103 protein-coding genes, 6 tRNA genes and 1 other RNA gene (2 of these 110 cut by a window edge) are annotated in these 110,703 nt (G+C 64.6%); 70 read left to right on the top strand and 40 right to left on the bottom strand.

Translation table 11 applies throughout. From position 1 onward, the window contains the following. Together PVZ77_RS22165 and PVZ77_RS22170 are read right to left on the bottom strand one after the other, a co-directional pair. On the bottom strand, positions 1 to 317 hold the start of the coding sequence (locus PVZ77_RS22165) for an alpha-ketoacid dehydrogenase subunit beta (protein WP_187979061.1). The gene continues 742 nt to the left of window position 1, outside the view; only the first 317 of its 1,059 coding nucleotides appear in the window; it begins with the start codon at positions 315 to 317; the stop codon falls past the left edge of the window. Between the two features lie 4 nt (positions 318 to 321). After that, a complete protein-coding gene (locus tag PVZ77_RS22170; RefSeq protein ID WP_273809623.1) occupies positions 322 to 1,554 on the bottom strand; it encodes a 3-methyl-2-oxobutanoate dehydrogenase (2-methylpropanoyl-transferring) subunit alpha in 1,233 nt (410 codons plus the stop codon). 223 nt (positions 1,555 to 1,777) lie between these two features. Between PVZ77_RS22170 and PVZ77_RS22175 the strand changes: the two genes are divergently transcribed. Next, positions 1,778 to 2,239 (top strand): Lrp/AsnC family transcriptional regulator, encoded by a 462-nt coding sequence (locus PVZ77_RS22175; RefSeq protein ID WP_273809624.1) that lies wholly within the window; start codon positions 1,778 to 1,780, stop codon positions 2,237 to 2,239. Positions 2,240 to 2,253: 14 nt separating this feature from the next. Here PVZ77_RS22175 and PVZ77_RS22180 read toward each other — a convergent pair whose 3' ends face one another. After that, positions 2,254 to 2,466 carry a hypothetical protein gene (locus tag PVZ77_RS22180; protein WP_273809625.1) on the bottom strand — a complete coding sequence of 71 codons (213 nt, stop codon included), beginning with the start codon at positions 2,464 to 2,466 and terminating at the stop codon, positions 2,254 to 2,256. 65 nt (positions 2,467 to 2,531) lie between these two features. Beyond that, positions 2,532 to 2,939: a response regulator gene (locus tag PVZ77_RS22185; protein WP_133859315.1), complete on the bottom strand. Its 408-nt coding sequence runs from the start codon at positions 2,937 to 2,939 to the stop codon at positions 2,532 to 2,534. 398 nt (positions 2,940 to 3,337) lie between these two features. Here PVZ77_RS22185 and PVZ77_RS22190 point away from each other — a divergent pair, with 398 nt between their 5' ends. Continuing rightward, positions 3,338 to 5,104: a glycoside hydrolase family 5 protein gene (locus tag PVZ77_RS22190; protein WP_273809626.1), complete on the top strand. Its 1,767-nt coding sequence runs from the start codon at positions 3,338 to 3,340 to the stop codon at positions 5,102 to 5,104. Between the two features lie 64 nt (positions 5,105 to 5,168). Here the strand turns inward: PVZ77_RS22190 and PVZ77_RS22195 are convergent, their stop codons facing one another. The 7 genes from PVZ77_RS22195 to PVZ77_RS22225 all read right to left on the bottom strand — a co-directional run bounded on the left by PVZ77_RS22195 (position 5,169) and on the right by PVZ77_RS22225 (position 13,174). Then, the gene (locus PVZ77_RS22195; RefSeq protein ID WP_273809627.1) at positions 5,169 to 5,720 is read right to left on the bottom strand and encodes an ATP-dependent Clp protease proteolytic subunit; all 552 of its coding nucleotides are present in this window, start codon (positions 5,718 to 5,720) and stop codon (positions 5,169 to 5,171) included. A 148-nt stretch (positions 5,721 to 5,868) separates the two neighbouring features. Further along, positions 5,869 to 6,669, bottom strand: a complete 801-nt coding sequence (locus PVZ77_RS22200) for a universal stress protein (RefSeq protein ID WP_158891073.1) — start codon at positions 6,667 to 6,669, stop codon at positions 5,869 to 5,871. A 138-nt stretch (positions 6,670 to 6,807) separates the two neighbouring features. Next, the gene (locus tag PVZ77_RS22205) at positions 6,808 to 7,959 is read right to left on the bottom strand and encodes an acyl-CoA dehydrogenase family protein (RefSeq protein WP_273809628.1); all 1,152 of its coding nucleotides are present in this window, start codon (positions 7,957 to 7,959) and stop codon (positions 6,808 to 6,810) included. Between the two features lie 11 nt (positions 7,960 to 7,970). Continuing rightward, positions 7,971 to 9,023 carry an enoyl-CoA hydratase/isomerase family protein gene (locus PVZ77_RS22210; protein WP_273809629.1) on the bottom strand — a complete coding sequence of 351 codons (1,053 nt, stop codon included), beginning with the start codon at positions 9,021 to 9,023 and terminating at the stop codon, positions 7,971 to 7,973. Continuing rightward, positions 9,020 to 9,916, bottom strand: a complete 897-nt coding sequence (mmsB, locus tag PVZ77_RS22215) for a 3-hydroxyisobutyrate dehydrogenase (protein ID WP_273809630.1) — start codon at positions 9,914 to 9,916, stop codon at positions 9,020 to 9,022. The genes PVZ77_RS22210 and mmsB overlap by 4 nt, the downstream gene beginning before the upstream one ends. A gap of 13 nt (positions 9,917 to 9,929) precedes the next feature. After that, positions 9,930 to 11,444: a CoA-acylating methylmalonate-semialdehyde dehydrogenase gene (locus PVZ77_RS22220; RefSeq protein ID WP_273809631.1), complete on the bottom strand. Its 1,515-nt coding sequence runs from the start codon at positions 11,442 to 11,444 to the stop codon at positions 9,930 to 9,932. Then, positions 11,441 to 13,174, bottom strand: a complete 1,734-nt coding sequence (locus PVZ77_RS22225; protein WP_273809632.1) for an AMP-binding protein — start codon at positions 13,172 to 13,174, stop codon at positions 11,441 to 11,443. Before PVZ77_RS22225 ends, PVZ77_RS22220 begins: the two co-directional genes overlap by 4 nt. 208 nt (positions 13,175 to 13,382) lie before the next feature. Between PVZ77_RS22225 and PVZ77_RS22230 the strand changes: the two genes are divergently transcribed. Both PVZ77_RS22230 and PVZ77_RS22235 read left to right on the top strand, forming a co-directional pair. Further along, positions 13,383 to 14,339: a LysR family transcriptional regulator gene (locus tag PVZ77_RS22230; protein WP_273809633.1), complete on the top strand. Its 957-nt coding sequence runs from the start codon at positions 13,383 to 13,385 to the stop codon at positions 14,337 to 14,339. Positions 14,340 to 14,437: 98 nt separating this feature from the next. After that, positions 14,438 to 14,884 (top strand): hypothetical protein, encoded by a 447-nt coding sequence (locus tag PVZ77_RS22235; RefSeq protein WP_273809634.1) that lies wholly within the window; start codon positions 14,438 to 14,440, stop codon positions 14,882 to 14,884. A 25-nt stretch (positions 14,885 to 14,909) separates the two neighbouring features. Here PVZ77_RS22235 and PVZ77_RS22240 read toward each other — a convergent pair whose 3' ends face one another. Continuing rightward, complete coding sequence (locus PVZ77_RS22240; RefSeq protein ID WP_273809635.1) at positions 14,910 to 15,860, bottom strand: 2-hydroxyacid dehydrogenase; 951 nt, start codon at positions 15,858 to 15,860, stop codon at positions 14,910 to 14,912. A 53-nt stretch (positions 15,861 to 15,913) separates the two neighbouring features. After that, a complete protein-coding gene (locus PVZ77_RS22245) occupies positions 15,914 to 17,221 on the bottom strand; it encodes an Nramp family divalent metal transporter (protein ID WP_273809636.1) in 1,308 nt (435 codons plus the stop codon). A 280-nt stretch (positions 17,222 to 17,501) separates the two neighbouring features. Between PVZ77_RS22245 and tig the strand changes: the two genes are divergently transcribed. From tig to PVZ77_RS22270, 5 genes are all read left to right on the top strand, one after another. Further along, a complete protein-coding gene (tig, locus tag PVZ77_RS22250; RefSeq protein ID WP_183630357.1) occupies positions 17,502 to 18,812 on the top strand; it encodes a trigger factor in 1,311 nt (436 codons plus the stop codon). A 90-nt stretch (positions 18,813 to 18,902) separates the two neighbouring features. Next, a complete protein-coding gene (clpP, locus tag PVZ77_RS22255; RefSeq protein WP_007162222.1) occupies positions 18,903 to 19,544 on the top strand; it encodes an ATP-dependent Clp endopeptidase proteolytic subunit ClpP in 642 nt (213 codons plus the stop codon). Between the two features lie 109 nt (positions 19,545 to 19,653). After that, positions 19,654 to 20,934 carry an ATP-dependent Clp protease ATP-binding subunit ClpX gene (clpX, locus tag PVZ77_RS22260; protein ID WP_133859302.1) on the top strand — a complete coding sequence of 427 codons (1,281 nt, stop codon included), beginning with the start codon at positions 19,654 to 19,656 and terminating at the stop codon, positions 20,932 to 20,934. Positions 20,935 to 21,060: 126 nt separating this feature from the next. Next, positions 21,061 to 23,457, top strand: coding sequence for an endopeptidase La (gene lon, locus PVZ77_RS22265; RefSeq protein ID WP_273809637.1), 2,397 nt, complete (start codon positions 21,061 to 21,063; stop codon positions 23,455 to 23,457). 174 nt (positions 23,458 to 23,631) lie between these two features. Next, positions 23,632 to 25,488 carry a SurA N-terminal domain-containing protein gene (locus PVZ77_RS22270; protein WP_273809638.1) on the top strand — a complete coding sequence of 619 codons (1,857 nt, stop codon included), beginning with the start codon at positions 23,632 to 23,634 and terminating at the stop codon, positions 25,486 to 25,488. 105 nt (positions 25,489 to 25,593) lie between these two features. On the opposite strand, the gene cysK is transcribed toward PVZ77_RS22270, so the two are convergent. Continuing rightward, positions 25,594 to 26,556: a cysteine synthase A gene (gene cysK, locus PVZ77_RS22275; protein WP_273809639.1), complete on the bottom strand. Its 963-nt coding sequence runs from the start codon at positions 26,554 to 26,556 to the stop codon at positions 25,594 to 25,596. A gap of 110 nt (positions 26,557 to 26,666) precedes the next feature. Between cysK and PVZ77_RS22280 the strand changes: the two genes are divergently transcribed. Both PVZ77_RS22280 and PVZ77_RS22285 read left to right on the top strand, forming a co-directional pair. Continuing rightward, positions 26,667 to 27,500, top strand: coding sequence for an AAA family ATPase (locus PVZ77_RS22280; RefSeq protein ID WP_273809640.1), 834 nt, complete (start codon positions 26,667 to 26,669; stop codon positions 27,498 to 27,500). Between the two features lie 8 nt (positions 27,501 to 27,508). Further along, positions 27,509 to 28,684: a vWA domain-containing protein gene (locus PVZ77_RS22285; RefSeq protein ID WP_273809641.1), complete on the top strand. Its 1,176-nt coding sequence runs from the start codon at positions 27,509 to 27,511 to the stop codon at positions 28,682 to 28,684. A gap of 39 nt (positions 28,685 to 28,723) precedes the next feature. Here PVZ77_RS22285 and htpX read toward each other — a convergent pair whose 3' ends face one another. Continuing rightward, the gene (gene htpX / locus PVZ77_RS22290) at positions 28,724 to 29,602 is read right to left on the bottom strand and encodes a protease HtpX (protein ID WP_007162229.1); all 879 of its coding nucleotides are present in this window, start codon (positions 29,600 to 29,602) and stop codon (positions 28,724 to 28,726) included. Between the two features lie 194 nt (positions 29,603 to 29,796). Beyond that, positions 29,797 to 31,008 carry a pyridoxal phosphate-dependent aminotransferase gene (locus PVZ77_RS22295; protein ID WP_273809642.1) on the bottom strand — a complete coding sequence of 404 codons (1,212 nt, stop codon included), beginning with the start codon at positions 31,006 to 31,008 and terminating at the stop codon, positions 29,797 to 29,799. A gap of 155 nt (positions 31,009 to 31,163) precedes the next feature. Between PVZ77_RS22295 and msrB the strand changes: the two genes are divergently transcribed. From msrB to PVZ77_RS22315, 4 genes are all read left to right on the top strand, one after another. After that, positions 31,164 to 31,565 carry a peptide-methionine (R)-S-oxide reductase MsrB gene (msrB, locus tag PVZ77_RS22300; protein ID WP_133859295.1) on the top strand — a complete coding sequence of 134 codons (402 nt, stop codon included), beginning with the start codon at positions 31,164 to 31,166 and terminating at the stop codon, positions 31,563 to 31,565. Next, positions 31,562 to 32,047, top strand: a complete 486-nt coding sequence (locus PVZ77_RS22305) for a glutathione peroxidase (RefSeq protein ID WP_273809643.1) — start codon at positions 31,562 to 31,564, stop codon at positions 32,045 to 32,047. Before msrB ends, PVZ77_RS22305 begins: the two co-directional genes overlap by 4 nt. A 105-nt stretch (positions 32,048 to 32,152) precedes the next feature. Further along, positions 32,153 to 33,040, top strand: a complete 888-nt coding sequence (locus PVZ77_RS22310; RefSeq protein WP_273809644.1) for an ATP-binding protein — start codon at positions 32,153 to 32,155, stop codon at positions 33,038 to 33,040. Continuing rightward, positions 33,037 to 33,525 (top strand): GAF domain-containing protein, encoded by a 489-nt coding sequence (locus PVZ77_RS22315; RefSeq protein WP_273809645.1) that lies wholly within the window; start codon positions 33,037 to 33,039, stop codon positions 33,523 to 33,525. The genes PVZ77_RS22310 and PVZ77_RS22315 overlap by 4 nt, the downstream gene beginning before the upstream one ends. Positions 33,526 to 33,550: 25 nt before the next feature. On the opposite strand, the gene PVZ77_RS22320 is transcribed toward PVZ77_RS22315, so the two are convergent. Next, positions 33,551 to 34,318 carry a hypothetical protein gene (locus PVZ77_RS22320; RefSeq protein ID WP_273809646.1) on the bottom strand — a complete coding sequence of 256 codons (768 nt, stop codon included), beginning with the start codon at positions 34,316 to 34,318 and terminating at the stop codon, positions 33,551 to 33,553. Positions 34,319 to 34,489: 171 nt separating this feature from the next. Here PVZ77_RS22320 and PVZ77_RS22325 point away from each other — a divergent pair. The 6 genes from PVZ77_RS22325 to PVZ77_RS22350 all read left to right on the top strand — a co-directional run bounded on the left by PVZ77_RS22325 (position 34,490) and on the right by PVZ77_RS22350 (position 35,087). Beyond that, a tRNA-Glu gene (locus PVZ77_RS22325) sits at positions 34,490 to 34,565 on the top strand. A 6-nt stretch (positions 34,566 to 34,571) separates the two neighbouring features. Then, positions 34,572 to 34,647: transfer RNA gene (locus PVZ77_RS22330), tRNA-Gly, on the top strand. 64 nt (positions 34,648 to 34,711) lie between these two features. Beyond that, positions 34,712 to 34,787 (top strand) — tRNA-Glu (locus tag PVZ77_RS22335). 4 nt (positions 34,788 to 34,791) lie between these two features. Continuing rightward, a tRNA-Gly gene (locus tag PVZ77_RS22340) sits at positions 34,792 to 34,867 on the top strand. Positions 34,868 to 34,931: 64 nt separating this feature from the next. Further along, positions 34,932 to 35,007, top strand: a tRNA-Glu gene (locus PVZ77_RS22345). 4 nt (positions 35,008 to 35,011) lie between these two features. Next, positions 35,012 to 35,087, top strand: a tRNA-Gly gene (locus tag PVZ77_RS22350). A 91-nt stretch (positions 35,088 to 35,178) separates the two neighbouring features. On the opposite strand, the gene PVZ77_RS22355 is transcribed toward PVZ77_RS22350, so the two are convergent. Further along, positions 35,179 to 36,174, bottom strand: coding sequence for a sulfate ABC transporter substrate-binding protein (locus PVZ77_RS22355; RefSeq protein ID WP_273806963.1), 996 nt, complete (start codon positions 36,172 to 36,174; stop codon positions 35,179 to 35,181). 167 nt (positions 36,175 to 36,341) lie between these two features. Between PVZ77_RS22355 and smc the strand changes: the two genes are divergently transcribed. The 6 genes from smc (at position 36,342) to PVZ77_RS22385 (ending at position 45,152) form a co-directional block, all read left to right on the top strand. Then, positions 36,342 to 39,827 (top strand): chromosome segregation protein SMC, encoded by a 3,486-nt coding sequence (gene smc / locus PVZ77_RS22360; RefSeq protein ID WP_273806964.1) that lies wholly within the window; start codon positions 36,342 to 36,344, stop codon positions 39,825 to 39,827. 205 nt (positions 39,828 to 40,032) lie between these two features. Then, positions 40,033 to 40,932 carry a cell division protein ZipA gene (gene zipA, locus PVZ77_RS22365; protein ID WP_273806965.1) on the top strand — a complete coding sequence of 300 codons (900 nt, stop codon included), beginning with the start codon at positions 40,033 to 40,035 and terminating at the stop codon, positions 40,930 to 40,932. Between the two features lie 114 nt (positions 40,933 to 41,046). After that, positions 41,047 to 43,431 (top strand): NAD-dependent DNA ligase LigA, encoded by a 2,385-nt coding sequence (gene ligA / locus PVZ77_RS22370; RefSeq protein ID WP_273806966.1) that lies wholly within the window; start codon positions 41,047 to 41,049, stop codon positions 43,429 to 43,431. 286 nt (positions 43,432 to 43,717) lie between these two features. Continuing rightward, positions 43,718 to 43,814: signal recognition particle sRNA small type (gene ffs / locus PVZ77_RS22375), an RNA gene on the top strand. A 250-nt stretch (positions 43,815 to 44,064) separates the two neighbouring features. Continuing rightward, complete coding sequence (locus tag PVZ77_RS22380; RefSeq protein WP_273806967.1) at positions 44,065 to 44,661, top strand: hypothetical protein; 597 nt, start codon at positions 44,065 to 44,067, stop codon at positions 44,659 to 44,661. Positions 44,662 to 44,666: 5 nt separating this feature from the next. After that, positions 44,667 to 45,152 carry a hypothetical protein gene (locus PVZ77_RS22385; protein WP_273806968.1) on the top strand — a complete coding sequence of 162 codons (486 nt, stop codon included), beginning with the start codon at positions 44,667 to 44,669 and terminating at the stop codon, positions 45,150 to 45,152. A 36-nt stretch (positions 45,153 to 45,188) separates the two neighbouring features. On the opposite strand, the gene PVZ77_RS22390 is transcribed toward PVZ77_RS22385, so the two are convergent. The 12 genes from PVZ77_RS22390 to PVZ77_RS22445 all read right to left on the bottom strand — a co-directional run bounded on the left by PVZ77_RS22390 (position 45,189) and on the right by PVZ77_RS22445 (position 54,809). After that, on the bottom strand, positions 45,189 to 45,392 hold the full coding sequence (locus PVZ77_RS22390) for a hypothetical protein (RefSeq protein ID WP_273806969.1): 204 nt from the start codon (positions 45,390 to 45,392) through the stop codon (positions 45,189 to 45,191). A 12-nt stretch (positions 45,393 to 45,404) separates the two neighbouring features. Beyond that, positions 45,405 to 45,746 (bottom strand): hypothetical protein, encoded by a 342-nt coding sequence (locus tag PVZ77_RS22395; protein WP_273806970.1) that lies wholly within the window; start codon positions 45,744 to 45,746, stop codon positions 45,405 to 45,407. Between the two features lie 319 nt (positions 45,747 to 46,065). Further along, the gene (locus tag PVZ77_RS22400; RefSeq protein WP_273806971.1) at positions 46,066 to 46,479 is read right to left on the bottom strand and encodes a hypothetical protein; all 414 of its coding nucleotides are present in this window, start codon (positions 46,477 to 46,479) and stop codon (positions 46,066 to 46,068) included. A 54-nt stretch (positions 46,480 to 46,533) separates the two neighbouring features. Continuing rightward, positions 46,534 to 48,408, bottom strand: a complete 1,875-nt coding sequence (locus PVZ77_RS22405) for a tape measure protein (protein ID WP_273806972.1) — start codon at positions 48,406 to 48,408, stop codon at positions 46,534 to 46,536. A gap of 41 nt (positions 48,409 to 48,449) precedes the next feature. After that, the gene (locus tag PVZ77_RS22410) at positions 48,450 to 48,839 is read right to left on the bottom strand and encodes a hypothetical protein (protein ID WP_273806973.1); all 390 of its coding nucleotides are present in this window, start codon (positions 48,837 to 48,839) and stop codon (positions 48,450 to 48,452) included. Further along, entirely contained in the window at positions 48,839 to 49,366 is a 528-nt protein-coding gene (locus PVZ77_RS22415) for a hypothetical protein (protein WP_273806974.1), read from the bottom strand. The genes PVZ77_RS22410 and PVZ77_RS22415 overlap by 1 nt, the downstream gene beginning before the upstream one ends. A 163-nt stretch (positions 49,367 to 49,529) precedes the next feature. Beyond that, entirely contained in the window at positions 49,530 to 50,360 is an 831-nt protein-coding gene (locus PVZ77_RS22420; RefSeq protein ID WP_273806975.1) for a DUF6945 domain-containing protein, read from the bottom strand. Next, the gene (locus PVZ77_RS22425; protein ID WP_157772850.1) at positions 50,338 to 50,517 is read right to left on the bottom strand and encodes a hypothetical protein; all 180 of its coding nucleotides are present in this window, start codon (positions 50,515 to 50,517) and stop codon (positions 50,338 to 50,340) included. Before PVZ77_RS22425 ends, PVZ77_RS22420 begins: the two co-directional genes overlap by 23 nt. Before the next feature lie 409 nt (positions 50,518 to 50,926). After that, positions 50,927 to 51,118 (bottom strand): hypothetical protein, encoded by a 192-nt coding sequence (locus PVZ77_RS22430; protein ID WP_058768321.1) that lies wholly within the window; start codon positions 51,116 to 51,118, stop codon positions 50,927 to 50,929. A 1,244-nt stretch (positions 51,119 to 52,362) separates the two neighbouring features. Continuing rightward, entirely contained in the window at positions 52,363 to 52,932 is a 570-nt protein-coding gene (locus PVZ77_RS22435; protein ID WP_273806976.1) for a recombinase family protein, read from the bottom strand. Positions 52,933 to 53,059: 127 nt separating this feature from the next. After that, positions 53,060 to 53,251, bottom strand: a complete 192-nt coding sequence (locus PVZ77_RS22440) for a hypothetical protein (protein ID WP_068383901.1) — start codon at positions 53,249 to 53,251, stop codon at positions 53,060 to 53,062. A gap of 268 nt (positions 53,252 to 53,519) precedes the next feature. Continuing rightward, positions 53,520 to 54,809 carry a site-specific integrase gene (locus PVZ77_RS22445; RefSeq protein WP_273806977.1) on the bottom strand — a complete coding sequence of 430 codons (1,290 nt, stop codon included), beginning with the start codon at positions 54,807 to 54,809 and terminating at the stop codon, positions 53,520 to 53,522. A 398-nt stretch (positions 54,810 to 55,207) separates the two neighbouring features. On the opposite strand from PVZ77_RS22445, the gene PVZ77_RS22450 reads away from it, so the two are divergent. From PVZ77_RS22450 to PVZ77_RS22480, 7 genes are all read left to right on the top strand, one after another. Further along, the gene (locus PVZ77_RS22450) at positions 55,208 to 55,489 is read left to right on the top strand and encodes a hypothetical protein (RefSeq protein ID WP_273806978.1); all 282 of its coding nucleotides are present in this window, start codon (positions 55,208 to 55,210) and stop codon (positions 55,487 to 55,489) included. 178 nt (positions 55,490 to 55,667) lie between these two features. Further along, the gene (gene dnaX, locus PVZ77_RS22455; RefSeq protein ID WP_273806979.1) at positions 55,668 to 57,659 is read left to right on the top strand and encodes a DNA polymerase III subunit gamma/tau; all 1,992 of its coding nucleotides are present in this window, start codon (positions 55,668 to 55,670) and stop codon (positions 57,657 to 57,659) included. A 33-nt stretch (positions 57,660 to 57,692) separates the two neighbouring features. Continuing rightward, positions 57,693 to 58,019, top strand: a complete 327-nt coding sequence (locus PVZ77_RS22460; RefSeq protein WP_007162246.1) for a YbaB/EbfC family nucleoid-associated protein — start codon at positions 57,693 to 57,695, stop codon at positions 58,017 to 58,019. A 206-nt stretch (positions 58,020 to 58,225) separates the two neighbouring features. After that, complete coding sequence (gene recR, locus PVZ77_RS22465) at positions 58,226 to 58,825, top strand: recombination mediator RecR (protein WP_273806981.1); 600 nt, start codon at positions 58,226 to 58,228, stop codon at positions 58,823 to 58,825. Between the two features lie 98 nt (positions 58,826 to 58,923). Beyond that, positions 58,924 to 59,433 (top strand): sigma-70 family RNA polymerase sigma factor, encoded by a 510-nt coding sequence (locus tag PVZ77_RS22470; RefSeq protein WP_133859284.1) that lies wholly within the window; start codon positions 58,924 to 58,926, stop codon positions 59,431 to 59,433. Next, positions 59,430 to 60,362, top strand: coding sequence for a DUF4880 domain-containing protein (locus PVZ77_RS22475; protein ID WP_273806982.1), 933 nt, complete (start codon positions 59,430 to 59,432; stop codon positions 60,360 to 60,362). The genes PVZ77_RS22470 and PVZ77_RS22475 overlap by 4 nt, the downstream gene beginning before the upstream one ends. Positions 60,363 to 60,439: 77 nt before the next feature. Continuing rightward, positions 60,440 to 62,857 (top strand): TonB-dependent siderophore receptor, encoded by a 2,418-nt coding sequence (locus PVZ77_RS22480; protein WP_443218066.1) that lies wholly within the window; start codon positions 60,440 to 60,442, stop codon positions 62,855 to 62,857. A 45-nt stretch (positions 62,858 to 62,902) separates the two neighbouring features. Here the strand turns inward: PVZ77_RS22480 and fnr are convergent, their stop codons facing one another. Continuing rightward, a complete protein-coding gene (gene fnr / locus PVZ77_RS22485; RefSeq protein WP_007162251.1) occupies positions 62,903 to 63,634 on the bottom strand; it encodes a fumarate/nitrate reduction transcriptional regulator Fnr in 732 nt (243 codons plus the stop codon). 63 nt (positions 63,635 to 63,697) lie between these two features. After that, complete coding sequence (hemN, locus tag PVZ77_RS22490) at positions 63,698 to 65,080, bottom strand: oxygen-independent coproporphyrinogen III oxidase (RefSeq protein WP_273806984.1); 1,383 nt, start codon at positions 65,078 to 65,080, stop codon at positions 63,698 to 63,700. Between the two features lie 112 nt (positions 65,081 to 65,192). On the opposite strand from hemN, the gene PVZ77_RS22495 reads away from it, so the two are divergent. Beyond that, positions 65,193 to 65,840: an alpha/beta family hydrolase gene (locus PVZ77_RS22495; protein ID WP_273806985.1), complete on the top strand. Its 648-nt coding sequence runs from the start codon at positions 65,193 to 65,195 to the stop codon at positions 65,838 to 65,840. Here PVZ77_RS22495 and PVZ77_RS22500 read toward each other — a convergent pair. After that, positions 65,837 to 67,405, bottom strand: a complete 1,569-nt coding sequence (locus PVZ77_RS22500) for a rhodanese-related sulfurtransferase (protein ID WP_273806986.1) — start codon at positions 67,403 to 67,405, stop codon at positions 65,837 to 65,839. The two genes, PVZ77_RS22495 and PVZ77_RS22500, sit on opposite strands and share 4 nt — an antisense overlap. Beyond that, positions 67,402 to 68,004 carry a cysteine dioxygenase gene (locus PVZ77_RS22505; protein WP_273806987.1) on the bottom strand — a complete coding sequence of 201 codons (603 nt, stop codon included), beginning with the start codon at positions 68,002 to 68,004 and terminating at the stop codon, positions 67,402 to 67,404. Before PVZ77_RS22505 ends, PVZ77_RS22500 begins: the two co-directional genes overlap by 4 nt. A 251-nt stretch (positions 68,005 to 68,255) precedes the next feature. Between PVZ77_RS22505 and PVZ77_RS22510 the strand changes: the two genes are divergently transcribed. From PVZ77_RS22510 to PVZ77_RS22540, 7 genes are all read left to right on the top strand, one after another. Continuing rightward, entirely contained in the window at positions 68,256 to 69,035 is a 780-nt protein-coding gene (locus tag PVZ77_RS22510; RefSeq protein ID WP_273806988.1) for a class II aldolase/adducin family protein, read from the top strand. Continuing rightward, a complete protein-coding gene (locus PVZ77_RS22515) occupies positions 69,032 to 69,985 on the top strand; it encodes an ABC transporter substrate-binding protein (protein ID WP_273806989.1) in 954 nt (317 codons plus the stop codon). The genes PVZ77_RS22510 and PVZ77_RS22515 overlap by 4 nt, the downstream gene beginning before the upstream one ends. 5 nt (positions 69,986 to 69,990) lie before the next feature. Further along, the gene (locus PVZ77_RS22520) at positions 69,991 to 70,956 is read left to right on the top strand and encodes an ABC transporter substrate-binding protein (protein WP_273807133.1); all 966 of its coding nucleotides are present in this window, start codon (positions 69,991 to 69,993) and stop codon (positions 70,954 to 70,956) included. Between the two features lie 201 nt (positions 70,957 to 71,157). Next, complete coding sequence (locus tag PVZ77_RS22525) at positions 71,158 to 72,186, top strand: ABC transporter substrate-binding protein (protein ID WP_273806990.1); 1,029 nt, start codon at positions 71,158 to 71,160, stop codon at positions 72,184 to 72,186. A 63-nt stretch (positions 72,187 to 72,249) separates the two neighbouring features. Then, positions 72,250 to 73,092, top strand: a complete 843-nt coding sequence (locus PVZ77_RS22530) for a MetQ/NlpA family ABC transporter substrate-binding protein (RefSeq protein ID WP_273806991.1) — start codon at positions 72,250 to 72,252, stop codon at positions 73,090 to 73,092. After that, positions 73,089 to 74,183, top strand: a complete 1,095-nt coding sequence (locus PVZ77_RS22535; RefSeq protein ID WP_273806992.1) for a methionine ABC transporter ATP-binding protein — start codon at positions 73,089 to 73,091, stop codon at positions 74,181 to 74,183. Before PVZ77_RS22530 ends, PVZ77_RS22535 begins: the two co-directional genes overlap by 4 nt. Further along, positions 74,176 to 74,829 carry a methionine ABC transporter permease gene (locus PVZ77_RS22540; protein WP_044342295.1) on the top strand — a complete coding sequence of 218 codons (654 nt, stop codon included), beginning with the start codon at positions 74,176 to 74,178 and terminating at the stop codon, positions 74,827 to 74,829. Before PVZ77_RS22535 ends, PVZ77_RS22540 begins: the two co-directional genes overlap by 8 nt. On the opposite strand, the gene PVZ77_RS22545 is transcribed toward PVZ77_RS22540, so the two are convergent. After that, on the bottom strand, positions 74,826 to 75,839 hold the full coding sequence (locus PVZ77_RS22545; protein WP_273806993.1) for a GntR family transcriptional regulator: 1,014 nt from the start codon (positions 75,837 to 75,839) through the stop codon (positions 74,826 to 74,828). The two genes, PVZ77_RS22540 and PVZ77_RS22545, sit on opposite strands and share 4 nt — an antisense overlap. Before the next feature lie 286 nt (positions 75,840 to 76,125). Between PVZ77_RS22545 and PVZ77_RS22550 the strand changes: the two genes are divergently transcribed. The 10 genes from PVZ77_RS22550 to PVZ77_RS22595 all read left to right on the top strand — a co-directional run bounded on the left by PVZ77_RS22550 (position 76,126) and on the right by PVZ77_RS22595 (position 85,920). After that, the gene (locus tag PVZ77_RS22550) at positions 76,126 to 77,481 is read left to right on the top strand and encodes an amidase (RefSeq protein WP_273806994.1); all 1,356 of its coding nucleotides are present in this window, start codon (positions 76,126 to 76,128) and stop codon (positions 77,479 to 77,481) included. A gap of 73 nt (positions 77,482 to 77,554) precedes the next feature. Next, positions 77,555 to 78,436, top strand: a complete 882-nt coding sequence (locus PVZ77_RS22555; RefSeq protein WP_133859270.1) for a polysaccharide deacetylase family protein — start codon at positions 77,555 to 77,557, stop codon at positions 78,434 to 78,436. A gap of 25 nt (positions 78,437 to 78,461) precedes the next feature. Further along, a complete protein-coding gene (locus PVZ77_RS22560) occupies positions 78,462 to 79,820 on the top strand; it encodes an MFS transporter (protein ID WP_273806995.1) in 1,359 nt (452 codons plus the stop codon). Between the two features lie 11 nt (positions 79,821 to 79,831). Further along, entirely contained in the window at positions 79,832 to 80,602 is a 771-nt protein-coding gene (locus PVZ77_RS22565) for an SDR family NAD(P)-dependent oxidoreductase (RefSeq protein ID WP_273806996.1), read from the top strand. 10 nt (positions 80,603 to 80,612) lie between these two features. After that, positions 80,613 to 81,362: an SDR family NAD(P)-dependent oxidoreductase gene (locus PVZ77_RS22570; protein ID WP_273806997.1), complete on the top strand. Its 750-nt coding sequence runs from the start codon at positions 80,613 to 80,615 to the stop codon at positions 81,360 to 81,362. A gap of 9 nt (positions 81,363 to 81,371) precedes the next feature. Next, a complete protein-coding gene (locus PVZ77_RS22575) occupies positions 81,372 to 81,671 on the top strand; it encodes a hypothetical protein (protein ID WP_273806998.1) in 300 nt (99 codons plus the stop codon). Continuing rightward, positions 81,668 to 82,657, top strand: coding sequence for a CobW family GTP-binding protein (locus PVZ77_RS22580; RefSeq protein ID WP_273806999.1), 990 nt, complete (start codon positions 81,668 to 81,670; stop codon positions 82,655 to 82,657). Before PVZ77_RS22575 ends, PVZ77_RS22580 begins: the two co-directional genes overlap by 4 nt. Then, positions 82,654 to 83,838, top strand: a complete 1,185-nt coding sequence (locus PVZ77_RS22585) for an ABC transporter substrate-binding protein (protein WP_273807000.1) — start codon at positions 82,654 to 82,656, stop codon at positions 83,836 to 83,838. Before PVZ77_RS22580 ends, PVZ77_RS22585 begins: the two co-directional genes overlap by 4 nt. A gap of 226 nt (positions 83,839 to 84,064) precedes the next feature. Next, on the top strand, positions 84,065 to 85,156 hold the full coding sequence (gene sfnG / locus PVZ77_RS22590; protein ID WP_273807001.1) for a dimethylsulfone monooxygenase SfnG: 1,092 nt from the start codon (positions 84,065 to 84,067) through the stop codon (positions 85,154 to 85,156). A 161-nt stretch (positions 85,157 to 85,317) separates the two neighbouring features. After that, entirely contained in the window at positions 85,318 to 85,920 is a 603-nt protein-coding gene (locus PVZ77_RS22595; protein WP_273807002.1) for a class I SAM-dependent methyltransferase, read from the top strand. 28 nt (positions 85,921 to 85,948) lie between these two features. Here the strand turns inward: PVZ77_RS22595 and PVZ77_RS22600 are convergent, their stop codons facing one another. Together PVZ77_RS22600 and PVZ77_RS22605 are read right to left on the bottom strand one after the other, a co-directional pair. Next, positions 85,949 to 86,734: a MetQ/NlpA family ABC transporter substrate-binding protein gene (locus PVZ77_RS22600; RefSeq protein ID WP_273807003.1), complete on the bottom strand. Its 786-nt coding sequence runs from the start codon at positions 86,732 to 86,734 to the stop codon at positions 85,949 to 85,951. Between the two features lie 17 nt (positions 86,735 to 86,751). Further along, complete coding sequence (locus PVZ77_RS22605) at positions 86,752 to 88,119, bottom strand: LLM class flavin-dependent oxidoreductase (RefSeq protein WP_273807004.1); 1,368 nt, start codon at positions 88,117 to 88,119, stop codon at positions 86,752 to 86,754. A gap of 260 nt (positions 88,120 to 88,379) precedes the next feature. Here PVZ77_RS22605 and PVZ77_RS22610 point away from each other — a divergent pair, with 260 nt between their 5' ends. The 16 genes from PVZ77_RS22610 (at position 88,380) to PVZ77_RS22685 (ending at position 104,448) form a co-directional block, all read left to right on the top strand. After that, positions 88,380 to 89,363 (top strand): aliphatic sulfonate ABC transporter substrate-binding protein, encoded by a 984-nt coding sequence (locus PVZ77_RS22610; RefSeq protein ID WP_273807005.1) that lies wholly within the window; start codon positions 88,380 to 88,382, stop codon positions 89,361 to 89,363. Positions 89,364 to 89,380: 17 nt separating this feature from the next. Then, positions 89,381 to 90,379, top strand: a complete 999-nt coding sequence (locus PVZ77_RS22615) for an aliphatic sulfonate ABC transporter substrate-binding protein (protein WP_273807006.1) — start codon at positions 89,381 to 89,383, stop codon at positions 90,377 to 90,379. Between the two features lie 8 nt (positions 90,380 to 90,387). Beyond that, positions 90,388 to 91,194: an ABC transporter permease gene (locus PVZ77_RS22620; RefSeq protein ID WP_405046281.1), complete on the top strand. Its 807-nt coding sequence runs from the start codon at positions 90,388 to 90,390 to the stop codon at positions 91,192 to 91,194. Continuing rightward, entirely contained in the window at positions 91,194 to 91,910 is a 717-nt protein-coding gene (locus PVZ77_RS22625) for an ABC transporter ATP-binding protein (RefSeq protein WP_273807007.1), read from the top strand. Before PVZ77_RS22620 ends, PVZ77_RS22625 begins: the two co-directional genes overlap by 1 nt. Before the next feature lie 118 nt (positions 91,911 to 92,028). Continuing rightward, on the top strand, positions 92,029 to 92,766 hold the full coding sequence (locus tag PVZ77_RS22630; RefSeq protein ID WP_273807009.1) for an ABC transporter substrate-binding protein: 738 nt from the start codon (positions 92,029 to 92,031) through the stop codon (positions 92,764 to 92,766). 163 nt (positions 92,767 to 92,929) lie between these two features. Further along, a complete protein-coding gene (locus PVZ77_RS22635) occupies positions 92,930 to 93,613 on the top strand; it encodes a TerC family protein (RefSeq protein ID WP_273807011.1) in 684 nt (227 codons plus the stop codon). A gap of 167 nt (positions 93,614 to 93,780) precedes the next feature. Continuing rightward, a complete protein-coding gene (locus PVZ77_RS22640) occupies positions 93,781 to 94,788 on the top strand; it encodes an ABC transporter substrate-binding protein (protein ID WP_273807012.1) in 1,008 nt (335 codons plus the stop codon). A gap of 26 nt (positions 94,789 to 94,814) precedes the next feature. Continuing rightward, positions 94,815 to 95,696: a TauD/TfdA dioxygenase family protein gene (locus tag PVZ77_RS22645; RefSeq protein WP_273807013.1), complete on the top strand. Its 882-nt coding sequence runs from the start codon at positions 94,815 to 94,817 to the stop codon at positions 95,694 to 95,696. Positions 95,697 to 95,710: 14 nt separating this feature from the next. Then, the gene (locus PVZ77_RS22650; protein WP_273807014.1) at positions 95,711 to 96,592 is read left to right on the top strand and encodes an ABC transporter ATP-binding protein; all 882 of its coding nucleotides are present in this window, start codon (positions 95,711 to 95,713) and stop codon (positions 96,590 to 96,592) included. Between the two features lie 15 nt (positions 96,593 to 96,607). Beyond that, positions 96,608 to 97,474, top strand: coding sequence for an ABC transporter permease (locus tag PVZ77_RS22655; protein WP_273807015.1), 867 nt, complete (start codon positions 96,608 to 96,610; stop codon positions 97,472 to 97,474). A 423-nt stretch (positions 97,475 to 97,897) separates the two neighbouring features. Further along, positions 97,898 to 98,986 carry an LLM class flavin-dependent oxidoreductase gene (locus tag PVZ77_RS22660; RefSeq protein WP_273807016.1) on the top strand — a complete coding sequence of 363 codons (1,089 nt, stop codon included), beginning with the start codon at positions 97,898 to 97,900 and terminating at the stop codon, positions 98,984 to 98,986. Between the two features lie 70 nt (positions 98,987 to 99,056). Next, on the top strand, positions 99,057 to 100,004 hold the full coding sequence (locus tag PVZ77_RS22665) for an ABC transporter substrate-binding protein (RefSeq protein ID WP_273807017.1): 948 nt from the start codon (positions 99,057 to 99,059) through the stop codon (positions 100,002 to 100,004). Continuing rightward, a complete protein-coding gene (locus tag PVZ77_RS22670) occupies positions 100,001 to 101,326 on the top strand; it encodes an LLM class flavin-dependent oxidoreductase (protein WP_273807018.1) in 1,326 nt (441 codons plus the stop codon). The genes PVZ77_RS22665 and PVZ77_RS22670 overlap by 4 nt, the downstream gene beginning before the upstream one ends. Beyond that, positions 101,327 to 102,508, top strand: coding sequence for an acyl-CoA dehydrogenase family protein (locus PVZ77_RS22675; protein ID WP_273807019.1), 1,182 nt, complete (start codon positions 101,327 to 101,329; stop codon positions 102,506 to 102,508). Between the two features lie 13 nt (positions 102,509 to 102,521). After that, positions 102,522 to 103,481 carry an ABC transporter substrate-binding protein gene (locus tag PVZ77_RS22680; RefSeq protein WP_273807020.1) on the top strand — a complete coding sequence of 320 codons (960 nt, stop codon included), beginning with the start codon at positions 102,522 to 102,524 and terminating at the stop codon, positions 103,479 to 103,481. A gap of 73 nt (positions 103,482 to 103,554) precedes the next feature. Next, on the top strand, positions 103,555 to 104,448 hold the full coding sequence (locus PVZ77_RS22685) for a LysR family transcriptional regulator (protein WP_273807021.1): 894 nt from the start codon (positions 103,555 to 103,557) through the stop codon (positions 104,446 to 104,448). 48 nt (positions 104,449 to 104,496) lie between these two features. On the opposite strand, the gene acnA is transcribed toward PVZ77_RS22685, so the two are convergent. Further along, a complete protein-coding gene (acnA, locus tag PVZ77_RS22690; protein WP_273807022.1) occupies positions 104,497 to 107,196 on the bottom strand; it encodes an aconitate hydratase AcnA in 2,700 nt (899 codons plus the stop codon). A 197-nt stretch (positions 107,197 to 107,393) separates the two neighbouring features. Here acnA and rlmM point away from each other — a divergent pair, with 197 nt between their 5' ends. Further along, positions 107,394 to 108,455 (top strand): 23S rRNA (cytidine(2498)-2'-O)-methyltransferase RlmM, encoded by a 1,062-nt coding sequence (rlmM, locus tag PVZ77_RS22695; RefSeq protein WP_273807023.1) that lies wholly within the window; start codon positions 107,394 to 107,396, stop codon positions 108,453 to 108,455. Between the two features lie 57 nt (positions 108,456 to 108,512). Beyond that, complete coding sequence (tusA, locus tag PVZ77_RS22700; RefSeq protein ID WP_027597771.1) at positions 108,513 to 108,752, top strand: sulfurtransferase TusA; 240 nt, start codon at positions 108,513 to 108,515, stop codon at positions 108,750 to 108,752. Between the two features lie 427 nt (positions 108,753 to 109,179). Here the strand turns inward: tusA and PVZ77_RS22705 are convergent, their stop codons facing one another. Together PVZ77_RS22705 and PVZ77_RS22710 are read right to left on the bottom strand one after the other, a co-directional pair. Further along, positions 109,180 to 109,830 carry an SGNH/GDSL hydrolase family protein gene (locus tag PVZ77_RS22705; RefSeq protein WP_273807024.1) on the bottom strand — a complete coding sequence of 217 codons (651 nt, stop codon included), beginning with the start codon at positions 109,828 to 109,830 and terminating at the stop codon, positions 109,180 to 109,182. Between the two features lie 88 nt (positions 109,831 to 109,918). Beyond that, on the bottom strand, positions 109,919 to 110,703 hold the 3' portion of the coding sequence (locus PVZ77_RS22710; protein ID WP_273807025.1) for a mechanosensitive ion channel family protein. Its footprint extends 1,369 nt past the window's final position; only the last 785 of its 2,154 coding nucleotides appear in the window; its start codon lies off the right edge, out of view — the gene reads right to left on this strand; its stop codon occupies positions 109,919 to 109,921.

Below are 110,703 nucleotides of genomic sequence, written 5' to 3' on the forward strand. Positions count from 1 at the left end.
ATGGCCGGATAGACGTAGTCGGCGAACTGGATCTCCGCCACCGGCCGCAGGCCATAGGCGCCCATGCCCACCGCGGCGCCGGCGATGCCGTTCTCCGAGATGGGCGCATCGAAGACCCGCGAGGCGCCGTACTTGGCCTGCAGGCCCTCGGTGCAGCGAAAGACCCCGCCGAAGTAGCCGACGTCCTCGCCGAATACCACCACGTTGTCGTCGCGTTCGAGCATCACGTCCATCGCCGAGCGGATGGCCTGGATCATGGTCAGGGTGCTGCGGCTGCCGGCCTGGGTCGGCAGGTCGGTTTCCTGTTGTACGGTCATGGCGTCACTTCCCGAGCTGTTGGCGTTGGCGGCGCAGGTGCGGCGGCAGGTGCTGGTAGACCTCCTCGAACATGTCGGCGGCGCTGGGGGCGAGCTCGCTGGCAAAGGTGCCGTGAGCTTCGGCGGCCTTCTGCGCGGTAGCCACCTCGGCTTCCAACTCGGCAGTCAGCGCCTGGTGCTGCTCGTCCGACCAGAGGCCGCGACCGATCAGGTGCGCCTTGAGCCGGTCGATGGGGTCGCCCAGGGGGAAATGCGTCCAGTCATCGGCGGGACGGTACTTGGACGGATCGTCCGAGGTGGAGTGGGGGCCGGCGCGGTAGGTCACCCATTCGATCAGGGTCGGCCCCAGGTTGCGCCGGGCGCGTTCGGCGGCCCAGCGCGAGGCGGCCAGCACGGCGAGGAAGTCGTTGCCATCCACCCGCAGCGCGGCGATGCCATAGCCGAGGCCACGGGTGGCCAGGGTGATGCCCTCGCCGCCGGCGATGGCCTGGAAGGTGGAGATGGCCCACTGGTTGTTGACGATGTTGAGGATCACCGGCGCCCGGTAGACGTGGGCGAAGGTGAGGGCGGCATGGAAGTCGCCTTCGGCGGTGGCACCGTCGCCGATCCAGCCGGCGGCGATGCGGGTATCGCCCTTGATCGCCGAGGCCATGGCCCAGCCCACCGCCTGGATGTACTGGGTGCCCAGGTTGCCGGAGATGGAGAAGAAGCCGAGGTCGCGGTAGGAGTACATCACCGGCAGCTGGCGGCCCTTGAGCGGATCCCGGGCATTGGACAGCAGCTGGCAGATCATCTCGTCCAGCGGCGCCTCGCGGGCGATGAGGATGCCCTGCTGGCGATAGGTGGGGAAATGCATGTCGTCCGGGCGCAGCGCCAGGGTCTGGCCGACGGCGATGGCTTCTTCGCCGAGACACTGCATATAGAAGGAGAGCTTTTTCTGCCGCTGGGCCTTGAGCATCCGCGCATCGAACAGCCGCGTCTTGAGCATGGCCCCAAGACCCTGCAGCAGCAGTTCGGGCGCTTCTTCGGTGGCCCAGGGGCCAACGGCGCGGCCCTCTTCGTCAAGGATGCGGATCAGCTGGGTGGCCAGTTCCCGGGTGTCCACTGGCGCCACGTCCACTGGCGGCCTTTCCGCACGGCCGGCGGGACAGAGTTGCAAGTAACTGAAGTCGGTGGGGCGTCCCGGTCGGCCGCTGGGCTCGGGGACGTGCAGGCGCAGGGGTGGGTAGTCGCTCATGGCCGCCCCTCCGGCTGGATGAGGGTGCGGGCGGGTCGCAGGACGGGTTGGCCGTCCGGATGCGATGCAGGGTGCCACATGATGGAGGCCTCGGCATTCTTGTTATTGGTCGCCTGAGTATAGGCCGGCTCCGCTAGCCGTTTTGCCGCAATTTCGGGGTGGGCAGCCCGGGCTTTTGGTGCTATTGAACTCAGTACAAGAACAACAGTAGAGGTTTTGCACCATGGCTGGTCTGGATCGTATCGACCTGCGCATCCTCAATGCCCTGTCCGCCGATGGCCGCCTCAGCTGGCGCGATCTGGCGCAGAAGATCGGGCTGTCGCTGACTCCGACGCTACGGCGGGTCAAGCGACTGGAGGAGGAGCGCTACATCCAGGGGTATCACGCCCAGCTCGACGAAACCCGGCTGGCTGGCAGCGTCAGCGTCTTCGTCTCGGTGCGCCTGGAAAAGCAGTCCACCGATTACCTGCGGGCCTTCGAGCGGGAAATCGTCAAGGCGCCCCAGGTGATGAGCTGTTTCCAGATGACCGGCGATGCGGACTATGTGCTGCGGGTGGTGGTGCAGGATCTGGCGAGCTATCAGCATTTTCTCGCCGATACCCTGACCTGTATTCCCGGAGTGGCCAGCGTGACCTCGGCCTTTTCCCTCAAGGCGGTCCTGCTGCGACCGGCGCCTCCGCTCTGAAGAGCCAGCAGGGGCTAGCGAATGCCGAGGGCGCTGCGAACGTGTTGCGCCTGCGCGGTGCAATAGGCGTTGTCCCGCAGTCGCGCGGTATCCAGCATCAGCGTCAGACGGCGCTCGTCGGCAGCGCGGCGGAGCTGCACCGGCAGACCACCGTCTGGGGTCAGGGGACCGAACAGGCAATCGAAGTGGGGCAGCTGCGCAACGAACTGTTGGGTGAGGGCAAGCATTGTTGTTGTCCGAGGTATCGAGGTGGCGATGTGACACTATTCACATCGCCCGGGTTCCTCAACCTTCAGGCGCTGGGCGTAACCGAATAGGCGACGCCGTTCACTGCATCGATCAGCTGACCGATCGACCAGGGCTTGGGCAGGAAGCGCACCTGGCACTTGATGCTCGCGGTGGAGGGCGTTTCGTAGCCGGACATGACAATAATCGGCATGTCTGGCCAGCGCTTGCAGACCATGTTGGCCAGCTGCGCCCCGTCCATCGAACCCGGCATACGGATATCCGTGAGCAGCAGGTCGATATTGGCGTCTTCCTTTTCCAACAGCGTCAACGCGGTGTCGGCGGAGTCAGCGGCGATGATGTTGAAGCCTTCGGGTTCGAGGATCTCGCGGACGAAATCCGCGACCAGTGGCTCGTCGTCCACCACCAGGAGAGTGGGTCGGAAGACAGGGGTTCCCGGCTGTTCTGCGCGCATGACTGGACCTTATATACAAGACGTTGCTGAGCCTTGGATAGCCGCGACCCGGGAAAATTCCCCGGCCAGGACGTCAATGAATCTGGCGTCAGATTTCTGTCTCTAGCGCGTGATTATTTTGTCAGGCGCAGCTTTTCCAAGCTGCGACCCCATGCCGCGTACATTTGGTTACGTTTCCCGTAACGGCTCTGGGGCAGGGTTTTCAGCGTGCCATTGAGGTGGGTCGACTGCCATGCGAGGGAAAGGTTCCAGCCACCTGGCATATGACTTGTATTGGGTAAGGCAACTGCAGGACGCAGAGTGCTTTTCTTGTCACGTCCCAGTGGCCTTACCTAAACCCAGGCTTTGCTCGTACACAAAGGACATCGACGCCACGCCTCCCAAAGCAGTATCCGACCATGACGTCTATCCGCTCCTTCGCTACCGCTCTTCGTCGTCCGCTCGCTACCGCCGCCACCGTTCTCGCGCTGTCCGCTGGCGTCGCCCAGGCCGAGCCAGTCAGCCTGGTCGGTCTGAATCTGTCGGGTGCGGGCTTTGCGCCCCAGGTGCTGCCCGGCATCAACGGCACCAACTACATCTTCCCGGTGGAAGCCTACTTCCAGCAGTGGAGCGCCCGGGGCGTCAAGCTGATCCGTTTCCCCGTCATCTGGGAGCGCCTGCAGCCCCGTCTGGGCGGCCCGTTGGACAGCGCCTACGTGGCCCTGGTGAACCAGACCTTCGGCTATGCGCAGAAGCACGGCATCAAGATCATCCTCGACCTGCACAACTACGCCCGCTATCGCGGCCAGGTGATCGGCACCAGCGGCGTACCCTACGCCCGCTACCAGGAGATCATGACCCACATCGCGCGGCAGTGGAGCGGTCAGTCCTCGCTGTACGCCTACGACATCATGAACGAGCCCCACGATGCCATGGCCTACTGGCCGACCGCGGCCCAGTACGGCATCAATGGCGTGCGCGCGGTGGATAGCACCCGTCCGGTCATCGTCGAAGGCAACGGCTGGTCGAGCGCCACCCGCTGGGCCGAATTCAACGACGCCCTGCTGGGGTTGAAGGATCCGGCCAACAACATCATCTTTTCGGCGCATTCCTACTTCGACGAGAACGCCGGCGGCAGCTACGACAAGACCGACGTCAACAAGCTCGATGCCAACTATGGCGTGACTCGGGTGAAGCCCTTCGTCGACTGGCTGAAGAAGAACAACAAGCGCGGCTACATCGGTGAATTCGGCGTCCCGGACAACAATCCGCGCTGGAACCTGCTGATGGACAACATGCTGGCCTACCTCAAGCAGAACTGCATCCCGGCCTCCTACTGGGCCGCCGGTCCCGGCTGGGGCAGCTACTTCATGTCCGTGGAGCCGATCAACGGCCAGGAGCGGCCGCAGTGGCCGACCCTGCGCAAGTACCTGGACGACAGCAGCTGCAGCGCCATCGGTCCGGTCGCCAATGGCAGCACCACGCCGGCCACCGGCGGTAGCGCCGCCGGCAACAGCGGTTCGGCAGGCGGCAGCGCCGGCGCCGTGGGCAATTCCGGTAGCGGCAGCAACACCGGCAACGCAGGCAACACCGGTAGCAATGCCGGGGTCCAGATTCCGCCGAGCACCGGTGCGACCGCCGGTACCGTGACCTCGGTGATCAACGACTTCACCAACCCGGACTGGCACAAGGGGGTGCTCCTCAAGAAGGCCGCGATCTCGGTACCCGGTACCGCGGTGAATCGCGCCGCCTTCAAGGCCGGTGCCTATCTCACCACCGCGGATGGCCAGGTGCGGCGGATTTCCGGGGTGCAGGTCGGCAACAGCCTGGGCGTCTTCACCGAGGGCACGCCGTTCAACGGCAACACCGTGGGCTATCCCAGGACGGTGACCGTGTCGCCCACCGGCGTGACCAGCGCCGCCAGCGTCAGCAGTGCCATCAACGACTTCACCAATTCCGACTGGAATCGCGGTGTCTACCGTCGCGGCGCCGCCATCTCCATCCCGGCCACCGCGGCCAATCGCTCGGCCTTCAAGCTGGGTGGCTCGGTACGCCTCGTCAATGGGCAGATCCTCAAGATCAGCTATGTGCAGGAGGGCGCGAGCAACCTGGGGGTGTTCTTCGACGCCAGCCGCCTGGATGCCAGCGTCGGCTACCCCAACACCCTGGTGTCCTTCAGCCGCTGATCTCCAGCAGCGGGCAATAAAAAACCCGGTGGCCAAAGGTCACCGGGTTTTTTTATTGCCCGCTTCAAAGATGGATGAAGGTGGTGACCTCATCCGGCTGCACCCGGCATTCGTCCACGGCATGGATCACCCCGGTGGTCAGGGCCGCTTCCGGACTCAGCAGCCGGGCGTTGGCCTTGAGGCAGCTGTATATGTCCAGGGCTTCGGCGGCACCGGCCGTACGCTCGGCGACGATGCCGGCGTAGAGGTCCAGGTCGTAGTCCAGGCACATGGCGTATTCGGCCATGCGTGCATGGTCCACCGAGTTGTTCAGATTCCAGTAGAAGGAATGATAGAGGAACTTGCTGTGGCGACTGGCGGTGCGGTGTTCGCCGGCCAGGAACAGGATGTTGCCCATGGATTCGACGGTACCCAGGTTGTGGGTGTGCACTGGCAGCGGCAGGGACAGCAGGAAGTTGTACATCGTGAAGCCATAGCTGCAGTCGCCGCCCATGGTGGCGATCTTCAGCAGGATCCGCGAGGCATCCTGCTGGACCGCCTGGGAGCACTGGGCGATCAGATGGCCGCAACTGGTGGAATTGATGGGACCGGTGAAATGGATGACATGGGTGCTCATGGGGCCTACCGACGCGCCGGGGAGCCCGGCGGAGGGCGGGGCTCTATAAGAGCTGCTTCGGCGACTTTCGGACGGGCTTGAGCGTGGATGTCGGCTGGCCGACGAAGCGCGTCCCAGACGGATGGACTGCGCCTTGGCGCAACCAGGATCAGCGCAGCAGCAGCATCGGCACTTCGGTCTTGTGCAGCAGCTGGGTGGTGCGACTGCCGCGCAGGAAGCGCCAGACCGAGGAGTGGCTGTAGGCGCCCATGATCAGCAGGTCCGCCCGGCGTTCGTCGAGATGGCGGGGGACGATGCGCTCCACGTCGCCATGGGCGACGGTGGTGTCGACCCGGCACCCGGCGCTGCGCAGCAGCAGCGCCAGGTCTTCCAGGCGCTTACGCAGGATCGGATCGTCTTCGCCGACTCGTAGCAGCGTGCCGCTCATGCCGGTCAGCAGCGGACTGCGCGCCAGGGCCAGGATGCCCTGGTGGGTGGCTTCCCGGCCGTCATAGGCGATGGTGAACTGGCGCGGGGGCTTGAAGGGGCCCGAGCAGATCAGGATCGGCCGGTGCACGGCGCGCACCACGGCTTCCAGCTGGCTGCCGATGCCACTGTCTCCGGAGCGCTCGCCGCGCTTGCCGATCACCAGCAGGCGGGTGTCCCCTTCGAGGGTCTTGAGCGTATCCACCAGTCCCTCGGGGCGGCGCAGGATCTGCGGTGCCGAGGTCAGGCCCTGCTGGAGGAGGCGCTGGCGGGCATTGAGCAGCAGCGCCTTGGCCATCCCGGCACCGACGTCATCGTCCAGATAGACCGGGGTACCGTTGGCGACCTTCTTGCCGCTACTGGCCGACTCCTGCACATGCAGCAGGGTGACGGGCGCATCCAGCCGTCGCGACAACCAGGCGGTGTGGTCGCAGACGCTTTCGGCGTGGGGAGAACCATCGATGCAGGCGAGCAGGGAGGCCATAACGGTATTCCTTGGCGAGACCGGGACCAGACTCGATCCCTGTCCGGAGCGTAGCACCCGCCCAGCGCTGTCCAGGTGACGCCTGGATGTCATCTTCGGCTTTTGCTGGGCAGGTCACGGCCGTCATCCCGGACGCCCTCACATTTCGTAGCGATCGAGTTCCCGGGTGATCAGCAAACGCTGGATTTCACTGGAGCCTTCGTAGATCTGGGTGATGCGGATGTCGCGGTAATACTGCTCCACCGGATAGTCCTCCAGGTAGCCATAGCCGCCATGGATCTGGATGGCCTTGGAGCACACCCATTCACCGGTTTCGGTGGCGAACAGCTTGGCCTGGGAGGCTTCGCTCAGGCACGGCTGGCCGGCCGTACGCAGCCGCGCCGCATGCAGGATCAGCAGTCGCGCGGCGTTCAGGCGCGTATGCATGTCGGCCAGCATGTTGGCGATGCTCTGGTGCTGGATGATCGCCTTGTCGAACTGGATGCGCTCGCGGGCATAGCCCAGCGCCGCCTCGAAGGCCGCGCGGGCGATGCCCAGGGCCTGGGCGGCGATGCCGATGCGACCGCCTTCCAGGTTGGAGAGGGCGATGGCCAGCCCCTTGCCGCGCTCGCCCAGCAGGTTGGCCGCCGGAATCCGGCAGTTGTCCAGGGTGACGGCGCAGGTGTCGGACGCGCGCAGGCCCATCTTGTGTTCGGTGCGCTCGACGCGAAAACCGGGGGTGTCGGTGGGTACCAGGAAGGCTGACAGGCCCTTCTTGCCCAACTCCGGATCGGTCACTGCGAAGACGATGGCCAGGCCTGCACGGCGCCCATTGCTGACGAACTGCTTGCTGCCATTGAGCACCCAGCTGTCGCCCTCGAGTACCGCACGGGTACGTAGATTGTGCGCCTCGGATCCGGCCTGGGGTTCGGTCAGGCAGAAGCAGCCGATCACCTTGCCGGCGGCCAGGTCGGGCAGCCAGCGATCCTGTTGCGCGGCGCTGCCGTAGCGCAACAGCGGCCCGCAGCCCACCGAGCTGTGGATGCTCATCAGGGCGCCGAGGCTGCCGTCGCCGGCGGAGATCTCTTCCACGGCCAGGGCATAGGCGACGTAATCCATATAGGTGCCGCCCCATTGCTCGGGCACCACCATGCCCAGCAGGCCCAGTTCTCCGAGCTGGGCGACCACGGCGTCGTCGATCCACTCGGCCTTTTCCCAGGCGCGGGCGTGGGGCGCGACCTCGCGGCGGGCGAAGTCGCGCGCCAGGTCGCGGATCATGCGTTGTTCTTCGGTGAGTTCGATGTCGTGCATGGGAGCCTCCCTCAGGAATGGCGAAAATCGGAGAAAAAGGCCGCGACGCGACGGGGGTCCAGATCCTGCCAGCGGGCCGGATTCCAGTGCGGCGTGCGGTCCTTGTCCACCAGCATGGCGCGCACCCCCTCGATGATCTCGCCTTTCTCGAACCAGCGGCGATCCAGGTGCAATTCCAGGGCGAAGCACTGCTCCAGGGACAGCCCACCGCCCTGGCGCAACAGCTCCAGGGCGGTGGCGACCGCCAGCGGCGAACGGGCGTCCAGGGTGGCGAGGGTTTCCTGCGCCCAGTCGCGATAGGCGGAGCGCTGTTCCGCCTGCAGACTGCCGCGCAACTCTTCCACAGTCGCCGCGGCGAAGTGCTCGGCGATGGCGGGACGCAGGTCGGTCAGGCGCGCCGCCTCGGGCGGAGCGACGGCGAATGCCTGCAGCAGGGCGGCCAGATCGGTCGGTCCCTGGGCGGTGGCCGCCTCCAGGCGCCGGAGCAGGTCGTCGTTGGCCGCTTCGGGGGTGAAGACATCGGCCAGGCCCGCGGCCAGGGCGTCGGCCGGGCCGATCTGCACCCCGGTCAGACCCAGATAGAGGCCCAGCTGGTCGGGCAGGCGTGGCAGGAAATGGCTGGCGCCGACATCGGGGAAATAGCCGATGGCGGTTTCCGGCATGGCCATCCGGGTGCGCTCGCTGACGATCCGCAGCCGCGCCGCCTGGACCAGGCCCATGCCGCCGCCCAGCACCAGCCCATGGGCCAGCGCCAGGATCGGCTTGGGATAGCGGTGCAGTGCCAGGTCGAGGGCGTATTCCTCGGTGAAGAAGCTCAGGTGCAGGTCATCGCCGCGCTGGTAGCTGTCGTACAGCGCCCGGACGTCGCCACCGGCGCAGAAGGCCTTGGACCCGTTGCCGCGGAGCACGATCACCCGCACGGTCGGGTCCTGCTCCCAGTCGCGCAGCGCCCCGTGCAGGGTGCGCACCATCTGCAGATCCAGGGCATTGAGCCCGGTCGGGCGATCGAGGGTCAGGTAGCCGACCCCGCCGCGTCTCTCCAGCAGTACCTTGGCGTCGCTCATGCACCGTCCTCGTCCAGGTAGTCCTGGATGATGGCCGAGAAATCCAGGCCGCCGCCACCCGCGCGGCTGAATCTCTGATAGAGCTGCTGCGCGACCGCCCCAAGGACCACCGGCTGGCGCACGGCTCGCGCGGCCTCGGTGGCCAGGCTCAGGTCCTTGAGCATGAGCTCGGCGGCGAAGCCGCCCTGGTAGCCACGCGAGGCTGGCGCCTGGGGCAGCACGTCCGGATAGGGGTTGTTGACCTCCGAACTCCAGCAGCGCCCGCTGCTGGTATTGATCACCCCGGCCAGCGTCTTGGCGTCCATGCCCAGGCGGGTACCCAGGGCCATGGCCTCGGCCACCCCGATCATGGAGATGCCCAGCAGCAGGTTGTTGGCCACCTTGGCCACCTGGCCGTTGCCGCTGGCGCCGCAGTGCACCAGGTTGCGGCCCATGGCGGCCAGCAGCGGCTGGGCGCGCTGGAAGCCCGCCTCGCTGCCGCCGACCATGAAGGTCAGGGTGCCGGCCGCGGCACCACCGGTGCCGCCGGAGACCGGGGCGTCCAGCAGTTCCAGGCCGCGTTCGGCGGCGGCGCTGGCCACCGCCCGGGCACTCAGCGGATCGATGGTGGAAGAATCGATCAGCAGGGTGCCCGGCCGAGCCCGGGCGATCAGCCCGTCGTCGCCCAGATAGACCGTCTTCACATGGGCGGCCGCGGGTAGCATGGTGATGATCACTTCCGCGCCACTCTCCGCTACGGCGGTGGGCGAGGCGGCGACCTCGGCGCCTTCGGCGCGCAGCGCCTCGAGCGCGGCGGTGGAAAGGTCGAAGACGGTCAGCTGATGGCCGGCCTTGAGCAGGTTGCGGGCCATGGGCGCGCCCATGTTGCCCAGTCCCAGAAATCCCAGATGCATGCTGGCGTCTCCCTTACTTGAGGGTGATGGTGGTGTTGACGACCCCGGCGCTGCCGACGTCCTGCTCGTCGGGCCAGCGCGTGGTGATGGTCTTGGTCTGGGTATAGAAGAGCACCGCCTGCTTGCCGTAGGGCCCCAGGTCACCCAGCTTGGAGGCGCGCGAACCGCTGAAGGAGAACAGCGGCACCGGTACCGGGATGGGCACGTTGATGCCAACCTGGCCGACGTCGATGTCTTCCTGGAAGCGGCGGGCCGCGGCGCCGGAGCGGGTGAAGAGGGCGACGCCGTTGCCGTTGGGGTTGGCGTTGATCAGGGCGATGGCTTCGTCGAGGGTGGCCGCGTGCATCACGCAGAGCACCGGCCCGAACAGTTCTTCGCGGTACAGGGTCATGTCGGTGGTCACCCCGGAAAACAGCGTCGGGCCGACGAAGTTGCCCTTCTCGTAGCGCTCGACCTGGATGTTGCGGCCGTCCAACTCCAGGGTGGCGCCTTCGCTTACCCCGCGCTCGATCAGGCCGCTGACCCGGTCCAGCGCCTGGCAGGAGATCAGCGGGCCGACGTCGGTGCCGTGCTCGTGACCCGCGCCCACCTTGAGGCTGCGCGCCTTGGCCACCAGGTCCGGCACCCAGCTGTTGGCCTCGCCCACCAGCACCACCACCGAGACCGCCATGCAGCGCTGACCCGCCGCACCGAAGGCGGCGCCCACCAGGTTGGCCAGGGTCTGCTCGCGGGGCGCATCGGGCATCACCACCGCGTGGTTCTTGGCGCCCATCATGCACTGGACCCGCTTGCCGGCTTCGCTGGCGCGGCGGTAGACGTGGGTGCCGACGCGGGTGGAGCCGACAAAGGACAACGCCTTGATGTCCGGGTGATCGCAGAGGGCGTCCACCACCGCCGGCCCGCCATGGACCACGTTGAGCACCCCGGGCGGCACCCCGGCTTCCAGCGCCAGTTCGGCCAGGCGCATGGTCACCAGCGGATCCTGCTCCGACGGCTTGAGGACGAAGGTGTTGCCGCAGGCGATCGCCATGGGAAACATCCATAGCGGAATCATCGCCGGGAAGTTGAAGGGGGTGATGCCGGTGCAGACCCCCAGGGGTTGCAGCAGGGTATAGGTGTCCACCCCGCTGGCGACATTGTTGGCCAGTTCGCCCAGTTGCAGATTGCCGATGGCGGCGGCGTGCTCCACCACCTCCAGGCCGCGGAAGACATCACCCTCGGCGTCGGCCAGGGTCTTGCCCTGCTCGGCGGTGAGCAGGGCGGCCAGTTCGTTCATGTGCTCGCGGATCAGCTGCTGGTAGCGCAGGAAGATGCGCGCCCGGGCGCCGATGGGCGTCTTGCGCCAGGTGGCGAAGGCCGCCTTGGCACTGGCCACGGCGCGCTGCACCTCCTCGGCGGTGGCGAAGGGCACCCGCGCCAGCACCTCCTGGGTCGCCGGATTGATCACCTCGCGGCCTTCGCGGCTGGTGGAGGTGACGAACTGGCCGTCGATCAGCAGCGGCACGTCTTGGATGGCGGTCTGGGTCATGACAGGGATTCCTGAGCGGTGGCCGGGGTGGCCGGGGCAGGTTGGAGGGCGAAGTCTTCTTCGGCGTAATCGTGGAGATCGGGGGTGCCGCTGGCGCGGCGCTGGGCCTCGCCCAGGCGCAGCTCGATGCGGCGGATCTTGCCGGACAGCGTCTTGGGCAGCTCGCCGACGAATTGCAGCCGGCGCACCCGCTTGTAGGGCGACAGGCAGCCACGGGCGAAGCCGAGCAGCTCCTGCGCGAGCTCAGGCGAAGGCGCGTGGCCGGAGGCCAGGATGACGAAGGCCTTGGGTACATTGAGGCGCAGGGGATCGGGGCTCGGTACCACCGCCACCTCCATCACCGCCGGATGCTCGATCAGGGCGCTCTCCAGTTCGAAGGGGCTGATGCGGTAGTCCGCCGACTTGAAGACGTCATCGGCGCGCCCGACGAAGGTGATGTAGCCCTCGGCGTCGCGCACCGCGGTATCGCCGGTGCGGTAGTGCCCGTCGCGCATCACCTCGGCGGTCTTTTCCGGGCTGTCTTCGTAGCCCAGCATCAGCCCGGCCGGCCGCGGTTGCAGGGACAGGGCCACCTCGCCGTCGTCACCCGGTCGGCCATCGGCATCCAGCAATTCGACGTGGCACCCGGGCAGCGGACGACCCATGGAGCCCGGCTTGAGCGGCTGCCCTGGGGTGTTGCCCACCAGCGCGGTGGTTTCCGACTGGCCGAAGCCATCTCTCAGGGTCAGCCCCCAGGCCGCCTGCAGGCTGTCGATGATCTCGGGATTGAGCGGCTCGCCCGCGCCGACCAGCTCGCGCAGGTCGAGTCGATCACGATAGGCGGCGAGGTCCTCCTGGATCAGCATCCGCCATACCGTGGGCGGCGCGCAGAGGCTGGTGACCGGATAGTGCGCCAGCACCTCCAGCAGCGCCTGGGGCTTGAAGCGCGGCACGTCGTGGATGAACACGCAGGCACCGGCGTTCCAGGGCGCGAAGACGCAACTCCAGGCATGCTTGGCCCAGCCGGGGGAGGAGATGTTGAGGTGCACATCGCCGGGTTGCAGACCGATCCAGTAGAGCGTGGACAGGTGCCCGACCGGATAGCTGCTGTGGCTGTGCAGGACCAGCTTGGGTCGCGAGGTGGTCCCCGAGGTGAAATAGAGCAGCAGCGGATCCGTGGCGAGGGTAGGGCCGTCCGGCAGGAAATCGCTGGCACAGGCGCCCGGCGCATAGGGCTGCCAACCGGCCACCGATGCCCCGACGCAGATACGGGTGAGGCCAGGATCCAGACTGGCGCAACGCTCCGTATGGGCGCTGCCCACCACCAGGTGGGCGATACGTCCGCGTTGCACCCGATCCTGCAGATCGGCATCGCTGAGCAGGGTGGTGGCGGGCACCACCACGGCGCCCAGCTTGAAGGCGCCGAGCAGCGCCTCCCACAGCGCCACCTCGTTGCCCAGCATCACCAGGATGCGTTCGCCGCGACGGACACCCTGGGCGCGCAGGAAATTGGCGGTGCGATTCGACGCCTGGCGCAGCTCGGCGAAGCTGTAGCGCTCCTCCCGGCCTTCGGCATCGAGTCGCCACAGCGCCGGACCGGCTTGCTCCTCGGCCAGGCGATCGAAATGGTCCAGCGCCCAGTTGAAGTGTTCCAGCTCCGACCAGCGAAAATCGCGGACGGCCGTGGCGTAGTCGGTGCGATGGCGCAGCAGGAAGTCGCGCGCTTCACGGAAGGCATCGCCGGCGGTCATGGGCGATACCCCGCGGCCTGCAGGAGCGGGAAGGAAGGGCAGCGTCCGGCCTGGCGCCGGGATAAGGCGTGCGGGTGGGTCATGGGGGTCTGCTCTTTATTGTTGTTGGCTGGCAGAGGTTCGCGCCGTCACCGCTCGTGACGCGACTTGGTAAGCAGTATAGTTCCGGCAAAAGTCCCCTGGCTTCCGACAAAAACGCCCGACAGATATGCAAAAATCCAATAACCCGGCGGGACGTCTCGACTGGGACGATCTCAGATTCTTCCTTGAAGTGGCGCGCACCCAGAAGGCCAGCGCCGCCGCCCGGCGGCTGGGGGTGGACTACACCACCGTCTCGCGACGGATCGCTGCCCTGGAAAAGGCGCTCGGTGCCCTGCTGTTCGAGAAATCGCGCAGCACCGGCTTCAGCCTCACCATGGAAGGCCAGCGCCTGCTGGTGCATGCGGAAACCCTGGAAAGCACCCTGCAGACCGCCTGCGAGCAGATCTCCGATACCCGGCTGGCGCCGTCCGGCCAGGTGCGCATCGGCGCCACCGAGGGCTTCGGCAGCTACTTCGTCGCGCCCCAGCTGAGTTTCTTCCAGGATCGCTATCCCGGCATCACCCTGGAGGTGCTGCCGGTGCCGCACTTCGTCAACCTGTCGCGTCGCGAAGCCGATATCGCCATCACCCTGGAGCGGCCCGAGCGCGGGCCCTATGTCTGCCGCAAGCTCTGCGACTACCGTCTGCGGCTCTATGCCACCGCCGACTATCTGGCCAGCCACCCGCCCGTCACGCAGCTGGCCGATCTGCAGCGCCACAGGTTCATCACCTACGTCGACGATCTCGCCTTCAGCCCCGAGCTGCTTTACCTGGAGCGTATCCTGCCCGAGGCCAGCAGCGGCCTGCGCAGCACCAGCGTGATCGCCCAGTACCAGGCGGCCCTGTGCGGACACGCCCTGGCCATCCTGCCATGCTTTGTCGCCGAACCCGATTCGCGTCTGGTAGCGCTCCTGCCGGAGCAGATCCAGATCACCCGGCAATTCTGGCTCTATTACCGCGAAGACCTGCGCCGCCTGCGGCGCATCACCCTGGTGGCCGACTACCTGCGCGCCTGCACCGACGCCAATCGGGACTTCCTGCTCGGAGAAACCCGCGCGCCGGTGCTGGGCTGGCCGATGTCCTGAAGCCCGTCGCCGATCGGTGCGGCACCCCGGGACCCGGCTGGGGTCTCAGAGCTGTCGGTCGTCCGTCGACGGCCTCCAGTGAACACATGGGAACGGCAATGGAACGATATCAGGCATTGAGTCAGGCGCTGAGCAAGGCGGCCGAGCGGGAAGAAGCCTATTGGCAGGGACTGGAGCGCCGCCTGCATGAATTGCCGGACTGCTTCACCCGCTACCTGGGACTCACCCCCGCGGATCAGGTGGATGCCGGGCTGGGCCTGGAAAAGCGCGTCGATGGCAATATCGTGCGCGAGCTGGAGGTCTATGCCCGTTATGACCTCACCGTGATCGTCGATGACCTCGCCGGCACCCCCCAGACCTTCGCCATCGGCCTGTCCTTCTTCTATACCAACGATCATTTCGTGCTGAAGGAGCGTGACGGCGAGTTCTCCGTCACCCTCGAATCCCAGGACGATCCCGACCGCTTCTGGGCAGAAGGCTGCCGCGAGATCTACGACTCCCTGGCCCGCCGCATCCGCGGCAAGACCCTGCCGGCCATCGAGTAGCAGGCCGGCCGGCGGGCGTCTGCGGTCAGACCGGCGTGACCAGGCGACCCTCGGCGAAATAGCGTTCCACGTTGGCCAGCACCAGGTCTGCCATGGCCTGGCGGGTCTCGTGGGTACCGCTGCCGAGGTGCGGGGTGAGGACCACGTTGTCCAGCGCCAGCAACGCCGTCGGTACCGCTGGTTCCGCGGCGAAGACATCCAGCCCCGCGCCACCCAGGGCGCCCGTCTGCAAGGCCGCCACCAGGGCCGGCTCGTCGACCACGCTGCCCCGCGCGATATTGATCAGATAGCCGCGCGGTCCCAGGGCGGCGAGGATCCGCGCATCGATCAGCCCATCGGTGGCCGGTCCGCCGGGCAGCGACAGGACCAGGAAATCCGCTGCCTTGGCCAGGTCTTCCAGGTCGGCGTGATAACGATAGGCGACGTCCGGTTGCCGCTGGCGACCGTGGTAGGCCACCTCCATGCCGAAGGCTTCCACCCGGCGAGCGATGCTCTTGCCGATATTGCCCAGCCCGACGATGCCACAGGTCTTGCCGGCCAGACGCGAGGTCAGCGGAAACTTGCCCTGCTGCCAGTCGCCGCGCCGCACGAAGCGATCCGCAGCGCTGATGCCCCGTGCCACATCGATCAGCAGGGCGAAGGCGGTGTCGGCGACGCAGTCGTCCAGCACGCCCGGGGTGTTGCTCACGACCACGCCCAGGTCCCGTGCGGCGGCGATGTCGATGCTGTCGTAGCCCACCCCGAAACTGAACACCGCCTTCAAGCCAGGCAGGGCGCTCATCAGCTCGCGCGTCGCGCCATGCACCCCAGAGGTGACCAGGGCCACCACGTCCCCGCCACGCGTGGCGAGCAGTGCGGACGGGTCGGGTGCTTCCCAGAGCCGCAGCACCTCATGGCGTGAATTGAGGGCGTCCTGCAGGGCAGGCAGCAGCGGACCCACCTGCAGCAGCAGTGGACGTTCGTTCTGTTCAGGCATCTCTAGACTCCTTGAGGAAAGCGGGGGCGGCGAACCCGCCCCGAAACGGGGGCTCAGCCCAGCAACTGCAGGCCCAACTGGATCGCGACCCAGATCGCCAGCAGGGTGGCGAAGCCAAGCGCCAGATTCTCGAACCAGTTGTTGCGGTATTTGTCGCCTAGCAGCGACTTCTGGTTGGACATGATCAGCAGCCCCAGGGAAATCACCGGCAGGCCGACGATATTGAGGGCATTCACGCCAATGGTCAGGGTCACGAAGTCGGGCATGCCCGGCAGCGACCATACCAGCGGCGTCACCAGGATGAAGAGCAGGAACCACCTGTGCGCCGGGTCCTTGTGAAAGGTCTTGCCATAGCGCTCACGGCGCTCCGGACGGATGTGCTGCAGGGCATCGGTGATCAGCATGGGGAAGGCGGTGGTCTTGCCCACTACGCTGGCGAACAGGGTGGCGAAGACCCCGGTGAAGAAGATCAGCCAGCCACCGGTGCCAAAGAACAGCTCCAGGGCCGCGCCCAGGTCGCTCAGGGTATTCACCTGCAGACCGTTGGGTCTGAGGATCTCCACCCCGACCACCCAGATGGCCAGGTTGATGACGATGCCGACCACCACCGCGAAGAGCAGGTCGTTGCGCTGGATGCGCTTGTGTTCCGGACCGGTCCAGCCCTTTTCCTTCATCACATAGGGATGCACGAAGTTGGCGATGGAGCCGGCCACGGCGCCAATCACCGAAACCGCCACCAGCAGGGCGCCGTGCACGCCTTCGTCCGGCGGAATGCTGAAGCCGATGGTGCCGCGCAGGATGCCGCCCAGGTCCGGCCCCGACATCACCGCCAGGGTGATGAAGGCCAGGGTCATGACGGCCAGCAAGACCTTCATCACCCCCTCGATCAGCGCATAGAAGTTGCGGCCCACCAGCAGCCAGACCGCGATCACCACCGCCACGGAGCAGAGCAGGGGCTGGTCGAGGTGGAGCAGGGTAGCCAGGGCTTCGCCTGCACCCTTGAGCATGTAGGCGTTGGTCAGGTGCCCCATGATCAGCGCATAGCCGAGCATGAACCAGGCGAACACCGGGTGCAGCTGGGCATAGCCTTCGAGGATCGACATGCCGCGGTTATTGCACAACTGGAAACGGGCGATGATGTTGACGATGAGAAAGCGCAGCAGCAGGGACACCGCCAGCACCCACATCATGGCGTAGCCGTAGTTGGCACCTGCCACCGAGGAAGTGATGAGGTCCCCGGCGCCCAGCCAGGACAGCACCGCGATGATGCCGGGGCCCAGCAGTTTCGCCAGGCGGCGCAGGCCGGAACGCGGCTCCTTGATCTTGGGGACGGATTTCTCGACGGAACCGGATTGGTCCATTGGGGCGATTCTCCTAACGATTGTTGTTGTTGTGAATAGGGCCGGAGGTGGCCTTTTCGTTAGCTTGCCCTTCAGGGTTTAGCACTACATACGACGTCGTACAACTTAGGGTGGGCAACAAAATGTTGCTCTTGACCGCTCGGTCAGGCCCGCTTCGGCAGTGCCCGTACGCACCGCTGGATCAAGCCAGGTGACTTCGCTTGAGACTGTCTCTAGAATGGTCGCCCTTGATTCTGGGGGGTCGGAGTGCCGGCCTGTTTCTGTGCCACGAGGAATATCCATGCAAGTTTCCGTTGAAAACACCTCTGCTCTCGAGCGTCGCATGACCATTGGCGTGCCGGCCGAGCGTATTGAAACCGAAGTGAACAAGCGTCTGCAGCAGACTGCACGGCGTGCCAAGGTTCCCGGTTTCCGCCCGGGCAAGGTACCCATGAGCGTCATCCGCCAGCGCTACGAAGCCTCGGCTCGTCAGGAAGCCTTGGGTGATCTCATTCAGGAAACCTTCTACGAAGCCGTTGTCGAGCAGAAGCTCAACCCGGCCGGCGCACCCGCCGTCGAACCCAAGGTGTTCGAAAAGGGCAAGGACCTGGAATACGTTGCCACCTTCGAAGTCTTCCCCGAGTTCGAAGTGAAGGGCCTGGACGGCATCGAGATCGAGCGTCAGGACGCAAGCGTCGAAGACGCCGACATCGACAAGATGCTCGACGTGCTGCGCAAGCAGGGCACTCGTTATGAAGCCGTTGACCGCGCTGCCGCCAACGATGACCAGCTCACCCTGGACTTCGTGGGTACCCAGGACGGCGAAGCCTTCGCCGGTGGTTCCGCCGAAGGCACCAAGCTGGTGCTGGGCTCGGGTCGCATGATCCCCGGTTTCGAAGACGGCCTGGTCGGCGCCAAGGCCGGTGACGAGCGCGTGCTCGACCTGACCTTCCCCGAGGACTACCAGAACCTGGACCTGGCCGGCAAGGCCGCACAGTTCAAGGTCACCGTCAAGGAAGTGGCCGCTCCCGAGCTGCCCGAACTGAACGAGGCCTTCTTCAAGCAGTTCGGCGTGGAAGAGACCACCGTCGAAGGTTTCCGCGCCGAAGTGCGCAAGAACATGGAGCGCGAGCTGCGCCAGGCCCTCAAGACCAAGGTCAAGAACCAGGTCATGGACGGTCTGCTGGCCGCCAACCAGATCGACGTCCCGGCTGCCCTGATCAGCAACGAGGTGGATCGTCTGCGCGTTCAGGCCGTCCAGCAGTTCGGTGGCAATATCCAGCCCGAGCAACTGCCGGCCGAGCTGTTCAGCGAGCAGGCCAAGCGCCGCGTGCTGCTGGGTCTGATCATCGCCGAGATGGTCAAGCAGTTCGAGCTCAAGCCCGATGACGCCCGCGTCCGCGAGCTGATCGAGGAAATGGCTGCGGCCTACCAGGAGCCTGAGCAGGTAGTGAAGTGGTACTACCAGAACGAGCAGCAGCTGAACGAAGTGCGTTCGGTTGTACTGGAAGAACAAGTCGTGGATACTGTCCTCAAGCAGGCAAAAGTCACCGACAAGCAGGTCTCCTACGAGGACGCGGTCAAACCGGCCGAGGCTCCGCAAGCAGCCTGATCTGCCTCCAGTTGCTAGTTCACCTAAGCCAGCCTCGTGCTGGCTTATGTGTTTTTGACAGGTCATCCAGATAGGGAGCTAGTGCAGGACATGTCCCGCAATTCATACATGCAATCCATGCCCGATATTCAAGCCGCTGGCGGTCTGGTACCCATGGTGGTGGAGCAATCCGCCCGGGGCGAGCGCGCCTACGACATCTACTCCCGACTGCTCAAGGAGCGGGTCATCTTCCTGGTGGGTCAGGTCGAGGACTACATGGCCAATCTGGTCGTCGCCCAGCTGCTGTTCCTGGAAGCGGAGAATCCTGACAAGGACATCCACCTCTACATCAACAGTCCGGGTGGCTCGGTGACCGCTGGCATGTCGATCTACGACACCATGCAGTTCATCAAGCCCGACGTCTCCACCATCTGCATCGGCCAGGCCTGCAGCATGGGCGCCTTGCTGCTGGCCGGCGGCGCCGCCGAGAAGCGCTTCTGCCTGCCGCATTCGCGGATGATGATTCACCAGCCCCTGGGTGGCTTCCAGGGTCAGGCGTCGGACATCGAAATTCACGCCCGTGAAATTCTGACCATCCGTGAGCGTCTGAACAAGGTACTGGCGCATCACACCGGTCAGCCCATGGACGTGATCGCCCGCGATACCGACCGTGACAACTTCATGAGTGGCCCCGAAGCCGTTGCCTACGGCCTGATCGACAAGGTCCTCGAGAAGCGCAACATCCCCGCCTGACCCCGCCTCGACCACCTGCCCAGGCGCCGTCGTTTGGGCAGGTAGGCTTGAAAAACCGTGCAATAGGCTCCATCTTGTTGATGTAAGCACATTCCATTGGATCGATCGAATGACAGATACGCGCAATAGCGACGATAACGGCAAGCTGCTTTACTGCTCCTTCTGCGGCAAGAGTCAGCACGAAGTACGTAAATTGATCGCTGGACCCTCCGTCTTCATCTGCGACGAATGCGTCGACCTGTGCAATGACATCATCCGCGAGGAAGTCCAGGAAGCTCAGGCCGAAAGCAATGCGCACAAGCTGCCAGCGCCGAAGGAAATCAGCGCTATCCTCGACCAGTATGTCATTGGTCAGCAGCGTGCCAAGCGGGTCCTCGCCGTTGCCGTCTACAACCACTACAAGCGTCTGAATCAGCGCGAGAAGAAAGACGACGTCGAACTGGGCAAGAGCAACATCCTGCTCATCGGTCCGACCGGTTCGGGCAAGACCCTGCTGGCGGAAACGCTGGCGCGCCTGCTCAACGTGCCTTTCACCATCGCCGATGCCACCACTCTGACCGAAGCCGGTTATGTGGGTGAGGACGTCGAGAACATCATTCAGAAGTTGCTGCAGAAGTGCGACTACGATGTGGAAAAGGCCCAGATGGGCATCGTCTACATCGACGAGATCGACAAGATCTCGCGCAAGTCCGACAACCCCTCGATCACCCGTGACGTCTCGGGTGAGGGTGTGCAGCAGGCCCTGCTGAAGCTGATCGAAGGTACCGTGGCATCGGTTCCGCCCCAGGGTGGCCGCAAGCATCCCCAGCAGGAATTCCTGCAGGTGGATACCCGCAACATCCTGTTCATCTGCGGTGGCGCTTTCGCCGGCCTGGAAAAGGTCATCCAGAACCGTTCCACCAAGGGTGGCGGCATCGGCTTCAACGCCGAGGTACGCAGCGTGGAACTGGGCAAGAAGATCGGCGAATCCCTGCGTGACGCCGAGCCCGAGGATCTGGTCAAGTTCGGTCTGATTCCCGAGTTCGTCGGTCGTCTGCCGGTCATCGCGACCCTGGACGAACTGGACGAGCCGGCGCTCATGCAGATCCTGACCGAGCCGAAGAACGCCCTGACCAAGCAGTACGCCAAGCTGTTCGAAATGGAAGACGTGGATCTGGAGTTCCGTCCCGACGCGCTCAAGGCGGTTGCCCGCAAGGCGCTGGAGCGCAAGACCGGTGCCCGGGGTCTGAGATCCATCCTCGAAGGCATCCTGCTCGAGACCATGTACGAGATTCCTTCGCAGAAGGAAGTCAGCAAGGTGGTCATCGACGAGAGCGTCATCGACGGGAGTTCCCAGCCGCTGCTCATCTACGAGAACAGCGAGCCCGCCAAGGCGGCGCCGGACGCGTGACAAAAGGGGCTTAGGCCCCTTTTTCATTTCAGCGACGGTTGTATTTTGCGGCGGCCAACCTCATGTTAGGAAAAACCGAGGCCTTAACCGCATCTGCGGCCGATTATTTGCCGAGACCCGTATCCCATGACTACGACGATAGAACTTCCCCTGCTGCCCCTACGTGACGTAGTGGTCTATCCCCACATGGTCATCCCATTGTTCGTCGGAAGGGAAAAGTCCGTCGAGGCCCTCGAGGCCGCCATGGCTGGCGACAAGCAGATCCTGCTGGTCGCGCAGAAGAATCCCGGCGATGACGATCCCGCCGCGGATGACATGTATCACATGGGTACGGTCGCAACCGTTCTCCAGCTGCTCAAGCTGCCCGACGGCACCGTCAAGGTCCTGGTCGAAGGCGAGCAGCGTGGCCGTATCGAGTCCTTCGTCGAAAGCCAGGCCTATGCCCGTGCGCTGGTCACGCTGATCGAGGACAGCGAAGCCCCGGATCGCGAATCCGAGGTGTTCTCGCGCAGCCTGATGAGTCAGTTCGAGCAATACGTGCAGCTCGGCAAGAAGGTCCCCGCTGAAGTGCTGTCCTCGCTCAACAGCATCGAGGATCCCAGCCGCCTGGTCGATACCATGGCCGCGCACATGGCGCTGAAGATCGAGCAGAAGCAGGAAATCCTCGAGATCACCGAGCTGGGTGCGCGCGTCGAGCACGTGCTGGCCCTGCTGGATGCGGAAATCGACCTCCTGCAGGTGGAGAAGCGTATCCGCGGCCGCGTCAAGAAGCAGATGGAGCGCAGCCAGCGCGAGTACTATCTCAACGAACAGATGAAGGCCATCCAGAAAGAACTGGGTGACATCGATGAAGGACACAACGAGGTCGATGACCTCAAGCGTCGTATCGAGGCGGCCGGTCTGCCCAAGGATGCCCTGACCAAGGCCAATGCCGAGCTGAACAAGCTCAAGCAGATGTCGCCGATGTCGGCTGAAGCCACCGTGGTACGCTCCTACATCGACTGGCTGGTGAACGTGCCGTGGCAGGCCGAGAGCAAGGTCCGCCTGGATCTGGGACGCGCCGAGGAAGTCCTCGACAAGGACCACTACGGTCTCGAGGAAGTGAAGGAACGCATCCTCGAATACCTCGCCGTGCAGAAGCGCGTGAAGAAGGTACGCGGACCGGTGCTGTGCCTGGTCGGCCCGCCCGGCGTGGGCAAGACGTCCCTGGCCGAGTCCATCGCTCGCTCCACCGGTCGCAAGTTCGTGCGCATGGCCCTGGGTGGCGTGCGTGACGAAGCCGAGATCCGCGGTCACCGTCGCACCTACATCGGCTCCATGCCGGGTCGCCTCATCCAGAAGATGACCAAGGTCGGGGTGCGCAATCCACTGTTCCTGCTCGACGAAATCGACAAGATGGGCAACGACATGCGGGGCGATCCTGCCTCCGCATTGCTCGAGGTCCTGGATCCGGAGCAGAACCACACCTTCAACGACCATTACCTCGAAGTGGACTATGACCTCTCCGACGTGATGTTCGTCTGCACCGCCAACTCCATGAACATTCCGGCGCCGCTGCTGGACCGCATGGAAGTCATTCGCCTGCCGGGCTATACCGAGGCGGAAAAGGTCAATATCGCCACCCGTTACCTGATTCCCAAGCAGGTCAAGGCCAATGGCCTGAAGAAGGGCGAGGTGGAGTTCGATGAAGACGCCCTGCGCGACATCATTCGCTACTACACCCGCGAAGCGGGCGTTCGGAGCCTGGAGCGGCAGGTCGCCAAGGTCTGCCGCAAGGTGGTCAAGCAGCATGCGCTGAGCAAGGAGCGGACGGCCAGCGTCACCGTGGACACCCTGGAGCACTGGCTGGGCGTGCGCAAGTTCCGCTACGGTCTCGCCGAGCAGCAGGATCAGATCGGTCAGGTGACCGGCCTGGCCTGGACCCAGGTGGGTGGCGAATTGCTGACCATCGAGTCCGCGGTCGTTCCGGGCAAGGGCCAGATGATCAAGACCGGCTCGCTGGGCGATGTGATGGCCGAATCCATTACGGCTGCCCTGACCGTGGTGCGCAGCCGTGGTCGCAGCCTGGGTATTCCCAGGGACTTCCACGAGAAGCACGACATCCATATCCACGTCCCCGAAGGCGCGACGCCCAAGGACGGTCCGAGTGCCGGTATCGGCATGTGCACGGCGCTGGTGTCGGCGGCTACCCGCATTCCGGTACGCGCCGATGTAGCGATGACCGGCGAGATCACCCTGCGTGGTCAGGTCCTGGCGATTGGCGGCCTCAAGGAAAAGCTGCTCGCAGCCCACCGCGGCGGCATCCGTACCGTGATCATTCCGGAAGAAAACGTCCGGGATCTGCGGGACATTCCGGACAACATCAAGGCCGACTTGCAGATCAAGCCAGTCAAATGGATTGACGAGGTCTTGGAGGTTGCGCTGCAATACACGCCGGAGCCGCTTCCGGACGATGGTCCGGAGCTCGTCAGTAAGGACGAGAAGCGGGATCAGGAAGGCAAGGAGCGCGTCAGTACCCACTGACGGCGCACCCGGGCTTGATGGGCGGGCTGCCAGACGAGGTTGCTGGTGCTCCGCCGTCCTGCTGGATGCAAGGTCCTTGATCGATGAAAAGGCGCATCTCGAGATGCGCCTTTTCGCTATTTGCTATTCGACGATTTCGCCATGGCCGGTCCGGCCACAGCTCGTGGGGGGAACATGCTACAAAACATCAGGGACCGTTCGCAGGGATGGATTGCCAAAGTCATCATCGGATTCATCATCCTGCTGATGGCACTGACCGGCTTCGAAGCGATCATCCGCGCCACGGGTCACCAGGGCGCCGTCGCCCTGGTCAATGGCGACGAGATCAAGCAGACGGAGCTGGCCCAGGCCGTGGAAATGCAGCGTCGCCAGCTGCAGCAGCAATTGGGTCAGGGTTTCGATCCGTCCACCCTGGATGATCGCCTGCTGCGCGAGTCCGCGCTCAAGGCACTGATCGACAAGCAACTGCTGCTGCAGAGCGCCAAGGCCGATCGCTTCGCCTTTTCCGAACAGGCGCTCGATCAGCTGATCCTCAATACCCCCGAATTCCAGACCGAAGGGCGTTTCGATCCCCAGCGCTTCGATCAGGCCGTTCGCCAGATGAACTACAACCGCCTGCAGTTCCGCGATCTGCTGCGTGACGAGATGCTGATCGGTCAGCTGCGCGCCGGCATCGTCGGCAGCAACTTCGTCACCGACGCCGATATCGAGGCTTTCGCCGCGCTCGAACGTCAGACTCGTGATTTCGCCATGCGCACCGTCAAGGCCGCGTCGGCCGGCATCACGCCGACCCAGGACGAAGTCCAGGCCTACTACGACAGCCACAAGAGCGCCTTCATGACGCCCGAACAGGTGGTCATCGATTACGTCGAGCTGAACAAGTCCGCCTTCCTGGCCAAGGCCAAGGTCGACGAAAGCCGTCTGCAGGCCGCCTACAAGTCCGAGATCGCCAACCTGTCGGAGCAGCGTGACGCCGCCCATATCCTCATCGAGGTCAACGACAAGCAGAACGACGACCAGGCCAAGGCCAAGATCCAGCAGATCCAGGAACGCCTGAAGAAGGGTGAAGACTTCGCCAAGCTGGCCAAGGAGTTCTCCCAGGATCCAGGTTCGGCGGCCAATGGCGGTGACCTCGGCTTCGCCGGTCGTGGCGTCTATGATCCGGCCTTCGAAGAGGCCTTGTATGCCCTGGCGCCTCAGCAGGTGTCGACCCCGGTGCGCACCAGCTTCGGCTGGCACCTGATCAAGCTGCAGGGCGTCCAGGCGCCGGAAGTACCCACCCTGGCCAGCGTCCGGCCGCGTCTGGAACAGCAGCTCAAGGCGGAAGACGCCGATCGCCTGTTCGTGGAAGCGGGCCGCAAGCTGGAAAGCTCCGCCTATGAATCCTCCGACCTGAGCCAGCCGGCCCAGGAACTGGGTCTGCAGGTCAAGACCAGCGCTCCCTTCGGTCGTGAAGGAGGCGAGGGACTGACCGCCAACCGTCAGGTGATCGAGGCGGCCTTCAGCGAGGACGTCCTGCGCAACGGCGCCAACAGCACTGCGCTGCAGCTCGATCCGGAGACCCTGGTGGTGATCCGCGACAAGGAGCATCGCACGCCGCAGCTGCAACCCCTGGATGTGGTTAGGAAGGAGATCGTGACCCGCCTGACCCAGGAAAAGGCCGCCGCGGTGGCCAAGCAGGCTGGCGAAGAACAGCTCAAGACCCTGCGCGCCGGTGGCAAGGCCGCCGCGGGTGACTGGCGTACCGTCGAAGCCGCTACCCGCAACCAGGAGGGCGTCGATCCCCAGGTGCTGCAGGCGGCCTTCCGCATGGCCAAGCCGGAAGCCGACAAGCCGTCCTATGCCGGCATCAGCCTGCAGAACGGTGACTTCGTACTGATTCGTCTGCAGGGCGTAGGGGTGCCCAAGGAAGCCCTGAGCGCCGAGGACAAGGCGTTGTATCGCCGCTACCTCGCCTCGCGCGCCGGACAGGTCGATTTCGCGGCCTACCGCCGGGCCCTGGACGCCAAGGCCGAGATCAAGCATCTCTGATACGAAAAAAGCCCGGGAAACCGGGCTTTTTCTTGAGGGGTGGCAAAGGGTTCGCCGGCTGGCGAGCAACCCCGCAATGGGGGAGGGCAGTTTGCCGCCAGGGTCCTACTGGACCAGCTCCTGCTCGTCGAACAGCATGGTCGACAGATAGCGCTCACCGGAATCCGGCAGGATGACCACGATGGTCTTGCCCTGCATCTCCGGCGTCTCGGCCAGCCGGATCGCCGCGGCCATGGCGGCGCCGCAGGAAATGCCGCAGAGAATGCCTTCCTCGCGCATCAGCCGCTGGGCCATCAGCTTGGCCTGCTCATCGCTCACCTGCTCGACGCGATCGACCATGGCGAGATCCAGATTGCCGGGCACGAAGCCGGCGCCGATGCCCTGGATCTTGTGCGGACTGGGTTTCACCTCCGCACCGGCGAGGGTCTGGCTGATGACTGGCGAGGTCTCCGGCTCGACGGCGACGGACAGGATCGGCTTGCCCTTGGTGTTCTTGATGAAGCGCGAGATGCCGGTCAGGGTGCCGCCGGTACCCACGCCGGCCACCAGTACATCGATGGCGCCATCGGTGTCGTTCCAGATTTCAGGACCGGTGGTCTTCTCGTGGATGGCCGGATTGGCCGGGTTGTCGAATTGCTGCGGCATGAAATAGCGCTCGGGTTCGCTCTCGGCGATTTCCCGGGCCTTTTCGATGGCACCCTTCATGCCCTTGGCTGGCTCCGTCAGCACCAGCTCTGCACCCAACGCCTTGAGCACCTTGCGCCGCTCCAGGCTCATGGAGGCGGGCATGGTCAGTACCAGGCGGTAACCGCGGGCGGCGGCGACATAGGCCAGGCCGATCCCCGTATTGCCCGACGTCGGCTCCACCAGGCTCATGCCCGGCTTGAGCAGCCCCTTGGCTTCGGCGTCCCAGATCAGGTTGGCACCGATGCGGCATTTGACCGAATAGCCCGGATTGCGTCCCTCGATCTTGGCGAGCAGGGTGACGCCCTTGGGACCGAGGCGATTGATGTAGACCAGCGGCGTATTGCCGATGGACTGGGCATTGTCAGCGAAGATGCGGCTCATGGCGGATCCTGTACGGCGCGGAAAACTCGCAGCCTAGGCCTTGCGTCCGATGGCGTCCAGCCCGGGCGCGGCATGCTATCGTCAGGCGAAACAGCTGCCGAGGATCAGTGATGGCCTTTCAGGGTACCGAGCGTTATGTGGCCACGGCCGAACTCAGTCTGGCGGTGAATGCGGCCATCCGACTGGGGCGTCCGCTGCTGGTGAAGGGCGAGCCGGGCACCGGCAAGACGCTGCTGGCCGAGCAGGTGGCGGAGAGCCAGGGCGCGCGGCTGATCACCTGGCATGTGAAGTCCACCACCAAGGCGCAGCAGGGCCTCTATGAATACGACGCGGTGAGCCGCCTGCGCGATTCCCAGCTCGGCGATCCCCGGGTGCAGGAGGTGGCGAACTACATCAGGCCGGGCAAGCTGTGGGACGCCTTCACCGCCGAGGATCCGGTGGTGCTGCTGATCGACGAGATCGACAAGGCCGACATCGAATTTCCCAACGACCTGCTGCTGGAACTCGATCGCATGGAGTTCCACGTCTACGAGACCGGCGAGACCATTCGCGCCCAGCGACGCCCGATCATCATCATCACCTCCAACAACGAAAAGGAGTTGCCGGACGCCTTCCTGCGCCGCTGCTTCTTCCACTTCATCCGCTTTCCCGAGCGCGAAACCCTCGAACGCATCGTCCAGGTGCACTATCCTGATCTCCAGCAGCGTCTGGTCCAGGAGGCCCTGGATCTCTTCCTCGACCTGCGCAGCGTGCCGGGGCTGAAGAAGAAGCCGTCCACCTCGGAGCTGGTGGACTGGTTGGCGCTGCTGCTGGGCGATGAGGCGGCGCAGCGGGCACTGCATGGCGAGGGTGGTCTGCCGCCGCTGGCGGGCGCGCTGTTGAAGAACGAGCAGGATCTGCAGTTGCTTGAGCGTCAGGCCTTCATGCGTCGTCGGCGGAGCTGAGGAGAGGCATGTTCCTCGATTTCTTCACCCGCCTTAGGGCGGCGGGCATCCCGGTGTCCCTGGGCGAACTGCTGGATCTGCACGCTGCCCTGGATGCGGGCCTGGTGGTAGCCGATCCCGACGCCTTCTATCTGCTGGCCCGTGCGGTGCTGGTCAAGGATGAGCGCTTCTTCGACCGTTTCGATCAGGTCTATGCCGGCGAGATGGCCAGGTCGGAGCGATTGGCGGATACCAAGGCGATTCCCGCGGACTGGCTGCGCCTGGAGCTGCAGCGGCGGCTGTCCGAGGAGGATCGCCAGCGGCTCCAGGCGCTGGGTGGCCTCGATGAATTGCTCGCCATCCTGCAGCAGCGCCTCGCCGAACAGCGCGAGCGGCATGCCGGCGGCAACAAGTGGATTGGCACGGGGGGCACCAGTCCCTTCGGCAGCGGCGGCTACAATCCTTTTGGTGTGCGCATCGACGAGGCCGGTTCGCGGCAGGGGCAGGCAGCCAAGGTCTGGGAGCAGCGCGACTACCGTAACCTGGACGATCGCGCGCCGCTGGACCGCCGCAACCTGCAACTGGCCCTGCGCCGGCTCAGGCGCTTCGCCCGCCAGGGCGCAGCGGCGGAATTCGATCTGGAGGGGACCGTCGCGGCCACGGCACGCGAGGGTGGTCTGCTGGACGTGCGCTATCGACCGGAACGGCACAATGCGACCAGGGTGCTGCTGCTACTCGATGTCGGCGGCTCCATGGACCTGCACGTGCGCCTGTGCAGCGAGTTGTTCAGCGCCTGTCGCCTGGAGTTTCGCCACCTGGAGTACTACTACTTCCACAATTGCGTCTATGAACGCGTCTGGCGCGACAATGCCCGGCGCCATGAGGAAGGGCTCAACACCGCCGAACTGCTGCGCCGCTATGGCGCGGACTACCGCCTGGTGATCGTCGGCGACGCCAGCATGGGGCCCTACGAAATCACCCATCCGGGTGGCAGCGTCGAGCACTGGAACGAGGAGCCCGGTGCCCTGTGGATCCAGCGACTCTGCCAGCACTTCCCGCGGGCGGCCTGGCTCAACCCCTATCCGCAGGAGGGCTGGGCCAGCAGTACCTCGATCCGGCTGCTGCGCGAACTCATGGGCCAGCGCATGTTTCCCCTGACCGGCGAGGGGCTAGGCGAGGCCATTCGGTCCTTGACCCGCCCATGAAAAAACCCGGCCGAAGCCGGGTTTTTTCATCGCTCGCGCTTAGCGCTGACCGTAGCGGCGCAAGGCCTCGATGCGGTCTTCCAGCGGCGGGTGGCTCATCAGCAGACCGGCCAGGCCGTTCTTCAGCGAGCCGTTGATGCCGAAGGCGTTCAGGGTGTCGGGCATCTGCACCGGAATGCCTTGCTCGGCACGCAGGCGCTGCAGGGCACCGATCATGGCATTGGGGCCGGCCAGGCGCGCACCGGCCTCGTCCGCGCGGAATTCACGTTTGCGCGAGAACCACATGACGATGATGCTGGCCAGGATGCCCAGCACCAGTTCGGCGACGATGGTGGTCACGAAGTAGGCGATACCGTGGCCTTCCTCGTTCTTGAAGATGGCCTTGTCGACGAAGTTGCCGAAGATTCGCGCGAAGAACATCACGAAGGTGTTCACCACGCCCTGGATCAGCGCCAGGGTCACCATGTCGCCATTGGCGACGTGGCCGATCTCGTGGGCCAGCACCGCGCGCACCTCTTCGGGAGAGAAGCGCTCCAGCAGGCCCTGGCTGACCGCGACGAGGGCGTCGTTGCGGTTCCAGCCGGTGGCGAAGGCGTTGGCCTCATAGGCCGGGAAGATGCCGACCTCGGGGGTCTTGATGCCGGCTTCGCGGGCCAGCTCCTCGACGGTCTGCAGCAGCCACTGCTCATGGCGGGTACGCGGCTGGCTGATGACCTCGGTACGGGTGCTCATCTTCGCCATCCACTTGGAGATGAACAGCGAGACCAGCGAGCCGGCGAAACCGAACACGGCACAGAACACCAGCAGACTGCCATAGTTCTGACCGGTGTAGCGATCCACGCCAAGCACCTTCAAGGTGATGCTGGCAACGATCAGCACCGCCAGGTTGGTAGCCAGAAATAACAGAATGCGCATCATGGTGGGGTACAGCTCCTCACAGGTTTATCTGCCGGCTATATAAGGTTCGGCCCCGATCCATTCAACGTTTCCTCTATTGCAAACTGTGTCGTCGCTTGTCTGGCCGGTCAGGTAAGCGACGGTCACGCAAGGGCCGGCGCTGGTTGACGCCGTAAGTGGCGCCAACCGATGAAAGACCCGGAAATGCTTTGCCGCTACTGGGCGTAGCCGCCGAGGAAGTTGCCGATGCGCCCGATGGCCTGCTCCAGGTCATCGACGCGGGGCAGGGTGACGACGCGGAAGTGGTCGGGCCAGGGCCAGTTGAAGGCGGTGCCCTGGACCACCAGCAGTTTTTCCGAGAGCAGCAGGTCGAGGACGAATTTCTCGTCGTTGTGGATGGGGCAGACCTTGGGGTCGATCCGCGGGAAGGCATAGAGCGCGCCCATCGGCTTCACGCAGCTGACCCCGGGGATGTCGTTGAGCAACTCCCAGGTGCGATTGCGCTGTTCCAGCAGGCGTCCGTGCGGCAGCACCAGGTCGTTGATGCTCTGGTAGCCGCCCAGCGCCGTCTGGATCGCGTGCTGGGCCGGCACGTTGGCGCACAGGCGCATGTTGGCGAGAATGTCGAGGCCTTCGATGTAGCTGTGGGCGCGGTGCTTGGGGCCCGAGACGATCAGCCAGCCCGAACGGAAGCCGGCGACGCGATAGGACTTGGACAGACCGTTGAAGGTCAGGCACAGGACGTCCGGCGCCAGGGAGGCGGTGGAGATGTGCTGGGCTTCGTCATAGAGGATCTTGTCGTAGATCTCGTCGGAGAACAGCACCAGGTTGTGCCGCCGCGCCAGTTCGACGATGCCTTCCAGCACTTCCCTGGAATAGACCGCGCCAGTGGGGTTGTTCGGATTGATCAGCACCAGCGCCTTGGTGTTGCTGGTGATCTTGGCTTCCATGTCCGCCAGGTCGGGGAACCAGCCCGCCTGCTCGTCGCACAGGTAATGCACCGGCTTGCCACCGGCCAGGCTGACCGCGGCGGTCCACAGCGGATAGTCCGGCGCCGGGATCAGCACCTCGTCGTTGTTGTTGAGCAGCGCCTGCATGGCCATGACGATCAGCTCGGAGACGCCATTGCCCAGGTAGATGTCCTCGATGCCGACACCCTCGATGCGCTTCTGCTGGCAGTACTGCATCACCGCCTTGCGCGCGCTGAACAGACCCTTGGAGTCGCTGTAGCCCTGGGCGGTCGGCAGATTGCGGATGACGTCCTGCAGGATCTCCTCGGGCGCCTCGAAGCCGAAGGGTGCCGGATTGCCGATGTTGAGCTTCAGGATGCGGTGGCCTTCCTCTTCGAGGCGCTTGGCATGCTTGAGGACCGGGCCGCGGATGTCGTAGCAGACATTGGCGAGCTTGTTCGACTTGGAGACCTGCATGGGGAAATGAATCCTGGAAAAGGGCGAGAAAGACTCGGCGGGGGCGGACGCCGACCGGCGCTTGGCAGCATCCGGGGGCGGATGCCAGACTGAGCGGGAATCATACGGCTGCATCGCCTGTTACAAAAGATGCGCCGGCATCCAGAGAGGTCATCATGGAAAAAGTACAGCGTAGCCCGGAAGACTGGCGTGAGCGCCTGACCGACGATCAGTTTCGCGTCTGTCGCCTGGCCGCGACCGAAAGACCCTACACCGGCGCCTATTGCAACACCAAGACGCCCGGCGTCTATCACTGCGCCTGCTGCGAGCTGGCGCTGTTCGACTCCAGCACCAAGTTCGACTCCGGCTGCGGCTGGCCCAGCTATTACGCGCCCATCGCTGCCGAGGCGGTACGGGAAAAGGAGGACTTCAGTCATGGCATGCATCGCGTCGAGGTGCTCTGCGCCCGTTGCGATGCGCACCTGGGCCACGTCTTTCCCGACGGTCCGCCGCCGACCGGCCTGCGCTACTGCATCAATTCGGTGGCCTTGCAGCTGCAACCCAGGGCCTCGGCGTGATCAAGGACATCCTCAGCCTGCCGTTCGACACGGCTGACGGCCAGCGGGCCTGCCTGGCCGACTGGCCGGCGCGGGCCTATCTGGTGGTCAACACCGCCAGCCGGTGCGGCTTCACCCGCCAGTACGACGGCCTCGAGGCGCTGCAGCAGCGCTATCTGGCCGAAGGGCTGCGGGTGATCGTCTTTCCCTGCAATCAGTTCGGCGGCCAGGAGCCGGGCAGCAATGCCGAGATCCAGACCTTCTGCCTGACCCGCTTCAACGTCAGCTTTCCGGTAATGGCCAAGCTCGACGTCAATGGCGAAGGCGCCCATCCGCTGTTCGTCGCGCTCAAACAGGCGGCGCCAGGTCTCCTGGGCAGCGCGATCCGCTGGAATTTCACCAAGTTCCTGATCACGCCGGCGCAGGGGCGTGTCCAGCGCTTCGCGCCCATTACTCGGCCATCGCAGCTGGAAAAGCATGTCCGCCAGGCGCTGGCGTCCTAGCACCTGGCTCGTCCGGCCTTTGTCTGGATGGTAAAAGTCATACGATAATGCGCGGCCTGGCTGGCGGCTGGCCCGCTTCTCCTTTTGTCGTCAAGGATCATCCCTGTGAATGCCTCCCTAGAAGACTTTCTACTCCACGCGCGGCAGGTGCTGGAGCGTCTCGAACCCCTGTTGCCCCATCGTCGCGAACCGCTGGACTGGCAGCGTTGCTATGCGGCGCGCTGGCGTCGGGAAGGCCATGGCGGCTATCTGCAGCCGCTCGAGGTCAATCTGGAATTGCGCCTGGCCGACCTGCTGGGGATTGATCGCCAGCGCGACCAGCTCGCCCGCAATACCCGCCAGTTCGTGGCCGGACTGCCGGCCAACCACACGCTGCTGTGGGGCGCGCGGGGTACCGGCAAGTCGTCGCTGATCCGGGCGTTGTTGGCGGAATACGCCGGTGAGGGTCTGCGGCTGATCGAAATCGAGCGTGACGATCTCGCCGATCTGCCCCGCGCCGTGGAGCAGCTCGCCGGTCAGCCGCAGCGCTTCGTGGTGTTCTGCGACGACCTTTCCTTCGATTCCGGCAGCGACGACTACCGGGTGCTCAAGAGCGTGCTGGATGGCTCCCTGGAGCAGGCGCCGGACAATGTGGTGCTCTATGCCACCTCCAACCGGCGTCACCTGGTGGCCGAGCGGCAGAGCGACAATGCCAACTGGGAGCACGTCGACGGCGAACTGCATCCAAGCGAGGCGGCCGAAGACAAGATCGCCCTGTCGGATCGTTTCGGCCTGTGGCTGTCCTTCTATCCCTTCACCCAGGATCACTATCTCGCCGTGGTGCGCCACTGGTGCGCGACCCTGGCCGGCAAGTCCGGCTTGCAGCTGGAATGGTCCGAAGAAGCGGATCGCGAGGCCATCCGCTGGGCTTCCGGTCGCGGCAACCGCAATGGCCGCTGTGCCTATCAATTCGCCCGGCAATGGGTCGGGCTCAAACTGTTGGAGAACGCATGACCGTAGAACTGACGGGCGTAGGGGCGGGGCTGGAGGGTTACGCCATGCTGGCCGCCCAGGTGGAAGCCCTGCTGGCCGGTGAGCGCAACCTAGTGGCCAATGCCGCCCAGTTGTCGGCCTTCATCTATCAGGAAGTGCCGGACCTGAACTGGGCCGGCTTCTATTTCGTCGAGGATGAAGACCAGCTGCTACTCGGCCCCTTCCAGGGCAAGGTCGCCTGCATGCGCATTCCCTTCAGCAAGGGCGTATGTGGTGCGGCTGCCCGCGAGCGGCGCACCCAGCGCGTCGAGGACGTCCATGCCTTTCCCGGGCATATCGCCTGTGACGCCGCGTCGCGCAGCGAACTGGTGGTGCCGCTGGTCCAGGATGGTCGCCTGATTGGCGTGCTGGACCTGGACAGTCCGCATCCGGGGCGCTTCAGTGCCGCGGATCAGACGGGTATCGAAGCGCTGGTGGAGGCCTTTCTGGCCGCGACCGACTGCTGATCGCCGGAGGAGGGCAGGGAAGCCCTCACTCGTAGTCGTTCTTCTTGCGCCAGCTGTCGTCCTTGAGCGTGTCCACGCTGTCCGACAGCTCGTTGGCACTGCTGCTGGCCTGCTCGGCCAGTTCGCTCTGCTGGCGTTTCACCTGGGTGATCTGCTCTTCCAGGTGGGCCAGCAACTCGGTGTAGCGCTCGGGTTGCTGCTGCTTGCGAATCTGCATGATCGCCCGCTCGTACGACTGGCGCGCCTGGATATAGTGCTCGCTCTTGATCTGCTGTTCGGCCTGATAGCGGAAGAACTCCACATAGGTCGCCGTGAGCAGATAGCGCATCTCGCCGACCCAGCGCTGCGCCTCCTGGCCATCGAGAATGCCGACCTGGTTGGCATGGGCGACGAGCGCATGGAGCATTTCCAGATAGCCGCGAACTTCTTTGACCCGGGCTTCGGTGTGCACGGGCCGGGCGACGTTGCCGACCTCGATGTCGTCGCCCTTGGCCAGGGCTTCTTCCAGTTCGGTCTTGCGCGCGGTGAGGCTGGCGGAAGGGGTCTGCAGGGCGGCGAGGCGGGCGATCAGCCCCAGTTCGATGCGGTGGAACAGCTGCTTGAGCGCCGGGGTCATCAGCTGGCCGGGCAGGCTGCCGCCCAACTGGGCGCAGCGCTTGATGCGGTCGGTGAGGTCGGCGACCAGGCGCTGCTTTTCCAGGCGTCCGGCTTCGAGCTTCTGGTTGACGAAGGCGATCATGATCAACAAGAGGATGCCAAGTCCCACTACCGCTGCAATCATCGTTGAGGACATGACCTTCTCCATGGTGCTTGCCCGCCGTTTGTCGTGCGAGCGAAGTCGTTGATTTGAAAAGTATTTAATCAGCTATTGACGCCCAGGGTAAGGCTCCCTAGAATGCGCGCACTCCCAACGGCGGCAAGCGTCAGCCGAGTGGTAGGCCAGAGTCCTGAGGGATTCTACCTGGTCCCCTTCGTCTAGTGGCCTAGGACACCGCCCTTTCACGGCGGTAACAGGGGTTCGAGTCCCCTAGGGGACGCCAAAAATTGCGGGAATAGCTCAGTTGGTAGAGCACGACCTTGCCAAGGTCGGGGTCGCGAGTTCGAGTCTCGTTTCCCGCTCCAAATACAATCCGGTTGCCCTCGGGCGGGCGGATGCAAGGTGAAAGGCCTTGCGGAAAGAGGTTTCGTCCCCTTCGTCTAGTGGCCTAGGACACCGCCCTTTCACGGCGGTAACAGGGGTTCGAGTCCCCTAGGGGACGCCATATTGCGGGAATAGCTCAGTTGGTAGAGCACGACCTTGCCAAGGTCGGGGTCGCGAGTTCGAGTCTCGTTTCCCGCTCCAAATACAATCTCACGGTTTCATGACAGTGGGATGCAAGGTGAAAGACCTTGTGGAAAGAGGTTTCGTCCCCTTCGTCTAGTGGCCTAGGACATCGCCCTTTCACGGCGGTAACAGGGGTTCGAGTCCCCTAGGGGACGCCATATTGCGGGAATAGCTCAGTTGGTAGAGCACGACCTTGCCAAGGTCGGGGTCGCGAGTTCGAGTCTCGTTTCCCGCTCCAAACAAACAAAGACACCGCCTCAGGGCGGTGTTTTTGTGTGCGCGTCTTTCAGGCCCGCCAGACGCCCGGCATCTGGCTGGGCGCGCGCCTGTCACTGGGGCGCATAGATCTGGTCGAAGACACCGCCATCGGCGAAGTGGGTCTTCTGGATGCCACTCCAGGGACCGAATTCCTGCTGGGCATCGATCAGTTCGAGCTTGGGAAAGCGATCGGGGTACTGCGCCAGGATCTGGGCATTGCGCGGACGCAGGAAGTTGTCCGCGGCGATATTCTGGCCTTCGTCGGACCAGAGATACCTGAGGTAGTCCTCGGCCTCGGCGCGGGTGCCCTTCTTGTCGACGACACTATCGACCACGCTCACCGGCGGCTCGGCCTGCACCGAGATGCTCGGATAGACCACCTCGAAGCCACCGCGACCGAATTCCCGCGCGATCATCTCGGCTTCGTTCTCGAAGGTCACCAGGACATCGCCCTGCTGGTTCTTCATGAAGGTGGTGGTGGCGGCGCGGCCGCCGGTGTCCAGGATGGGTACGTGCTTGAACAGGTCGGCGACGAAGCCGCGGGCCTTCTGCTCGTCGCCGCCTGGTTGGCGCAGCGCATAGGTCCAGGCGGAGAGGTAGGTGTAGCGACCGTTCCCGGAGGTCTTGGGGTTGGGCACGATCACCTGGACGCCGTCCTTGAGCAGATCGGACCAGTCGTGGATGCCCTTGGGGTTGCCCTGGCGCACGATGAGCACCGTGGCCGAGGTGAAGGGCGCACTGCGATCGGGGAGGCGGGTTTCCCAGTCCTTGGGCACCAGGCCGCGATCGGCCAGGGCCTGGATGTCGGTCGCCTGGTTCATGGTGATGACGTCGGCCTGCAGGCCGTCGATGACTGCGCGCGCCTGCTTGCTTGAGCCGCCATGGGACATCTGAATCACCGGCGTTTCGCCGTGCTCGGCTTTCCAGTGCGCCTGGAAGGCCGGGTTGTAGTCCTTGTAGAAGTCGCGCATCACGTCGTAGGAGACGTTGAGCAGCGGCGGGGCGGCCAGGACCTGGGCGCTGGCCGCCAGGGCGGCGGCGAGCAGGGTGAGGCGAAGGATCTGCATGGGGGCATCCTGCGAGTGGAGGTGCAGGACTATAGCCTGTCGCCCCGGCGAGGTGCAGGGCGCCGGGAAATAAGCTCCTGCGCAGCGACGGCAGTAGGGCCGCCAATGGTAGACTTTCGCCCTTTCGCCTGTGGTTGGGCACGGCGCGGTGAACAAGGGCTCCTGATATGCGGTTGAGGTCGATCAAGCTGGCGGGATTCAAATCCTTCGTCGATCCGACGACGGTGAATTTCCCGAGCAACATGGCAGCGGTGGTCGGCCCCAACGGTTGCGGCAAGTCGAACATCATCGACGCCGTGCGCTGGGTGATGGGCGAGAGCTCGGCCAAGAATCTGCGCGGCGAGTCGATGACCGACGTCATCTTCAACGGCTCGAACAGCCGCAAGCCGGTGTCCCAGGCCTCCATCGAACTGATCTTCGACAACTCCGACCACACCCTGGTGGGCGAGTACGCCAGCTACGCGGAAATCTCCATTCGCCGGCGGGTGACCCGCGAAGGCCAGAACACCTATTTCCTCAACGGCACCAAGTGCCGCCGGCGCGACATCACCGACATCTTCCTCGGCACCGGCCTCGGACCGCGCAGCTATTCGATCATCGAGCAGGGAATGATCTCCAAGCTGATCGAGGCGCGTCCGGAGGATCTGCGGCACTACATCGAGGAAGCCGCCGGCATCTCCAAGTACAAGGAGCGGCGGCGCGAGACCGAGAATCGCATCCGCCGCACCCAGGAGAATCTCGCCCGCCTGACCGACCTGCGCGAAGAGCTGGAGCGTCAGCTGGAACGGCTGCACCGTCAGGCGCAGTCCGCCGAGCGCTTTCAGGCGTTCAGGCAGGAGGAACGGCAACTCAAGGCGCAGTTGCAGGCGGTGCGCTGGCGCGAACTGGATGGTCGCGTCGAGCAGCGCGAAAAGGTGATCCGCGATCAGGAGACCGCGCTCGAGGCCCTGACCGCCGAGCAGCGCCAGGCGGATGCCGGCATCGAGCGACTGCGCGACGGTCATCATGAGCTGAGCGAAGCCTTCAATCTGGTGCAGGGCCGCTTCTACTCCCTGGGCGGTGACATCGCCCGCCTGGAGCAGACCATCCAGCACGGTCAGCAGCGCCAGCGGCAGTTGCAGGACGATCTGCGCGAAGCCGAACAGGCCCGCAGCGAAGCCGAGTCCCATTTGGAGCATGACCGGGTGCTGCTCGCCACCTTCGAAGAAGAGCTGGCGATGCTCGAACCCGAGGAAGAGGCGGCCCGGGAGCTGGGCGAGGAGGGCGGTGCCGCGCTGGAAGAGGCGGAGCTGGCCCTGGCGGACTGGCAGCAGCGCTGGGAGGCGCTCAGTGCGGCGAGTGTCGAGCCGCAGCGGGAGGCGGACGTGCAACAGGCGCGCATCCGCTCGCTGGAGCAGAGTCTGGAGCGCGGCCTGGACCGTCAGCGTCGACTGCGCGACGAGCGGACCCTGCTGGGCGAGGGCGGTCCGTCCGAGCGTCTGGTCATGCTGGAAGAACAGATCGCCGAAGACGAATTGCTGCTGGAGGGCCTGGCCGAACAGGAGTTGCAGGTCGCCGAGGGTTTGCAGCGGTTGCGGGAGGAATTGCTGGGGCTGGCCGGCGAGCAGAGTCAGCGTCAGGGCGAGTTGCAGCGGCTGGAAGGTCGCATCGCCTCGCTGGAGGCCCTGCAGCAGGGGGCCCTCGCTCCCGCAACCGGTGTGGCCCAGTGGCTCGAAGCCGAAGGGCTCGACCAGGCGCCGCAGCTGGCGGACGAGGTGCAGGTCACCCCCGGTTGGGAGCTGGCCGTGGAAACCGTGCTGGGTAGTGATCTGCAGGCGGTCTGCCTGGATGATCTGCCGCCCCTGCGGCTCGACACCTTCGCCAGTGGCGCCCTGAACCTGGCGCTGCCCGGTTCGGCAGCGGTGGCGGTGGGTAGCCTGCTGGAGCAGGTGCAGGCACCGCGCGACCTGTCGCCCTGGCTGGGTCAGGTGCTGATCGCGAACAGTTACGACGAGGCGCTAGCGCGGCGGGCGGCCCTGGTCCCGGGGCAGAGTCTCATCACCCCGGAAGGCTACTGGGTCTCCCGGCATTTCCTGCGCGTGCGTCGTGCTCAGGCGGCCGAAGGCAGTGTCCTGGCCCGCGGGCGCGAACTGGAAGAGTTGCAGGCACGGCGCCTGGAGTTGAGCGAGGCGCTCGCCCTCCAGGAAGAACGGCTGGAAGAGCGTCGCGCCACCCAGCAGCGGCTGGAAGGCGAGCGTGAAGAGGCGCGGCGGCGCCAGCAGCAGGAGCAGCAGCGGCTGGCCGAATCGCGCGCTCAGCTGTCCGCGCAACAGGCCAGGGCCGAACAGTTGAGCATCCGTCGCCGGCAGCTGGAGGCCGAGCTCAAGGATGTCGAGCAGCAGCTGGCGCATGAGCAGGAGGAGTTGGGCGAATGCCGGTTGCGTCTGCAAGACGCCCTCGACGCCATGGCCGTGGATACCGAGCAGCGCGCGCGACTGCAGGAACAGCGCGACCGTCATCGGCAGGCGGTGGACGCGGCGCGCCAGCGCCAGCGCCAGGCCCAGGAACAACTGCATCAGCTGACGGTACGGCTGACCACCCTGAGAGCCCAGCGCCAGTCGACCCTCCAGGCGCTGGAGCGGCTGGAGTTGCAGACCGCACGCCTCGGCGAGCGCTGCGAGCAGCTCAATCTCAACCTGGAGGAAGGCGGCGAGCCCCTCGACGAATTGCGCCTGCGCCTGGAAGAGTTGCTGGAGCGGCGTCTGCAGGTGGACGAGGAAATGCGCAAGGCGCGGCTGGCGCTGGAGGATGCTGATCGGGAGTTGCGTGAGCTCGAGCGGCGGCGGCTGCAGGCGGAACAGCAGGCGACGCTGCTGCGCGGCCAGCTGGAGCAGCATCGCCTGGAGTGGCAGGGCCTGGCGACCCGTCGCAGTGGCTTCGCCGAGCAGCTGGCGGCCGACGGCTACGACCTGCCGACGGTGATCGCGACCCTGCCCGCGGAGGCCAGCGAAGCCGTCTTGGAAGCGCAGCTGGAGGCTGTCGCGGCGCGTATCGCCCGGCTCGGGCCGATCAACCTCGCAGCCATCGACGAATATCAGCAACAGGCCGAGCGCAAGACCTATCTCGATGCCCAGAACGCCGATCTGGTGGAGGCACTGGAGACCCTGGAAAGCGTCATTCGCAAGATCGATCGGGAAACCCGCAATCGTTTCAAGGACACCTTCGACCAGATCAATCAGGGCCTGCAGGCCCTGTTCCCAAAAGTTTTCGGGGGTGGCAGCGCCTACCTGGAACTTACTGGGGAAGATTTACTCGATACCGGGGTTGCGATCATGGCGCGGCCGCCGGGCAAGAAGAACAGCACCATCCATTTGTTGTCGGGCGGCGAAAAGGCCCTGACGGCGCTGGCGCTGGTCTTTGCCATCTTCCAGTTGAATCCGGCGCCGTTCTGCATGCTCGATGAAGTGGATGCGCCCCTGGATGATGCCAACGTCGGCCGTTATGCCCGACTGGTCAAGAGCATGTCGGAGAAGGTGCAGTTCATTTACATCACGCACAACAAGATCGCCATGGAGATGGCCGATCAGCTGCTGGGTGTGACCATGCACGAACCGGGCTGTTCACGGCTGGTGGCGGTGGATGTGGAGGAGGCGGTGGCCATGGTCGATGCCTAGTGCCCCACAGCCTCGCGGCTTGGCGGTGTAAAGTTGGCAGCAGTCGTGCTAGCTTATGGCCGCGCTAGCGGTAAGTGGAAAAAGCTAGGAAGAACACTGACTTGGCGTAGGTTTCGGAGGTTTTGGAAAGACCTCGCAAGCGTCGACTTTCCAAAGTTTCCCGACGGGTGTCGGTCCATTATTTTCACAGGGGTATGTCTTTTTCATGGATATGGGTCTGCGCGAGTGGCTGATCATCATCGGCGTCATCGTCATCGCCGGTATTCTGTTCGATGGTTGGCGTCGCATGAGCGGCAAGGGCAAGCTCAAGTTCAAGCTTGACCAGTCGCTGAACAACCAGCCGGAACACGAGGACGAGGATCCGGAAATCGTCGGCCCGACACGGGTGATAGAGCCCAAGGAGCCCTCCCTGGATGATCCGGGCGAGCCGACGCCGCCGCGCTCCACCCAGCGCAAGCGCCGCGACGAACGCCGTGAAGAACCCAGTGCCGACAGCTTCGACCTGTCCGCCAGCGACGAAAGCCTGGCAGGCCTGACCGTCGATTCAGATGAAGTCGTGACCCGTGGCCGCGACAAGCCGCGCAAGGACAAGCCGCTGAGCGGCAAGGCGACCGAGCGCGAGCCGGTTAGCGAGCCCGTCAGCACGGGCAGCAGTCAGGCCGCCATGGCGCCGGTCGACGAGGTACTGGTGATCAACGTCATCTCCCGCGACGAGAAGGGCTTCTCCGGTCCGGCGCTGCTGCAGAGCATCCTGGAAAGCGGACTGCGCTTCGGCGACATGGATATCTTCCATCGTCACGAGAGCATGTCGGGCAATGGCGAGGTGCTGTTCTCCATGGCCAACGCCGTGCGTCCGGGCACCTTCGACCTGGATGCCATCGACGACTTCCATACCCCGGCGGTGAGCTTCTTCCTGGGTCTGCCCGGTCCGCGCCATCCCAAGCAGGCCTTCGACCTGATGGTGGCAGCGGCACGCAAGCTGTCCTCCGAGCTCAATGGCGAGCTGAAGGACGAGCAGCGCAGCGTCATGACCGCCCAGACCATCGAGCACTACCGCCAGCGCATCGTCGATTTCGAACGCAAGAGCCTGATGCTCAAGCGTTGATCGCGCCGGAGCGAACCAAGAGCAGCCTCGGCTGCTCTTTTTGTTTGTACGTTTTGCCGCGGCGCCCCGGGTGCCGCCAGGGCCACCCCTGGGTGGCGACAGTGAGAGACCGCCATGACCGACGCCCAAGATGCCGTCACCCGGATCGCCGCCCTGCGCAGCGAGATCGACGCCCACAACTACCGCTACTACGTGCTGGACGAGCCGAGCGTGCCCGATGCCGAGTACGACCGGCTGTTCGGCGAACTCAAGGCGCTGGAGGCCGAGCATCCCGAGCTGGTGACACCCGACTCGCCCACCCAGAGGGTGAGCGGCTCGGCCCTGGCCGCCTTTGGCACCATTCGCCATGAAGTACCCATGCTCAGCCTGGGCAATGCCTTCGCCGACGAGAATTTGCAGGACTTTGATCGCAGCGTGGGCAAGCGCCTGCGTGAGGAATTCGGCGAGACCGACTTCGCCGGACCGGATTCCGGTGTCGAGTACACCTGCGAGCCCAAGCTCGATGGGCTGGCGGTCAGCCTGCTGTACGAGAACGGCCTGTTGACCCGCGGCGCCACCCGCGGCGACGGCACCACCGGCGAAGACATCACCACCAATGTGCGCACCATCCGCAACGTCCCGCTGCGCCTGCAGGGCGAAGGCTGGCCGGCGGTGCTGGAGGTGCGCGGCGAGGTGTTCATGTCCCGCGCCGGTTTCGAGACGCTCAATGCCCGGGCCATGGAGAGCGGCGGCAAGACCTTCGCCAATCCGCGCAACGCCGCGGCCGGCAGTCTGCGCCAGCTGGATTCGCGGATCACCGCCCAGCGGCCGCTGGAGTTCTGCTGCTACGGTTTCGGGCGGGTCGAGGGCGGGGCTCTGCCGGACACCCAGTACGCCATTCTCCAGCAGCTCCGGGAGTGGGGTATTCCCATCAGTCGCGAGCTGCGCAAGGTGCAGGGCGCGGAAGGTTGTCGCGCCTACTACCAGGACATCGGCCAGCGCCGCGATGCGCTGGCCTACGAGATCGATGGCGTGGTCTACAAGGTCAATCGGCTCGACTGGCAGGGCGAGCTGGGTTTCCGCGCCCGGGAACCGCGCTGGGCGCGGGCGCACAAGTTTCCCGCTCGGGAAGAGCTGACCGAACTGCTCAATGTCGAATTCCAGGTGGGGCGTACCGGTGCCATCACCCCCGTGGCCCGACTCAAGCCGGTGCAGGTGGCAGGCGTCACCGTGACCAACGCCACCCTGCACAACATGGACGAGATCGCCCGGCTGGGCGTGATGATCGGCGACAGCGTGATCGTGCGCCGCGCCGGCGATGTCATCCCGCAGATCATGCAGGTGGTGCCGGAGCGGCGACCGGCGGATGCCCGGCCGGTGGCGATCCCCACCCAGTGCCCGGTGTGCGGTTCGGCGGTGGAGCGCACCCAGCTGATCAAGCGCGGCAAGGGCAGGGAGTCAGTCAGCGAAGGCGTGGTCTATCGCTGCGTCGGCCGCCTGGCCTGCCAGGCGCAACTCAAGCAGGCGATCATTCACTTCGCCTCGCGCCGCGCCATGGACATCGACGGCCTCGGCGATCGTATCGTCGAGCAGCTGGTGGACCGCGACCTGGTGAAATCGCCGGCCGATCTGTACACCCTGACCTACGAGCAGGTGGTCGCGCTGGAAGGCTTCGCCGAGGTATCCAGCCGCAACCTGCTGGCGGCCATCGAAGCCAGCCGCCAGCCGGCGCTGGCCCGCTTCATCTTCGCCCTGGGCATCCCCGAAGTCGGCGAAGAAACCGCCAAGCGCCTGGCACGCGCCCTGGGCAGTCTGCAGCGCATCCGTGAGGCGCTGCCGGAGGTGCTGGTCTATCTGCCGGACATCGGGCCGGAGGTGGCCTTCGAGATCCACAACTTCTTCCAGTCCGCGCACAACCGCGAGGTCCTGGAGGCACTGCTGGCCAACGGCATCGCGCTGGCGGACGAGGGTGAGGTGCACGCCGAATTCTCCGGCTATGCCGCCTTCGCCGACTTCCTCGACCAGTTGCACATTCCCTCTTTGGGCAAGACCGGCGCCAAGACCCTGGCCGCCGCCTTTCCCAGCCTGGCGGCCCTGATCGAGGGCTCGCAGGACTGGCTGACCTTCAAGACCCTCGCCGGTCTCAACGAGCGGGCCAAGCAAGGGCTGCGCGAGTACTTCGCCGAGGCGGACAACGTCGTCCGGGCGCTGACCATTGAGGCCCAGCTCAAGGCCTTTGGCATGCACTGGGAAAGTACCCGGCAGGCCGTGCAGGGCCTGCCTTTCGCCGGCCAGACCTGGGTGCTCACCGGAACGCTGGAGGCCATGAGTCGCGACGAGGCCAAGGAACGCCTGGAGGCCCTGGGCGCCAAGGTCTCGGGTTCGGTCTCGGCCAAGACCGCCGTGGTGGTCGCCGGTCCGGGGGCGGGGTCCAAGCTGACCAAGGCGAACGAGCTGGGGGTCAAGGTGCTGGACGAGGACGCCTTCCTGCAGATCCTTGCCGCTCAGGGCGTTCGCTAGCGGGAGGAGCAGGCTCCGGTCTTGCTGGCACTACCCGCAGCCGAGGCGGCTGGTGTTCACTAGATCTGCTACGGGTGGTCCGATCCCGGGGCCACCTTGCTCGATACCCTGGCCTGGCTGTCGCGGGCATGAGGTCGTCGGCGCCAGATCCGGAACCGGACGGTTTTGCCGTTCCGGATATCCTCCGTTGCCCCCTGGCGAACCTAAGTCCTTGTATGGCTTGCAACTTCGCCCCAACCGCGTAGAATGATGCACCTCACCTCAGGGTGAGGCGTTATGGTGGCTCTGTCGGTCCCCCCGCAACGATCAACCGTGAACCCGGTCAGGCCTGGAAGGGAGCAGCCGCAGCGGTGATGTCGTGTGCCGGGGTGTGGCTGGCGGGGCCACCTCCATTTCTGCTAAGTAATTGTTTTACTTAGACATTCTCCGCTCTAGATTCCTTTGTGTGACAGCCGTTTAGCACGCTCCTGTGTGACAGGGTGAGTGCGTGATGCTGATCCTATCTGCTCTACCTCCCTCCAAGCAAAAAGTCTTCCTATTCAGCCGTTCGTCCCCGCTGGATGGTCATGCTACGACTCAAGCTCCTGCTAACCTAGCCGATGTGACGGATATCTCACTACGGATGGTAAAGCTATGCCCCGCCTCAGTCTTGCTGAAGTCGTAGATGTAATTAATCGTGCTGCCGATAAAAAGCGGACGAAGATTTCTCAGATAAAAAATAAAGCTGGCTATGCTCCACAATTTGACTTCTACAAACCGCTAAGAGAGTGCGTTGTAAGAAGTCATAAAAATGGAGACGTAGAGGCGTCTTTAAAAAGCCTCGTTGCTAATCTGACTGACATGAATAAGAAGAATAACTATCCAAAGGCAATTAAAGGCTATTTGAGATGGTATAAGAAGCTTATGCCCTCTTGGACCTCTACAGAGCCTTATATCTACAAGTTCTTGGATGTCGAAGTGAACGTAAACCCGGAGATGGGTATACTTATCGATGACAAGCCTTGCTTGGTGAAGCTGTATTTTAAAGATGAACAGCTGAGCAAGCTTCATATCAATATCTATAACGCTTTAATGACCAAGGCTTTTGGGGAAAAAAGAGATGTAGCGGTCCTCGATGTGAGACGTGCCAAATTGCATATCTCTACGCTGAGTGACGCTGAAGTGGAAAAATATCTGGATATGATAGATGCTGAGTTTTCGTATATCTCGGCAATGTGGGATAAGGTGTAAGGGTCATGAAGAACTTGAAATGGATGTCTGTAGTTGCGCTGATGGGGATTTGCGTTTCTGCCAATGCTGAATGGTATTCTAAGGCAGAGGATGACATTTTCAGCGGTGGTAAAAAAGCTTATCTCGGTGGAGTAATCACGCGTTACAGTTCAGTTGTCTTTGATTGCGCTGAGGACGGTTTAAGCATGTCCTACATCCAAAAAGGAAAGATAGCGAACAATGCGGAAGGTCAAGGAGTAGAGGTTTTGGTAAAAATAGATGACTCGGCAATTATCAAAATGCCTGGTGTCATGTATGAGCGAAATGCTGAATATTGGGGCGTCAAGACAGATAGTGATAAAGTCATTACCGTGCTTAAGGCTCTGAAAGCGGCGAACTCAAAGTTTATGCTTGGCTTGGTTGGATCATCCAAATTCAGTACAAATGTCGATATCGGCGGTTCTACTAAGGCCACTATAAAATTCGCTCAAGCCTGTAAGCTGGACATTTGAATGGTGAGGGAGGTGATGAGCCTCCCCTTGCTTGCTCTAAGCAGTAAACACTCCCTTCGGCTCTTCCATCAGCTTCCCTAAGAGCCAGAGATATTTCTCCTGATCTCCATCTTCGTAAGCCTTCTCCATCATTGGCAGAATAGCAGTAGCTTTTACAATATCCGGTGGTAGTTCTTTCCCTTCACGCCGATGAGCTTCTACTGTTAGATCTAAAAGCACTCGCAGACTTTGTGCTGACATTTCTTGTTTTCCTTATTGAATATGATTGTTTTGATTGCCAGAGTTTTTATAGCCCTGGTAGCCATTCATGATCACTGCTGGACGGCGTTCGATATTCTCTACGCGCTGTTCAAGAATTCGTAAGCTGCGACTTGTATTGCTTTGATAGGTATCAAGGCTTTCGTTGAGGTTGTTAATCTTATTCTCAAGTCTGCTTTGCAGTGAGGTGAGATTACGCTGTGTCTCAAGGGTAAGCTGATTGATACTTTCCTTGAACTCACGCTGCCATGTATTGCTTTGGCTCATTGACCAACAGATAGCGATGATCAGGGCGATATTGGTAACAGTGGTGATGTGCTGGAATGTAATTTTCATACAAGCTCCTCCACTAAGCGGCAGAGAACAAGACTTGAGCCAATACGATTACCTTTCTCAGTCTTAAGCAGTTGAGTAAGGAATGGGCCAATACTTTGGTTAGGATATTTCTGGTTGAAGATTTGAACAAGCTTGGCGGGTAGTTCGATGCTGGTGCGTTTGTCTTTGAATACGTAATTTACGAAGATTCTCATAATATGATCTCGGATATGATGATTTTGATGTTTTAAATACAGCATTCATGCGGCCTGTAGAGCACGAAAAGTAGCGGCCCTATACCTATGCCAGGGGCCGCATGTTTTACCCCTCACGAGAGGCTCTAGAGCGCTATATGGTATTTGGTGATGTAGGCTTTGGCTGCTACCACACCCGTATTAAACTGTTCACTTAGATCGTGCTCATCAGCCTTTGGGTGGAGGTCCAGCCAGGAAGCAATTGCTGCTTCACGTGCATTGGCGGCTAGAGGTGAGGGCTCCCAGTCCTCTTTTGGAAAGGTTGGGAATGTCTTCCTACCGCTAGGATTAAACTCTTCTGTCAGATATTTAGATTTGGATGCAAGGTCACAGACGTCAGGGTAGGAGTCTGGATTCTTCTTAACCCATTTGAAATACAGGTCAAGAGTTTTATCGCTTGCAAGAATGAACTTATATTGTTCATGTTTTGCAGGAGAAAAGCTTGAAGAGATGAAACCTTGGATAATATTACTGTTTTTATTTAAGATGAAATACTGCATGATTTACTCGTAAAAAAGCCCACACTTGGTGGGCCATATTATTGTTGTTGATGTCTATCGTCCTGTAGCAGGATAATTGATCATTCCATTCGCATAGTCATTCTGTTGAACACGGCGAGTGATATCATAGATTTGAGATTCTAATTCTCGACTCATATCTTCAGCCGATAGGTTAGAGCCTTCAATTACGATAGCGCCTGGAGAGATGATGATGCTGTTATCGTTGCTGATGGTGTTATTGCTGTTGTAGCTCTGACTCAACACCTGATTCATTGCTTCAGAAGCCGGCGTCGATCCAAATTGAACAGGATTCGTATAAGGCAGTGCGCTTGGCATCTGGAAGTCGTTATAGGCGCTTCCATAGCTATAGTTGAGGCGTTGATACCTTGCTAAGAAATCAGGAGTCCAGCGATTACCGGCATCACCCCAGCTTGGTCCCATCACCCGATCATACAAACTACCAACTGTATCTTTGGCAAATTTCAGGACAGGGTGAGTACCGTAGAGCCATTCAAGACCTTTGATTCCGGGATGGTTTTCAACATAATAATCAGCGGCTTTTGGAGCTATTTTTTTAGCAGTGTCAACAGCAAGCTTGGCTTTCTGGTCATCGGGAGTCTTTTGGAACTTATCAATCCAGCTTACAAGCCCTGTTAGTCCATTTGTAAACTCTGTCATCTTCTCAACAAACGGAATCTTAACCAGCTCAATAAACTTATCTTGCAAAGGAATACTGGCTTTATACAAAGCCTCCTCTGCTGCAATACGTCGTCTTACGGCGTCAGTGAGAGGCCCTTCAGAGCGACGGATGTTTTCCATCCATTGCACGTTATCTAAGCGATTGGCAGCACCCTCTACAGAGTTGGCAAGCTCTTCTACACGAGGAGCAGCGTTGCGGGCAGATAGGTCATAGCCCTTGAGAACGTCTTGAACCAGCACTAGGCGCTTACTGAGGTCTTTAGTGAATTTCTCAGTAGCTTGGCTATCGTTTCCTTTGAAGCCAACACGATCAAGATAAGCTTTTTGAATATATTTCTTGATTGCGGGATTCGAGTCTGCGAGCTGTTGGTTCAGTTCCTCATTTCTTAAAAAACCGAGCCCGAGGACCTGTTGCAGGGCATAAGCCTGCCGCTCAATTGATTGCTGATCACCACCATTGCCACGGGTGCTCACGGCCATATCGGTATAGAGATCGATTGCTTGACGAGCCCCCATCCCTGACTGCATTGCTTGCTTCTGGAATTTTGTGTAGCCAGCAATCTGATCTTCTGAGCGGGTGCCGGTGTAGTTGGCGATGTTGTTCAACGCTTCTACGTTATGTTGCCTACGCTGAGCTGATCCGCCGACCGATGCGCCCAATTGCAGACGTTGCTGCTCATACTTACTAACGTTCTGTTGGATCTGGTCCATCTGGTTCTGTAGGCCTTGGATAGCCTCGTATCCACTATAGGCCGCGAGCCCCGCGATACCGGCCCTACCAGCACCTACGAGACCTCCTACGCCCCCTGTACCTGCGTAGCCGCCTGCTGCCGTTCCTCCTGCACTCTGATGGGCAACCTGGCGAGCAGACTGGGAGACTGTAGAGCGTTCTACGATTCCTTTGATTCGGATGCTACCGGCGCTGTATTGGGCGCGTCTGATGGCGCTCTCAAGGCTTGAAGTTAAACGGCTTGCGTCTACATTGAATCTATCGAGGTTGAAAGTGGTGAGCTTGGCAACCTGATTAAGACTTTTCTGGATGGAGCGCTGAAATTGTAAACTGTTAAATTGAACCTTAGGATTGATAGCGATGCTTTTACTAAACTCACCCTTTAGTTTCAGCATCGATGCGTAGATACGATCCAAAGCAGCGTCAGCTTGCTTGAATTGACCTTTGTGAACACGTATTCCAAGTGAGGAGTAAAAACTGCTAATTTCGGTGGCACTCATTTTCTTATCCTTATAGAAGCCTTCCTTGGCATGGCTATTATTTACTTGGCGGCTTCATAAGCAGCTTTGAAGTTTTTATCCTTTAGCATCTGTTCCAGGGTTACGTCTTTGCCGCCATATTGCTGGGCAAGCTTGTAACTCAGCATCGTCAAACCATCAGCTTGCACCAGCGTCACACCTACGCTCTTAAGAACTGGCGAAACGTCCATTGAGATTTTGGTTGTGGAAACGCGCCCATCCGCCGATACAAGGAATGCATCAACCATCGGACTCATCGCCTTAGCGGCTTTTGTAATCTTCGCCTTTTCCATTAGGCGTTTGATTGCTGCCTTCTCTTCGGCAGAAACCTCTTTCTCTAAGCCGACTGTTGGGTTGGTTACTTTGACTACGTACTCTTTAGGCTTCATTTTCATAATTTTATCTTTCAACATTATTCTTGCTCCTCTAGTGCTTTCAGCATTTGTTCGTATTGCTCAATCGCTTTCTTCTGAGCTTCTGCATCTTTCTTAGCTCGCTGGGCTTGAACCTTCTCAGCCTCTCTCGCGGCTTCATCTGCCAGTAGATCGGCTTTTAGCTTTAGCTGAAGAGCTTTAGTATTCATCTCAACAGCGTTGATGTAAGCATCCTGAATCATTTCCTCAATCCACTTTTTATCTTCTGACTGTAGGCTCGCAGGTTTCAGGAAGCTAATACCGTAGCTGCCATTGCCAGAGCTTGTAGATCGTTCGGTATCCAGGATGCTATACCCTTCAGAAGCTAGGTGTAGAACGCCCTTTGAGAAGGTGTTTAGAGTGGTGGCTTGCAGCTTCACCTTGCAATGGGTAAAGGCTGGATTGCTATATAGCGCAATTGCAGCATCCATCAACTGACGGCATTCCTTGGCATCGTATTTAAAGGATTCAGTTTTAACGGGGAAGGTGAATTGACTGCGAAAAGCGTTCAGAGTTTGAAAGGACATAGTGATGCTCCAGATATATTAAGTTTAGTTTTTAGGCAAAAGGGCGCCTAGGGCCATAACACCATTGGAATGGTGCTAATTCTTCGATAAAATGATAGGTAAAAAAGCGATTAACAGTTGTGGATGTAAGCGCCTTGGTATTGCTAAGGGAGGAGATTACAGACTAAAAAGGTACGGGTTCTTCATCGTTGAGGTAGCTTTGTAGCATGTGGGGCATCCCAGAGGCTTCTGCTAATGTCTTAGGTGCAGAGGACACGTAAGGAGGAGCCACGTATTCAACAAACGCACCAGCATCAATAATGAATCGTTTCGCCTTATATTTGAATACGGTTTGACCATCCACATTGGTAATGGAAACTTGATTCTTATTGCACCAAAATTCCATCTCCTCGCTAACTGAACCGTTGGGTTTAAAGCGCTTACTTGGTGCTGTAGCAAAAGGGCAAACAAGTTTCTGTTCTACTTGCTCTGAATAACTATTGTAGTCATCAGAGGCAATCTCAATCATAGAATCAAAATCCTCATCATCCTTTACAACCTCTTCTGAGGGCTTTGAAGGCTGTTTAACTGCTGGTGCGACATTGGTATCAGTGGAATGTGATCGTTCAACCTGCAAGCTTACAGAGGCTTTCTGAGCAGGTTTAGAACCAGATGCCAACACTAGGTTATTAAACCGCTTAAAAAACCATTTCTCCCGCGCACCAGCAGCCTTACGTTTCTCTGCAAACAGAATATTATGTTTGGTAAAAAGTTTAATAGCATCCATGACAGTCTTGCGATTGATAGTTAGTTCATTGGCAACAGAGTCAAGATTGTCAAAGTATTCTTTCTTTTCACGAGTAAAGAATTCACACCGCTGTTTCATCCAGCAGTAAATAATTTTTTGTTGTAGGGTGATTTCTACGATCTCTCCAGTAGAGGAGACAAAGCTTGTAGCTGCCAGTAGGTCATAAGGTAGCTTTAGGAACTGTTCAGTGTTTGATTGATTCTGCATTTTTGATATCCTCTACATTTGGGATTGGATTTAGATTTAGTTCTTTTACAGCTTTGGTGATCAGCACCTGGACAACATGTTTAGCGCTTGCATTGCCATAATGTTCTATAAGCGTAATCAGCTCTTGAGCACTACGGTCATTCAGTCCGATTTTCATATCTCATTCCTTCTATAGTTAAGTGGGTCCTTAAACGGACTCACATGGTTCAATCTTATTGATCTTCGATCATCAACACAAAGACAATGATAAAAGGACAAAAGCCTAATACCATCAATCCAGCACCAGAACTACAGGGACGTAGTCCCGAGCACCAAACAGAATAGAATTAAAACTGAATCTGCTTTTATGCTTTTGTATCTTAAGTCCTGCGTGTCGAGACGAAGTCGAGTCAAAGCTGGACTTAGTAGTTAGTAATCTTTAATCATTAATTTCTCCTTCTCTTAAGATCTATTTATCTTATTCTATTTATCTTTCTATCTATCTACAGTACCTCAAACGGACTCGGGTGGGTCCGTTCATGGACTCACTGCCAGTACCAGAATTGGACTCACATGGCTAATCACCCCTACTCAGCTCGGCTTAGCAGCTCATACAGTTCCGCATTCAGCCGTTCATCAATAATGAGGTTCAGTGCCTGACTGAATGAAATCTTCTTTTCTGTTGCCAGACTCAGGACGTAGTCCACATGCCCCTTAGTAAGTGAAGCATTCATCTGTAGCTGGGATTGTTTATTCTGTTTACGTGCCAGAGTCTTCATTGTTTTTATCCTTCAGTTTTTGGATGCAGATATCTTTATATTCTTTGGTGCTTAGGTGTAGCTTTTGTCTAGCTTTGTGCCACCGCTTGTAGCAGTTGGGGTCACCGCAGCACCACGCCTTGGCAGACAAGCTGTAATACTCTGTGTTGCACTGTAAGCAACGTCTTAGTACCTTCTGAGCCATTGGTAAAACCTCTTATTTTTCTAAATACTTTATTTTGAACGAACGAATCCTGCCGATTGAGTCATCCGACAGGGGTATTAAATAAAAGGGCATCCAGGAGAGAACACTGTAGATGCCAAGGCTCTTGTTTAGAGCGGAGGAGTAATAGGTGCCAACCTCTACTGATGTTTGCAGTATGATTGGCTGCTGGACATTCTGGATATCAGTAAGCGATAGCAAGCAAGGCGAGGTGGGCCGTCTGAAGAAGAGGAAGCCCAAGTCTGGGGATATGTCATACCCGACTTTATTCTTGTTGTTAGAGCGATTAAGAAATCCCCAGCGGAATAGGGCTTAGCCTATTCATGAGTGCTTTTTATACGGCAAGCACCAGACCTAAATTCGAGACACGAAAAATCACCCAGTTAAGAGCGTTATATTCATGCTTCATTCTTTAATTATAAGGTGTGGGGGTCGATCTTGAACAGATACAGTTATATTATTTAATAGCATAACAGTTTAAATTCTATATATAATCTTTTCCCTGCTACCCCTCCTATTATACAATGAAAATAGGAATTTAGCAATTAATAAGTTGCACACCTAAATCCGCCCGGCGCCGTTAAATTTCTCTGTCCCTATAACATTATTATAACCCGGATTTCTTAGTTTGCATATAGTTAGTTGCACGGACTATAACTGCTACTTATATAAGAATCCAGCAATACCAAGGGTTTGAACCATTTATCCTTACATAGCTATCCGACGAATGGTAGTTCTGCTGTAGTTGTTTCATCAGCTCTGCAGAAATATCGACCTTTTGTAATCTGACAGGCGGTATGCACATCTAAGGGGAATATCGTCGATAAGGTAATAGCGTTAAGTCAGAAGCCAGCTCTAAGCAGCGGAATCCCTTAAGAGTTTAAAATATCGACGCTATGCCACCTACGGGCCTCTTGGTGAGACGTTCGGGGGCAGGGTGTAGCTGAGTAGCAGACAAAAGAAACCCCACTCTAAGGTGGGGCTAAGGTCTATGAGGGTTGGAGCACTCATACCTACTATGATTGCGATAACGGTGGAAGGTTCAGGCTTTGTTCCAGTGGCGCTTGATGGTAGCGATGCCAACGCCTAGTTCTTTGGCTGCTTGGCTCTGAGTCAATCCGCGTACCTTGGCCTTCTGTACCTTCTCAGTAGTGTCCACAGCTTCAGGCCTTCCCAGCTTCTTGCCCTCTGCCTTTGCACGTTCCAGGCCAGCATGGGTACGCTCGATGAGCAAGTCACGTTCGAACTCGGCTACAGCACATAGCACCTGCATGGTCATCTTTCCTGCAGCGCTGGTGAGGTCTACTCCGCCCAAGGCAAGGCAGTGAACCCTGATACCTTCGTCTGACAGCTTCTCAATGGTACTGCGTACGTCCATGGCGTTACGGCCCAGACGGTCGAGCTTGGTAACGATCAGCGTGTCTCCGTGCTCCATGCGCTCTAGAAGCTTCTGGAAGCCTTTACGCTCACTAGCCTGGATAGAGCCGGACACCGTCTCAGTGACAACCCTTCGAGCATCAACAGCAAAACCTGCCTGCTTTACTTCGAGCAACTGATTGTCAGTGGTTTGGTCGGCAGTGGAGACGCGGGCATATAGGAACGTACGGCTCATCTCGATCCCTCGGTATCAATTAAGGTGGGATCATTTTATCAGCGTATCAAATAATCGTTTAGCCTATTTGTTGATACCAGTTGGCCTATCGGATGAGCGGTATCGTTTAACGGTCGATTGATGATCCCTAGAGGAACCGGTGTGCCTTTGCCAAAGCATGTTCAAGAGCGGTGACACACTCCTTCTCTTTGGCATAAGCGGAGAAGCGCTGGTGCAAGTCCACCTTGGCACGTTCCAGGCTGGCTTTCCGCGTAGCTAGCTGCTGCTCTAGCAGGTCTTTGTTGGTGCTGACCTCGCAGAGAGGGGTAGTACGTTTCATAGCAATCTCCTCACGATTTTGCTGGGACCAAGCCTTCAGACAGTCGTTTGAATACATAGTCGTCAGGGAACTGTAATGACTTTGTAAAGCTTGATAACAGGCAGCTTCAGGCGGTCGTAAGGATGTGAAGCGCGTGCAGAAATCGAGCTGCCAGTGCTTAGCAAACAGGGGGAGGGGAACGATAAACGGGCCACAGACGTGCTACAAAGGGCATTCCTGCTGGGTAGGGTCACAGTAGCCCATGTGTTTAAGTGTTATACTGTAACGTTTATGAGGGGTTTATCGTCAGTTTTATCTGGCTTACGGCTGCAAGCATCTGCTCGATGAAACGTCTCTTCCCGTACACCGCAAAGGTCACTGCTGTATCCCCATGACCTACCATGTCCTTCAGCAGGCTATCGGCAATCCCAGCCTCCCTCATGTCGTCGATGAATGAGTGCCTGAAGCTATGAAAGGTCTTTCGAGGATCGGTGATCCCTTGCTTGTGTCTGTAGACGCCAAACCACTTCGATACGGCATACCCGTACTTACCTCGGACAGCCTTCAGCTCAGGCCACAATCTTTCCTGTCCTGCCTGCTTCAAGTCTTCTAGGTGGTCACGTAGGCCCATCTCCAACAGGTCAGGATGCAGCGGGATGATTCGTCGGCTGGATGGATTCTTAAGCTTCTGGTCTGGCCTAGCATCATCAATCTTGATGCAAGTGATGCCTTGCTCTTCCACGATGTCGTCAAGGTAAAGCTGGCTCAGCTCCTCCAAGCGTGCTCCTGTAGCTCGCGCTAGCAAAGGTAGCCAATACCTCCAAGGATTCTTTCTAGCTTCCTTCGTTAGAGAGCCATGGTTGAGGAGGTTGGTGATGTCTCGTTGATCAAAGGGTAGGCGTGCGTCCTTGGCTGACGCTTCCATCACCTTCATTCCGCTTAGAGGGTTTGTCTCAAGGTATCCATTCGAGACGCACCAGTTCATCCATGAGGTGAGCTTTCGTAGCCGGTTGTTGATGGTTACAGGTGTGATGGTCTCGTACTGGTTTCCAGACTCCACAATCTCCAGCAGCGTCTTGCCTTTGAACTCAGGTCTGAGCCCGTAGTACCGAGGGCAGCGGGATAACCTCTCCTTCAGGGTCCTAGCCTGTTGCTGATCGAAGGCTTCCACATCCATATCACCCATCAAGGCAAAGAAGTCATGGATGGTGCGTTCAACGTCAGCTATCTGTCCTTGCCTCCAGGCTCCTTGCTTTCCTTCAGCTACGTACTCCTTAGCGAGCCTACTCAGCAGTGGTCCCTTTGCTCTGACTGGTAGTGGATCAATCGCTTGAGCAAGTGGAGGCGAGGAGGGCGGGAGTTCGAGTCTCTCCGTCCGCACCAAAGTCCTGCATAGTGCCTGGAGCTCGCTATAGGTGGCTTGTGGGTGCTTGAACCGATGCTCATCGACCCTTTGAGCTATCGCCGTGGCCTTGAAGATTGCCGTTCGTCGGTCATGTATCCCTAGACTGATCCGTAAGTGCTTATTGCCGATACGGACGTTCAGGTAATAGGTTGAGCCTCTGCGAATAACGTACATGTGTGACAGGCCTGTGTGACACCGATGTGTGACAAAGCCGCCACCTCAAGAATCATGTGTTGAGCATCGAAAGGAGGTACAACCCCAAATTCCCCAGAACCTGCTGACTAGAGCGGTTCAGCGATCAACCAGTGTGCTTGCACAATACCCGGTCAGGCCTGGAAGGGAGCAGCCGCAGCGGTGATGTCGTGTGCCGGGGTGTGGCTGGCGGGGCCACCTCCATTTCTGCCCCCCGCCTTTCCTCTTCCTGCTTTTCCCCTTCTTTTTTGTCTCGCCGCTCAGCGCTCCGCGAAGCATGCCACACGGCTTTCGTGACGAAATGCACTGTTCTGGTTCATGGCTCTATGCCATCATGCGCGCCGCACCATCATTACTGGACGAACGTCCAAGGATTCATCGTGAAGAACGGACTCGAAAGCGCAGGACGCGCCCTGAGCAATGGTCTCCATCCCTATCGTGTCGACTGTCGCCGCGACACCGAGGCGACGCTGGTCGCTCAGATCCACCATCCCACCGAGCCCCTGCTGCTGATCAGGATCGACCTGACCAACGAGGAGGCGATCAATCCCTTCAAGATGAACGCCACCGTGAGCCGCCTGCGCGGCCAGCTGGATGCCTTGGCAGCCTATGTCTCCAGCGTTGTCCTGGCCGACGGCGAAGACCACTGCCGACGTGCCTGAAACGGTCTTTTGCCCGCCGTTCGCCCTCCTGATCGCTTGAAAATCCGCCTGGCTGCCTCCATCTGGTGAAGTAGCCGCGGTCCGCGTGGCGGCGTCCCGATACCACGCCGCGGGATGCATTCGCGGCCCCTCTTCGTTAGCATGTGCTCCCCCCACGTCTTCTCCTGATCAGGTCTCGATGAGTTACCAGGTTCTTGCGCGCAAATGGCGCCCGCGGTCGTTCCGCGAAATGGTCGGCCAGACCCATGTGCTCAAGGCGCTGATCAATGCGCTGGATAACGAGCGGCTGCACCATGCCTATCTGTTCACCGGCACCCGCGGGGTGGGCAAGACCACCATCGCGCGGATCCTGGCCAAGTGCCTGAATTGCGAGACCGGCGTCAGCTCGACGCCCTGTGGCAGCTGCTCGGTGTGCCGCGAGATCGATGAAGGCCGCTTCGTCGACCTCATCGAGGTGGACGCCGCCAGCCGCACCAAGGTGGAAGACACCCGCGAGCTGCTGGAGAACGTGCAGTACGCACCGTCCCGCGGTCGCTACAAGGTGTACCTCATCGACGAGGTGCACATGCTGTCCACCCACAGCTTCAACGCCCTGCTCAAGACGCTGGAAGAGCCACCGCCCCACGTCAAGTTCCTGCTCGCCACCACCGATCCGCAGAAGCTGCCGGTCACCATTCTCTCGCGCTGCCTGCAGTTCTCGCTGAAGAACATGCCGCCGGAGCGGGTCGTTGCGCACCTGCAGCAGGTGCTCGCCGCGGAAGGCATTCCCTTCGAGGACGATGCCCTCTGGCTGCTGGGTCGTGCGGCCGATGGCTCCATGCGCGACGCCATGAGCCTGACCGACCAGGCGATCGCCTTTGGCGAGGGCAAGGTGCTGGCCGCCGATGTGCGCGCCATGCTCGGGACCCTCGATCATGGCCAGGTCTACGACGTGCTCCAGGCCTTGCTGGAAGGCGATGGTCGTGCCGTGCTGGACGCGGTTCGCCATCTGGCCGAGCAGGGCCCCGACTGGGGCGGGGTGCTGGCCGAGCTGCTCAATGTGCTGCACCGCGTGGCCATCGCCCAGGTGCTGCCCGATGCGGTGGACAACGGCCAGGGCGATCGCGAGCGGGTACTGAGCCTGGCGCAGACGCTGCCGGCGGAAGATGTCCAGTACTACTACCAGCTGGGTCTGGTTGGCCGGCGCGATCTGCCGCTGGCGCCCGACCCGCGCCACGGCTTCGAGATGGTCCTGCTGCGGATGCTGGCCTTCCGGCCTGTCGGTGCGGCGATTGCCGAGCGACCGGCACTAAAGACGACGGGAGCCAGCCCGGCCACGGCTGACTCCAACCCCCGTCCGGTGGCCGCGGCGTTTCCGGTGGCTTCGACGCCTGTCCCCAGGCCTCAGGCAGCCCCTGCGCCTGCTCCCGAGCCGTCACCTGCAGGTAATACCACCCCTATAGAAGTGCCGGTCGATCTTCCCTGGGAGGAGTCTGGGCAAGCGGAGGTCAAGGCGGCAGCGGTGCCAGCCCCCGCACCGGTGACACAGGTCGCCGCGCCCGCCGCTCAGGCCGCGCCCAGCGCCGCGCCCACGCCACGGGTCGAGACGACGCCAGACGCCACGGTGATCGCCGAACTGCCGGCGGACACCGCCGGTGACGATCTGGATGGTGACGAAGAGCCGCCACCCGCCGAGGATTACTACGAGGTGGGGCTGGACGACTATCTCGACAGCCTCGGCGAGCCGACTGCCGAAGCGGTGGCCGCGGCGCCGGCGCCGGCGGTGCAACCGGCCACGGGCCTGGCAGCCGATTGGCAGGCGTTGTTCCCCGATCTCAAGCTGGGCGGACTGACCGCCAGCATCGCCGCCAACTGCACTCTGGTGGCCATGGACGGCGATCGCTGGCACCTGCACCTGGATCCGGCGCAGAGCGCCCTGTTCAATGCCAACCAGCAACGCCGGCTCAACGATGCGCTGAACCAGCAGCAGGGTCGCCCCATTACGCTCGAGGTCACCATCCAGACCCCCGAGCAGGAGACGCCCGCCCAGGCTGCCGCGCGGCGCCGGGCGGAGCGGCAGCGGCAGGCGGAGTTGTCGATCCAGGACGACCCGCTCATCCGCCAGATGATGCAACAGTTCGCCGCCACGGTGCGCGCGGGTACCATCGAGCCGGTCGACACCCAAGCCTGACCGGTTTTCCATTCATAGTTCGAGGTAGCAGACATGATGAAAGGTGGCATGGCCGGCCTGATGAAGCAGGCCCAGCAGATGCAGGAAAAGATGCAGAAGATGCAGGAAGAGCTGGCGAACGCCGAAGTGACCGGGCAATCCGGCGCCGGCCTGGTCAGCGTCGTCATGACCGGCCGACACGACGTCAAGCGCGTCAGCCTGGACGACAGCCTGATGCAGGAAGACAAGGAAATCCTCGAGGACCTGATCGCCGCCGCGGTGAACGACGCCGTGCGCAAGATCGAGCAGAACAGCCAGGACAAGATGTCCGGCATGACCTCCGGGATGCAGCTGCCGCCCGGCTTCAAGATGCCTTTCTAGGTTGTGTATAAAAAGTCGCCGAGCGAAGGTCAAGCGAGGCGAAAAAGGCTGAGGAAGCGGAATTTACGAGTGGTAAATGAGCATTCCGAAGCCTTTTTCAACGAAGCATCACCGATGCGCAGGCACTTTTGATACAGAACCCAAGACGCTCCAGCTGCGGGTGTCCGTCGGGCACCCGTTCTTCCCGCCTTCCAGTACGGTAGTCCATGAGCTTCAGTCCCCTGATTCGCCAATTGATCGATGCGCTCCGGGTCCTGCCCGGTGTCGGCCAGAAGTCCGCCCAGCGCATGGCCCTGCAACTGCTCGAACGCGAACGCCAGGGTGGCCAGCGCCTGGCCAGTGCCCTCAGCGCTGCCATGGAAGGGGTCGGGTATTGCCAGCGCTGCCGCACCCTGAGCGAAGACGAGATCTGCGGCTTCTGCGCCGACAGCCGGCGTGACGACAGCCTGCTCTGCGTGGTGGAAGGCCCCATGGATGTCTTCGCCGTGGAGCAGACCGGGTATCGCGGGCGTTACTTCGTGCTCAAGGGGCACCTGTCGCCCATCGACGGCCTGGGTCCGGACGCCATCGGCGTACCCGAGCTCGAACGGCGTGTCAGCGAGGGCGGTTTCCAGGAAATGATCATTGCCACCAACCCCACGGTGGAAGGCGAGGCGACCGCCTACTACATCGCCCAGCTGCTCGCGCCCAAGGGCCTGACCATCTCCCGTATCGCCCATGGCGTGCCCCTGGGGGGCGAACTTGACTTGGTCGACGGCGGCACCCTGACCCACGCCTTCGCCGGGCGCAAGCCGATCTCGCTCTAGCGCTGCGTTATCCCGTCGCTGCGAGACGGCGACAGGCCTGTATCTTGTGATCGAGAAGCATTATCATTATCGGAAGTCAGCTGCTTCCGAGGATGGTGATGCAGACGCTCGAGTCCGACCGGCACGGACATATCCGGACCCTCTACCTGGACCACCATGGCTGGCTGCGCGAGCGGCTGCAGCGGCGCCTGGGCTGCCTGGGGCAGGCGGCCGATCTGGCCCAGGACACCTTCGTGCGGCTGCTGGCCCGGGAGGCGGAGCTGGAACGCCTGCGTGAACCCCGTGCCTTCCTGGCGACCGTCGCTCAGGGACTGCTGGCCAACCACTGGCGGCGCCAGGCCCTGGAGCGCGCCTATCTCGACGCGCTTGCCGCGCAACCGCAGGCCGTGCAGCCGTCGCCGGAAGCCCAGGCACTGATCCTGGAAACCCTCACCGAACTCGATGCGTTGCTCGACCGCCTGCCCGGCCGGGTGCGCCAGGCCTTTCTGCTGGCGCAACTGGAGGGGCTCACCTATGGCGTCATCGCCGAGCGACTGGGCGTGTCGGAGCGGATGATCAAGAAGTACATGGCCCAGGCCATGCTGCACTGCCTGGAACTGGTGTCTTGAGTGCGCTGACGCCCGGTCGTGGCGGACCTCTGGAGGAAGCGGCGGACTGGTTCGCCGAACTGGCTGCCGACGAAGTGGACCCCGTCACCGAGCGGGCCTGGGAACGCTGGTTGCAGGCGGATAGCCGCAACGCCGTGGCCTGGGCGCGGGTGGAGGAGATCAGTGCGCGCTTCACCGGTCTGCCTGCGTCCGGGCGAATGGCCCTGGCGCGGCGCGAGTCCCTGGGACGGCGCCGGGCGCTCAAGGTGCTGGGATTGGCCCTGGGTGGCCTGGCGCTGGGCTGGACGCGGCCGGACGACTGGCGGCTGGGGCAGGGCGCCGACCTGAGCACGGCGGTCGGCGAGATCCGTGCCTTCGACCTGGCCGCCGGGGTGCGCGTCTGGCTCAACACCGACAGCCAACTCGCGCGTGGCGCCACGGCGCACCACTGGCGCTTGCTGCGCGGCGAGGCGTTGTTCGAAAGCCGAGGGGGGACGGCGCCCATGGTGCTGGAGGCGACGCCAGGCCGGGTGCGCTTCGAGGCGGGCTGCTGCGCGGTCCACGCGCGTGACGAAGGGTTGGAGGTGGCAGCCTACCGCGGGGCTCTGCAGCTGCTGCCACGCCAGGCCCGGCCCGAGGGCCTGGCGCAAGGGACGCGAGCGTTGATGACGCCTGTTGCCATACAGCCGCTAGGCCCGGTCGATGCGGGGCGGCAACTCTGGCGCCAGGGGCGGCTGGTGGTCGACGACTGGTCGCTGGCGGCCCTGGTGGCGGAGCTGGGTCGCTATCGACCGGGCCTGCTGACCTGTACCGCCACGGTCGCCCAATTGCGGGTAGTCGGCAGCTATCCCCTCGCGGATACCGACCGCGCGCTGGCGGCCCTGGCCGACAGCCTGCCGGTAAGGGTCGAACGGCGCCTGCCCTGGTGGGTGCAGATCGTGCCCGCCTGAAAAAAAGTATCGCGGGTGGTTCCCCTTTTTCACGCTCGCGGGGCTTGGGGGAAACGATCTCCGTTTCGAGGCTTTCCATGCATCGCGATACCCGTTTCACCCTGCATCCGCTGCGCCGCGCCCTGCGCGTCTTCGCCCTGGCCATGCCGCTGGGCATCACTGGCCTGGCCATGTCCCAGGGGGTGGTCCAGGCGGCGCCTCTGGCGCAGGAATACCGCATCGAGGCGGGCAGTCTGGCCACGGTGGTGAGCACCTTCGCCGCCCAGAGCGGCGTACTGCTGTCGGCGCCCGCCCAGGGGCTGGAAGGTCGGCGCAGTCCGGGGCTGCAGGGCCGCTACACACCAGCCGACGGCTTCCGGCAGATCCTCCAGGGCAGTGGCCTGCAGGCGGTGCGGCAGGCCGATGGCAGCTACCGCCTGGAGTCAGCGGCTGCGAGCGAGGTGACCGCCCTCAACGAGACCACGGTGACCGGCTTCGCCCTGGGCAATGCCCTGGGCGAGACCGATGGCTACCTGGCGACCCATAGCGACGTGGCCACCAAGACCAGCAAGGGCCTGCTGGAAACCTCCCAGTCGGTCTCCGTGGTGACCCGCGAGCAGATCGATGACCAGGGCGCCAAGACCGTGCAGCAGGCCATGAGGTACACCCCGGGGATCTTCACCGGCCAGATCGGCGCCTCCAATCGCTACGACTACGTGGTGATGCGCGGCTTCGCCGACAACAGCGTCGACAATGTCTTTCTCGACGGCCTCAAGACCATGGGCGACAGCGGCACCTTCAGCTCGCTGCAGGTCGATCCCTATTTCCTCGAGCGCATCGACGTAGTGAAGGGCCCGGCGTCGGTGCTCTATGGCCGCAGCCTGCCGGGCGGTCTGGTGGCCCTGACCAGCAAGAAGCCGCTGTACCAGCCCTATCGCCAGGTCCAGGCCACCCTGGGCAATCTCGGCCAGCATGGCGCCGGCTTCGATTTCGGCGGACCGCTGGACGAGGAGGGGCGCATCGCCTATCGCCTGGTGGGGCTGGCGCAGCACAGCGACACCCAGTTCGATCACGTGGAAGAAGAGCGTTACGCCCTGGCGCCCAGCCTGGCCATCGACCTGAGCGACGATACCACCCTGACCCTGCAGGCCTATCTGCAAAAGGACCCGGACGGTGGCTACCACAGCGGGGTGCCGGCCGAAGGCAGCCTCTATCGCCGCAATGGGCGCTACATCAGCAACCACTTTTTCGACGGCGAACCCGACCACGATAAATTCGAACGCACCCAGCAGATGGTCGGCTATCAGTTCGAGCACAGGTTCAATGACGTCTGGAGCGCGCGGCAGAATTTCCGCTACGCCAAGTCGCGGGTCGAGCTGGAGCAGGTCTATGGCTACGGCTATGTCGGCGACAGCAACCTGCTCAATCGCTATTACTCCGGCGGTCGCGAGAACCTGCACGCCTATACCCTGGACAACCTGGTGCAGGCGGACTTCGACTGGGCCGGCAGCCGCCACACCCTGCTCGCCGGACTGGATTACCAGCGTCGCTGGACCCATGTGGATTGGCCCAGCGGCACGGCGGATCCGCTGGATGCCTTCGCGCCGAACTACGGTGGCCAGGTGACTATCTCCCCCGGCAGCGAGTACCGCCGCGAACTGCAGCAAACTGGGGTCTACCTGCAGGATCTGATCGAGCTGGATCGCTGGCGCTTTTCCCTGGGCCTGCGCCAGGACTGGGTGGAGATCGGTATCGAGGATCGCCAGGCGGGCACCCGCAGCAGTGCGCGCCGTGGCCAGGCCAGCGGCCGTGCCGGAGCGCTCTATCTGTTCGACAACGGCCTGGCGCCCTACCTGAGCTATTCCACGTCGTTCAATCCCAACGCCTACAACGACGCCGCGGGCAATCCCCTGGAGCCCACCGAGGGCAAGCAGTGGGAGCTGGGTCTGAAATACCAGCCGCCGGGCAGCGCCAGCTTCTATACCGCCTCGCTGTTCCATATTACCCAGGAAAACGTGGCGACCAAGTTGCCCCAGGAGGACTTCTATTCCTCGGTGGGCGAGATCCGCTCCCGTGGCCTGGAGCTGGAGGGCCATCTGCAACTGGCCGAGCGCCTCAAGCTGCTGGGCAGCTACACCTTCACCGACATCGAGTACACCCAGGCGCTGGACGGCACCCAGGGCAATACGCCGAACCAGGCGCCTCGGCACCAGGCGTCGCTGTGGGGTGAGTATCAGCTGGCCGGACCGCTGGCGGGCTTCAGCCTCGGCGCCGGGGCGCGCTATGTGGGTACCAGCTGGGCGGACAAGGCCAACACCCTCAAGGTGCCGGCCTACACCCTGGTGGATGCCATGCTCGCCTATGACTTCACCCGGCTGGGGATGCCGGGGCTCACGGCGCGGGTCAACGCCAACAACCTGATGGGCAAGGACTATGTGGCGTCCTGCTACAGCCTGGACTTCTGCTATTTCGGCGAGGAGCGCAACGTGACCGCGACGGTCAGCTACAGCTTCTAGAGGGGCCGGGCGCCTGTCGCTGGCCGAGCGGCAGGCGCAAACGGCTCAGCCTTCCAGCTGACCGCCCGCGAGGGCGCAGAGGCGGGCGGAGTCGAGGATGCGTACTTCCTTGCCTTCGGCCGCCAGCACACCGCTCTGCTGGAAGCGGGTGAACACCCGCGACACGGTTTCCACCGCCAGGCCGAGGAAGTTGCCGATCTCGTTGCGCGACATGCTCAGGCGGAATTGCTGGGCGGAAAAGCCGCGGGCATGGAAGCGCGCGGAGAGATTGACCAGGAAGGTGGCGATGCGCTCGTCGGCACTCTTCTTCGACAGCAGCACCATCATCTGCTGGTCATCGCGGATCTCCCGGCTCATCACCCGCAGCAACTGGCGGCGCAGTTGCGGCAGCTGTTCGGAGAGTTCGTCCAGGCGCTCGAAGGGGATCTCGCAGACGGTGGTGGTCTCCAGCGCCCGGGCCGAGACCGGATAGCGCTCGGTGTCCATGCCCGACAGGCCGACCAGTTCGCTGGGCAGGTGGAAGCCGGTGATCTGCTCCTCGCCGGCATCGCTCAGGCTGCTGGTGCGCAGGGCGCCGGAGCGCACCGCATAGACCGAGCCGAAGGTATCGCCCTGGCGGAACAGGTGGTCACCCTTGGCCAGCGGCCGGCCGCGCTTGACGATCTGGTCGAGGGCGTCCAGGTCTTTCAGATCGAGCGACAGCGGCAGGCACAGCGAGGCGAGGCTGCAATCCTTGCAATGGGCCTGGGCGTTGCGCAGCTTGAGGGGCTCGGTCATGGGGGAAGATCGCTTCTCGTCTGGTTCCAAAAGTCTAACTTTAGCAGTCGTGGCAGGCATGGGTCATATCACCCGGGAAAAGCGCTGATTGTCCTGGCCGGCCAGATAGCGGTCGAACAGCATGCACAGGGCACGGATCAGCAGGCGGCCCGGCGCCAGCACCTGCAGGCCGCGCGCATCGAGACGGAGCAGGCCGTCGGCGGCCATGGCCTCAAGGTGCGGCCAGGCATCGGCGAAGTACTGGCGGAAATCCAGTTCGCAGCTGCGCTCGATGGCGGCGAAATCCAGCTGGAAATGACAGATCAGCTGGCCGATCACCGCGCCGCGGATGCGGTCGTCCCGCGAGCGTCGCACGCCGCGGACCACCGCCAGGTCGCCCTGGCCCAGGCGTTCCTGGTAGCGGGCGAGGTCGGGCGTATTCTGGCAGAGGACATCGCCCACCTGGCTGATGGCGGAGACGCCCAGGCCCAGCAGGTCGCAGTGACCATGGGTGGTGTAGCCCTGGAAGTTGCGCTGCAGGGTGCCGTCCTCCTGGGCGATGGCCAGGTCGTCGTCGGGCAGGGCGAAGTGATCCACGCCGATGTAGCGATAGCCGGCGGCCAGCAGCTGTTCCACGGTGCGCTGCAGCATCTCCAGCTTGGCCGCCGGGTCCGGCAGTTCGCTGGTTTCGATGCGCCGCTGCGGCGGAAAGCGTTGCGGCAGATGGGCGTAGTTGAACACCGACAGCCGATGCGGCTGCAATTCCAGCACCCGCTCCACGGTGTGGGCGAAGCTGGCCGGGGTCTGCCGCGGCAGGCCGTAGATGAGGTCCAGGTTGATGGAGCGATAGTCGAGGGCGCGAGCGGCCTCCACCAGGGTGCGGGTGTCGTCGAAGGGCTGCAGGCGATTGATCGCCAGCTGCACCTGCAGGTCCAGGTCCTGGACGCCGAAGCTGACGCGGTTGAAGCCCAGCTCGCGCAACAGGCCCATGGTGCTCCAGTCGGCCTCGCGCGGATCGATCTCGATGGAGTAGTCGCCGCGGTCGTCGTCGGCCAGGGTGAAGTGACGGCGCAGATCGGCCATCAGCGCGCGCAGCTGCACGGGATTGAGAAAGGTCGGGGTGCCGCCGCCGAGGTGCAGTTGTTCCACCCGCTGCCCCCCATCCAGGTGCCGGCTGGTGAGGATCATCTCCTGGCGCAGGGCGTCGAGGTAGGCGGCGCTGCGGCTGCGGTCCTTGGTGATGACCTTGTTGCAGGCGCAGTAGTAGCAGATGTTGGCGCAGAAGGGCACGTGCAGGTAGAGCGACAGCGGCCGTCCGGCCTGGCGACTCAGGCGCAGGGCGCCGAGCAGGTCGAAGGGACCGATGCCGTCGTGGAATTGCACGGCGGTGGGGTAGGAGGTGTAGCGGGGGCCGGCGCGATCGTAGCGGGCGATGAGGTCGGCGTCCCAGGCGAGGGCGGCTGTCATGCCGGGCTCCAGTGGTTTCGAGGTGTCCAGTGTGAGGGGCAGGCCCCGGCCTTTATTGATCCAGATCAATAAAGGCCGGGTTAAGCTCTAGCGTTTGGACGAGGAGTGGCCCATGGCAGACGAGTTGTACCTCGACCGCTTCCGCGAATGCCGACCCGCGGGTGAGCCCTTGGCGACCCTGTTGCTGGCCCACGGTGCGGGCGCGGGAATGGACAGCCCCTTCCTGCAGCAACTGGCCGAGGAACTGGCCCGGCGTGAGATCCGTACCCTGAGATTCGACTTTCCCTATATGACGCGCGCGCGCGCCGAGGGCAAACGGCGCCCGCCGAATCCGGCCCCGGTCCTGCTGGACCACTGGCGGGCCATGGTCGCGACCTGGCGCGCGGCAGAAAGCGGACCGCTGTGGCTGGCGGGCAAGTCCATGGGCGGGCGAATGGCCAGTCTGCTGGCCGATGAACTGGGCGCGGCGGGCCTCATCTGCCTGGGCTATCCCTTCCACCCGGCGGGCAAGCCCGAACGGCTGCGCACCGAGCACCTGGCGACCCTGGCTACGCCGACGCTGATCGTCCAGGGCGAGCGGGATGCCCTGGGCACGCAGGAAGAGGTGGCGGGTTATGCTCTGGCGCCCAGCATCGAGATGCAGTGGATCGCCACCGCGGACCATGATCTCAAGCCGCTCAAGCGCAGCGGCCTGAGCCATTCCCAGGCGCTGGTGGAGACGGCGGCCTGGGTGGCGGCCTTCGTGCGGACCAGCGGCTAGATGACCCGGAAGCCGCTGGTGCCATCCCGCCGCAACTGCTCGACCAGGCCGAACTCCCAGTCCAGGTAAGCCTGCATGGCCTCGCGCGGGGCGTCGGTGCCCTCGTAGGGGCGTCGGTAGCGATCGCGCCGGGTCGACAGCAGCCGCGTCTCGCCACCTTCCACCGGCAGACCCGCAGCCAGCCAGGCCGCGGTACCGCCCTCCAGCAGCAGGACCGGCCGGTCGGTGATGGCCTGGACATCGAGGGCGGCGAAGGCGGCCAGTTGGCCACTGCCACAGGTGAAGACATAGCGCTCCGCCGGTGGCAGCGCTGCCGGCAGATCGGCGCGCAGCACCCAGGCGGCGCCCGGAATGTGCCTCTGGACATAGTTGGCGCTGGCGGTGACATCCACCACCAGGGTGCCCGGCTCGGCCAGCCATTCCTGCAGCCGCGTCACCGAGATGCGCTCCACCCGCCCCGGTGTGGGCGCCGGTGCCTGCCAGGGACCGGTGGCGCTCAGGGCACCGGCCGGGATGTCGTCGACCACCGCCACCGCCCAGCCCATCTGCGCCAGCCAGGAGGCACTCATGTTGGCGCGCACGCCGTCGTCGTCCACTAGGGCCAGGCGGGCACCGCGCACCGGGGCGCTGTGATCGGTTTCCTGCACCAGCTGGCCACCCGGTGTCGAGCGGGCGCCGGGCAGGTGACCGGCGGCGAATTCCTCGGGGGTGCGGACATCGATCAGGTAGTTCGTGCGCCGGGCGTCGCTGCGCCAGGCCTCCAGTTCGCTGAAGGGCAGGCGGGCGACGCCGGCGCGATCGGCGACCTGGCGGGCGCGGGCGGCGGCGGTCGCCCGGGTTTCGCTTGTCACCTCGCCGAAGCGGCGGCGCTGACCGTGCTCGAGGGTCTGGCCGGCCAGGGTCCAGCCGATGGTGCCGTTGCGCAGGGCCGCCACCGGATTGGGAATGCCGGCGTTGATCAGCGACTGGGCGCCGATCAGGCTGCGCGTGCGCCCGGCGCAGTTGACGATGACCCGGGTGCGCGGATCGGGGGCCAGCTCGGCCACCCGCAGCACCAGTTCGGCACCCGGCACGCTGACCCCGCCGGGAATGCTCATGGTCTGGTATTCCTCGAAGCGGCGGGCGTCGAGGATCACCAGGTCGGCGTCCTGATCCAGCAGCGCCCGGACCTCCTCGGCGGGCAGCGAGGGGGTATGGCGGCGGGCTTCCACCAGTTCGCCAAAGGCCTTGCTCGGCACGTTGACGTCGATGAAGAGTTCGCCGCCGCTGGCGCGCCAGCCTGCCAGGCCCCCTTCGAGCAGGGCCACGTCGGTGTAGCCCAGGGCGTGCAGGCGTTCGGCCGCGCGTTCCGCCAGGCCCTCGCCCGCGTCATAGAGGGTGATGGCCACGTCACGCCGCGGCAATCGCGACCAGGCCTCCAGTTCAAGGCGCGACAGCGGCAGATTGGCGGCCCACAGCGGATGGCCGGCAGCAAAGGGGTCTTCCTCGCGAACGTCGAGCAGGGCGACCTCGGTGCCGGCGAGCAGGGCCTGGCGGATGTCCTCGGCGGTGCGGATGGCGGTCATGGTGTGGCGGTCTCCTGGGACAGGTCCCACAGGTTGGGCAGCTGGCGATTGGTGTAGCCGGAGATGAAGGGCTTTTCCTGGCCATCCGCGGCATAGACGGCGCGGCGCACGGCGCCGATGTTGCCGCCATAGACATGGATGCTGATGGAGGTGCGGTCGGCATAGGCGTTGCTGACCTGGTGGATGTCGCCCACCCGCAGCGAGACCGCTTCCACCTGGCCCGGCTCCAGGCGCACGGGCGCGCCTTCCGGCAGCAGGCGGCCAGCGGGATCGTGGGCGAAGCCCTGGGCGATCTCGGCGCCGCGCAGCATGCCGATCAGGCCCCAGGTGCGGTGGTCATGCACCGGCGTGGCCTGGCCCGGACCCCAGACGAAACTCACCACCGAGAAGCGCTGGCGGGCATCGGCATGCAGCAGGTACTGGCTGTAGCGCTCGGGGCGGGGCAGGGCGCAGTCCTCGGGCAGCCAGTCGTCATGGCGCACCAGCTCGCCGAGCAGGGCGGCACCGCGCTGCAGCAGCTGAGGTTCGGCAGGGTGTTCGTCGACCAGGGTGGCGAGGTCATGCAGGAACAGGCGCAGGCGGTCGAGCCTAAGGGGCATGGCGGGCTCCACGGGTCAGGCGGGTGGGCGATGACGGCCATTAAAGCAAGGACGAGGCCCAGGGTCTTAGATCGATTGGTTCTGTGCTGAAAACCAGTATTCTAATAATTATCTATTTTGTTTATCCGTTTAACGCATATTAGGTTATGCGCAATCGATATTTCCGTCTCAGCGGCTCACAACGTTAGGTTCTAAGCAGACCGGGGCAACGCCCGTCGCCCTGGCGCCTCTTCTGCTTTCGGAGCCGCTGCATGACCGCCTTTCTCAACGCCCTCGCCAGCGTCCGCGCCCAGGTGTCCGCCGCCGAATGGGAGGCGCGGGTCAAGCTCGCCGCCGCCTATCGCCTGGCCGCCCGCGAACGCTGGACCGACCATATCTACACCCACTTTTCACTGCGGGTGCCGGGCCCGGAGGCGCACTTCCTGATCAATCCCTTCGGCCAGACCTTCGACGAGATCACCGCCTCTTCGCTGGTGAAGGTGGACATCGATGGCGAGATCGTCCTCGACCCCACCGGGCTCGGCATCAACCCGGCCGGCTACGTGATCCACAGCGCCATCCACCGTGCCCAGCCGGAACTCCATGCGGTGCTGCACACCCACACGGCTGCGGGCATCGGCGTCTCCGCCCAGCGCGGCGGCCTGCTGATGCTTTCCCAGCACGCCATGAGGTTCTTCGGCCGCCTGGCCTATCACGGCTACGAGGGCGTGGCCCTGGATCTGGACGAGCAAAGCCGGCTGGTGGCCGACCTCGGGGCGCACCCGGCGATGATCCTCTGCAACCATGGCCTGCTCACGGTGGGCGCGAGTCTGGAGGAGGCCTTCTGGCACCTCTATTACCTGGAACGCTCCTGCGCGGCGCAACTGGCGGCCCAGAGCGGTGGCGCCGAGCTGGTGATTGCCGCGGACGCCGTGGCGCAGAAGGTCAGCGACCTCATCCCCGGCAATCTGGCGCGCGGCGCCCATGTCCGCCACTGGGACGCGGCGGTGCGGCAACTGGAGCGCCACGAGGGCCGGGAGTACGCGCAATGAAGCTATTGCTCGCCACGCTGGGCCTGGCGCTGCTGCTGGGACAGGCCCAGGCGGCGCCGGATCTGTCCGGGGTGACCCTGGTGCTGGGCGACCAGGCCCGCGGCCTGCGCGCCATGATGGAGGCCGCCGGCACCCTCGAAGGCGCGCCCTACACTTATCGCTGGGCCAACTTCCAGGGCGCCGCGCCGCTGTTCGAGGCCCAGCGCGTCGGCGCGGTGGATACCTCCTATGCCGGTGACCTGCCGGTGTTGATGGCCGCATCCGGCGGCGTGCCGCTCAAGCTCATCGCTACCAATGTCGGCTACCCCCAGGCCAATGGCCTGTTGGTGCAGGCCGATTCGCCGATCCGTTCGGTCAAGGATCTCAAGGGGCGCACCGTGGTGGTGTCCTCGGCCAAGGGCAGCATCTCCCAGCATCTGCTGTATGCCGCCCTCGAAGAGGCCGGGCTCAGGCGGGAGGACGTCACGGTCAAGTTCGTGCTGCCCACCGACGCCAGCGCCGCCTTCAATGCCGGGCAGATCGACGCCTGGGCGACCTTCGATCCCTACCTGGGCATCGCCGAGCAGCACGGCGCCCGGCTGCTGCGCGATGGCCAGGGGCTGACCACCGCCCTGGGCTTTCTCACCGCCACCCCGGCGTCGCTGGCGGACCCGGCCAAGCGCGCCGCCATCGCCGATTTCGCCGGGCGCCTGGCCCGGGCACGGGCCTGGGCGGTCGCCCATCCGCAGGACTATGCCCGGGTCTACGCCGAGCTGACGCGCCTGCCGGAAGGCGCCGCGGTGGCCATTTCCACCCGCACCTCCCGTGGCCTGCGCCCGGTGCAGCCGGCGGACGTCGCCGCGGTGCAGCAGGTGGCCGATCTCTTCAGCGACCTCCAGGTGCTGCCCAAACCGGTCGACGTCGCCGCCCTGGCCGATGCCACTGTCTTTACCCAGGAAGCCAAACCATGACCCTCATCCGCCGTACCCTGCTGGCGCTACCGCTGCTGCTCGCCGCCAGCGCGGCCCTGGCCGCCGAGCCCCTGACCCTGCGCATCGCCGACCAGAAGGGCAACATGCGCGCCCAGCTGGAAGCGGCCGACGGCCTGCGCGACCTGCCGGGCTATCGCATCCAGTGGGCGGAATTTCCTGCGGCCGCACCTCTGGCCGAGGCGCTCAATGCGGGCGCGGTGGATGCCGGCATCATCGGCGATGGCCCGCTGCTGTTCGCCCTGGCCGCCGGCGCGCCGGTCAAGGCCATCGCCGTGGACAAGTCCGATCCCTATGGCACGGCGGTGATCGTGCCGCGCGACTCGCCGCTGCGGAGCGCGGCCGATCTCAAGGGCAAGCGCATCGCCACCGGGCGCGGCTCCATCGGCCACTACATCGCGCTCAAGGCGCTGGACTCGGTGGGGCTGACCGCCCAGGACGTGAGCTTTCGTTTCCTCGGACCGGTGGACGCCAAGATGGCCCTGGCCAATGGTTCGGTGGACGCCTGGGCGACCTGGGAGCCCTACACCGCCCAGGCCGAGCAGGTCGACGGCGCCCGGGTGCTGGTCAATGGGCGCGGACTCTGGGCGGGCAACAGCTTCCTGGCCGCCACCGACACGGCCCTGGCCGATCCGGCCCGGCGCGCGGCGCTGCAGGACTACCTCGACCGCCTGGCCGCCGCCCAGCGCTGGGGCTATGCCCACCTCGACAGCTATGCCAGGACCCTGGCGCAGATCATCGGCTTTCCCGAGGCGGTGGCCCGGCTGCAATTCGCGCGCCGCCAGCTGCACTGGGAGCCCATCGACCAGCAGGTGGTGGCCGACCAGCAGGCGGCGGCGGATTTCTATCATCGCAGCGGCCTGATACCGCAGCGCCTGGAGGCCCGGGCGACCTTCGCCGAGGGGTTCCGGGTGAGCAAGCCGGACGCGCCGCGGCAGGCGGAGCGGGAGTAGGGCGGGATGCAGAGTGGTGTTGGGCTTCGCTTCGCTCAGCGCCAACCTACGTACGGCGGGGCGCACCCTCTCCCTCTGAGAGGACTGGGGTAAGGGAAAGCCACACCGCCACTGGACCTATCCATATAACCCATCCTTATTTCAAAAATGCTGAATAGCTTGAGTAGGCTATAAGCCACTTCCATGGATGAGCGCACCCTGATGCCCCCACGTCTTCCTTTCACCCGTCGTCCCCTGGCCCTGGGGCTCGCCGTCAGCCTGCTCACCGGGCTGGGCGTCGCACCCCAGGCCGCCCAGGCCGAGGGCACCCTGCGCATCTCCGAACAATTCGGCGTGTCCTATGTGATCCTGCATGTGCTGCGGGACCAGCAACTGATCGAGAAGCACGGCAAGCAAGAGGGCGTCGACATCAAGGTCGACTGGATAAAGCTGTCCGGTGGCGCGGCCGTCAACGAGGCGGTCCTGTCGGGCGCGGTGGACGTTGGCTCCGCCGGGCTCGGGCCGCTGTTCACGCTCTGGGACCGCACCCATGGTCGGCAGAACGTCAAGGCCGTGGCCAGCCTGGGGGCCTTTCCCAACTACCTGGTCACCAACAATCCGCAGGTGAAGACCCTGGCCGACTTCAGCGCCAAGGACCGCATTGCCGTGCCGGCGGTCAACGTCTCGGTGCAGTCGCGCTTCCTGCAGTACGCCGCCGCCCAGGCCTTCGGCGAGAAGAACTGGAATCGCCTGGATCCCCTGACGGTGGCGGTGCCGCATCCGGATGCCACCGCGGCGGTGATCTCCGGCGGTACCGAGATCAACAGCCACTTCGCCAATCCGCCGTTCCAGGAACAGGAACTGGCCAGCGGCAAGGTGCACAGGGTGCTCAGTTCCTATGACGTGCTCGGTGGGGCCGTCTCGCCCAATCTGGTGTTCGTCACCGAGAAATTCCGCCGGGACAATCCCAAGACCTACAAGGCCTTCCGTGAGGCCCTGGTCGAGGCCGGGCAGATCATCGAGAAGGACAAGGCCGCCGCCGCCCGTACCTACGTGAAGGTCGAGAATTCCCGCCTCGATCCGGCACTGATCCAGCGGATCATCGAAAGCCCCGAGGTCAATTTCGACACGGCGCCGCAGAACACGCTGAAGCTGGCGGAGTTCATGTATCGCATCGGGGCCATCCGCAACCAGCCCGGCAGCTGGCAGGACTATTTCTTCGTCGACGCGCCCGACCAGAGGGGCAGCTGATCCCTTTTCCCTTACGGGTTCCACCGGACCACCGGACGAGCCCTCGACATCTCGAGGTCTCCCATGGCTATTCCTCCGATTTTCCAGCGCCTCGGGCTGCTCCTGGCGAGCACGACCCTGGCGCTGTCCGCCCAGGCCGCCGAGCCGCAGAAGATTCGCCTCGGCATCAACGACAGTCCGCAGAACGCCGCCCTGGAGCGCGCCGCCGAGGTGGCGCGGGAACAGGGCGTGGCGGTGGAGATCGTCGCCTTCAGCGACTGGAACACGCCGAATCTGGCGCTCGCCCACGGCGACATCGACGTCAACTACTTCCAGCACCAACCCTTCCTGGAAAATGCCAACGCCCAGAACGGCTACGGCCTGGTGCCCATCGCCTATGGCGTGGAAAACAAGGTCGGCCTCTATTCCAAACGCGTGAAAAGCTTTGCCGAGGTGCCGGATGGCGCCACCGTGGCGGTGGCCGACGATCCGGTCAATCAGGGTCGTGGGCTGTACCTCTATGCCCGTGCCGGCCTGATCCAGCTCAAGCCTGGTACCGGGCCCAAGGCCAGCCTGCAGGACATCGTCGCCAATCCCCGCCATCTGAAATTCATCGAACTGCCCGGTCCGCAACTGGCGCGGGTGCTGGACGACGTGACCCTGGCGCAAAGCTATCCCTCGCATATCCTCGCGGCCGGCACCACGGACCCCAACAGTGCGCTGCTGTTCAGCGACGACGAGGCCAGCGGCCATCTCTATGCCCTGAGGTTCGTGACCAGGCCGGACAAGGCCGATGACCCGGCGATCCGTACCTTCATCCAGGTGTTCCAGAACGATCCGCGGGTGCGCGAGGCCATCGCCCAGGCCTATGGCAATCCGCAGCTCTACAGCCTGGCCTGGCTGAACCGGCAGGAGGCCGCCCGATGAGCAATGCGCTGCTCAGAACCGCACCGGCTCAGCCGCCCATCGAGCCTCAGGCCGCCCCCGCGCGCGAGCATCTGCGCCTGAGCGGGGTGCACAAGATCTACACCGGCGATGCGCTGCCGGTGACCGCGCTGGCCGACATCGACCTCAGCATCGCCCGTGGCGAGATCTTCGGCATCATCGGTCGCAGTGGCGCCGGCAAGTCCAGCCTGATTCGCACCCTCAATCGCGTGGAAGACGTCAGCGCCGGCCAGGTACTGGTCGATGGCGTCGACCTCGGCACCCTGAAAGGCGACCGCCTGGTGGCGCTGCGACGGCGGATCGGCATGATCTTCCAGCATTTCAATCTGCTGGCCTCGCAGACGGTGCTGGAGAATCTGGCCCTGCCGCTCAAGGCTGCTGGTTTTCGTCGCGACGAGATCGACGCCCGGGCCCGGGAATTGCTCGAGCTGGTCGGGCTGCAGGGCAAGGAGCAGGTCTATCCCTCGCGGCTGTCCGGTGGCCAGAAGCAGCGGGTGGGCATCGCTCGCGCGCTGATGCTCAAGCCCGAACTGCTGCTCTGCGACGAGGCCACCTCGGCGCTGGACCCGGAGACCACCCAGTCGATCCTGGCCTTGTTGCAGGACATCAATCGCCGTCTGGGACTGACCATCGTACTCATCACCCACGAGATGGCGGTGATCCGCCAGATCTGCGACCGGGTGGTGGTACTGGAGCATGGCCGCATCGTCGAACAGGGCCCGGTATGGCAGCTGTTCGGCGCGCCTCAGGCAGAAGCCACCCGGGCGCTGCTGGCACCCCTGGCGGCCCAGCTGCCGACGGATCTGGCCAGGCGGCTCGCTGCCACCCGGCAACCGGGCGCCCGGGCCGTGCTGGAGCTCAGCTACGACGGTCAGGGTGCGGAGCCCGACTTCCAGGCGCTGGGCCAGGCCCTGGGGGCACCGGTCGAACTGCTGCATGGCGGTATCGACCGTATCCAGGGCCATGCCCTGGGCCGCCTGCTGGTGGCGACCGCGGCGCCGGAGCGACGGCTGGCCACCTTCCTGACCCAGGCCGGGTTGTTCGCCCGGGCGGAGGTGCTGGGCTATGTCTGACTTCATGCTGAAGGCGCTGTGGAAGGCCTTTCTCGATACCCTCACCATGGTCAGCGTGTCCGCGGCCATCGTCTGGTTCGCCGGCATCGCCCTGGCCGTGGTGCTGGTCACCACCGGGCGCGGCGCCATCTTCGCCGCGCCCACCCTCAACCGGGTGCTGGGTACCCTGATCAACGCCTTTCGCGCCACGCCCTTCATCATCCTGCTGGTGGCCCTGATCCCGCTGACGCGGCTGATCACCGGGACCACCATCGGCGTCTGGGCGGCGGTGGTACCCATCACCCTCAGCGCCACGCCGTTCTTTGCCCGCATCGCCGAGGTCAGCCTGCGCGAGGTTGGCGGTGGCGTGATCGAGGCGGCCCAGGCATTGGGCTGCGAACGGCGGCACATCGTCTTCAATGTGCTCCTGCCGGAGGCGCTGCCCGGCATCATCGGCGGCTTCACGGTGACCCTGGTGGCCATGATCGGTGCCTCGGCGATGGCCGGCGCCATAGGCGCAGGGGGGCTCGGCGACCTGGCGATCCGCTATGGCTACCAGCGCTACGACACCCAGGTGATGGCCGTGGTGATCGCCATCCTGGTGGTGCTGGTGTGCGGCATCCAGTTCATCGGCGACCGCTACGTGCGGCACCTGCGGGCGCGCTAGCTCAGGCGCTCAAGATAGGCCGGCAATTCCGGGTCGGGCAATACCGAGAGCACCTTGAGGCGCTGCAGGGTGCGATCACGACCGCGCAGGAGGTGATTGCGCAACTGGCTGGCCGCCGAATCGGGACTGCCCACCAGCAGGGATTCCAGCACCAGGCGATGCTCCACCAGCACCGCCTCGTCCAGCGGGGTGCCGAGCGACTGGTGGAAGATGCGCGACACGTTCAGCGGACTCTGGCTGTGGGCGATGAGCTGGGCCAGCTTGCGATTGCGCAGGCCGGCCAGGCAACGCCCATGCAGATCCGCCTCGATGCGCTCCACCGCGGTCCAGGAGGTGGGGGCAGGGTGGGCGGCCAGCTGTTCCAGGCGTTCGAGCATCGCCAGCAGCTCGCTGCGCGCCAGGCCCGGCGCGGTCTGCAATAGCGCCTCGGGTTCCAGCAGGGCGCGGATCTCGTAGTCGTCGCGGATGGCCTGGGCGGTGAGCGGACCGGCCAGCCACTGGCCATAGGGTTCCTTTTCCACCAGGCCGCGATCGCGCAGGCGCATCAGGGCTTCGCGCACCACGGCGCGGCTGACGCCCAGGTGGTCGGCCGCCTGCTGCTCGTCCAGCCGGAAATGGCCGAAGAGCAGGGCGTGGCTGACACAGGCGGCGATCTCGTCACCGACCCGCTCGCCCAGGGAGCGCGTATCGATCAGTTCGTCGCCGCTGTCCAACCCGAGCAACTGGCGGGTCAGCGGCTGGCGCTGCGGCTCGCCCGCGGTGCCGGCCGGATCGATCAGATAGCCGCGCCCCTCGAAGCGGCGGATCAGGCCTTCCTCCTGCAACAGCGTCAGCGCCTGGCGCACCGGAACCCGGCTGGTGCCGAACAGCTGCGCCAGCGGCGCCTCGACCAGCACCAGCCCCGGCGCCGCGCGACCGGCCAGGATGGCTTCGCGCAGTGCACTGCGGATCATCGCGTAGCGCGCGGCGGTACGACTGTCATCGAGGGGGGCGGGGACTGCTGCCGACATCTGGGGCCTTCCGGGAACGAGATGAGAATTGTGGCACAGGCCCGCGGCCTTTCGCGCGTTACCGGCCGGGTATGGCGCACGCACGGTAACGGGGCAAGCGTTACGGTTCTGCACAAAAATGGATCTATTTAATATAGGTACATTTTAGGGCGAGCGTTTAGGGGAAGACTCAAGCCACCTCTAAGCGGTGGCTTTGCAAGGTAGCGGCATCCCTTTTTGCCAAGCTGGCACAAAGCCTGCTCTATTAAACGTACCAAATTATAAAATGTACGTTTAAGGAGCAGCCATGCAATCCGCCCACGCCCCGTCCCTGGATGCGGTCGGTCTCGGCGAGGCCTACGCGGCCGGTACCCTCGATCCGGTCGCGGTCTTCGAGGCGGCGCTGGCGCGCGCCCAGGCCTCCTCGGCGGTATTCATCACCCTGACCGCCGAGCGTGGCCGTGCCGAAGCCCTGGCGGCGCGCGAGCGCTGGCAGGCCGGGCAGCCGCGTTCGCCGCTGGATGGCGTGCCGCTGGCCTGGAAGGACCTCTTCGACCTGCAGGGCGAAGTCACCACCTGCGGTGCCGAGCTGCGCCGCCTGGCGCCACCCGCCATGGCCGATGCGATCCTGGTACAGCGCCTGAGCCAGGCCGGCCTGGTCAGCCTGGGCAAGGTCAATCTCAGCGAGTTCGCCTATTCCGGCGTCGGGTTGAATCCTCATTTCGGCACGCCCGCCAATCCGCGGGCGCAGGGCGAGGTGCGCATACCGGGCGGCTCTTCCTCGGGTTCGGCGGTGGCCGTCGCCGCCGGCATCGTGCCCCTGGCCCTCGGCACCGACACCGCCGGCTCGGTGCGCCTGCCGGCCGCGCTCAATGGGCTGGTGGGTTATCGCCCCAGCCTGGGGCGCTATCCGGCGACCGGTATCTTCCCGCTGGCCGCGTCCTATGACGTGCCGGGTCCGCTGGCGCGCAGCCTGCGCGATGTGCAGTGCCTGGATCGCCTGCTGACAGGCGCTGCCGCCCGACCGCTGCCAGCGCCGAAGGCGCTGCGCGTGGTGCTGGACCTGAGCGTGCTGGACGACGCCCGGGTGGAGCCGGCGGTGCGGGCCAATCTGCTGGCCGCCGCCGAGCGGCTGGCCCGCGCCGGCGTGAGCGTGGAGCGCCGCGCCCGCACGGTCTTTGCCGAGGCCCTGGAATTTCTCGCCGCAGAAGGCTGGCCAGGGGCCCTGGAAGCCTTCGCCCTGCACCGCGACGTGCTCGACGGTCCCGCGGCCGAACGCCTGGATCCGCGGGTACGTCAGCGCCTGGAGCGGGCGCGGGCCTTGCCCGATGGCCATCTGACGGTTCTGCATGAACAACGCGATCTGTTGCGGGCCCGCTTTGCCGCCGAATTCGCCGAGGCGCTGCTGTTGGTGCCGACGGTGAGCCACGTGGCGCCGCCGCTGGCCCCTCTGGCAGCCGACGCCGACCTCTTCGCGGCCACCAATCTGGAGCTGCTGCGCCTGACCATGGCCGGCAGCCTGCTCGGCGCGCCGGGTGTCTCGCTGCCCAGTGGGCGCGATGCCCAGGACCTGCCCACCGGCCTGTTGCTGGTGGCCCCCGCCGCCGCGGACGAACGCCTGCTCGATGCCGCCACGGTCGTGGAAGCCCTGGTCGGCGCCTGATTTCAAGTGGCGGTGGCGGGGGCCCGGCGCCGCCACCGACCTGGTTTTCTTCCGGGTACTGGAGAGTGCAACGATGGCCAAAGAAATCTTCGTTTCCATCGGCGTCGACGTCGACGCGGTGGCGGGCTGGCTCGGTTCCTACGGCGGCGAGGATTCGCCCGATGACATCTCCCGCGGCCTGTTCGCCGGCGAGGTGGGGTCGCCCCGGCTGCTCAAGCTGTTCGAGCGTTACGGTCTCAAGACCACCTGGTTCATCCCGGGCCATTCGGTGGAAACCTTTCCCGAGCAGATGCAGGCGGTGGCCGCGGCAGGCCACGAGATCGGCATCCATGGTTACAGCCACGAGAATCCCATCGCCATGACCCCCGAGCAGGAGGAGGCGGTGCTGGACAGGTCCATCGAGCTGATCACCGCCCTGGCCGGCAAGCGACCCACCGGCTATGTCGCGCCCTGGTGGGAATTCAGCCGGGTCACCAACGAGCTGCTGCTGAAGAAGGGCATCAAGTACGACCACAGCCTGATGCACAACGACTTCTCTCCCTACTACGTGAGGGTCGGCGACAACTGGACCAAGATCGACTACAGCCAGCAGCCCGAGAGCTGGATGAAGCCGCTGGTGCGCGGCCAGGAAACCGATCTGGTGGAGATCCCGGCCAACTGGTACCTCGACGACCTGCCGCCGATGATGTTCATCAAGAAGGCGCCCAACAGCCACGGCTTCGTCAATCCGCGCCATCTGGAAGAGATGTGGCGCGACCAGTTCGACTGGGTCTATCGCGAGATGGACTACGCCGTGTTCCCCATCACCATCCACCCCGACGTCTCGGGGCGGCCGCAGGTGCTGCTGATGCTCGAACGCCTGATCGAGCATATCCAGGGTCACGCCGGGGTGCGCTTCGCCACCATGGACGAGATCGCCGACGACTTCCTGCGGCGCCAGCCGCGCCAGCGCTAAGCGCCCAGCCCACAGGTACAGGATCATGACCCTCCCTGCCGCCCCTTCGCTCCACCCGGAAACCGCCACGGCTGCCTGGAAACCGCAGCCGCTGTCTTCCGGTGATGTCCGCTACGCCACCTGGATCGCCTTTTTCGCCTGGGTGTTCGCCGTCTACGACTTCATCCTGTTCGGCACCCTGCTGCCGGTGATGGGTGGGCACTTCAACTGGAGCGAAGCCGAGCAGGCCGAACTCGCCACCTGGGTGGCGCTGGGCGGGGCCATCATCGCCTTCGCCATCGGCCCGCTGGTGGACCGGATCGGTCGCCGCGGCGGCATCATCGTCACCATAGGCGGCACCGCCGTATGCTCGGCGCTGACCGCGCTGTGCGCCGGCATGGGCAAGGTGCCGCTGGTGCTGGTGCGTTCGGTGGCCGGCCTGGGCTATGCGGAGGAGGGGGTCAACGCCACCTACCTGACCGAGGTCTATGCCGCCTCCGACGATCCGCGGCTGATCCGCCGCCGGGGCTTCATCTACAGCCTGGTGCAGAGTGGCTGGCCGATCGGTGCGCTGATCGCCGCCGGGCTTACCGCCTTGCTGCTGCCGCACATCGGCTGGCAGGGCTGCTTCGTGTTCGCCGCCGTGCCGGCCTTCGTCATCGCCGTGCTGGCGCGCAAGCTCAAGGAAAGCCCGCAATTCCAGGTGCATGCCCGCATCCAGCGCCTGCGCCGCGAAGGCCAGGAGCAGGACGCCCGCAGCCTGGCCCAGGAATACGGCGTGGACTACGAAGAGCACGCCAAGGCCGGCGTGGCCATGGCCTTCAAGGGCCAGGCCCTGCGCCCGACCCTGGTGCTGAGCCTGGCCATCCTGCTCAACTGGTCGGCGATCCAGGTGTTCAGCGTGCTGGGGACCTCGGTGATCGTCAGCGTGCACAAGCTCAGCTTCGAGAACTCGCTGTGGATCCTGGTGCTGTCCAACGCCGTTGGCTTCATCGGCTACCTGTTCCATGGCTGGCTGGGCGATCGCATCGGCCGGCGCAATACCGTGGCCCTCGGCTGGATGTGCGGTGGCCTGGCCTTCTTCGCCATGCTGCAGGCGCCCAGCCAGCTGGTACCGGTGGTGGCGCTCTACAGCCTGGGGCTGTTCTTTCTCACCGGCCCCTATTCGGCCATGTTGTTCTTCATGGGCGAAAGCTTTCCCACCAGCATTCGCGCCACCGGTGGCGCCATCGTCCACGCCATGGGACCGATCGGCGCCATCCTCGCCGGCCTCGGCATCACCAGCGTGCTCGGCAGCGGTGGCCAGTGGTACAACGCCGCGCTCTGGTTCGGGGCGCTGCCGTGCTTTCTCTCAGGCCTGGTGATGTGGGCCGCCCGCCACGTCGAACCCACCAGTCTCAAATGACAGGAGCCCCCATGACAGCTCATACCTCTCCCGTCGCCCTGATCACCGGTGCCGCCAGCGGCATCGGCCAGGCCCTGGCCGTGGCCTATGCCCAGCAGGGCGTGCGGGTGGTCGGCGGCTACTACCCCGGCGATCCCCATGACCCCGAAGACACGCGGCGGCGGGTCGCCGCCGCGGGTGGCGTGTGCCTGCTCGAACCCCTGGACGTCAGCGACAGCGCCTCGGTGGATGCCCTGGCCGATGCCGCCCTGGCTCACTTCGGTCGCCTCGACTATGCCGTGGCCAACGCCGGCCTCCTCCGCGCCGCACCGCTGCTGGAAATGAGCGATGCACGCTGGCACGAGATGCTCGACGTCGACCTCACCGGCGTCATGCGCACCTTTCGCGCCGCCGCGCGGCACCTGGGGGAGGGCGGGGCCCTGGTGGCCATCTCCTCCATCGCCGGCGGCGTCTATGGCTGGCAGGACCATGCCCATTACGCCGCGGCCAAGGCCGGGGTGCCGGGGCTGTGTCGCTCGCTGGCCGTCGAACTGGCGCCGCGTGGCATCCGCTGCAACGCGGTGATCCCGGGCCTGATCGAGACCCCCCAGTCGCTGGACGCCAAGAACTCCCTGGGCCCGGAGGGCCTGGCCAAGGCCGCCCGCAGCATTCCCCTGGGGCGGGTCGGCAGGCCCGAGGAGGTGGCGGCGCTGGTGCGCTTCCTGACCAGTACCGAAGCCAGCTACATCACCGGCCAGAGTCTTATCGTCGATGGCGGTCTCACCGTCCGTTGGCCCGATTGAGGAGAAGAGCATGTTCGAGCTGACAGACCGCCGCGCCCTGGTGACCGGCGCGGCCAGCGGGATCGGCGCCGCCATCGCCCGCAGCTATGCCGCTGCGGGGGCGCGCCTGGTGCTGGCCGACCGCGACGCCGAGCGGCTGGCCCGGTTGGCCGCGGAATGCCGTGCCCTGGGCGCGTCGGTGACGGAGACCGTCGCCGACGTGGGCCAGCCGGATGGGGCCCGCGCCGGCGTGGACGCCTGCGTGGCGGCTTACGGCGGCATCGACATCCTGGTCAACAACGCCGGGATGCTGACCCAGGCACCCTGCGTCGACCTGACGCTGGAACAGTGGAACGACATGCTGCGCGTCGACCTCACCAGTGTCTTTCTCGCCAGCCAGCGCGCCCTGCCGCACATGCAGGCGCAGCGCTGGGGCCGCATCATCAACGTCGCCTCCCAGCTCGGCATCAAGGGCGGCGCCGAGCTCTGCCACTATGCGGCGGCCAAGGCCGGGGTGATCGGCTTCACCAAGTCGCTGGCGCTGGAGGTGGGCCGCGACAACGTGCTGGTCAACGCCATCGCCCCCGGTCCCATCGAGACCCCGCTGGTGGATGGCATCAGCGCCGACTGGAAGGTGGCCAAGGCCCGCGAATTGCCGCTGGGCCGCTTCGGTCGCGCGGAAGAGGTGGCGCCGGTGGCGCTGCTGCTGGCCAGCGATCCGGGCGGCAACCTCTTCGTCGGCCAGACCCTGGGCCCCAATTCCGGCGACGTCATGCCCTAGGAGATAACCATGTGCGGACTGTGCGGCCTGCTCGGCCCGGATCTCCACTGGAGCGATCCGCTGGGCGATGACCTGCCCCGGCGGCGCGAGCGCCTGCGTCGGGTCGCCGCCATCAACCGGGTGGTGGCGCCCTTCCGGCTGACGGTGAGCGACGTCCAGGGCGCCTCCTACCTGGTCCAGGGCCCGACCGGGCGCCAGGCGCTGGCCGAGGGGCTGGACGATCTCTGGCGCCAGGCCGAGGCGGTGCTGGGGCGACCGCTCGACCCCCTGGATCCGCGTATCCTGGCACCGCTGGAGGCGGCGCCATGAGCTTGGCGGTCAATGTCATCACCGGCTTCCTCGGCAGCGGCAAGACCACCCTGCTGCGGCGCCTGCTGGCCCAGGAAGCCCTGGGCGAGACGGCGCTGCTGATCAACGAATTCGGCGAGGTCGGCATCGACCACCTGCTGGTGGAAGAGGTGGCTCCGGACACCGTGCTGCTGCCCAGCGGCTGCGTCTGCTGCTCGGTGCGCGGCGATCTCAAGGCGGCGCTGCTGACCCTGCACGGGCGCCGTAGTCGTGGCGAGATCCCGGCCTTTCGCCGGGTCCTGCTGGAGACCACCGGCCTGGCTGATCCGGGGCCGATCCTGGCCACCCTTAATCTCGATCCCCAGCTGCGCGGACGCTTCCACCTGGGCTTGCTGGTGACCGTGGTGGACGCCGAGCACGCCGCGCTACAGGAAGGGCTGCATCCGGAGTGGCTCAATCAGGTCACCGCGGCCGACCGGCTGTTGCTGAGCAAGGCCGACCGGGTCGCGCCCGCCGTGCTGGAGCGGCTGGACCGCCATCTGGCCCAGCTCAATCCCACCGCCACCCGGGCCCTGGCGGCTTCCGTGGCCAGCGGCGATGACCTGCTGCTGGGCGAAGGGCTGCGCGCCGCCGATCCGGCGGCCGAGGTCGGCCGCTGGCGCCTGTTCGCCGCCGTTGCCGAAGGCCGCCACGGCAGCGCCGAGGTCTGCTGCCTGGAGTTCGACCGGCCGCTGGACTGGATGGCCTTCGGGGTGTGGCTGTCGATGCTGCTAAGATGCCACGGGCAACGCATCCTGCGAGTCAAGGGCATCCTCGACGTGATCGACGCCAGCCAACCCATCGTCATCCATGGCGTGCAACACAGCCTGCATCCGCCAGTGCACCTGCCGGCCTGGCCGGCGGGCGAACGCCGCTCGCGTCTGGTGTTCATCGTCCGTGATCTGGACACCGCGCTGCTCAGGCGCTCCTTCGCCGCCTTCATGGGCGGCCTGGGCCGGGCCGCATGAGCACGCCGCTGACCCTGAGGGTGCTGGGCACCTCGGTGACCCTGCTCGAACCCATCCGCCAGCGGGCGGAGGCGGAACTGGGCATCCGCCTGGTCTACCAGATCCACGACGTCCAGACCGCCCAGCGTATCGCGGTGCTGGAGCCGGGCAGCTACGACCTCTATGACCAGTGGTTCCACAACGTCGACTTCGTCTGGCCGGCGCGGGCGATCCAGCCCATCGACATCCGCCGCATCGCGCTCTGGGAGGAGATCAACGACCTGCCCAAGCGCGGCCGGCTGCATGCCACGGATCGCCTGGCGCCCGGCTGCCGGCCGTGCGACCGCCTCTATGTGCAGCACGACGGCAGCCTCGGCGGCCAGCCCAGTGAACGCATCAGCATGCTGCCGCTGACCCACAATGCCGACAGCTTCGCCTACCGACCCGAAAGCCTGCCTGCCGCCCTGGTGGGCCAGCAGGAGAGCTGGGCCTGGCTGATCGATGAAGGCTGGTGCGGCCATAGCGCCCTGCAGAGCGACGCCGCCATCGGCGCCCTGGACGCCGCCCTGGCGATCCAGGCCGCCGGTCTCGCGCGTTTCGACGACATCGGCAATCTGCGCCTGGAAGAGATCGACCGCCTGGCCGAGTTGCTGGTGGAGCGCCAGCGCCATCGGCATTTCGCCGCCTTCTGGTCCGACGACCGCAGCGCCGGCGAGCTGACCCTGGCCGCCGGGGTGGATATCCAGAGTCTCTGGTCACCCATGCTCATGGCGCTGCACCGGGCGGGGGTGGATTATCGGGTGGCGGTCCCGCGCGAGGGCTACCGCGCCTGGTTCGGCGGCCTGTCGCTGTCGCGCTGCGCGGAGGGGCGGGTGCGTGATGCCGCCTATGCCTACCTCAACTGGTGGCTGGCCGGCTGGCCCGGGGCGGTGATGGCCCGCCAGGGGTTCTACATCGCCAATCCGGTGCGGGCGCGGGATCACCTGAGCGCTGCCGAGTGGGACTTCTGGTACGGCGGCCTGCCTGCCCGTGAAGAACTCGCCGGCAGCGACGGCCTGCCGCTGATCGAGGTGGGCCAGCGTCGCGAAGGCGGTTCCTACGCCGAACGCATGAGCCATATCGGCGTGTGGAATTCGGTGATGGACGAGCACAACTATCTGGTGCGGCGCTGGAGCGAATTCCTGCGCACCACGGCCGCCTGAGGTGACATTCTTTCGCCGAGAACCGCGCGCCAGACGCCTTGGTGCGCTGTTGCCCAGGCGACAGCGATTGGACAGCTGCCCTTGGCGCTACACCTGAAAGCCTCTGGTTGATATCTGTAAGTCATTGATATAAAAAGACTTAAAGACTTGGTTCGGTTCTTGATTGAAGGCTCGGAGTCACTGTTTCGCTCGCCCTCGCGGCGAGCCCAACCCGGAGAGCCCTTGCATGTCGCAGAACCCCGTCAAATTCGCCTATTGGGTCCCCAATGTCAGCGGCGGCCTGGTGGTCAGCACCATCGAGCAGCGCACCCACTGGGGCATCGACTACAACCGCACGCTGGCCCAGCTCGCCGAGCGGGCCGGCTTCGACTATGCCCTGACGCAGATCCGTTTCACCGCCGGCTACGGCGCCGAATACCAGCATGAATCGGTGGCCTTCAGCCATGCGCTGCTGGCCGCCACCGAGCGTCTCAAGGTGATCGCCGCCATCCTGCCCGGCCCCTGGAATCCGGCGCTGGCGGCCAAGCAGCTGGCGACCATCGACCAGCTCACCAACGGCCGGGTCGCCATCAACCTGGTGTCCGGCTGGTTCAAGGGTGAATTCCACGGCATCGGCGAGCCCTGGCTGGAGCACGACGAACGCTATCGGCGTTCCGAGGAATTCATCCGCGCCCTCAAGGGCATCTGGACCCAGGACAATTTCAGCTTCGCCGGCGACTTCTATCGCTTCCGCGACTACACCCTGAAACCCAAGCCGCTGCAGCAGCCCCATCCAGAGATCTTCCAGGGTGGCAGCTCGCGGGCCGCGCGGGACATGGCGGCGCGGGTCTCCGACTGGTACTTCACCAACGGCGGCACCCGCGAGGAGATTCGCGCCCAGGTACAGGACCTGCGCGCCAAGGCCGCGGCGGAGGGGCGTGAGGTCAAGGTCGGGGTGAATGCCTTCATCATCGCGCGCGACACCGAGACCGAGGCGCGCGAGGTGTTGCGGGAGATCGTGGCCAAGGCCAACCCCGAGGCGGTCAAGGCCTTTGGCGATGCGGCGCGCCAGGCTGGTGCCGCTAGCCCGGAAGGCAAGGGTAACTGGGCCGACTCCAGCTTCGAGGATCTGGTGCAGTACAACGACGGCTTCAAGCCGAACCTGATCGGCACGCCCGAGCAGGTCGCCGAGCGCATCGTGGCCCTCAAGGCCGAGGGCGTGGACCTGGTGCTCGCCGGTTTCCTGCACTTCCAGGAAGAGGTGGAGTACTTCGGCCAGCGGGTGCTGCCCCTGGTGCGCGAACTCGAAGCGCAAGCCGCGGCCCAGGCGGCGGCCTAGGGCAGGGCTCACCCGGAACGCAGGCGCGTTAGCGCAGCACGATCCGGGTGAGCTGAGGCCAGGCGTCGAAAACGGCCAGGTACAGTTTCAGGGCGAGACGCAGGGCCGGAAGCCTTTTCCTGGATCAGCTAGGCTCAGGTAATAGCCAGGGAGCCGACGCCATGAACAAGACCTCCTACAACGCCATCGCCGACACCTTTCGCCAGGCCCGCGTCAGCCTCAGGGACGACGAGCGTCGCTACCTGGAGGTGCTCCTGGAGAACCTCGAACCGGGCGCCACCCTGCTCGATCTGGGCTGCGGCACCGGCACCCCGGTCGCCGCCGCCATCCTCGCCCAGGGGCATCGCGTACTGGGTGTCGACCAGGCGGCCGCCATGCTGGCCCATGCGCGGCGGGAGTTCCCCAAGCAGCGCTGGATCGAGGCGCGGCTGGAAACCTACGCCTGCGCCGAACGCTATCAGGGCGCGCTGCTGTGGGATTCGCTGTTCCATCTGGAGCGCCGCTGGCACGCGACCCTCCTGGCGCGGGTGATCGGCGGGTTGCCACAGGGTGGCCGCCTGATGCTGACGGCCGGCGGTTCGGCGGCGGGCTCCTTCGTCGATACCATGTTCGACCAGCCGTTCTTCTACGACTCGCATCCGCCGGAGGAGCTGCGCGCCCTGCTGCTGGCGCAGGGCGTGCGCATCCTCATCGACGACTTCATGGACCTGCCCGACGGCGGCCGCAACCGTGGTCGCTGTGCCTTCGTCGTGGAGAAGCTCTGACCTTCTCGCTCGGTGACCCGGACGCGGATCACTCCTTCCAGCCCGGCTGGTAGAGGGTGCCATGGGCCTGGTCCAGGGCGGCGCGGACCTTGGGCGAGTGCTGATAAAGGTCGATCAGCTTGGCCAGGCGCGGATCCTCCCTGTTGTCCGGGCGCGCGACGAATTGGATGACGTACTCGGGGTGGTCGAGGCCATCGAAGAGCAGGGCCTGGTTGGGGTCGATGGTCTTGGCCAGGCGCAAGTAGTGCGGATAGCCCTGGGCCACGTCGACGTCGTCCAGCGAGCGGGCCAGCTGCACGGCCTCCAGTTCGACGATCTGGATGTCGCGCGGATTGCCGGTGATGTCCGCCAGGGTGGCGTGGTAGCCGACGCCGGGCTTGAGGGTGATGAAGCCGGCCTTCTCCAGCAGCAACAGGCCACGGCCGCCGTTGATGGCGTCGTTGGCGATGGCCACCCGCGCGCCCTTGGGTACTTCCGCCAGGGTCCGGTACTTCTTCGAATAGAGCCCGACGTTGTTGATGATCCCCGGCGCCACCGCCACCAGGTCATAGCCGGCGGTGCGCTTGGCGTTCTCCAGGAAGGGGATGTGCTGGTAGTAGTTGGCGTCGATGTCGTGGTTGGCGAGGCTGGTGTTGGGGGCGATCCAGTCGCTGAATTCGACGATCTCCACGTCCACCCCGGCGGCCTTGGCCTCCTGCACCGCGACTTCCAGCGGCGGGGCGAAGGCGGCGGTGGTGCCGATCTTGAGTGGCGCGGCCAGGGCCGCGGTGCTGAACAGGCCGAGGGCGAAGAGCAGGGGTTTGAGGCGGGTCATGGGGCGTCCTTGAGCGGTCAGTCCTGGCGGAAGCGGCTGCCGAAGTGGCGGGTATCGAGGTGGTCGCCGCGGCCGAACAGCTTGTGTCTGAAGCTGCCTTCGGCGTAGGCGGTCTTGTAGCGACCCCGGCTCTGCAACTCCGGGATCACCATGTCGATGAAGTCGCCGTAGCACTCGGGGGTGACGGTGCGCGCCAGGTTGAAGCCGTCCAGCCCGGTTTCGTCGATCCAGCCGAGCAGGGCATCGGCCACCTGCCCGGGATCGCCGACCAGGGCGGTGTAGCGGCCACCGAGGGCGTGCTGCTCCAGCAGCTTGCGGCGGGTCCAGCCGGCGTCCTTGGCGACCAGGCGCTTGAGCGCCGACTCGATGGCCTCGGTCCGTTGCGGGCGGATGGGTTCGTCGAGGCCATAGGCGGCGAGATCTATGCCCACCGAGGCCGAATGGTGGGCGACCCCGGCCTCGGGACTGGCATGACTCAGGTATTCGGCGTGCTTGTCGCGGGCTTCGGCGGCTGTGGGGGCGACGATCACCGTGAGGCCCATGAACAGCTTGACGTCATCCGCGCGGCGGCCGGCGGCCACTGCCGCGCCCCGCACCCGCTCGACCTGGGCGCGGGTGGCGGCCTGGTCCTGCCCGGAGATGAACACGCACTCGGCATGGCGCCCGGCAAAGGCCAGACCGCGATCCGAGGAGCCGGCCTGGAACAGCACCGGCGTGCGTTGCCGCGAGGGCTCGCAGAGGTGATAGCCCTCGACGTCGAAGAATTCGCCATGGTGCGCGACCTTGCGCACCCGCTCGGGACGAGCATAGATCCGCTGGACGCGATCGCGGACCACGGCATCGTCCGCCCAGCTGCCTTCGAGCAGCTTGTAGAGGACTTCCAGGTATTCGTCGGCCTGGTCGTAGCGGCGGTCGTGGGCGATCTGCCGGTCCAGGCCCATGGCGCGGGCGGCGCTGTCCAGGTAGCCGGTGACGATGTTCCAGCCCACGCGACCTTCGCTCAGGTGATCCAGGGTGGAGAGGCGGCGGGCGAAGGGATAGGGCGGCTCGTAGGTGAGGTTGGCGGTGAGGCCGAAACCCAGGTGCCGGGTGCTAGCGGCCATGGCCGAGACCAGCAGGAAGGGGTCGTTGACCGGCAACTGGATGGATTCGCGCAGGGTCAGGTCGACGTTGCCGCCATAGACGTCGTAGACGCCGAGGATGTCGGCGATGAACAGGCCATCGAACAGGCCGCGCTCCAGCAGCTGGGCCAGCTCGGTCCAGTAGCTGAGGGTGTGGTACCGACTGGAGGTGTCACGCGGATGGGTCCAGAGGCCGTGGTTGATGTGGCCCACGGTGTTCATGTTGAAGGCGTTGAGTAGCACCTGCTTGGCGGGGGCGGTCATGGGGCGGGTGCCCCCGCGGGGAGAAGAGTCCGGAGCACAGCCATGGGATCCTCGGGTTCAAGGCGAAAGGAGAGATCCGGTGGTCCGGTGGTTATACGTTAGCTTCGAGATATGCCGGGCTTTAAATAGCCTTTCGGAATAACGTTAAGGCGTTCGCGGGCGTGGGCCTCGCCTCTAACCAAATTCCAAATCGGTATTAAGCTGACCTTTGCTTATTCCTTATCGTGGCCGGCATCCATTCGCCGCCCGCTGAGGCATTCATGGCCGCTATCCGCTTTTCGTTTCGCGCAGGTCTCTGCCAGGGACTGCTCGCCCTGGGTCTGCTGGGCCTTGCCTGCGCCGCTCAGGCCGATACCAGCCTGCGTATCGGTTACCAGAAATCCTCCACCCTGCTGGTGCTGCTCAAGGAGCAGGGCACCCTGGAGCGGGATCTGGCAGCCAAGGGCATCACCGTCAGCTGGCATGAGTTCTCCAGCGGCCTGCCGCTGCTGGAATCCCTCAACGTCGGCAACGTGGATCTCTCCGCCGACGTCGCCGACACCGTGCCGGTGTTCGCCCAGGCGGCGGGTGCCAAGCTCACCTATTTCGCTCGGGAAACACCATCGCCCCAGGCCCAGGCCATCCTGGTCCCGGAGGGCTCGCCGCTGCAGAGCCTCGCCGATCTCAAGGGCAAGCGCATCGCCGTGACCAAGGCCGCCGGTAGCCACTACCTGCTGATCGCCGCCCTGCAGGAGGCCGGCCTGAGCTTCGCCGACATCCAGCCGGCCTATCTCACCCCCGCCGACGGTCGCGCCGCCCTGGAGAACGGCAAGGTGGACGCCTGGGTCACCTGGGAGCCCTTCGTCGCCAGCGCCCAGCGCCAGCAGCACGTCCGCATACTCGCCTCCGGCGAAGGCCTGGCCAGCTACCAGCGCTACTACCTGGCCGCCACCCCCTATGCCCAGGCTCATCCCGAGGTGCTGGCCCTGGTGTTCGCCGAGCTGCAGCGCACGGGGCAGTGGGTGAAGCAACGCCCCGCCGAGGCGGCACGCATCCTCGGTCCGCAGTGGGGTCGCCTGGACGAGGCTACCGTCGAGCTGGCCAACGGCCGCCGCACCTACGATGTCCAGCCGGTCAGTCGCGCCGCCCTCGGCGAGCAGCAGCGCATCGCCGATGCCTTCCACGCGGCCAAGCTGCTACCCACTGCCGTGGATGCCAGCGCCGTGGACCTCTGGACCCCCAGCGCCCCCCTGACCTCCCGCTAGCCGACAAGGAACTCGAGATGCACAAGACCACGCTACGCTGGGCCGCCGGCCTGGCCCTGCTCGGCAGCGCGCTGCTGGCGCTGGCCGCACCGCCCAAGGAAGTCCGCCTGGACTACGCCTACTATGCCCCCACCAGCCTGGTGCTCAAGGAGCAGGGCCTGCTGGAAAAGCGCCTCGGCGAGCAGGGCATCGCCGTGCGCTGGGTGTTCAGCCAGGGCAGCAATCGCTCGCTGGAATACCTCAACAGCGGCAGCACCGATTTCGCCTCCACCGCGGGTCTCGCGGCGCTGCTCAGCCGCGCCAATGGCGCTCCGATCGAAACCCTCTATCTCGCCAGTCGCCCGGAATGGACCGCCCTGGTGGTGCCCAAGGCTTCGCCGCTCAAGTCCCTGGCCGATCTCAAGGGCAAGAAGATCGCCGCGACCAAGGGCACCGATCCCTATCTGTTCCTGCTGCGCAGCCTGCGCGAGGCGGGCCTGAAGAAGGGCGACGTGGAAATCGTCCATCTCCAGCACCCGGACGGTCGCGCCGCCCTGGAGCGCGGCCAGGTGGACGCCTGGGCCGGTCTCGATCCGCACATGGCCGCCAGCGAATTGCAGGCGGGCTCGCGCCTGCTCTATCGCAATCTCGACTTCAACAGCTATGGCGTGCTGAGCACCACCGAAGCCTTCGCCAAGGCCCAGCCGGAACTGGTCAAGGCGGTGCTGGGCGCCTATGAGGACGCGCGCCGCTGGACCTTGGCCCATCCCCAAGAGACCGCCGAATTACTGGCCAAGGCGTCCGGCCTGCCGCTGGAAGTCGCCCAGCGCCAGCTCGCCCGTACCGATTTCAGCCAGCCGCTGCCGGGTCCGCAATTCGTCGCCGCGCTCAAGGGTGCCGCGCCGCTGCTGGCCGAAGAAGGCCTGGTACGCCCCGGCGTGGATGCCGTCGCGGCGGTCGATGCCCTGGTCCAGCCCGCGCTGGCCCAGGCCGTGATCAAGGCCGAACCCGCCGTGGCCAAGGTGAACGCGCCGTGAGTGATGAACTGACCCAGGCTGCGCCGCTGGCCCAGGCCTCCCGACCCGCTCGCGGTGCGGGTGGCCGCTGGCGCGGCGCCGTGCTGCCCCTGGGGCTGGTGGCGGTGCTGGAAGCGGTGGTGCGCCTGGGCTGGCTGCCGGCCTACCAGATGCCACCGCCCAGCGAGGTGCTGCGGACCCTGTGGCTGCTGGGGGAAGGGGAGTTGTGGCGGCATCTGGCGGCCAGTCTGGCGCGGGTCGCCAGTGGCTTTGCCCTGGGCGCGGGTCTGGCGCTGCTGATCGGCGCCTGGGTCGGGATGTCGCGCCGCGCCGAGGCCTATCTCGATCCGCTGTTCCAGGCGCTGCGCGCTATTCCCAGCCTGGCCTGGGTACCCCTGCTGCTGCTCTGGCTGGGTATCGATGAAACGCCAAAGATCGTGCTGATCGCCCTGGGCGCCTTCTTTCCACTGTACCTGGCGCTGGTCAGCGGCATCCGCGACGTCGATCGCCGCCTGGTGGAAGTGGGCCGCCTCTATCGCCTGTCGCGCCCAGCGCTGATCCGCCGCATCCTGCTGCCGGCCGCCTTGCCCAGTCTGTTCACCGGGCTGCGCGGAGCCTTGAGCATGAGCTGGATGTTCCTGGTGGCCGCCGAACTGATCGCCGCCACCGCCGGCCTCGGCTATCTGCTCAGCGACGGCCGGGAGACCTCGCGACCGGACGTGGTCATCGCCGCCATCCTGGTGCTGGCGGTGCTCGGCAAGCTCAGTGATGAACTGCTGCTACGCCTGGAACGCCGGGCGCTGGCCTGGCGCGACACCTACCAGGGTGGCCAGTGATGAGCGAACCCCTGCTGTCCCTCGAACGCATCGGCAAGGCCTTTGCCGGGCGCCGGGTGCTGGAAGGCGTCGACCTGACCCTGGCCGCCGGCGAGGTGGTCAGCCTGCTGGGCGCCAGTGGCTGCGGCAAGAGCACCCTGCTGCGCATCGCCGCCGGACTGGACGACGAGTTCGGTGGCCGCCTGACCCTGGCCGCGTCCAGCCAGGGCGTCGGCGTGGTGTTCCAGGAGCCGCGGCTGATGCCCTGGCTGGACGTGGCTGCCAACGTCGGCTTCGCCGAGGGCGCGCGCTTCGATCGCGCCTGGACCGCGCAGTTGCTAAGTGAGGTCGGGCTGGAGGGGCAGGGCGCCTTGCTGCCCAAGCAACTCTCCGGCGGCATGGCGCAGCGGGTCGCCATCGCTCGCGGACTCTATGGTCGCCCACGGCTGCTGTTGCTCGACGAGCCCTTCAGCGCGGTGGATGCCTTCACCCGCTGGCAACTGCAGGACCTGGTGCTGCGCCTGGTGGCCCGGTATCAGATCGGCGTGCTGCTGGTGACCCATGACCTGGACGAGGCCTTCTACCTCGGCGACCGCGTCCTGGTCCTGGGCGGCGCGCCCTCCCGCGTGCAGCGCCACTTCGCCGTGGCGGCGCCCCAGCCGCGTGAGCGGCGCGCCCCCGCCTTGCTGGCCCAGGCCGCCGAGGCCTATGAGGAATTGCAGCGGCTCAGGGTGTGAGGCCGCGAGCACGGAAGGGTCGACGAAGGCGTGCGCAATCGCCCGGGAGCGGGCAGTATCGGACGGCAGCGGCGAGCCCCAACCGCACCCCGACAGTCGACCCCTCCAAGGAGCTTCCATGAGCCCATCCGCAACGGTATTGGCCGAACTGGCCCCCCAGGGCGTTCTCCGGACCGCGATCAACTACGGCAACCCGGTGCTGGCGCAACGCGGCGCCGATGGCGAGCCGGCCGGTGTCTCGGTGGCCCTGGCCCGGGCGCTGGCCGAGCGCCTGGATGTGCCGGTGCATTTCACGACCCACGACGCCGCCGGCAAGGTCTTTGCCGCGCTGCAGGACGGCGCCTGGGACCTGGCCTTTCTCGCCATCGAACCGGTGCGGGCGGCGCAGATCGCCTTCAGCGAACCCTATGTCATCATCGAGGGCACCTATCTGCTGCGCGCGGACGATCCGGCTCAGGGCGTGGCCGAGCTGGACCGGGCCGGGCGCCGTATCGCCGTGGGGCAGGGCGCGGCCTATGACCTCTATCTCAGTCGCACCCTGACCCAGGCGGAGCTGGTGCGCGCGCCGACCTCGCCGGCGGCCATCGACTGGTTCGTCGATCAGCGCCTGGACGCCGCCGCCGGGGTGCGTCAACCCCTGGAAGCCTATGCCGCCGCTCATCCGGGCTACCGGGTGCTGGCCGACAGCTTCACCGAGATCCGCCAGGCCATGGCCGTGCCCAAGGGGCGCGCGGCCGCGGCAGCCTTCGTGCAGGGCTTTCTCGACGAGCAACTGCGCAGCGGCCTGGTTGCCCGCGAGCTGGCCGCCAGCGGTCAGGGCGACGTGCGGATCGGTGCCCCCTCGACAAACGGCTGAAACGAGGCCCCGGCGCCAGGCGGAATCGATCCGCGGCGCCGTTTCGTCGGCTGGATGACAGCTTGGGGCGCTATTCTTGGCGCCATGGCAGGGGCCGGATGAAATCATCAACGCCCCCTGCTGCCAAACGCCTGTCCCAGCACCCTTAGCGTCGAGGTCGATCTTGCTCGCCACCCTGTCCGATCCTGCCTTTCTCACCGGTCTCCTGCAGATCGTCATCATCGATATCCTGCTCGGCGGCGACAACGCCGTGGTGATCGCGCTGGCCTGTCGGCGGTTGCCCGAGGCCCAGCGCCGCAAGGCTATCCTCGGCGGTGTCGCCGGCGCGGTGATCCTGCGCATCCTGCTGCTGTTCGTCGCCAGCTATGTGCTGGGCTGGCCGCTGCTCAAGGTGGTCGGTGGCGTGCTGCTGCTGTGGATCGGCATCAAGTTGCTGACGCCCGAAGAGGACGAGGCCAACGTCAAGGCCGGTACCACCCTTGGCCAGGCCATCTGGATCATCATCGTGGCCGACGTGGTGATGAGCCTGGACAACGTCATCGCCGTGGCGGGCGCTGCCCAGGGGCACCTGGGCCTGGCCATCACCGGGGTGCTCATCAGCATCCCCATCATCATCTTTGGCAGCCAGCTCATCCTGAAGCTCATGGAAAAGTTTCGCTGGCTGGTGGTGGCCGGTGCGGCCCTGCTGGGCTGGATCGCCGGCAAGCTGATCGCCAGCGACGAACTGCTGCAGGGCTGGCTGGGCTTTTCCGATGTGCACTGGGTGCCCTATGTGGCCGGGGCGATCGGCGCGGTCTTCGTGCTGGCGGTAGGTCAGCTACTGGCGCGGCGCGCGGTCACCGCCTGAGGTCCGCTGGCCAGCCCAGGCTGGTCCACCTTTGCTCTGCCGTGACGGCACCGCCGGCGCCTGCGCCGTCACTGCATATCGTTAGTCGAATTCCGTCTTTACCAAAAGTTATAACAGCTCATTAGCCTATAACGCTTTCGGATGGCCAGTCGGCACGGAGCGGGATGATGAGCAGGGTAGGGAAGGGGTTGGCGGTTATCGCCGCCGTGGCGAGCGCCCTGGGCTTTGCGGGCAGCGCTGCCGCCGAAGGCAAGATCAGCATCGCCCAGCAATTCGGTATCGGTTATCTGATCCTTGACGTGGTACGCGATAGGCAACTGATCGAGAAGCACGGCCAGGCCGCTGGCCTGGACATCCAGGTGGACTGGAACAGCATCTCCGGCGCCACCGCCATGAACGAGGCGCTGCTGGCCGGCTCGCTGGACGTGGTGTCCGCCGGGGTACCGCCGATGCTGACCGTCTGGGATCGCACCCGCGGACGGCAGAACGTCAAGGCCATCGCCGCCCTGGGCGCCATGCCCAACTACCTGTTGAGCAATCGCGCCGAGGTCAGGTCGATCAAGGACCTGACCGATCAGGACCGCATCGCCGTGCCGGCGGCGGGCGTGGGTTTCCAGTCACGCACCCTGCAGATCGAGACGGCCAAGGTCTTCGGCGATGCCCAGTTCAAGAAATTCGACGCCATCAGCGTAAGCCTGCCGCACCCCGATGCCAGCGCCGCCCTGATGGCGGGCGGTTCGGAGATCACCACCCATTTCTCCAGCCCGCCGTTCCAGTACCAGGCGCTGGAGAATCCCCGGGTCCATCGCATCCTCAGCAGCTACGACGTCCTCGGCGGACCGGGCACCTTCAACGTGCTCTACACCACCGAGAAATTCCACGACGAGAATCCCAGGACCTACCGCGCCTTCTATGACGCCCTGGTGGAAGCCGCCGCCTTCATCCGCGCCAACAAGGCCGCGGCCGCGGAAGCCTATGTCCGCGTCGAGCACTCCAGGCTGCCGCTGGCCCTGGTGCAGCGCATCGTCGAGGACCCGGAGATCGACTTCACCGTCGAGCCCCAGCGGACCTTCGTCTACGCCCAGAAGCTGCACGAACTGGGCGTGCTGAAACACCAGGCTGCCGCCTGGCAGGACTATTTCTTCCCCGAAGCCCACGAGCGTCCCGGCAGCTGAGCCGGACCACCAAGGAGAACCCTCCAATGACTCTCGCCTCCCCACGGCCGGCCGCCGGCCAGACCTTCGAGATCCGTCCCTTCGGCAACCTGGGGGCCGAGATCCTCGGCATCGATCTGGCCCGGCCGCTCAATGCCGAAGACTTCGCCCGCGTTCATCGCGCCCACCTGGACCATCATGTGGTGGTGTTCCGCGACCAGCGCATCACGCCTGAAGAGCAGATCGCCTTCAGCCGCCGCTTCGGCGAGTTGCAGATCCATGTGCTCAAGCAATTCCACCTGGCCGGCCACCCGGAGATCCTCATCGTCTCCAACATCGTCGAAGACGGCCAGCCGATCGGCCTCGGCGATGCCGGCAAGTTCTGGCACTCGGACCTCTCCTACAAGGAATTGCCGAGCCTGGGTTCCATGCTGCACGCCCAGGAGTTGCCGGAGGAGGGCGGCGATACCCTCTTCGCCAACATGCACCTGGCCTACGACACCCTGCCAGCGGCGCTCAAGCGCCAGGTCGAGGGGCTCCAGGCCGAGCATTCCTATACCGCCACCTATGCCAAGCCCAAGTTCGAAGGCAACTGGCGGCCGACCCTGACCGCCGCGCAACTGGCCGAGGTCAAGGCGGTGGTGCATCCGGTGGTGCGCACCCATCCGGAAAACGGCCGCAAGGCGCTGTTCGTCAGCGAGGGCTTCACCACCCATATCGTCGGCCTGCCGGAAGACGAGAGTCGCGAACTGCTGGCCGAGCTGCATGCCCACAGCGTCAAGCCCGAGCACCTCTATCGCCACCAGTGGCAAACCCACGACCTGGTGTTCTGGGACAACCGCTCGCTGCTGCACCTGGCGGCCGGCTGCCCCAATCACCTGCGGCGCAAGCTGTATCGCACGACCATCCAGGGCGATGCGCCTTTCTGAGGGAGGAGACGACCATGAACGCTCCTCTCGCTTCGCGTCCGCACCTGACCCTGGCGCAGACCCAGCCGCTGCTGCAGGTGCAGGATCTCGACCTCGAATACCGCACCCGCGAGCGCCGGGTGCGGGCCACCCACCAGGTATCCTTCGAGGTGCATGGCGCCGACCGTTTCGTGCTGCTCGGGCCGTCCGGCTGCGGCAAGTCGAGTCTGCTCAAGTCGGTGGCGGGTTTTCTGCCGCCGCTGCACGGCGAAATTCGCCTGGATGGCCAGCCGATCAAGGGGCCGGGACCGGATCGCATCGTGGTGTTCCAGGAATTCGACCAGCTGCCGCCGTGGAAGACGGTGCTGGAGAACACCATGTTCCCGCTGCTCGCCAGTCGCCAGGCCAGTCGTGGCGAGGCGCGCGAGCGGGCGCTGCACTACCTGGACAAGGTCGGCCTGACGCGCTTCGTCGATGCCTATCCGCATCATCTTTCCGGCGGCATGAAGCAGCGGGTGGCCATCGCCCGGGCCCTGGCCATGCAGCCCAAGATCCTGCTGATGGACGAACCCTTCGCCGCCCTCGACGCCCTGACCCGCCGCAAGATGCAGGAAGAACTCCTGGCGCTCTGGGACGAGGTGCGCTTCACCCTGCTGTTCGTCACCCATTCTATCGAAGAGGCGCTGGTGGTGGGCAACCGCATCCTGCTGCTGTCGCCCCATCCGGGCCGGGTCCGTGCGGAACTCAACTGCCACCAGTTCGGCCTTGAGGACTTCGGCGGCGCCGAATTCCAGAGTACCGCGCTGCGCATCCACAACCTGCTGTTCCCCGACGACGTTCAGACGCTCCCACCCGAGGTCGCCGACGAGCGCCTGCGCCTGCAGCAGGCCATCGTCCAGGGCCGCATTTCCTACTAGTTTCGAGGTAGACCCATGACTCGACAGCCCCCGGTGCGGGCCGAATACCAACGGGACCTTGCGCCCCTCGACGACTTGCCGCTGGCGGTCGAGCTGCCCCTGGCGACGCGCCTGTGGAGCCAGGCCTGGCTGCGCAAGCTGGTGATCCTGGCGATCCTGATGCTGGCCTGGGAAGTGGCCGCCCGCTGGCAGGGCAACGACCTGCTGCTGCCCAGCTTCCTGCAGACCGCCGCGGCCTTCTGGGATGGCCTGGTGACCGGCGAGTTGCTGGCCAAGGTCGCCATTTCCCTCGGCACCCTGCTCAAGGGCTATCTGCTGGGCGTGGTCCTGGCCCTGGCGTTGAGCGCCCTGGCCGTTTCCACCCAGTTCGGTCGCGACCTGCTCGGCACCCTGACCTCGATGTTCAACCCGCTGCCGGCCATCGCCCTGTTGCCCCTGGCGCTGCTCTGGTTCGGCCTGGGCGAGAACAGCCTGGTGTTCGTGCTGGTGCATTCGGTGCTCTGGCCCATGGCGCTCAACACCTACTCGGGCTTTCTCGGCGTTTCCGACACCCTGCGCATGGCGGGGCGCAACTACGGCCTCAAGGGGCTGAGGTACGTCGGGCTGATCCTCATCCCGGCGGCGCTGCCGGCCATCGTCTCGGGCCTGAAGATTGGCTGGGCCTTCGCCTGGCGCACCCTGATCGCCGCCGAGCTGGTGTTCGGTGCTTCCAGCGGCAAGGGCGGCCTGGGCTGGTACATCTTCCAGAATCGCAACGAGCTCTACACCGACCGCGTCTTCGCTGGCCTTGCCGCGGTGATCATCATCGGCCTGCTGGTGGAAGGCCTGGTGTTCGCCACCCTGGAACGGCTGACGGTGAAGAAGTGGGGCATGCAGCGGTAGGGTCTTCCCCGGCGGGTTGGACTTCGCCACGCTCAACCCAGCCTACGGAACATCCCTGTAGGTTGGGTTGCGCCGGCTCCACCGTCGAAGCCCGACAAGGCACGGACTTTGGCCGGGTAACCGAGGATCCAGACCTTCGCGCGGACGGCCCCCTCTCCCCCGGGGAGAGGGCTGGGCTGAGGGCGCCCTTTGCAGCGAACGCCTCCAGCGGAAAAGGCTGCGCCGTTTTCCACGCTACCGCACTACCGCGGTCACGATAAGGAGCGCTGATTCGTCCGCGATAAATGCATACATTAAATAAAACTCGAATTAGGATATGCGTATAAGGAATTTCCTTCTTATGCCCTGGCTGCCTAAGGTGAACCCCAGCCAACGTCTTCCCGGAAGGCGTCCCCTCTCTACTTCGGCACGGGATTCACCACCATGAGCGTTCAATTCCTCGGCATGATCGGCCATCGCCTCACCTCGGAGATCATCGCCCCCTCCGGTCCCATCTTCGACAAGGGTTATGTCACCCGCTTCGCCCAGGCCCACGAGCAGGCCGGCTTCGATCGCATCCTGGTGGGCTATTGGTCCGATCAACCCGATGGCTTCCTGGTCACTGCCCTGGCCGGGCAGGCGACGCAGACGCTCAAGTTCCTGCTGGCCCACCGTCCCGGCTTCGTCGCCCCGACCCTGGCGGCGCGCAAGCTGGCGACCCTCGACCATCTGCTCGACGGCCGCCTGGCGGTGCACATCATCAGCGGCGGCAGCGACGGCGAGCAGCGCAAGGACGGCGACTGGCTCGACCACGACCAGCGCTATGCCCGTACCGAGGAATTCCTCGACGTGGTGCGCCAGGAGTGGACCAGCACCCAGCCCTTCGACCACGAGGGCGAGCACTACCGGGTGGCGAATGGCTTCTCCGCCATCAAGCCGCTGCAGCAGCCGAGCCTGCCGGTCTATTTCGGCGGCTCCTCACCGGCCGCATTGCGGGTGGCCGGCAAGCACGCCGATGTCTTCGCGCTCTGGGGCGAGTCCCTGGCCCAGACCCGCGAGACTATCGCCGCGGTCCGCGCCGAGGCGGCGCGCCATGGCCGCACCCCCAGGTTCAACGTCTCCTTCCGGGTGATCCTCGGCGACACCGAGGACGCCGCCTGGGTCAAGGCCGAGGCCATCCGCCAACAGGCCAAGGCGCGCCTGGCCGCTGAAGGCGCCGTGCATCCGGCCAAGCCGGAAGCGGTCGGGGCCCAGCGCCTGCGCGATACCGTGGCCCTGGGCGACCGCGTGGATCGCCGGCTCTGGACCGGCATCGCCGCCCTGGTCGGCGGCGGGCACAACTCCACCGCGCTGGTGGGCACCGCCGAGCAGGTGGCCGATGCCTTGCTGGACTACTACGACCTGGGCGTCGACAGCTTCCTGATCCGCGGTTTCGATCCGCTCAACGACGCCGTGGAATATGGCCGTGAGCTGATCCCCCTGACGCGTGAGAAGGTCGCCGCGCGCCTGGCCGGCGCCCGTCGCACCGGCTGAAGCCTGCTGACCCACCCACCGCGCGACCGTACCCACGGAGCGCTCCCGATACCTTCGAGGAGACGCCTTCGTGATCAAGGGATTGCTTTTCGCCGCCGGCCTGCTGGCCGGCACCTCCGCCGGCCTGGCCCAGGCGGTCACCCTCACCATCGGTGACCAGTTCTACTACAGCAGTACCCTGCTGGAGCAGGCGGGTGAACTCAAGGACCTGCCGTACCAGATCCAGTGGAAGAGATTCAACGCCGGGGGGCCGGTGGTGGAGGCGCTCAACGTCGGCTCCATCGACCTGGGCATCGTCGGCGACACCCCGGTGATCGCCCTGGCCGCCCGCGGGGGACCGATCAAGGTGGTGGCGGTGACCCGCAACCGTCCGGACGGCACCGCCATCGTCGTGGGCAAGGATTCACCCATCAAAACCGTGGCGGACCTGGCCGGCAAGCGCGTGGCCATCTGGAAGGGCTCCTGGAGCCAGCAGCTGGTGTATTCGGCGCTGGAACAGGCCGGGCTGCCCAGCGATGCGCCGCGCTACAGCTACCTGATGCCCACCGAGGCCATGGTCGCCCTGAGCCAGGGCACCCTGGACGCCACCGCCACCTGGGAGCCCTACGTCAGCATGGTGGAACGCCAGGGCGGACGGGTGCTGGTCACCGCCAGGGACCTGATGCCGGCGCCGGTCTATGTGGTGGCCAACACCCAGCACCTGGACGAGCACCGCGCCGCCATCGGCGATTTCGTCGCCCGCCTGCAACGCGCCCGCAGCTGGGCCCGCGACCACGTCGACGTCTATGCCCAGGCCTGGGCCAGGCGCAACAACTCCGATCCGGCCATCGCCGAGCGCTGGTTCCGGCGCGATGCCACCTGGGTCGAACCGATCAGCGCCCAGACCCTGAGCGACGGCCAGAAGACCGCCGACTTCCTGGTCAAGGCCGGGGTGCTGCCGCAGCCCTATGACGTCAAGCCGCTCTATGACCAGAGTTTCAATCGCTACCTGCAAGCGCCTCGGGAGGCCAGCCGATGAGTCGCCACCTGCACCTCGCCGGCTTCCTGCTGGCCGGTCCCGTCGTCCATAGCCACGCCGTCTGGCGCCATCCGGAGACCCAGGGTGATTTCCTCGACCCGGACTACTACGTCCGTGCCGCCAAGGCCCTGGAAGAGGGCCTGTTCGACTTCCTGTTCTTCGCCGACCGCCTGGCGGTGGGCGACCAGCTCGGCGGCTCGCGGGAGACCGCCCTGCGCCTGGGCGCCCAGGACGCCACCCGACTCGATCCACTGCCGCTGCTGTCCTACCTGGTGGCCCACACCCGCCACCTCGGGCTGGGTTGCACCCGCTCCACCACCTACTACGAGCCCGCCCATGTCGCCCGGGCCTTCGCCACCCTCGATCACCTGTCCCGCGGGCGCGCCGCCTGGAACATCGTCACCTCGATGAACGACAGCGAGGGCCGGCTGTTCGGCAAGGAGCGCCACCTGGAGCACGACCTGCGCTACGACCGCGCCGACGAATTCGTCGAGGTAGCGGTCAAGCTCTGGCGCAGCTGGGGACCCGAGGCCCTGCGCCTGGATCGGGAGGCGGGGGTGCTGGCCGATCCCGCGCAGGTGCGCGCCCTCGATCACCAGGGCGACTGGTTCCGCGTGGAGGGCCCGCTCAACATCCCGCGCAGTCCCCAGGGGCGCCCGGTGCTGATCCAGGCCGGTTCCAGCGGCCGCGGCCGGCGCTTCGGCGCGCGCTGGGCGGAAGCCATCTTCACCATCCAGCCGAATCTCGCCGCCATGCGCGCCTTCCGCGACGACGTCCGCCGCCAGGTGCTGGAGCAGGGGCGGTCACCCGACGGCTGCAAGATCCTCACCTCGGTCATGCCCTTCATCGGCGGCAGCGAAGCCGAGGCGCGCGCCAAGCAGGAAAGACACAACGCCCTGGCGCAACCGGAGGTGGGGCTGATCACCCTCTGCTCCCAGCTCAACATCGACCTGTCGCGCTTCACCCTGGACACCGCCCTGGGCGAGGTGGCCGAGGTCGGCGACCTGCCGCCGGCCGCTGCCGAGAAGCTGCTGGCGCTGGGGCCGCGTACCACCCTGGCCGAATTGGGTCGCAGCTACGCCGCCAGTGTCCGCGTGCCGCAGCTGGTGGGTACCGCGGCCCAGATCGCCGACCAGCTGGCCGAGTGGTTCGCAGCCGGTGGTTGCGATGGCTTCGTGATTTCCCCCGGCTACCTGCCGGGTTCCTTCGTCGAATTCAGCGAGAGCGTAGTGCCGCACCTGCAGCGCCGCGGCCTGTTCCGACGCCAGTACCAGGGCACGACCCTGAGAGATCACCTGGGCCTCGGCCCCCTGGAGGACTAGATGAGCACGATCGAAGAGGCTGCTGGCTGGCTGACGCTGGCCCGCGAGATCAGCGCGGAATTCGCCGCCCGGGTGGTGGCCGATGAACGCGACCGCCTGCGTCCCGACGCCCAGCTGCAACGACTCAAGGACAGTGGCCTGAGCAACCTGGTCATACCCGTGCGGCTCGGGGGTGCCGGCCAGCCCTGGTCGCTGGCCATGCGCGTGCTGCGCGAGATCGCCGCCGGCGACGGCTCGGTCGGCCTGCTCTTTGGCTATCACCTGCTCAATACCGTGAACCTGCGCCGCGAACCCCAGCCGCGGCGCGATCGGTTGCTGGCGGAAATCGCCGAGGGCCGGCTGTGGCTGGCCGGGGTGGTCAATCCACGGGATGACGACATCCTCGCCACGCCGAGCGCCGGTGGCGGCTATCGCCTGACCGGGCGCAAGGGCTTCTGCAGTGGCGCCGCCTTCGCCGATCGCCTCACCATCAGCGCCCGTGATCGGGAGAGCGGGGTGCGGTTGATGGTCACCCTGCCGGCGGATCGCCCGGGACTCGCCTATGCCGACGACTGGGACCACTTCGGCGTGGCGCGCAGCGACAGCGGCAGCTTCACCCTTGACGACGTCTGGGCCAGCGCCGAGGAGGTCCAGGTCTGCGATCTGGAAGATGCCGGTGACTTCGCCGCGGTGATCCGTACCCCGGTCAACCAGTCGGCCTTCACCCAGTACTACCTGGGCGCCGCCCAGGGCGCGCTGCGCGAGGCGCGGCGATATCTGCACGCGGAAGCGCGACCCTGGGTGCATTCCCTCGCCGCCAGCGCCAGCGAGGATCAACTGGTGCTGAGCCAGGTGGGCGAACTCTGGATCGCCCTGCAGGGCGCCGTGGCCCTCGCCGAGGTGGCGGCCCGGCGGGTGGATGACCTGCTCGAGGCGGATGCCGCCTTCACCGCCGAATTGCGCGGCGAGACGGCCATCGCCGTGGCCAGCGCCAAGGTGCTGGCTGCCCGTACCGCCCTGGACGTCACCACCCGGGTATTCGACGCCCTGGGTGCCCGCGCCACCCACAACCGCCTGGGCCTGGACCGCTTCTGGCGCGATGTACGCACCCACAGCCTCCACGACCCCCTGGCCTACAAGGTGCTGGAGGTCGGGCGTTATGCGGTCAATGGCCAGTACCCCGATATCCGTGCCTACACCTGACGAGAGACTTCCCATGCTGCGCAAGACCCTTGTTGGCCTCACCCTCGGCCTGCTGGCCGCTACCCAGGCGTTGGCCACCACGCTGGTGGTGGGCGACCAGAGCTACAACACCCGCACCGTGATGGAAGCCGCCGGTGTCCTCAACGACCTGCCGTACCAGCTGGACTGGAAGCAATTCACCGCCGGTTCGCCGGTGGCCGAGGCGCTCAATGTCGGCAGCCTCGACCTGGGTCTGCTGGGCGATGCGCCGCCGCTGTTCCTCGGTGCCCTGGGCGCACCGATCAGGGTGGTGGGCATCAGTCGTCAGAGCCTCGAGGGCGTGGCCATCCTGGTGCGTGGCGACTCCAGCATCCACAACCTGGCGGATCTGCAGGGCAAGACGGTGGCCATCTGGAAGGGCTCCTGGAGCCAGCAATTGGCCTTGTCCGCCCTTGACCGGGCGGGCGTGCGGCGCGAGCAGGTGAACGTTCGCTACCTCAATGCCCTGGATGCCTCCCATGCGCTGGAGGGTGGCTCGGTGGACGCCATCGCCACCTGGGAACCCTATGTCACCCAGGCCCAGCGCCACGGCGCCCGGGTGCTCACCACTGCCGAAGGCTTGATCCCCGCGCAGAGTTTCGTGGTGGCCAGCCAGGGTGCGCTGGACGATGCCGCCAGGCACCAGGCCATCGCCGATTTCCTCCGGCGGCTGCAGCAGGCCCGGACCTGGGCCAATGCCGATCCCGAGCACACGGCGCGCTACGCCAGCGCCTGGGCTGAGCGCACCCGCGCTGACGCGGCCATCGCCCAGGCTTGGTTCGGCCGTGCTCGCACCAGTCTCGGACCGGTCACCCCCGCGGCCATTGCCCAGGCGCAGCGCACCGTCGACTTCTTCGCCGGCGAAGGCCTGGTCAAGGGCTATGACGCCAGTCGCCTGTTCTACGATGGCTTCGGAACGAGCCTGGCACCGCTCGCGCAGACGGCGCAACACTGAGCACCGGCAGCAGCGGAGGTGTTGCGTTATGCTTGAGGCGCATGTCCAGCAACGGGAAGTCAGACGCCTCCTCATGAAGACCGACGATATCGAAGCCTTTGTCGCGGTGCTCCGCAGCGGTTCCCTCAATGCCGCCGCGCTGTCCCTGGGACTTACCCAGCCAGCCATCACCCGCCGCCTGCAGAGCCTGGAACAGGATCTGGGTGTCGAGTTGCTCGACCGCCACACCAAGCCACTCAAGCCGACACGCCTGGGGCAGGAGGTCTACGGCCACTGCCGCGCCATCCTGCGCGAGATGGACGCCCTGCGCGAGCGGGTGGCGGGCGATGCCCCGCCGTCCGGGCTGCTACGCCTGGGCGTGCCCCAGACCCTGGGCGATGCGCTGTTGCTGGAGGCCGTGAAGGCCATCCGTACCCGCTACCCGGAACTGCGTACCCAGGTGGCGACCGGCTGGGGCAGCGTGCTGGTCAGCCGTATCGAGCATGGCGAGCTGGACGGCGCCCTGGTACTGTTTCCGGCCAACAAGGTGTTTCCCGACAACGTCGAGGCCCAGGCCCTCGGCGCCATGCCGCTGCAGGTGGTCGGCGCCCGAGACCAGGCGCCGGCCAAGGCGCGGCGGCTGGCCGATATCCAGGGTCAGGGCTGGGTACTCAACCCCGACGGCTGCGGCTTTCGCGCCAGTCTGCAACGCACCCTGGCCGAGCAGGGCCAGGCGCTGCGCATCAATCTGGAAACCTATGGCACCGAACTCCAGCTCGGCCTGGTGGCGGACGGCCAGGGCCTCGGCCTGGTCCCGGCACCGCTGCTGGCCTTGAGTGCCCACCGCGAACGCCTGGTGGTGATCCCGCTGAAGGACTTCAGGCCGGAAATCCAGCTGTGGCTGATCCATCCGCGCTTTCTCGGACCACTGCAGGGGGTGGTCGAGGGGGTCGGGCAGGAGGCGAGTCAGCTGTTGGCAACCTCCTGACAGCAGAACGCCCGGCAGCCAGGCTGCCGGGCGTCCGTTGCCGCCAGGTTAGGCCGCAGGCTTCGCCAGGAACTCCCGCAGCACGTAGTGCAGGATGCCGCCGGCCTTGAAGTAGCTCACCTCGTTGAGCGTGTCGATGCGGCAGAGCACCTCGACGCTGTCCAGGCTGCCATCCTCGCGGGTGACTTCCAGGGTCAGCGGCATGCGCGGCCGCAACTCGACACCGTCGATGCCCAGCACGGCGATCTTTTCCTTGCCGGTCAGCCCCAGGGACTTGCGGTCCACGCCGTCCTTGAACTGCAGCGGCAACACGCCCATGCCCACCAGGTTGGACCTGTGGATGCGCTCGAAGCTCTCGGCGACCACGGCCTTCACGCCCAGCAGATTGGTGCCCTTGGCCGCCCAGTCACGGGAGGAGCCAGTGCCGTATTCCTTGCCGGCGATGATCACCAGTGGGGTGTTTTCCAGTTCGTACTTCATGGCCGCGTCATAGATCGACAGCTTTTCGCCCGTGGGGACGTGGAAGGTATTGCCGCCTTCCTCGCCACCGAGCATCTCGTTCCTGATGCGGATGTTGGCGAAGGTGCCTCTCATCATGACTTCGTGGTTGCCGCGGCGCGAGCCGTAGGAGTTGAAGTCGGCATAGTCCACGCCATGCTCGGCCAGGTAGCGGCCGGCGGGGCTGTCCTTCTTGATGTTGCCGGCAGGGGAGATGTGGTCGGTGGTGACCGAGTCGCCCAGCAGCGCCAGGATGCGGGCATCGTGGATGTCGGCGATGCGCGGCGGATCGCCGGCAATGGTCTCGAAGAAGGGCGGATTCTGGATGTAGGTGGAGTCGGCATCCCAGACATAGGTCTCGGCGTCCGGCACCTGGATCGCCTGCCACTTCTCGTCGCCGTCGAATACGGCGCCGTATTGCTTGTGGAACATGGCGGTGTCGAGCTTCTGCACGGCGTCCGCCACTTCCTGCTGGGTGGGCCAGACGTCTTTCAGATAGACCGGCTGGCCGTCGTTACCCATGCCCAGCGGCTCCTGGGTCAGATCGACCTTGACGCTGCCGGCCAGCGCATAGGCCACCACCAGCGGCGGCGAGGCCAGCCAGTTGGTCTTGACCAGCGGATGCACCCGGCCTTCGAAGTTGCGGTTGCCGGAGAGCACCGAGGCCACGGTGAGGTCGGCGTCCTGGATCGCCTGTTCGATGGGATCGAGCAGCGGACCGGAGTTGCCGATGCAGGTGGTGCAGCCATAGCCGACCAGATCGAAACCGAGGTCGTTGAGATAGGGGGTGAGTCCGGCGGCGTTGTAGTAGTCGGTCACCACCTTGGAGCCGGGGGCGAGGGACGACTTGACCCAGGGCTTGCGCATCAGGCCTTTCTCGGCGGCCTTCTTCGCCAGCAGACCGGCGGCCATCATCACGCTGGGGTTGGAGGTGTTGGTGCAGGAGGTGATGGCGGCGATCACCACGGCACCGTCCTCTAGCTGGAAGGTCTGGCCGTCGAGCTGGACCTCCACGCCACTGCCCGCCTTGGGGGCCTCGGCTTTTTTCGGCGCCAGGGCAGTGAAGTCGCCAAAGGTCTTGGCGACCTCGCCTAGCAATACGCGATCCTGGGGTCGCTTGGGACCGGCCAGACTGGATTGGACTTCGCCCATGTCCAGCTCCAGCACGTCGGTGAACACCGGCTCATCGCCGGGATTGCGCCACAGGCCCTGGGCCTGGGTGTAGGCTTCCACCAGCTGCACGGTCTCCTCGGGACGACCGGACAGGCGCAGGTAATCCAGGGTGATCTGGTCCACCGGGAAGAAGCCGCAGGTGGCGCCGTACTCCGGCGCCATGTTGCCGATGGTGGCGCGGTCGGCGAGGGGCAGGGTGGCCAGGCCATCGCCGAAGAATTCGACGAACTTGCCCACCACGCCCTTCTTGCGCAGCATCTGGGTCACGGTCAGCACCAGGTCGGTGGCGGTGATGCCCTCGCACAGCTTGCCGGTGAGCTTGAAGCCCACCACCTCGGGGATCAGCATGGACACCGGCTGGCCGAGCATGGCCGCCTCGGCCTCGATGCCGCCCACGCCCCAGCCCAGCACGCCCAGGCCATTGATCATGGTGGTGTGGGAGTCGGTGCCGACCAGGGTATCGGGGAAGGCATAGGTGCGGCCGTCCTCGTCCTTGGTCCAGACGGTGCGGCCCAGGTACTCCAGGTTGACCTGGTGGCAGATGCCGGTGCCCGGCGGGACCACGCGGAAGTTGTCGAAGGCGTTCTGGCCCCAGCGCAGGAAGGCATAGCGCTCGCCATTACGCTCCATCTCGATCTCGACGTTCTCGTGGTAGGCGTTTTCGCTGGCGTAGCGATCCACCATCACGGAGTGGTCGATCACCAGGTCGACAGGAGAAAGCGGATTGATCCGCTGCGGATCGCCACCGGCCTTGGCCACGGCTTCGCGCATGGCGGCCAGGTCGACCACTGCCGGTACGCCGGTGAAGTCCTGCATCAGTACCCGCGCCGGCCGGTACTGGATCTCGCGGTTGGCGGAACGGGTCTTGGTCCAGTCGGCCAGGGCCTGGAGGTCCTCGCCGGTAACGGTCTGGTTGTCTTCCCAGCGCAGCAGGTTCTCCAGCAGCACCTTGAGGGATTTGGGCAGCTTGTCGAGATTGCCCAGGGTCTGCGCCGCGTCGGGCAGACTGTAATAGTGGTAGGTGCGCTCACCGACCTGCAGGGTCTTGAGGCTTTTGAGGCTGTCCAGGGCTGGCATCAGGGGTCTCCTTATCGACGCTTCGACGGTTGCCCGCTGGCCGTTCGAGCCTCGAAAGGTGAAGGAGACCCGTACCAGCGCTGGGCGGACTGATTTTTCTAGGTGTAGTACTGGACCGATAGGCGCCGCTGGCGTTCCCCAGCGGGCGCGCTGGGGTATAGTGCGCGCCCTGCGTGACCCCTTGAGGAAGCCCCTTCGTGAATACCCTGTTGCTGCTGTGCCGTACCGGATTCGAAGGCGAGGTCTGCGCCGAGCTCGGCGAGCGGGCGGCGCTGCTCGGCGTGGCCGGTTATTCCAAGGGCAAGCCGGGTGCGGCCTATGCCGAATTCGTCTGTGGCGACGCCGAGGGTGCCGCCCGGTTGATGCAGACCATCACCTTCGCGGAGCTGATCTTTCCCCGCCAGTGGTCCCGTGGCGCCTTTCTCGGCCTGCCCGAGCAGGACCGCATCGGCCCGCTGCTGGAGCTGCTGGCTGACTATCCTGTCTGCGGCAGTCTGGCCCTGGAGATGCCCGACACCAACGATGGCAAGGCGCTCTCCACGTTCTGCAAGAAATTCGAGCGCCCCCTGACCCTGGCGCTGCGCAAGGCCGGCCGCCTGGTGGACGATGCCCGGGCGCCGCGGCTGCAGCTGACCTTTCTCAGCGGACGCGAGGTTTTCGTCGGCGTGGTCGAGCCGGGCAACGCCGCCCTCTGGCCCATGGGCATCCCGCGGCTGAGGTTTCCCCGCGAGGCTCCCAGTCGCTCGACCCTCAAGCTGGAAGAGGCCTGGCACCACTTCATCCCGCGTCCCGATTGGGAAACCCGCCTGTCCTCCGAGATGCGCGCCGTCGATCTGGGCGCCGCCCCGGGTGGCTGGACCTGGCAGCTGGTGGCCCGCGAGATGCTGGTGACGGCGGTGGACAACGGCCCCATGAACGAGGCGCTGATGGACACGGGCCTGGTGGAGCACCTGCAGGTCGACGGCTACGCCTTCGTCCCCAGGCGCCCGGTGGACTGGATGGTCTGCGACATCGTCGAGAAGCCCGCGCGCACCGCGGCGCTGATCGAGCGCTGGATCGGCGAGGGTCATTGCCGCGAGGCGGTGGTCAATCTCAAGCTGCCGATGAAGCAGCGCTATCGCGAAGTGGCCGGCATCCTCGAGCGCCTGCACGCGCATTTCGCCGATCGCGGCCAGCGCGTCGTCATCGGCTGCAAGCAGCTCTACCACGACCGCGAGGAAGTGACTTGTCACCTGCGGCGGCTGGACAAGAAACCCTAGGCCTCTACCACGCTCTGAATGCAGATCGCCGTAACCGCTTTACCCCTTGGAGACCCCATGACCCTCGAAGCCGATGCCACCCTCGACGCCAGCGGGCTGAACTGCCCGGAGCCGGTGATGATGCTGCACAACAAGGTGCGCGACATCGCCCCCGGCGCCCTGCTCAAGGTCATCGCCACCGACCCCTCCACCCAGCGCGACATCCCCAAGTTCTGCGTCTTCCTCGGCCATGAACTGGTGGAGAAGAGCGAGGGGGAAGGGCGCTATCTGTACTGGATTCGCAAGAAGGTGGAGTGAGGCAAAGGTACCGCTCCGCAGCCCGTCGAGTACCTGTAGGAGCGCCGCATCGGCGGACCGCCATGGCCGCGATAAAGCGGGCTCATCTCGTCAGTTCCAGCTAAGGCTCGACCTCTTATCGCGGCCGTGGGCCGCTCCCACACAAGGAGTCAGCCGTAGGTTGGATTGAGACCGCTCCCTCGTCGAAGCCCAACGCTGGATGCTGAGATCGGTCTGTTGGGCTTCGCTTGCGCTCAACCCAACCTATGATGCGTAGCCAAGGCCCGCACCGCGCGGGATTGCCTTTCGTAGGTTGGGTTGAGACGGCTCCATCGTCGAAGCCCAACAGGCCGATGCCAAGCGCGCCGTAGCATGGAAAACCACGCAGCGCTTTCCGCGGTAGGCCGCCGACTCCGTGGCCAAGGCCATGCCGTGGTCCACCTTGCGTTCAGGTGGCACCCAGGCTCCTGACCACCTCCATCAGATGTTCTCCCAGCCGCCGATGCTGGTCCGCCTCGAAATGCACCCCGTCCACCGGACTCACCTGGATGATCTCGCCGGCATCGACGAAGGTTGCGCCCTGGGCTTCGGCCACCTGGCGATAACGTGCGGCCAACGCGCGGGACTTGGCCGCACCGCCGGCGAAGATCTCGCCGAGAAAGCCCACTTCCTCGATGGGCGCCGGCGCCATGACGATGAGCTGGGGCGTGGCGCCGCCCGGCCCGGCATTGCAACGCCCGATCTCGTCCAGCAGCACCTGCAGGGCACTGGCGATGTCCGCCGGGGTCACCGACAGCCGCGCCTTGAGGTCGTTGGTGCCCAGCATCAGCAGCAGGACGTCCACCGGCAGCTGGCTCTCCAGGCAGGGCCGGAGATAGCTCAGGCCGTTCTTGTGGTGGCCGTCGATGGGATCGTCGTGCACCGTGGTGCGGGCAGGCAGGCCTTCCTCGATCACCCGCCAATCTGTGCCCAGCCCGCGGGCCAGGACGCCAGGCCAGCGTTCGTCCCAACCGAAGCGTTCGAGTACGCCAGGCTGGGTCAGGGGCCGGGTGCCGTGAGTGTTGGAGTCGCCATAGCAGAGCAGGGTACGCAAGGGCATGGGAAAGCCTCGTCGGAACAGGTCATCCCCACCCTAGAGGCTATTCCCGCCGGTCGCGAGGGCCGGCCGTCGTGCCAGCGAAGCCGGGTCAGCCCTCGCTGGGCGCCTCGCCGCCTCGCGTCGCCTGGTCCAACGGCGAGCCGCCCACCTCATAGCGCACGTTCATGCGTGGCGAGGCCAGCTCGATGCCGGCATCGTCCAGGTAGCGCTTGAGCCTGAGGTTGAAGGCCCGCGACACCTCCCACTGCTTGATCGGCGCGGTCTTGAAGCGGAATCTCAGGATCGCCATGCCGGAATCGAAGCTTTCCACCCCCTGCAGCTCCAGCGGCGACCAGATGTCCCGGCCCATCAGCGGATCCTGGCGCAACGAGCGACCGACGTCCTGGACCATCTCGATGGCCTTGTCCACCGACAGCGCCTGGGGAATCGGCAGGCGGAAGATGGCGTAGCCGAATTGCCGCGAGTAGTTCTGGATGCTCTTGATCTCGCTGAAGGGGATGGTGTGGACGATGCCATCGATATCCCTCAGCCGCACGGTACGGATGGTCAGTCCCTCGACGGTGCCCAGGTGGTTGCCCACGTCGACGTAGTCGCCGATGGCCAGGGAGTCCTCGATGATGATGAACAGCCCGGTGATGAGGTCGGCCACCAGGCTCTGGGCGCCGAAGCCCACCGCCAGGCCGATGACGCCGGCACCGGCCAGCAGCGGGGTGACGTTCACGCCCATGTTGGCCAGGGCGACGATCAGGGCGATGACGAAGATGGTCAGGAACAGCACGTTGCGGATCAGCGGCAACATGGTCTGGGCGCGGGCATTGTTCGGGCTGACGCGATGCAGATTGAGGCCGCGGTGGATCGCGGTATCGGCCAGGA

Origin of the sequence: Pseudomonas sp. SHLD1, assembly GCF_028640935.1 — a bacterium.
Taxonomy (GTDB): Bacteria; Pseudomonadota; Gammaproteobacteria; order Pseudomonadales; family Pseudomonadaceae; genus Chryseomonas; species Chryseomonas aestiva.

What these genes read in the sequence shown, in the direction of transcription:
- PVZ77_RS22170 (WP_273809623.1), bottom strand. Translation starts at nt 1,554, where the DNA reads ATGAGCGACTACCCACCCCTGCGCCTGCACGTCCCCGAGCCCAGCGGC.
- PVZ77_RS22175 (WP_273809624.1), top strand. Translation starts at nt 1,778, where the DNA reads ATGGCTGGTCTGGATCGTATCGACCTGCGCATCCTCAATGCCCTGTCC.
- PVZ77_RS22180 (WP_273809625.1), bottom strand. Translation starts at nt 2,466, where the DNA reads ATGCTTGCCCTCACCCAACAGTTCGTTGCGCAGCTGCCCCACTTCGAT.
- PVZ77_RS22185 (WP_133859315.1), bottom strand. Translation starts at nt 2,939, where the DNA reads ATGCGCGCAGAACAGCCGGGAACCCCTGTCTTCCGACCCACTCTCCTG.
- PVZ77_RS22190 (WP_273809626.1), top strand. Translation starts at nt 3,338, where the DNA reads ATGACGTCTATCCGCTCCTTCGCTACCGCTCTTCGTCGTCCGCTCGCT.
- PVZ77_RS22195 (WP_273809627.1), bottom strand. Translation starts at nt 5,720, where the DNA reads ATGAGCACCCATGTCATCCATTTCACCGGTCCCATCAATTCCACCAGT.
- PVZ77_RS22200 (WP_158891073.1), bottom strand. Translation starts at nt 6,669, where the DNA reads ATGGCCTCCCTGCTCGCCTGCATCGATGGTTCTCCCCACGCCGAAAGC.
- PVZ77_RS22205 (WP_273809628.1), bottom strand. Translation starts at nt 7,959, where the DNA reads ATGCACGACATCGAACTCACCGAAGAACAACGCATGATCCGCGACCTG.
- PVZ77_RS22210 (WP_273809629.1), bottom strand. Translation starts at nt 9,023, where the DNA reads ATGAGCGACGCCAAGGTACTGCTGGAGAGACGCGGCGGGGTCGGCTAC.
- mmsB (WP_273809630.1), bottom strand. Translation starts at nt 9,916, where the DNA reads ATGCATCTGGGATTTCTGGGACTGGGCAACATGGGCGCGCCCATGGCC.
- PVZ77_RS22220 (WP_273809631.1), bottom strand. Translation starts at nt 11,444, where the DNA reads ATGACCCAGACCGCCATCCAAGACGTGCCGCTGCTGATCGACGGCCAG.
- PVZ77_RS22225 (WP_273809632.1), bottom strand. Translation starts at nt 13,174, where the DNA reads ATGACCGCCGGCGATGCCTTCCGTGAAGCGCGCGACTTCCTGCTGCGC.
- PVZ77_RS22230 (WP_273809633.1), top strand. Translation starts at nt 13,383, where the DNA reads ATGCAAAAATCCAATAACCCGGCGGGACGTCTCGACTGGGACGATCTC.
- PVZ77_RS22235 (WP_273809634.1), top strand. Translation starts at nt 14,438, where the DNA reads ATGGAACGATATCAGGCATTGAGTCAGGCGCTGAGCAAGGCGGCCGAG.
- PVZ77_RS22240 (WP_273809635.1), bottom strand. Translation starts at nt 15,860, where the DNA reads ATGCCTGAACAGAACGAACGTCCACTGCTGCTGCAGGTGGGTCCGCTG.
- PVZ77_RS22245 (WP_273809636.1), bottom strand. Translation starts at nt 17,221, where the DNA reads ATGGACCAATCCGGTTCCGTCGAGAAATCCGTCCCCAAGATCAAGGAG.
- tig (WP_183630357.1), top strand. Translation starts at nt 17,502, where the DNA reads ATGCAAGTTTCCGTTGAAAACACCTCTGCTCTCGAGCGTCGCATGACC.
- clpP (WP_007162222.1), top strand. Translation starts at nt 18,903, where the DNA reads ATGTCCCGCAATTCATACATGCAATCCATGCCCGATATTCAAGCCGCT.
- clpX (WP_133859302.1), top strand. Translation starts at nt 19,654, where the DNA reads ATGACAGATACGCGCAATAGCGACGATAACGGCAAGCTGCTTTACTGC.
- lon (WP_273809637.1), top strand. Translation starts at nt 21,061, where the DNA reads ATGACTACGACGATAGAACTTCCCCTGCTGCCCCTACGTGACGTAGTG.
- PVZ77_RS22270 (WP_273809638.1), top strand. Translation starts at nt 23,632, where the DNA reads ATGCTACAAAACATCAGGGACCGTTCGCAGGGATGGATTGCCAAAGTC.
- cysK (WP_273809639.1), bottom strand. Translation starts at nt 26,556, where the DNA reads ATGAGCCGCATCTTCGCTGACAATGCCCAGTCCATCGGCAATACGCCG.
- PVZ77_RS22280 (WP_273809640.1), top strand. Translation starts at nt 26,667, where the DNA reads ATGGCCTTTCAGGGTACCGAGCGTTATGTGGCCACGGCCGAACTCAGT.
- PVZ77_RS22285 (WP_273809641.1), top strand. Translation starts at nt 27,509, where the DNA reads ATGTTCCTCGATTTCTTCACCCGCCTTAGGGCGGCGGGCATCCCGGTG.
- htpX (WP_007162229.1), bottom strand. Translation starts at nt 29,602, where the DNA reads ATGATGCGCATTCTGTTATTTCTGGCTACCAACCTGGCGGTGCTGATC.
- PVZ77_RS22295 (WP_273809642.1), bottom strand. Translation starts at nt 31,008, where the DNA reads ATGCAGGTCTCCAAGTCGAACAAGCTCGCCAATGTCTGCTACGACATC.
- msrB (WP_133859295.1), top strand. Translation starts at nt 31,164, where the DNA reads ATGGAAAAAGTACAGCGTAGCCCGGAAGACTGGCGTGAGCGCCTGACC.
- PVZ77_RS22315 (WP_273809645.1), top strand. Translation starts at nt 33,037, where the DNA reads ATGACCGTAGAACTGACGGGCGTAGGGGCGGGGCTGGAGGGTTACGCC.
- PVZ77_RS22320 (WP_273809646.1), bottom strand. Translation starts at nt 34,318, where the DNA reads ATGTCCTCAACGATGATTGCAGCGGTAGTGGGACTTGGCATCCTCTTG.
- PVZ77_RS22355 (WP_273806963.1), bottom strand. Translation starts at nt 36,174, where the DNA reads ATGCAGATCCTTCGCCTCACCCTGCTCGCCGCCGCCCTGGCGGCCAGC.
- smc (WP_273806964.1), top strand. Translation starts at nt 36,342, where the DNA reads ATGCGGTTGAGGTCGATCAAGCTGGCGGGATTCAAATCCTTCGTCGAT.
- zipA (WP_273806965.1), top strand. Translation starts at nt 40,033, where the DNA reads ATGGATATGGGTCTGCGCGAGTGGCTGATCATCATCGGCGTCATCGTC.
- ligA (WP_273806966.1), top strand. Translation starts at nt 41,047, where the DNA reads ATGACCGACGCCCAAGATGCCGTCACCCGGATCGCCGCCCTGCGCAGC.
- PVZ77_RS22380 (WP_273806967.1), top strand. Translation starts at nt 44,065, where the DNA reads ATGCCCCGCCTCAGTCTTGCTGAAGTCGTAGATGTAATTAATCGTGCT.
- PVZ77_RS22385 (WP_273806968.1), top strand. Translation starts at nt 44,667, where the DNA reads ATGAAGAACTTGAAATGGATGTCTGTAGTTGCGCTGATGGGGATTTGC.
- PVZ77_RS22390 (WP_273806969.1), bottom strand. Translation starts at nt 45,392, where the DNA reads ATGTCAGCACAAAGTCTGCGAGTGCTTTTAGATCTAACAGTAGAAGCT.
- PVZ77_RS22395 (WP_273806970.1), bottom strand. Translation starts at nt 45,746, where the DNA reads ATGAAAATTACATTCCAGCACATCACCACTGTTACCAATATCGCCCTG.
- PVZ77_RS22400 (WP_273806971.1), bottom strand. Translation starts at nt 46,479, where the DNA reads ATGCAGTATTTCATCTTAAATAAAAACAGTAATATTATCCAAGGTTTC.
- PVZ77_RS22405 (WP_273806972.1), bottom strand. Translation starts at nt 48,408, where the DNA reads ATGAGTGCCACCGAAATTAGCAGTTTTTACTCCTCACTTGGAATACGT.
- PVZ77_RS22410 (WP_273806973.1), bottom strand. Translation starts at nt 48,839, where the DNA reads ATGTTGAAAGATAAAATTATGAAAATGAAGCCTAAAGAGTACGTAGTC.
- PVZ77_RS22415 (WP_273806974.1), bottom strand. Translation starts at nt 49,366, where the DNA reads ATGTCCTTTCAAACTCTGAACGCTTTTCGCAGTCAATTCACCTTCCCC.
- PVZ77_RS22420 (WP_273806975.1), bottom strand. Translation starts at nt 50,360, where the DNA reads ATGCAGAATCAATCAAACACTGAACAGTTCCTAAAGCTACCTTATGAC.
- PVZ77_RS22425 (WP_157772850.1), bottom strand. Translation starts at nt 50,517, where the DNA reads ATGAAAATCGGACTGAATGACCGTAGTGCTCAAGAGCTGATTACGCTT.
- PVZ77_RS22430 (WP_058768321.1), bottom strand. Translation starts at nt 51,118, where the DNA reads ATGAAGACTCTGGCACGTAAACAGAATAAACAATCCCAGCTACAGATG.
- PVZ77_RS22435 (WP_273806976.1), bottom strand. Translation starts at nt 52,932, where the DNA reads ATGAGCCGTACGTTCCTATATGCCCGCGTCTCCACTGCCGACCAAACC.
- PVZ77_RS22440 (WP_068383901.1), bottom strand. Translation starts at nt 53,251, where the DNA reads ATGAAACGTACTACCCCTCTCTGCGAGGTCAGCACCAACAAAGACCTG.
- PVZ77_RS22445 (WP_273806977.1), bottom strand. Translation starts at nt 54,809, where the DNA reads ATGTACGTTATTCGCAGAGGCTCAACCTATTACCTGAACGTCCGTATC.
- dnaX (WP_273806979.1), top strand. Translation starts at nt 55,668, where the DNA reads ATGAGTTACCAGGTTCTTGCGCGCAAATGGCGCCCGCGGTCGTTCCGC.
- PVZ77_RS22460 (WP_007162246.1), top strand. Translation starts at nt 57,693, where the DNA reads ATGATGAAAGGTGGCATGGCCGGCCTGATGAAGCAGGCCCAGCAGATG.
- recR (WP_273806981.1), top strand. Translation starts at nt 58,226, where the DNA reads ATGAGCTTCAGTCCCCTGATTCGCCAATTGATCGATGCGCTCCGGGTC.
- PVZ77_RS22470 (WP_133859284.1), top strand. Translation starts at nt 58,924, where the DNA reads ATGCAGACGCTCGAGTCCGACCGGCACGGACATATCCGGACCCTCTAC.
- PVZ77_RS22480 (WP_443218066.1), top strand. Translation starts at nt 60,440, where the DNA reads ATGCATCGCGATACCCGTTTCACCCTGCATCCGCTGCGCCGCGCCCTG.
- fnr (WP_007162251.1), bottom strand. Translation starts at nt 63,634, where the DNA reads ATGACCGAGCCCCTCAAGCTGCGCAACGCCCAGGCCCATTGCAAGGAT.
- hemN (WP_273806984.1), bottom strand. Translation starts at nt 65,080, where the DNA reads ATGACAGCCGCCCTCGCCTGGGACGCCGACCTCATCGCCCGCTACGAT.
- PVZ77_RS22495 (WP_273806985.1), top strand. Translation starts at nt 65,193, where the DNA reads ATGGCAGACGAGTTGTACCTCGACCGCTTCCGCGAATGCCGACCCGCG.
- PVZ77_RS22500 (WP_273806986.1), bottom strand. Translation starts at nt 67,405, where the DNA reads ATGACCGCCATCCGCACCGCCGAGGACATCCGCCAGGCCCTGCTCGCC.
- PVZ77_RS22505 (WP_273806987.1), bottom strand. Translation starts at nt 68,004, where the DNA reads ATGCCCCTTAGGCTCGACCGCCTGCGCCTGTTCCTGCATGACCTCGCC.
- PVZ77_RS22510 (WP_273806988.1), top strand. Translation starts at nt 68,256, where the DNA reads ATGACCGCCTTTCTCAACGCCCTCGCCAGCGTCCGCGCCCAGGTGTCC.
- PVZ77_RS22515 (WP_273806989.1), top strand. Translation starts at nt 69,032, where the DNA reads ATGAAGCTATTGCTCGCCACGCTGGGCCTGGCGCTGCTGCTGGGACAG.
- PVZ77_RS22525 (WP_273806990.1), top strand. Translation starts at nt 71,158, where the DNA reads ATGCCCCCACGTCTTCCTTTCACCCGTCGTCCCCTGGCCCTGGGGCTC.
- PVZ77_RS22530 (WP_273806991.1), top strand. Translation starts at nt 72,250, where the DNA reads ATGGCTATTCCTCCGATTTTCCAGCGCCTCGGGCTGCTCCTGGCGAGC.
- PVZ77_RS22535 (WP_273806992.1), top strand. Translation starts at nt 73,089, where the DNA reads ATGAGCAATGCGCTGCTCAGAACCGCACCGGCTCAGCCGCCCATCGAG.
- PVZ77_RS22540 (WP_044342295.1), top strand. Translation starts at nt 74,176, where the DNA reads ATGTCTGACTTCATGCTGAAGGCGCTGTGGAAGGCCTTTCTCGATACC.
- PVZ77_RS22545 (WP_273806993.1), bottom strand. Translation starts at nt 75,839, where the DNA reads ATGTCGGCAGCAGTCCCCGCCCCCCTCGATGACAGTCGTACCGCCGCG.
- PVZ77_RS22550 (WP_273806994.1), top strand. Translation starts at nt 76,126, where the DNA reads ATGCAATCCGCCCACGCCCCGTCCCTGGATGCGGTCGGTCTCGGCGAG.
- PVZ77_RS22555 (WP_133859270.1), top strand. Translation starts at nt 77,555, where the DNA reads ATGGCCAAAGAAATCTTCGTTTCCATCGGCGTCGACGTCGACGCGGTG.
- PVZ77_RS22560 (WP_273806995.1), top strand. Translation starts at nt 78,462, where the DNA reads ATGACCCTCCCTGCCGCCCCTTCGCTCCACCCGGAAACCGCCACGGCT.
- PVZ77_RS22565 (WP_273806996.1), top strand. Translation starts at nt 79,832, where the DNA reads ATGACAGCTCATACCTCTCCCGTCGCCCTGATCACCGGTGCCGCCAGC.
- PVZ77_RS22570 (WP_273806997.1), top strand. Translation starts at nt 80,613, where the DNA reads ATGTTCGAGCTGACAGACCGCCGCGCCCTGGTGACCGGCGCGGCCAGC.
- PVZ77_RS22575 (WP_273806998.1), top strand. Translation starts at nt 81,372, where the DNA reads ATGTGCGGACTGTGCGGCCTGCTCGGCCCGGATCTCCACTGGAGCGAT.
- PVZ77_RS22580 (WP_273806999.1), top strand. Translation starts at nt 81,668, where the DNA reads ATGAGCTTGGCGGTCAATGTCATCACCGGCTTCCTCGGCAGCGGCAAG.
- PVZ77_RS22585 (WP_273807000.1), top strand. Translation starts at nt 82,654, where the DNA reads ATGAGCACGCCGCTGACCCTGAGGGTGCTGGGCACCTCGGTGACCCTG.
- sfnG (WP_273807001.1), top strand. Translation starts at nt 84,065, where the DNA reads ATGTCGCAGAACCCCGTCAAATTCGCCTATTGGGTCCCCAATGTCAGC.
- PVZ77_RS22595 (WP_273807002.1), top strand. Translation starts at nt 85,318, where the DNA reads ATGAACAAGACCTCCTACAACGCCATCGCCGACACCTTTCGCCAGGCC.
- PVZ77_RS22600 (WP_273807003.1), bottom strand. Translation starts at nt 86,734, where the DNA reads ATGACCCGCCTCAAACCCCTGCTCTTCGCCCTCGGCCTGTTCAGCACC.
- PVZ77_RS22605 (WP_273807004.1), bottom strand. Translation starts at nt 88,119, where the DNA reads ATGACCGCCCCCGCCAAGCAGGTGCTACTCAACGCCTTCAACATGAAC.
- PVZ77_RS22610 (WP_273807005.1), top strand. Translation starts at nt 88,380, where the DNA reads ATGGCCGCTATCCGCTTTTCGTTTCGCGCAGGTCTCTGCCAGGGACTG.
- PVZ77_RS22615 (WP_273807006.1), top strand. Translation starts at nt 89,381, where the DNA reads ATGCACAAGACCACGCTACGCTGGGCCGCCGGCCTGGCCCTGCTCGGC.
- PVZ77_RS22625 (WP_273807007.1), top strand. Translation starts at nt 91,194, where the DNA reads ATGAGCGAACCCCTGCTGTCCCTCGAACGCATCGGCAAGGCCTTTGCC.
- PVZ77_RS22630 (WP_273807009.1), top strand. Translation starts at nt 92,029, where the DNA reads ATGAGCCCATCCGCAACGGTATTGGCCGAACTGGCCCCCCAGGGCGTT.
- PVZ77_RS22640 (WP_273807012.1), top strand. Translation starts at nt 93,781, where the DNA reads ATGAGCAGGGTAGGGAAGGGGTTGGCGGTTATCGCCGCCGTGGCGAGC.
- PVZ77_RS22645 (WP_273807013.1), top strand. Translation starts at nt 94,815, where the DNA reads ATGACTCTCGCCTCCCCACGGCCGGCCGCCGGCCAGACCTTCGAGATC.
- PVZ77_RS22650 (WP_273807014.1), top strand. Translation starts at nt 95,711, where the DNA reads ATGAACGCTCCTCTCGCTTCGCGTCCGCACCTGACCCTGGCGCAGACC.
- PVZ77_RS22655 (WP_273807015.1), top strand. Translation starts at nt 96,608, where the DNA reads ATGACTCGACAGCCCCCGGTGCGGGCCGAATACCAACGGGACCTTGCG.
- PVZ77_RS22660 (WP_273807016.1), top strand. Translation starts at nt 97,898, where the DNA reads ATGAGCGTTCAATTCCTCGGCATGATCGGCCATCGCCTCACCTCGGAG.
- PVZ77_RS22670 (WP_273807018.1), top strand. Translation starts at nt 100,001, where the DNA reads ATGAGTCGCCACCTGCACCTCGCCGGCTTCCTGCTGGCCGGTCCCGTC.
- PVZ77_RS22675 (WP_273807019.1), top strand. Translation starts at nt 101,327, where the DNA reads ATGAGCACGATCGAAGAGGCTGCTGGCTGGCTGACGCTGGCCCGCGAG.
- PVZ77_RS22680 (WP_273807020.1), top strand. Translation starts at nt 102,522, where the DNA reads ATGCTGCGCAAGACCCTTGTTGGCCTCACCCTCGGCCTGCTGGCCGCT.
- PVZ77_RS22685 (WP_273807021.1), top strand. Translation starts at nt 103,555, where the DNA reads ATGAAGACCGACGATATCGAAGCCTTTGTCGCGGTGCTCCGCAGCGGT.
- acnA (WP_273807022.1), bottom strand. Translation starts at nt 107,196, where the DNA reads ATGCCAGCCCTGGACAGCCTCAAAAGCCTCAAGACCCTGCAGGTCGGT.
- tusA (WP_027597771.1), top strand. Translation starts at nt 108,513, where the DNA reads ATGACCCTCGAAGCCGATGCCACCCTCGACGCCAGCGGGCTGAACTGC.
- PVZ77_RS22705 (WP_273807024.1), bottom strand. Translation starts at nt 109,830, where the DNA reads ATGCCCTTGCGTACCCTGCTCTGCTATGGCGACTCCAACACTCACGGC.